Here is a 112,372-nt window from a genome sequence, read left to right on the forward strand (position 1 = left end):
ACGCGCAAATCTTAAAAGATCAGAAACCTCAACAATTAACACCGCACTTACAGTCAGATCAAGTGCGGTGCTTTATTTTAAAAATTTCCGGACAAGTGAGAACCGGATAGCACGCTGTCCGACTCCATAATTTTTTTGAATATATATTCAACAACCTGACCATCGTAAATCCAAAATCAAAAATCGTAAATCGTCACTCCCACTCAATCGTCGCAGGCGGTTTACTCGTAATATCATACACCACCCGATTGATTCCTTCCACTTCATTTACAATGCGATTTGCAACCCGCGCCAAAAGTTCGTAAGGCAGGCGCGCCCAATCAGCAGTCATAAAATCTTCAGTGGTTACCACACGGATCGCGGCGGCCTCCTGATACGTGCGCTGGTCACCCATCACACCCACCGATTTCACCGGAAGCAAAACAACAAAGGCCTGAGAAGCCGTGCCGCCTTTTCCTAAAAATCCTTCTTTGGATAATTCCTCCTGCAGGATGTGATCCGCCGCCCGCAGACGGGATACACGCTCGGGCGTACACTCCCCGAGGCAGCGCACGGTCAACCCCGGACCTGGAAATGGTTGCCGCCAAACGAGCTTTTCACTCAGCCCGAGCGCTTCCCCCACCAAACGGACTTCATCTTTGAACAAATAGCGCAGCGGTTCAACCAGTTCAAACTGCATATCTTCGGGAAGTCCGCCCACATTGTGATGCGACTTGATCTTGGCCGCCTTGCTTCGGTCAGGGCCGGAGGATTCAACCACATCAGGATAGATCGTGCCCTGCACTAAAAATTTTGGCTTGCCAACGCCCTTTGCTTCCCGCTCAAAAATGCGGATAAATTTTTCGCCGACGATCTTTCGCTTTTGTTCCGGGTCTGTCACACCCTTCAATGCACCAAGAAAATCATCGCTTGCTTCCACTGTAATTAATTCCACGCCCAGGCCGCCGCGCAAAGCGGATGCAACCTGCTCGCCTTCTTTGTGACGCAGCAAACCTGTATCCACAAAAACTGTCACCAGTTGATCGCCAATGGCTTTATGCACCAGCGCCGCCGCCACTGTTGAATCCACGCCCCCGCTGACAGCCGCCAGCACACGCTCACTGCCAACCTGTTCGCGAATGCGCTTTACACTTGCATCGATAATTGAAGCAGCAGTCCATTCTGGTTTGACATTACAAATATCCACGGCAAAGTGTTTGAGCAGTTCTATTCCGTTGGGAGTGTGATGCACTTCTGGATGAAACTGCACGCCGAAATATTTACGCTGCATATCACCCATCGCCGCGAAGGGACTGTTGCCCGATTTCGCCAGCGCCACAAATCCTTCGGGCATGCGTGTGATCTTATCGCCATGCGACATCCAAACCTGTGAAATATTGGTAATTAGTTGATTGGGAATAAGGGATTGAATTTCTGCGGGGCCATATTCACGATGAGCTGATGAATCTACTTGACCGCCGAGGGCATGAGTCAATGCCTGCATACCGTAGCAAATGCCGAGAATGGGCAGGCCGGTGTCCAAAATGAATTTCTGAATATACGGTGCGTTCTCTTCATATACAGATTTCGGTCCGCCGGAGAGGATGAATCCTTTGGGATTGATCGAAAGAATTTTTTCCTGCGGCGCATCCCACGGGAACAATTCACAATAGACATTTACTTCGCGCACACGCCGCGCAATGATCTGCGCATATTGCGAACCGAAATCGAGAATGGCAATGGATTCTGTCATGTATTACTTCCTGTATCAAAAATTATGGTCAAAGGTCGAAAGTTAAAAGTCAAAGGCCGGCTTTAGACCTTTGACTTTTAACCTGTAACATCAGAGATAAGATGAAAATGCAAATGCGGAAAATCCTGATATTCGCCGCCGTTCACGATCAGACGATAAGCCTGTAAATGAAATTCATCCACAAGACTTTGCACAGTGGAATATAAGTCTGTCAGAAAGGCAGTGTCCTGTGGATCAAGCTGCGCCAGAGTTGCGGTTTCGCGCTTGGGCACGATCAGCACGTGAAACTTATAGCCGGGAGAAGGATGATGAAACGCAATCAGGCTTGAGGTCTCGCGCAGACGCGCGACTGGGATCAGAAAACTCATATGGGTAAATATCCATCCGATGAGACGAATAAAAATATGATACCAGAGGATGCGTCTGATAAAGTGTTTGCCTTTCACTTAATCTACAAATGTGATCTTGTTATTATCCAATGAAGCAATGCAGGCCAGTGACTCGACTTGAACGCCAACCGGTTTGAGCGCTTCGCGTCCGCCTTCAAAATCTTTTTCGATCAACGCGCCGATGCCCACGATCTGCGAACCGGCAGCTTCGGCCAAACGTACCAGCCCAAGAATGGTCGCGCCTGAAGCAAGAAAATCATCAATAATAAGGACTTTTTCGTTATTCGCCAGATACTCGGGGGAAACAATCAACTCGACCATGCGTCCCTTGGTGTGCGAGGGCGCGAGGGTTAAATAAACCTGATCGGGCATGGTGATGGGCTTGTTCTTGCGCGCATACACAACAGGCAGGCCGAGGTGAATGCCGGTGGTCAGGGCGGGTGCGATGCCAGAAATTTCAGCGGTGAGAATTTTTGTTGCGCCGCAATCTGCAAAACGTTTGGCAAATTCACGTCCGCAGGCATCCATCAGGGAGGGGTCCACCTGATGATTTACAAAACTATCCACTTTCAAAATTCCATTTCCCAAAACTTGACCATCTCTTAATATCCGATCTTTTAGTTGCTGCATATTATCTCCATATTGACTAGACAGATTTTTTTCACACATTGTACACCTGATGATGGATGTGTGAGGGGAGATGTTGAATGATTTATTTACAACACCGCCGGGGACTAAAGCCCCCGGCTATTTCCTACGAAGCCTGCTCCGCAGGCTTAACAACCTGGTTTGAATTGGCGAAAATTCGCGTAAATTCGTGGACTCTTTTGGGATTTGTGTAAGCCCTATATGTTTACTTTTTTCAATAACAAGCGCTTATTTGGGCTTAATATCGGCAAAAAAGACTGTGTTAGAATTCTTGATGTGACAGATAAGACTATTTTAGTGTTGGCGTCCAACTCTCCGCGCCGCAGACAATTACTCGCACTTGGGAACTGGAAATACAATGCCATCGTCTCAGATGTGGACGAAAGTCAACTAGCGGGCGAAGCGCCCAGAGATTATGTGCTGCGACTGGCTCGGGCCAAGGCGCTGGCTGTGGCTGAAAAAGTTCAGCCAGAAAATATCATCATCGGCTCGGATACCGCGGTCATATTCGGCAATTCCATTTTTGGCAAACCCAAAGATGAAGCAGAAGCTGAATGGATGCTCAAACAACTGCGTGGGCAGACTCATCAGGTGTATACAGCAGTCGCATTTTACAAAGTCAGCGACGGAAAAATGTTGACCGAGTTGTGCATCACCGATGTGCCCATGCGCGCCTACTCAGGTGACGAGATCACAGCCTACATCCAAACCGGTGATCCAATGGACAAAGCGGGCGCATACGCCATTCAACATCCCAAATTCCAACCCGTTGAATCAATGAATGGATGTTTTGCAGGTGTCATGGGATTGCCCATGTGCCATGTGCTGCGCGCGCTACATACTTTTGATATTCACCCTGAGGCCGATGTGCCAATGGCCTGTCAAAATCTGTTGAATTATAAATGTCATGTCTCGGGCGCGATCCTGCGCGGCGAAACATCCGATTAAACAATTGGACTTGCGTCATCATATAAAAAGGGAATGGCGTAAAGATTGAAAGGAAACAAATGAAAGCTTTCCGTTGGGTAAATTTTATTCTCATATTAACATTCCTCTCTGCCTGCGGTTCAGGCGGAACAAGCGGTAATCCGATCTTTTCATTTGCCACAGAAACCCCGCTGCCCACCGCACAGGTCACGATCATCCCCGCGCCGGATGCACAGGCAGCGGTTACCGCGTTCTTACAGGCGCTGCAAAAAGATGATTACGCCAGCATGTACGACATGCTCAGTCAACCCAGCCGGGATGGCATCACATTGGAAGCCTTCTCAAAGCGTATCAATGATGCGCTCAACACCATGAGCGCGGCCGGCATGGAATATTCGATCAACTCTTCCCTGCTTAATCCGCGTGCTGCTGAGGTGGCTTACAGCATCACCTATAAAACCATATTGGCGGGTGATATTCAACGTAATATCGTTGTGCGTCTTGTCAATGAAAATGAAGTATGGAAAGTGGAATGGCAGGATGGACTCATTCTGCCGGAACTCGCCGACGGAAATCTACTGGCGATGGAATACAACATCCCTGCGCGCGGCGATATTTATGACCGTGACGGCCTGCCCATCGTTTCCCAGGCAGACGCTTTCGCTTTTGGCATTCAAACAGATCAGATCGACTACGAGATCATCAACACCCTGCTCAATGAGCTCGGAAAATTATGCGGCTTTGACCCCGAATTCATTCAGGACGAGATTGATGTGAATGGCCCGGGCTGGTACCTGCCCATGTGTGAAGGGACTCGCGAAGAAGCCCAGCGTCTGCTTTCCATCAACCCCGGCGGACTGGTGATCTCAGACGAGTACAACTCCCGCTACTATTTTGAAACAGGCCTCGCTCCACAAGTCGTTGGATATACCCAGCTTATTTCCCCCGAACAGTTGGATGCATATCGCCGTCTCGGGTACGATGGCAGCGAAAAGTTGGGACAGGCTGGCATAGAAAAATGGGCGGAGGATTATCTCGCCGGCCAGCATGGCGGCATTCTGCGCGTGGTCTCTCCCAGCGGACAGATCATCTCCACGCTCGGCCAAAGCGCAGCACAACCCGCAGACTCAGTCTACCTGACCATCGACCGCAACATGCAGTACTACGCCCAGCAATCGATTGAATTCTTTCGCGGTGCAATTGTCGTAATGGAAGTGGACACAGGGCGCGTGATCGCAATGGCCTCAGGCCCGGATTTTGACCCCAATCTTTTTGAGCCTGCCAATCCAAATCGAGATGCCCTGGTTGATCTGCTCAACAGCGCAAACGAACCCTTACTCAACCGCGCCACACAGGGACAGTATCCGCTTGGATCGGCATTCAAGACCATTAGCATGGCCGCCGCACTCGAAAGCGGACTCTATCTAAAAGAAACAACCTACGATTGCCAATATGATTTCACAGAACTCGAAGAACGTGTTTTGCATGATTGGACCTGGCAGCACTGCGAAGACGCGAAAGCCGTTGGTGATTTCTGCGACGACTCATCCACCACGCCTTCCGGCCTGCTGACATTACAGGAAGGTCTGATGCGTTCCTGTAATCCATACTTCTGGCACATCGGTCTCGACCTGTTCAACTTTGACCGCAGGTCTGATATTGCCAATATGGCGCGCGCGTTTGGTCTCGGCAAATTGACAGGCATTGGCCAGATCCCAGAATTGGCCGGACAGATCACCGACCCCACTACACCAGTGGACGCTGTCAATCAGGCCATCGGACAGGGCGACATGTTGGTGACGCCTTTGCAAGTGGCAGCATTTACCGCCGCCATCGCAAACGGCGGGACCTTATACAGGCCTCAGATCGTTGAGAGGATCCGACCGATAGAAGGCGACCCAAAACTTATCTTCCGCCCTGAAGCCAATGGCACACTCCCCGTCCGCGCAGAAAACCTGACCATCATTCAGGATGCAATGTACATGGTGACCAATAATTCACGCGGCACGGCACGCTTCAATCTACGGGGTTTTATCGAACAATATAAAGTGGCCGGCAAGACCGGCACCGCAGAATCAGGCAATGGCAAATCACACGCCTGGTTTGCAGGGTACACCCTAAACGAAGCCAACACCACCCTGCCTGATATTGCAATTGTCGTGATCGTTGAAAACATCGGCGAAGGTTCAGAGTACGCGGTGCCGATCTTTAGAGCCATGGCAGAAACATACTATTACGGCAGCCCGCAAACTGTGCCGTGGTATGGGCCTGTCGGTGAGCCGCCCTACACACCCACTCCATAAGAGCAAATACCTCCTGAGCGAAGCCGCATGTACTTGTTTTTATGCGGCGCAGGATGTAGAATCAAGGTGATTATTTGACGAACGAAATTTATAAACAAGGTTTAATCATCAAGGCCCAATCCGGTTTCTTTACAGTAGAAACTGGTGAGGGTCTTGTCATTTGTCAGTTGCGCGGCAAATTAAAGCAGGGTCGGGCAGTTGGCGATATTGCCGCATTGGGCGATCATGTGCAGTACACGATTTTGGCAGATGGTTCCGGGGTGATCGAAAATGTCGAGGAGCGCAAACAGGCCATCGTCAGGTTGGACCCGCGGCCCCAGGGTGTGTATCAACAGGTTCTGCTGGCAAATGCCGATCAGGCGGTATTCGTCTTTGCGTGTGCGAATCCGAATCCAAAATTAAGAATGTTAGATCGGTTTCTTGTCACCACTGAAAAACAAAAAGTTCCGGCTGTGATCATTGCGAACAAAATTGATCTGGTTGAAAACGCGCGTGAACTTTTTAACGTGTATGAATCGATCGGCTATCGGGTGATCTACACTTCCACAAAAACACGCACCGGGCTGGATGAATTAAAAGCACAATTGCAAAATAAAGTCAGCGCGCTGGCAGGCCCGAGCGGTGTTGGGAAATCAAGTTTGTTAAATGAGATTCAAGCCGGACTGGGGCTGGCCGTGAACGAGATCAGCACAGCCATGAAAAAGGGACGCCACACCACCGTCACACGCCAGATGTTCGCGCTGGATGGCGGCGGATATGTAGCCGATACGCCGGGCTGGAAGAGCCTCGCGTTATGGGATACCGAAGCCGAAGAGATCGATGCATACTTCCCCGACTTGCGTGATCTTGTGCCGCAATGTCAATTCAGTGATTGCTCGCATAAACACGAGCCGGGCTGCGCGGTGCTGGCGGCGTTGAAAGCCGGTACGATTCATCCTGAAAGATATGATTCATATTTAAGACTGAGGGCGGGGCAGGAGTAATAATTTACGATTGCTGATTTACGATTTTTGATTTGCGATTTATGATTGGGGACTGATTACTGACAACTGATAACTGGATACTAATGAATGGCTGATAACTGGAATATGCTCGGACACGAATGGGCTGTGGATATGCTCCATCAGCACGCGGCGCGCGGGGATGTAAGGCACGCGTATCTTTTTTGCGGACCTCCCGGCCTGGGACGCCGTACTCTGGCATTGCGCCTCGCTCAGGCATTAAACTGCACAAAGCCCATCGCCGCTGGTATTCCCTGCGGCCATTGCCGTGATTGCAAACAGATCGAAGAAATGCGTCACCCCGATATGCTGGTGATCCAATCCCAGGATGGTGATGGTCAGCCCAAAGATGGCGGCACGCTCAAAGTGGATCAGGTGCGCGCGGTGCAGCATTCCCTATCGCTTAGACCATATCAGGCAAAATTTCGCGTGGCTTTGTTTTTACGTTTTCAAGAAGCCAACGACAACGCCGCCAATGCCCTGCTAAAAACGCTTGAAGAAGCGCCTGCTCATGCCATTCTGTTATTGACCGCCGATACACCCGAGCAACTTTTACCAACCATTGTTTCACGCTGCGAGATATTGCGTCTGCGTGCGTTACCCGTCAGCGCGATTGAATCGGACTTGCTCGCGCGCGGTGTGGATGAAGAACGCGCGCGTTTGCTCAGTCACATTTCAGGCGGACGCCCCGGCTACGCGCGTAAACTGATCGATGATTTCACTTTGCTTGAAAAACGGGAGGAACGTCTGGATGATCTGCAAACCTTATTGCCCGCGCCGCGTGTTGAAAAATTTTCCTATGCTGATAAACTCTCGAAAGATAAAGACGTGATGCGTCAGACGATCTTGATCTGGCTTTCATACTGGCGTGATGTCATGCTGCGTGTGGCACAGGCTGAAACTCCGCTGACCAACATTGACCGCAACATGGAGATCGAATTCCTAGCCGGACGATTGGATCTATCCACTGCGCGGCGTGTGGTCGGAGAGTTGGAGTCAGCGCTGGAAAAACTTGACCGCAATGTGAATGCGCGGATGGTGGCAGAAGTATTATTGCTCGATTGGCCGAAGGTGTAAATGAAATACATAAAATATATTTTTTTTGTTCTTGGAAGCATGATGCTGCTCGCTGGATGCGCGGAGACACAATCGACTCCAACTGTCAGCGGGGATGCGGCTGTTTACACACCGACCCTGTTCGAGGTGGAGAGTGAAGCGGCGGCGCAGACGCGTCTGGATGATGAACGTCCCAATATTATTTTCATCCTGACCGATGACCAACCTTATGAAACCACGCAATTTATGCCGACAGTGCGCGATGTGCTGATTAAAAATGGGGTCAATTTTGAAAATGGATTCGTGACCACACCACTCTGCTGCCCAAGCCGTTCAAGTATTTTGACGGGTGAGTATGTACACAATCATCAGGTTTACACAGACCGAATGCCGATGGGCGGCGCGCCAAAATTTGACGATCAGTCGTCCATTGCGACATGGCTGCAAAACGCAGGCTATCGTACGGCCTATTACGGAAAATATTTAAATGATTACGATGCGCTCACTCCGCTCGGATATGTTCCCCCGGGTTGGGATAGCTGGAGTGTGTTCCTCGGCAGAAATCTCACAGACGACGATACGGGGTCGTCATCGTATTACACGGATTACAGTCTTTCGGAAAACGGGAATGTGGTCGAGTACACACAAGACAATGCCATCTTTGGCACCGACATGGTGACACGCAACGCAATTGATTTTATTGCGTCTTCCAAAGATGAGCCGTTCTTTATGTTGGTCGGTTATTACAATCCGCACTCACCTTATAAATGGGCGGAACGAAGTGACCCGCAATTCCGTGCGAACTCGGCGCTGCAAGCGGAGCCGTATCGTAATCCAAGCTTCATGGAGGAAGACCGCAGCGATAAGCCGTTATATTTACAGGAATTAAATTCCATCGCGGTCGAAAAGATCGATATTACTTATAAACAAATTCTGCGTTCCCTGCTTTCTGTGGACGATGGTGTGGCGTCCATTTTGAATATGCTGGATAAAACAGGCTTAAGCGAGAAGACGATCATTGTTTATCTTTCAGATAACGGGTTGACTATTGGCGACCACGGATTCGGCTTAACGAAAAACTGTCCCTACGAAAGCTGCATTCGTGTCCCTTTTATCGTGTATGCGCCCGGCATGTTCCCTGCACGCAGTGAGACAAAATTTGCCGCAAACATTGACCTCGCCCCCACCTTCGCGGATCTGGCAAATGCCCCGATCCCTGATTCTGTAAACGGGATGAGTCTGCTGCCATTGTTAAATGACCCGAATGCGATCTGGCGCGATGACCTGCTCTTCGAGCATTGGCCCACCGAAGACGGCATTGGTTCAAAAATTCCCGAGTTTTACGCGGTGCGCAATTCTGAATGGAAGTATGTGGAATATTCAACCGGCGAGAAGGAACTTTACGACCTCAAGAACGATCCGTATGAATTGGAAAATGTTGCAGATCAGTCTGCGTATGCAGAGATACAAGCTCAGTTACAAAAAAGATTGATTGAATTAAAGTTAGAGTAGAAGTAGATTTTCGAAATCTTTATCTTTTATTGGAGAATCAATATGTGCCGAAGCATTAAACCATTACGATTACCAGACCGCCCCGCCACCGAGCAGGAGATTCAAGAAGCAGCATTGCAATATGTGAGGAAGGTCAGCGGGTATCGAAAACCTTCCAAGGCCAATGAGGAAACTTTTCAGAAGGCAGTTGATGAAGTTGCAGAGTCCACGCGGAAGATGCTGGAAATACTTGCGAATAAAACCACCCATGGAGAAACCTCCCATGTTTGACCCACGCGACAAACAACTCACCGATCTGGAAACTAACTATACAATCTTCATGCAAACCATGCAGGGACTTTCTGCTGAAAATTTTCTCGCGTCTCTTGGCGATTGGACACCGCGCGATATTGCGGCGCATTTCATTGGGTGGAATCGAATCACATTGGCAGGATGCAGCGCATTGCGTGAAGGCGCGGAACCTTTCTACTTTTACGATGGCACAAATGATTATCGAAAGGTCAACGCGAGATTCTTTACACAGTTCCCGTCCACAGACTTGAATGAATTACTTGAAGATATTACTTCCACCAAGAAAGCGTTAATCACTTATCTAAAAACCATTCCCGAAAGTGAATGGGAGTTGGATACGGGCATTGTCCATTATCGCGGCAATCCGGCGACAATTGCACGCTGTGTAGATTCACTCGTCCGCGATTATCGCAAGCATAGAGAAGAGATCGTGGAAGCATTTCATACAAAGTAAACAAAAATCCTTCGGCTTTAGGCCGAAGGATTTTTGTTTACTCAATCGCATCACGTAATTTTCGCGCCAGTTTCCCAAAATGCGGCGTGTAGCGGATATCATCTTTTCTGGGGCGTGGGAGATCAACTTCCACATCTAATTTTATTTTGCCTGGGCGCTGAGTCAGCACCAGCACACGGTCCGCGAGAAATAACGATTCATTGATGGAGTGCGTCACCATGATGACCGTCTTTTGTTTGGCCTGCCAGATACGCGATAACTCCGTCCACATGCGTTCGCGGGTGAGAGCATCCAGCGAGGCAAAAGGCTCATCGAGCAGAAGCAGGTCGGGGTCATGGATGAGCGCGCGCGCGATCCCCACGCGCTGCGCCATGCCGCCGGATAAGTCACGCGGCCACGAGTCTTCGAATCCATTTAATCCAACCAGATCGATCATCTCGCCGGCTTTTGCGCGCGCTTCAGATTCGCCCACCCCATCCAACTCAAGCGGAAGTTTAATATTGTCCATCACGGTGCGCCAGGGCATAAGATTGGATTGTTGAAAAACCATGCCAACCTCAGGCCGGCGATTGCCGCTGAAATTAATTTCGCCGGTTGTAGGCTGCAAAAGACTCGCGAGAATTTTTAGAAGCGTGGTCTTGCCCGAACCCGATGGCCCGAGAAAACAAATAAAATCACGCGGACAAACTTCAAAGGAAATATTTTCAAGCGCGTGCAATCCGCCGTTGCTGTCGGGAAAAACAACGGAGAGATCTTTTACAGTGAGGATCGGGGAAGGTTTCATAATTTTCACGCTTCACACGTCACGCTTCACTTGATACATGAAACGTGATACGTGACACATAAATTACGGCACGAATGAATTTGTAAATGCTTTGTTCAAATCCATATTCTCGGGGATCAAACCCATCTCAAGCAAAATGGTTTGCATATTCTCCCAGGCCTGCGGATCAGAATACCCAAGGCGCTCAGCCTTCCACATTTCAATCGACGTGGCAAGAATTTCCTTTTGAACTTTTTCATCAAGGTCGGCAAAATTTGGGATGTAGGTTGCGCTCAACGCATACGCTTCATCAGGATTTTCATTCGTGAATTTTAATCCCTTCAAAAACGCGCCCACAAACGCGCGAACCAACTCGGGGTCTTCTGCAATTATTTTCTCGCTCGCCAAAAGTCCATTCGCGGCCAGTTGCACAGAATCAGCCACGCGCAATTCGGTCACATCAAAACCCTGCGCCTTCAACTGGATCGGTTCATTCGCGGCATAACCCACTACAATATTTTGTTTGCCCGCGGCAAATAATTCCACCTGATTAAAACCGACCTCCACCAATGTCACATCCGACTCGCTCAAACCCGCAGAAAATAACAAAGCACGCAAGCCAATATAATTCGCGCCAAACAAACCGGGCAAACCAATCGTCGTGCCCTTCAAATCCTGCGGCGTAACAATTCCCGCGTCGCTTTTTGCAATGACCGAAATCGGATACTGTTGATACCACGCCGCCACATACGTCACCGGCACTTCCTGCGCGCGCGCCAGCAGCACCTGTTCACCCGAAACCACTGCAAACGGAAGTTCCCCCGCGCCCACCAATTTCACGCCGTCGGTCTCAAATGAATAATCAAACTCAATCTCGATCCCGGCCTCTTTAAAATATCCTTTTTCGATGGCCTCATAAAAAGGCGCATACTGGATATTGGCAATATATCCCATCGGCAGGCGGATCTTCGTCAACGTGCCCGCATCATTCTGGACCTGTGAACCGCCACAGGCCGAAAGGCTGATCGCCAGCCCGAGCATAAGTAAAACTAATTTCTTCAACATTGTATTTCTCCTATAATTTTTTAAACTACATGCTGAGCGGAGCCACGTGTTCTTTGTGGCAAAGTGCGCTCACTCCGCTCAGCATGTAAATTACTCAGGGTGTAGTTTGTTGCCATTTTAAAAATCTTTTTTCAAGCACCGTTACGATTCCATATAACGACAGTGCCAACGCCACCAGCATCATCACCGCCACAAACACCATTGACGTATCATATTGAAAATCTCCGACCTTCAACAAAAATCCGAGACCTTCCTTTGCATCCACCAACTCACCCACGATGGCGCCGATGACCGATAACGTGGCGCCGATTCTTAATCCGCCTAACAGCACGGGCAGAGACGCCGGCACTTCGAGTTTGGTCATCACCTGCCAGCGTGAGGCGCGCAATGAATTCATCATGTCATACAACGCTGGCGGAACAGCCCGCACGCCCACCACTGTATTCACCAACACCGGAAAGAACACGATCAAGGCGCAGATGACCACTTTCGACAACATACCCTGTCCCAGCCAGATGACCAGTAACGGCGCAATCGCCACGATGGGAATCGCCTGACTCGCCACCAGATATGGTGAAAGAATCTTTTCCAGTGAGCGCGATTTGGCAAGTAAATATCCCAGCACCGTGGCGCATGTCACACCGACCAGCAAGCCAAGCATGATCTCCAGCAAAGTGACGCTCGTGTGATACAGCAGGCTTCCATCTGCCAGAGATTTAAGTAGACGAGTCCACACATCCACGGGCGAGGGCAGAATGAATTTGGGCAAGCCGCTCAAATGTGCGATCAGTCCCCAGGCCAGAATGCCGAAAAGAATGGAAATCGTACCGAGCCAACGTGAGAATGATATTTTCATAGTTTTCACCGGAGACCTGACAGGTTTATATAAACCTGTCAGGTCTTAATAAACAAAAACGCCTCGCTAGAATCAACTGCGGGGCGTGAAGGCAGGCCAGAGCGGAGTCTGATGCGGATGTCACTTTAAAAAAATCCCGAAAACAAAGAAATGTTTTCGGGGCGTGAATCTACACAGAGACCACTTGGTCCTGTCATATACCTTCTACTATCCAGACTATACTGTCGGCCCCGGAATCACACCGAGTCATGCCCGCTTTTTGCGGTACCCATTTCCCAAAAAGGAAATTGTCACTGCCCAAAGAGGCTCGTGGGCTTTACCACCGATCGGGAATTGCACCCTGCCCCGAAGGTTATTAAGTTGTAGTTTGATTATAGCGCAATAAAGTTAATTATTGTTTAGGATAATATTCAGCGCGACCAGCCCGCCGCATAAACAAAAAGAGATCACCATTGAGACCAGAAAATAAATAAGAATATTTTGCTGATTTGATTGGCCGGTCTTGCCGTTATATTGCGTGCCGCAGCTCTGGCATTTCACATGCGTAAACATGGACGGACCAACCGCGCCGCCCCACCAGGTGTAGCTGACTTTTTTTGCTGCACTTTGCCCACACTGCGGACAGGGCGCATACTGAATTGGGTTTTTCATTTTTTCCTCCAGAATAAAAATAGTGTTGATGAAGATCATCAACACTATTTTTACTGTAAAGTATATGGCCGGTAAATCACACTTGTGTACGGGCTACTTCAACTGTGCCTTGATCTTCTCAGCGGTGTCTTTATAAGCGGCTAATTTCTCCGCTTCCTTGGCGACCAGCGCGGCGGGAGCCTTGTTAGCGAAATCACTGGAGAGCAGTTTTTCGAGGCGTTCGATATGAGACTGCGCTTCTTTTAATTCCTTCTCAAGGCGCGGCTTGTCATTTGCAATGTCCACCAATCCAGCGAGCGGAATATAGATCTCAACTGTGCCAGCAACAAGGACAGCGGCATCTTCCGGTTTTGTTGTAAGGGAAGAATGAATTTCAGAAGTGAGGAATCCAAACCAGCAAGGCGGCGATCATTTGAGCCTGATCCTTGAGCAGATCAGTTTTGTCGCCGGCAGAGAATTGAGCCGTGAGTTTCTTTGATGGGGCAATACCTTTTTCTGAGCGCAAGTTACGAATTGAACGGATCATATCTTGAATCGGGGTGAAATCAGCAACCTTGGATTCTTCCCAGCCTTCAGGTTCACGCGGCTCGGGGGAAGCGCGCAACGATGAGTGCCGTGGGCCAATCTTTGGCAATCTCCGCAATTAGCGATTAAGAATCATATTAGCGCAGATGTCCCCACACTTCTTCAGTAATGAAAGGTGTGAAGGGATGGAGCAAACGCAAACAGGTATCAAACACACGCGCCAAAGTTTCAACAGTCTGCTTTTTGGTCGCAGCATTCTGCATTTGTCCTTTAGAAACTTCCACGTACCAGTCTGCAAAGTCGTTCCAGATAAATTCATAAATTTCCTGACCCGCCTGCCCGTATTGGAAGTTTTGGAATTGACGTTCCACATTGCGGGTGAGGGTTTGCAGTTTGGCCCAGATCCATGAATCAGCAAGGGAATAGGAATTAGGGATTAGGTGATTAGGAGCTAAGGATTCCTGATTCCTAATTCCTAATTCCTTATCACTAAGCCCATCAATCGCATTGATCACAAACCTACCCGCATTCCAAATTTTATTGGCGAAGTTGCGGTTGGCTTCCACTTTCTTAACGCCGACGTTCGTATCGTTGCCGGGTGTGGAGCCCACCAGCATTGTGAAGCGCAGCGCGTCTGTGCCGAACTCGTCCATCACGACTAGCGGATCGAGCACATTGCCTTTGGTCTTCGACATTTTATGTCCATGCTCATCGCGCACGAGTCCATGTAAATAGACGGTATGGAAGGGCGGCGCTTCTGTAAATTCAAGCCCGCTCATGATCATGCGCGCAACCCAGAAGAACAAAATATCGTAACCCGTTTCCATGTAGGAAGTTGGGTAAAAATATTTCAGGTCGGGTGTTTGCTCGGGCCAGCCCAAAGTGGAGAACGGCCACAAGCCTGAAGAAAACCATGTATCCAACACATCATCATCCTGACGAATTTCCTTCGAGCCGCAGGTGGCGCATTGGGTTGGGTCTTCGCGCGTCACGGTCATATGATTGTCGGGACAATACCAAACCGGAATGCGATGTCCCCACCAGAGTTGGCGGCTGATGCACCAGTCTTTAATATTGTCGAGCCAGTTGTAATATACTTTTTCAAAACGCTCGGGCACGATCTTGATCTGTCCATTATGCACGGCATCAAGGCCTTTGTTCGCGAGCGATTCCATTTTGACGAACCATTGCTCGGAGATCATCGGCTCGACAATTTCGCCGCCGCGTTGTGAGCGTGGAATTGTTGTGGCGTACGGCTCGGTCTTGATGACGAGGTCCGCGGCTTTCATATCAGCCCAGATTTTTTTACGTGCCTCGAATCGATCCTGACCTTGATATTGGCCGCCATTCTCATTTATTTTCGCCGCCTTATCCAAAACCGAGATGATCGGTAAATTATGGCGTTGCGCGATGGCATAGTCATTCGGGTCGTGCCCCGGCGTGATCTTAAGCGCACCCGTACCGAATTCCATGCTGACATAATCATCGGCGATGACTGGAATCTCGCGGCCAAGATCGGGACAATGGCTTTCATGCCGATGAATTTCTTAAAGCGTTCATCCTCAGGGTGGACTGCCACAGCGGTATCCCCAAGAATCGTTTCGGGACGGACCGTGGCGACGGGAATAAATTCGTCTGAACCTGCGATCATATATTTGAAATAATATAACGTGGCTTGTTCTTCGTTATATTCCACTTCCAAATCTGACACAGCGGTCTTGAGTCCCGGTGACCAGTTGATGAGACGCGGGCCGCGATAGATCAGTCCTTTTTCATACAGACGAACGAATGCCTCTCGAACTGCCCGACTCAGGCCTTCGTCAAGGGTGAAGCGCTCGCGGTCCCAGTCACAGGATGCGCCCATGCGTCGAATTTGATTGGTGATCATGCCGCCATATTTTCGTTTCCATTCCCAGGTGCGTTCCACGAATTTTTCGCGGCCCAGTTCTTCGCGAGTCACTTCGTCATTTTTAAGCAGATCGCGTTCCACCATGAGTTGTGTGGCGATGCCGGCGTGATCGGTGCCGGGAACCCCTAAAGTTGAAAAGCCCTTCATGCGGTGATAGCGCACCATGAGATCTTCCACACTGACGAACATGGCGTGCCCAATGTGCAGTTCGCCGGTCACATTGGGCGGTGGGATCGTAAGGACAAAAGGTTTGACATTCGGGTCGAAACCGGGTTTGTTGGGATCATTATGCGGCTTGAAGAATCCGCCTGTTTCCCACATGGCGTAAATGCGCTGTTCAGTGGATTTGAAGTCGTATGCTTTGGGTAGTTCTTGTTTTGCCATTTTTGCTCCTTGTTGAGTAAACAAGTACACATGGACTTGTTTACATTTTTATAGACGTATCTTTAAAACAAAAATACTTCATCCAAATTGAGGACGAAGTATTGCTCCGCGGTACCACCTCAGTTCGCTAATTACTTAGCACACTTTGCGACTGACATTCATCAGTCCATGCTGTAACGGGCGATCCCGTGCCGTTCTACTGACCAAGATAATTGGTTTTCTTCGGCAGTCTTATCAGACGACTTCAGTGATGATTCCCTGCGGATGCTTCCACCGAGCACATCCTTCTCTATCAGGTATTTTTCACTTACTACTTCTGAATGGTTGGGATTATATGCGTGAGAGAAGAATGCGTCAAGAAAAATTACAGGGTCAATTACTTCGCAGCTTCCGGCAGTACCAGCGGACCTCCCATGAATGGATGTTCGACGACCTGTACGGGCAGACAGTAGGCTTCGGATATTAATTCAGAGGTCAATACTTCGCGCGGGGTGCCAATGGCTTTGAGGTGACCACCGACCAGCAGGGCTACGCGGTCTGCAAAATGAGCGGCGAGGTTGAGATCGTGCAAGGCGACCAGTACGGCAAGATCTTCTGTGTGAGCGAGTTCTCGAATCAATTCCAATAAGCTGACTTGATATTGCAAGTCTAAATGAGCGGTGGGTTCATCGAGCAAAAGAATCGGTGTGGATTGGCACAAGGCACGCGCCAATAAAATACGCTGTGCTTCGCCGCCTGATAATTCTCCGACGGGGCGTTCGGCGAATGCCAAAGCGTTGACTCTGTCTAAGGATCGCCGGGCCAGTTCTTCGTCGAGGGAAGATGCGTGACCTAAAAATCCGAGGTAGGGCGTGCGTCCCATTAAAACAGTCTCCCAGACAGTGAAGGCGGGCGGTAATGCAATTGCCTGCGGGACAACGGCGAGATAGCGCGCGCTGGAGCGGCGTGAGAGTTTGAAAGTCATCGCCGTTGGTGCGGATGTTTCCTGTGGAAGGATCCACCGCTCGCAGCGTGGATGATGGTGGATTTTCCCGCACCGTTGGGACCGATCAACGCGAGCACTTCGCCGTTTTTTACGTCGAAGGAAACATCGTGCAAGACCTGGCGATTATGATAAGAGGCGGAGAGGTTTTGAATTTTAAGCATGGCTGTTAGAAGATTAGATACTAAAATAACGCGGTTTCTTTTGTGTTTGGGTTAATGGCTTTGTAGACACTGCTGTCAAAACCGCTTAAGACAAACCCATATTTTTGATACAAGGTACAGGCAGGGACATTATCATCCTGCGTTTCGAGCATAACGCCCGGGAAATTATTTTCGCGTGCCCATTGGATTCCGTGCTCGAGCAATGCGCGCCCGACACCTGTGCCGCGATATTCCGGATTCACAACGATGTCATCTACATAAGCAAATTGATTCCACCATGCAACCATGCGAATGCGCCCTGCAAGTTTCGCGGGCGAGCCTGCTTCAGTGAAAAAGACGACTGGCGCAGGGCTTTCGCCAAAGCCGTAATCTGTATCTTGTGCAGGAATGTCCCTTTCGTAGGGTTCAACATCTGTGACCGAATATATAAGCTTCTCTTTTTCAATTTCAAGGACAACTCTTGAGCTGACAATGAACTTGCGCGAAAACAGATTCGCTTTTGGCGCGTTCTGTAAATCTGTTTTGTGAATAATAAATTCCATAAAATGGCCTTCCTTATTTGATCGTCGTTGATGCTGCCACCATGAAGATGACGTTTTGCGCTTCGCGTGCGAGCATTTGATTGGCGCGGCCGAGCGCGTCGCGGTACATGCGTCCCAGTGGACAAGCGGGCACAATTCCAATTCCAATGCCAATTTCGTTGGGAACGATCAGCCATTCGCCGCCGAAGATGTGGGTAAGTTTGCTCATGCTAGATTACCTGAAAATGCGATACGTCATTTAAGAGATTTAATGTGACGGCATCTTCCTGCACGATCAGTTCAGAGAGCGAAGCCTGTGAAACGCGGAATTGCCAGTAGCGGTTCAAATCCACACCGAGGGTGACGGCCAGCAAAGATTGAAGTGCGCCGCTGTGTGAAACGACCAACACGGTCTGGTCTTTGTGATCATCCTTGATCTGATCAAAAGCAGACTTAACCCGTGCTGCCAGTTGAGAGTGTCTCGCCGTTTGGCGGAAATATTCATTGAGTCCGTCATCCATTTTGAGAACAGGTCAGGTGAATGAGCAGACATTTCCTTATAAGTCCATGCCTTTAATCGCCAAATGAAAGTGCGCGCAAACGGGAATCTTTTTTGATTTCAAGTTGATGAAAATCCGCGATAGCTTGCGCTGTGTTTGTGGCGCGTGAAAGGTCGCTGGTGTAAATGGCGTGGATTGTTTCTGTTGAAAGCCGCTTTGCAATTTGTGCGGCTTGTGTTTGTCCAGTTTGATTCAACGGGACATCGCTTTGTCCTGATAGCGTCCTGCGATGTTCCAGTCAGTTTGTCCGTGGCGGGTGAGGGGAGAAGTTTCATAAGGGAAAGGATGAAGGATTATGAATGATGAAGTAAAAAATACCAGGATTAATGTTTCAACCAGTGTTGTGACTGTGCCGTCGCCGGCGTTGACGATCAGTAATCCTTTTTGGGGATTCTTATTCATAATGATCTCACCAAATTCCTTGATTTTTCGCTTTTCGTAACACCCAAAGAAAAAATGGAGCACCCGCTAAAGCAGTGACAATTCCAAGCGGCAATTCCTGCGGCGCACGACCACACGTGCCAGAATATCTGCCAGTAATAAGGCGCCCGCACCGCCGATAATGCTCAGCGGAATAATGCGGCGATAGTCCACGCCCCACCAGATGCGGACAACGTGCGGAACGATCAAACCAACGAAGCCGATGATTCCAGCAAATGAAACCGCTGCCGCTGTTACCAGTGACGCTGCAACGATAATGATGAATTTTGCGCGGCGCACATTTAATCCCATTTGCAGCGCCTGATCATCGCCAAACTGTAAAAGATTCAGTGCATATCCGTTTAAGACCAGCGTCGTTAGACCGATCAATAAATAAGGGACAAGCGCCAGAGTCACATTCCAGCCGAGCAGACTCACTCCGCCCAACAACCAGCCAATGGCGCGGCGCAATTCACCTGTGGAACGCAGCATGAGGAAAGATGTCAACGAGGTTGCGAAGGATGAAAAAGCCACGCCCGCCAAAATTAAACTGGTCGTTGGTACAGTGCCGCCCACATTCGCAAATAAATAAACCAGATAGATCGTCAACAAACTGGCGATGAACACAGCCAGCGGTACAGCCAAAAACCCAAGCGTGATATACGGCCATTGGATAGACATCGCCAGCACCGCGCCCAATCCTGCACCAGAAGCCACACCGATCAAATACGGGTCAGCCAGCGGATTGCGGAACAGTCCCTGATACGCCGCGCCGCTTCCAGATAATGCCGCACCCACCAATGCGATCAAGACCGTGCGCGGCAGGCGAATATCCCACAGGATCGTGCGAAAAGTTTCGCTGTTGGTTGACTCCGGTTAATGCGCGCCACAATTCAGCAGGCGGAATAAAAATGGAACCAACCGCCAGGCTGAGAAGCAGGGTGATGAGAAGAAAGAGGAAAGAGGAAAGATAAGGTGAACGGCGCATGGGAATGTAGGCGGGCAAACAAGTCCACAAGGACACAGATGTATCCGTGTTTACTTGTGGACTTGTAACTTATTTACTCAAAAAGACCGGGTCTCAACAACTTCGCCAGCGCTTCCAAACCATCCACCAAACGCGGACCGGGGCGGCTGAGTAAATTATCATCGAAGGGCAAAACCTGTCCGCTCTTTACGGCGCTCAGATTTTCCCAGCCGGGGCGTGCAGCAACCGCTTCCGCTGTGACACCAAAAGCAGAATCACCAAGGACAATAAACATCGGGTCAGCGGCAACCACCTGCTCCAAACTTAATTGGGGATAGCCTTCAATGTCTGATGCAATGTTATAGCCACCGGCACGCTCAATTAATAAATTGATAAATGTACCGCTGCCTGCTGTGTATGGTTTGGCCGGATCGGTGCCATCCAATTCATAGAAGACACTAATGCGAGAACTAAGCGGCAATATCTTTTCATCCACTGCGGCGACGCGGGCCTTAAGTGAATCGGTCAACTTGGTTGGGTCCTGTCCGGTCAACTGGGCGACGATCTCAAGGTTGGTATACATTTCTTCCAATGTGTTTGGGTTCTTCAAATAGTAAACAGTCAACCCCAAATCTTCGAGCGCCTTCACCTGTTCGGCTGTGTTGATCTCCGCGGCGAGAATTAGATCAGGCTTTAAGGAAACGATCAACTCAGTGTTTAAGCCTGCATAGGTATCGCCAATATCGGCAACATCCAGGGCCTCAGCCGGATAGTCGCTATAGGCGTCACGGCCGATAACCTGGGCTCCTGCACCAACTGCAAAGAGGATTTCTGTATTGGATGGAGCCAATGAGATGATGCGCTGCGCCGCGCCATTCATAACGACAGGCCTGCCCAGCCCATCTGTGAGTGTGATCGCCGCTGAAACAGGAGCTTCGGTGGCGGGGGCACATCCGGCAATGAAGAGTGCCAGCAATAAAGTCAAAAGTAAAGTTTTGCGAAACATTTTACATCTCCAGTTTTGTATAAAAAAAATTATCTACTACACAAGAAAACCCTAAAGGTCTCCTCTGCTTTCATAAAACCCTGATGGATGTACAAAAAGACCTTTAGGGTTTTACAAGCAGCCAAACAAGAATCAAAATCCCCAGCCGATGACTGGGGAGGGGGAGAGGCAATCCGTGCAAGCCGTCATCCACCTCCTTTTGCGAGAGTGTGGCGAACCGACCAGAGCGGGCGACCTGACTTGGTTAGTTACTTAACTAACTTCACAGTTGCGCGACAGTGCCGGAATTCCACCGGCTTCGCCGCTTGCTGACCGTTATTACTATTTTTTATTTTACCACTGAGTGCGCCGCGATTTTTTTTATCAGTCCGCGAAAGATAAAAATATGAACAGGGTATAGCAGGACCCAATATAAAAATCCGCTCAGGCCGTGCGGAGTGAAGTAAACCGTTTGCATTAATCGCGTGCCTTGTGCGCGTTTTTCCACGCGCCATTCCATCCAGCCTTCGCCGGGGGCTTTGAGCTGCGAATGCAAAAGAAGTAATTTTTCAGGCTCGATCGCATCCACCTGATAATAATCATAGCCGGCATTGGGACTGAATTTTCTAATGCCAAAAAAGCCGCGCAGTTTCCACAACCAGTTTGCGTAAGGCCAGTTTTTTTTGTTGCCCATGTTTGTAATTACATCGAAAACTTTTTTGATGTCGGCATTTATTTGTGTCTCGCGATGGTCGATAAAAAAGCCTTCATGTTTGAGTGTTAAAAAGACTTCGGAAGTCTTTAACGACGCGATTGGTTGTGTTGTCTGCGGGCAGACTTCCGAAGTCGGAGTCTGATTCTGACTCCCAAACGCGTTCGATCTTAAGCGGATGTAAACGAGTCAGGGCTTCCTTTGTAGCTGATTCAAAATCGACGAGATTTACTTCGGGATAGATCTTGCGCGCAGTGTCGTGGATGACCACGCTGTCACTCGATAATCCGCCGACCAGCGCATACGCGATCGGACGCGGCACCGGCGTGGTGAGGCCAATGCCGAAAGCCATGAACCAAACAGGGACATACGGCAGGAGCAGGAAACTGCGTTTATGTCCGCGAATGCGCGCATAATACAGCATGAGATCTTTATAGGTTGAAATATCAGGGCCGCCGATCTCGAAGACCTGACCCTGCCCATCATGATTACTCAATGCGGCCAGCAGATAATCGATCACGTTTTGAGTCGCAATCGGCTGTGACTTACTTTTGACCCAGACCGGCGCTGGAATGACCGGGAACAACTCGGTCATAAAGCGGATCATCTCAAAGGAGATGCTGCCGGAGCCAACCACTACGCCCGCGCGAAATTCAGTGACGGGCACACTTCCCTGCCGCAGGGTTGCGCCGGTTTCAATTCGTGAGCGCATGTGCGGCGCGATGTGCTGTTCTTCATCTGCGAGCCCGCCCAGATAAATAATATGACTCACTCCGGCGGCTTCGGCAACTTGTACAAAATTTCGGGCAGCGTCCAATTCGCGCTCTGTATAGCCATGTCCGCTGGACATGTTGTGGATCAGGTAATAGGCGGTGTGTACGCCTTCGAGGGCAGGCTTAAGCGTAGCCGGCTTCATCACATCGCCTTCGGTCATCTCCACCTGCGAAAACCAGCGGCGACTTTTAAGGCGCTGAGGTTGTCTTGCAAGGGCGCAGACCGGATACCCTCGTTCCAATAACTGCGGAATTAATCTACTGGCAATGTAGCCGGTTGCTCCAGTGACGAGAATTCGTTTCGATGATGTCATTACCTGTACCATTCCTTAACCACGCTGTAAAAATTAACTAGACACCCGGCACTTTGCTTTTTGGATGCTCGCGAAGCGAAACGCAGATTTTTCAAAGGCCATGAGCAAAAAAGGTTTTTTATCAGCGTTTTCAGCGTTCATCTGCGTTCTAATTTTAAAACTATCAGGTTGCCAGAAATTAATAACCCGGTCTATGGACACGTGGATAATTCCGGAAAAAATTGCTGCCCATATTGCTCAAGCATATTGCTTTCATCCCTGGGAAAGACGAGCATCATGGTCAACACCCGTGATTTGTTCAAGGTCTGCGCCCAAAATCGAATGTCGTATTTTATATTTTCTTCAATGGCTTCAAACTCGTAAAGCAGGAAATCGTCTTTAGCGCAGGATTTTACAAGCAGAGATTGATCATATTCCGTGAACATGGTCTGCACGCTGTCATCATTAAAATACCAGCCAATGTCCTGTGTGCCGCCTTCATCACAAAACAACAGGATCGAGACATCAGAAATTGCAGAAACGCTTCTATGCGTCCATGACACATAGGCTTTAAATTCTTCCACCGTGTAACTGCGCTGCCAGTCTGTTTCTGAAAACAATTCTTTTCCAAAGTTCAGCACATATTCAATATCAGCCTGCGCCGGCTGAAAAGAATCGCAGCCGCTCCCCGGTTGTGACGCGGAAGGTTGGGCACTGCAAGCGCTCAAAAAAAGAACGAAAGCCAAAACATAAAACTTATTCATTGGAATATTCCTCACAATCGATTTAAAACTTAATGCGTTCCACTTTGAATGGCGTTTCATCCGGGTTGATCATTTCGTCAAATTCGCGCGCGGCGAGATGACCATTGAAGATGGCTTGCGCGATGATGTTTGGAGCTTCGGCATCACCGATCAGGCGCAGGGATTTAAGTTTACCTTCAGCCAGCGCGGGTTTGAGTTCGTGATATAGCGCGTCGTTGGGGATTCTATCGGTGACCATGACGATGGCGTCGCAGTCGAGAGTCGACTCAGCGGAGGTGATGACGTTCGTGACTGTGGCAGTTGTCGGGGTGTGAGATGCGATGATGTGATCCGCAAGGAGAGTCACTTTCAGGTTGTGTAAACGCTTGAGGATGCGTTCCTGCTCAAGGGTGAATTGAGTCCAATAGGAAATGGTGGGAGCGGGCGTTATCAATGTAACTTCGCAATTGTTTTGCGCGAGCAACTCAGCGAGGACGCCGCCCATGTAGTAGTGATCGTCGTCGTAGACTAGAATTTTTTGAGGGCGGGCGGCTTGCCGCCAGTTAATCAACTGCAAGTTGTTTGGGTCCATCAGATCATCGGGCGTGAAGATTTTTGCACTGCCCGGCACGGGACGTGAAATGTTGCGCCCAACACCATCGCGGCGCCAGGTGGAACCAGTGGCGATGATGACATGCGGCGCTTCGGTTTCGAGGATGTCTTTGGCGGTCATTGGGCTGGAGCGATAAAAGATGTTTGAAATTTTTTCGATCTGCGTGATGCGCCAGTCTATCACGCGCCGCCATTCGCTTAAATTTGGCAGTGCGGATTCGAGAGTCACACGTCCGCCGGCTTCGCGTTTTGCATCGGTGAGCACCACATGATATCCGCGTTGACCGAGTGCGCGCGCGGCTTCCAACCCGGCAGGGCCGGCGCCAACGATCAGAATTTCATCATCTGATTTTTTGGGCACGATGATCTCAGGGCGCCAGCCGCGCCGCCATTCTTCGCCCATGGTTGGGTTTTGTGTACAGCGGATGGGGACGAAGCGCGTATCGCCAGTGACGCAAATATTGCAGCCAATGCATTCGCGGATATCTTCGTTGCGGCCTTCTTTGATTTTGTTTGGCAAAAATGGATCTGCGATGCTCGGGCGTGCCGCGCCGATCAAGTCCATGATTCCGCGCTCGATGGCTGAGGCCATTGAATCAGGCGATGTGTAACGGCCAACGCCAACGACCGGTTTGGTGGTGAGTTTCTTAACGAAGGAAATATATTTTTCCTGATTGCCTTCTTTTTCAAAACGCGAGGTTGTTGAATCGTTCGACCAGTTGCTGACGTTAACATCCCACAGGTCAGGAAGTTCGGCGAGCATAGCAACGATGTCGTGACCTTCACCGTCAAATTGCATTCCGTCTTTGCCGAGTAATTCATCCACAGCAAAGCGGACAGCCACAGCGCAGGTATCGCCCACTGCTTCCTTTGTGTCTTCGATCAGTTCACGGAAGAAGCGCACGCGGTTTTCAAGTGAGCCGCCGTATTCATCGCTGCGGTCGTTATCTTTTGAAAGCAGATGAAACGCCAGTGACAGATTATGCGCGGCATAACAATAGATGATATTGAATCCCGCCCGTTTGGCGCGGACTGCTGCGTTACGATGCCACTTGCGGATCTGCTTGAGGTCATCTTTTGTTGCGGCGCGTGATTGACCGGGTTCATAGCCGCTGCCGCCGACAAGTCCCTGCGAACGGGGGGCAAAAGGCGCCGCGCGTGAATATAGATTTGCGGCGTCGTATCCGTTATAGGTTAATTCAATGCCGGCCAGCGCGCCGTGTTTGTGGATGGCTTCGTTCATCAATTGCCAGGCGGGAATATCGTCATCGCTCCAGATGCGTCCTTCGATGAAGGGTGAAAGATCGCTGGTGTAGTGGATCTCTGTCTCTTCGGTGCAGACCACGCCCCAGCCGCCTTCGGCTTTCATGCCGCGCATGGCGGCCATGCCTTGCGGCATCCGATGGCCAAATCCGTTGCAGTGCGGCACCTGATAAAAACGATTCGGAGCGGTGACAGGTCCGATCTTGATCGGTTGAAATAAGATGTCATAACGAGAAGTCATGATAGATTCCTTTTTAGAAAGATAGACCCAAGAGACTGTTTAGTAACTTCACCACTAAGCCACAAAGGCACCAAGACACTAATTTTTTTGAGTCTCACCTGCACCAACCGCAGCGCGGTACAAGTATTGTGACCAAAAAAACCGGCTTATTAAACGTCCGCTTAAGGTCTGGTTGATTATGGACAGATCATGTAATCTGGAAAAAGCATGGATGAATACTCATCCATTAGCGATTCAGAATCAAGCGGAAAAACAACCATAGTGGAGATCACACGTGTATCTGTATCACTCTCAACCCAGTATTTAATACCATATTCAAAGCCAAAATTTTGCGCCTCGAATTCATACAATCGCAAGCCATCATCGGTTTTACATTCATCAATGAGATTATAGCTCTCGTAATTTTGAAAAATGGCTTTCCAATTTTCATCGCTGTAATATCGATTCAGATCAGGCTCTTCATAACCACATGGAAAGATCAGCGCCTCAAGATAAACAATCGCGCCTTCCGGATTATTCAGCCAGGTCACCGAAACACGATTCTCTGCAATCGCGTAACTTTGTTCCCATTCCAATTCATCAAAAGCACCTTCTGTATAAGAAAGTGCGCGGTCAATATCTTTTTGCACCGGCTCGGAGGAAATACAAACAGGAGTAACTGTAGGCAGAGGCCTGTCGGTTGGTCTAACGATTGGCGTATTGACCGGCAGCGGCGTAAAGGTCGCAGGAATGACGTCAGGCTTTTTACTGCATGAAGAAACAATAATCGCAATGGCTAGGAATATATATATTTTTTTCATATCTACCCGGTGTATAAAGTGAAATTATTAGACGCGAGTATAGCACGCGAAAAAGAATTTGCCCGACCTTATCAGCCGGGCAAATGAATGATTTAAATTCGGACAGGCCCACCTGCAGACTCGCGCTTCTTTCCGCGCCCATGCCTGCTTCCGTCATTCGGGAAGTTTATCTGCCGCTGATGCAGTTCTCAAACATGTTTATGCTTTTATTCCTGAAAACATCCTGACCCAAAAATCGGACTTAAAGACGATCTGTTCACCGCATCCCTGCGCTCTCTTTAAATCTGCTTTTATTTTTTCAATACCGGCCTGATATACAACTTCGTCCAGCAAAGCCAGTTGAGATGTGGCGCTCTGTTTAAGAAAAGGTTCATTCAGAACATTTTCCCCGGTATGAATATTCAAAACATGTTCCACATTCTGTTGTTGAACGTCCTGAAACCCGGTCTGCTTCATCAAAGCCTTGACCCTGTCACCGGATGGGTAACGCAGAAGATCGGTCTCGTAAACGGTTTCAAAATAATCATAGACATACCAATTACCATCGGCGCTATGCGGATCGTGGCCAATGACCGCCAATGTGCCGCCCGGCTTCAACACACGGAAGGCTTCGCAAATGAATGCGGCATGATCTTCAAAGTGGTGAATCGCGTCCACACAGTAGAGCAGGTCAAAGGTCGCAGTTTGATACGGGAGGTGGGTCGCTGTGCCGCGAGTCAACTTGAGAGGCGCAGGTTGATTGCGAGCCCGGGCGATCATCCCCGCTGAAAAATCCATGCCGTAGAGTTGCGGCGTCACCTGATGCAGCAGGTTCAACCAAAAGCCCGTGCCGCTTCCCACCTCCAGAATGGTTTTTGCTTTGATCTGACGGACAAGATTAAGCAGTGCATCCCCGCGCTCCCAATGTTGGGAGGACGGGTAGCGCTGATCGTAGTCATTTGAAATTACATCGTAATTAAGATAAGGTTGTGTCATTCTATTTGGAAATCCCCACTCGATTATTTCTTACGCACGCGGATTATCCTTCATCCTCGTTGCCAGTTCACGCAATTGCACAGGACTGATCGGTTTCAAGAGGACGATGTCTGCCAGATCCTGCAAAGCCTCCGATTGGCGTTCATCCGCGGTGGTTAAAATGACGCGCGTTTTTGCCATGCGCGCATCGGCTCTCACATACTTAAGCAATTCATGCCCTGAAACATTGGGCAAATGCAGATCCAAAATGATCAAATCCGGTACGATCTCACCCAGTCGTTTCAGGGCAGCCTTTCCATCTGTGATTGCCTCAATTTCAAACTCTGTTTGCAGGGTTAAAGAAAATATCTGGCTGAGTTTGTCGTTATCTTCGATGACCAAAGCTAATGGTTTTGTCATGAAATTTTCTCCTGATTTTCAATGATCGGCAGCAGCACAGTGAACGTACTTCCCTGCCCAACTTCACTTTCGAGGGTGATCTGTCCACCCATTAATTCCACCAATTGTCTGGCAATGGATAAGCCCAATCCCGTACCGCCATGGTCGCTCGCCAGTGAAGCATCCACCTGACGGAAAGGATCGAAGATATAAGCCCTGGCATCCTCGGGAATGCCGATGCCGGTATCCCCAACCTGCATGACCCAATGCTCCGGATCGGGCTTAAAGAAATTCAGGCGGACTTCGCCCTGATCTGTAAATTTAATGGCATTGCCGATCAGATTGGTCAATACCTGCCGCAAACGTTGTTCATCGCCGATAAAGGTCTCAGGCAGATCAAGGGCAATGTAGGTGATGATCGATAGTCCCTTCTTATTTGCCAGCACCTCCATGTTTGCATTAACTTTTTCAAACATATCGCTAAACAGGAAGCGGCTCAATCGCAGCTGGATCGTATTGGATTCGACCTTTGCCTCGTCAAGCAGTTCATTCACCATATCGGTCAAATAATGCGCGCTCTCTATGATTTGCGCTGTGGCATGTTTTTGTCTTTCACCCAGCGAACCGAATGTATCATCATAAAGCAATTCGGCAAACCCCACAATCCCGCCCAATGGTGTGCGCAATTCGTGGCTTACCTTGGCAAGCAAATGACTTTTGGCGCGGCTGCTTTCAAGCGCCTGATCGCGGGCGATGGCAAGCACTTTTTCAGCCAGCTTTTGCGCGGTGATATTACGCAGCACCACGACACGACCGACAAACTGTCCACGCCGATCATGTAATTGTGAAATACGCATTTCATACCAATCTTGAAGATCATCTTCACCAACTGTGATCTCTTCCAATGCATTACGTGTATCGCGATAACGCTCCACCAAATGCGGCCACTGAGCCAGAACATCTCCTACCGCGCGCCCAACCGCCTGAGAAACTGAAAAACCAAACAGGCGTTCCGCAGCCGGGTTCATATCTGTAATGCGTTCCTGCGCATCAAGCACTAAAATACTGTCGCTCATGCCTTCGATCACCACCTCACGCGCGATGGACATTAAATTAAGGAACTGAAAACGGAATAGAGACCAACCCAACGCCAGCCCGCTGATTGAAAAAGCAAAGTGGGTCGGGTCGATCTTTATAAACCCTAAAATATAGGAAACGCTCGCCGCCAAAGGCGCAACAACGCTGATCAATAATGCCCAGGCCTGCTGACGATAAAGCTTTGCCGAATTGCTCAACGCCCAATGGACGATCAGCGCCATGCTGATTCCGATCAAAAGATAGGAGTAGATCAGGCTCGCCCAATTGATCGTGCCAAACTCAAAAAACACCAGCGCATTCGGCAGAGTTCTATCAACATAAATGCGCGTCCAGTACAAATGATGCAATTCATTCGTGAAAAGAATTATCGTAAAAATAAGCTCGGGGAGAAACAAAACCCAAATCAGGGTGCGAGTCAGCCACCTTTCACGCTGGGTATATTGCAAAACAAAAATAAGCAGTACAGGGCCTAAAAAGTTAATGACAAGCAACAAGAACTTCATCGCCCAGGTTGCAGGGGTAATATGATCCCCAACGAGATACAACACAACCTGCCCTACGCCCCACCAGGTAATGACAAAGATCAACGCAGTAAAAGCCTTTGCGCCCTGCACAGCACGATGCCGCCAGGCATAAACAGCCAGCGTGGACGTGATCAGAGGCGGGATAAGAAGTAAAACAAAATATGCCGAAAAGAGCGCGTTCATGTGCTGCGTGACTCCCTTTGTATACAACCAAGTGAAAACAGGAAAGAGTGTATGTTTGCTTCCATTTTATCCCTTCCTGCCCCAAGAGACTCACTGTTTGAGATTACACTATGATGACAATTCCACGATCTCTTTTACACGCCCCACCTGCCCATCCACCAGGCGGACTTTGATGCCATGCGGATGATTGGGCGAGCTGGTGAGAATATCCTTGACAATGCCCCGGGTCAACTTCCCTGTGCGCTGATCCTGTTTCAAGACGATTAATACTGTAATTCCGGATTTGATATTGGAGCGGGTTTGTCCGTTCATGAAAGCAATCCCTTTGCGAACAATAAAAATGACTGTACGTCATTAAAATTCGTAACCATGCCCACAGAGATCCTCACCGCGCCTGAAGACTTGCCGTCAATACACAGGCGGAAGTCGTCAATGGTGAAGCGGTCTTCGTTGCCGGGTTTGGTGAAGCAGACATCAAGTTCAACGCGCGAGATGCCGAGAGCAATCTCGCCGGCACCGGGGTTGCAGAAGCAGCCTGTCCGCAGGGAGATGTTGACCTTGTTGGCTTCGCTTTCGATAAAACGATGATCGAAAGCTTTGCCGTTCTTATCGTAAAATTGACAGTCACCGCGCCGCCGCGCCCTTCTGTGGAGTTGGGTCCGAACAAACGTACCAACGGCTCGCCTGTGCTGTGTTTCATTTGTGTCAGATTTTGGAGCAGCCAGCCAGTGAGTGTTTTTACACGTTCGCTGATGACATCATAGCCAATGGACTCAATGTGTTTGAGCCCGATTTCAATGGCGGGGATGTTAAGGTAATCAAGTGTGCCATCTTCAAAAGCGGCGGCGCCATCGGCGAGATAATATTTATCACCCTGCACCGATGCGACTGTGATCGTGCCGCCCGCGAACCACGGACGATGCAATTTTGCCAGCGCAGATTTACGCGCGATCAATGCTCCAAGGCCGGTTGGGTAGCCGAATATTTTATAAAATGAGACGGGTACAAAATCAGGTTTGACTTGGCTCAAGTCCAGTTTGTTGGTGGGGACATAGGCGGCGGCATCGAGTAACACGTCCCAGCCGTGGGCGTGAGCTTGCTCGATCCACTCCAGCGGATGTTTGACCGAGGAGAAGTTTGACTGGGCGGGAAATGCAAAAAGGTTGTGCCCGCTTTTCGAAGGCTGGGCCAGCTCAAGGTTAAGTTGCGATTCGTCGACGCGCATTTCCGGGAGCATGACCGGGATGTAGGTCACGTTTGCGCCGCGGGCGTGGGCAAATTCCCGAATCCCATTTACAGAATTGTGGTTATCAAAAGTTAACAAGTAACGCCCATTTGAAAATGGATAGGATTCGCCGATCAGTTTTAACGCGCCGCTGGCGTTGGCGGTGAAGATGGCAAGATATTCATCCGGGTCGGCGTTGAAAAATTTTAGAATATATTCGCGCGTGCTTTCAACTGCTTCGGTGGCTGCGAGCGAAGTCGGGTTGGATGAGTGCGGGTTGCCAAAAACATTTTCGTGCAAAAGTTGATGATGTTTTTGGATTTGCGATTCGGCATAAATGCCGCCGCCGGTGTAATCAAGATAAATATGTTCGCCGCGATCAAGGCGCGAGTAATCTTTTTTGCGCAGCGCATCGATCGATTCGGTTTTTTCATAGGTGGGATATTGTTTGAGGAAGGTTTCAAATTCATTAGTTGTCATGGAAGAATCTCCTGATTGCATCCTAAGCGGAATGATGAGTTTATTTCGAGGAATGAAGGATGTTTTTATAAAAATAAAACTTGTCCTTCGACTGCGCCGCATAAAAAAAACAAGATCATGCGGCTCCGCTCAGGATATGGATTTATTTTTATACTTTCACCGGGTTGCTTAACTTTCCCAACCCTTCAATTTCAACATCCACGATATCGCCGTTCTTTAACTCGCCCACGCCGGCGGGTGTGCCGGTGAAAATAATATCGCCGGGTTCGAGCGTCATGACGGATGAAATATAAGCGATCAATGTACTGACATTGAAAACCATATCGCGTGTGGATGCCATCTGACGCATTTGCCCATTCACGCGGCAGGTGACCACCGCATCAGACGCATCGAACTCGGTATCGATCCACGGGCCGAAGGAGCAAAATGTATCAAAGCCTTTGGCGCGTGTCCATTGGCCGTCTGCTTTTTGCAGGTCTCGCGCGGTGATGTCGTTGCCGATGGTGTAACCGAAAATATATTCCTTGGCGGTTTCCGGTGTGATGTTTCGTCCGCGTTTGCCAATGACCACGACCAACTCCGCTTCATGCTCGACCTGATTCGACTGCGGTGGTAAAATAATATTTTTGTTGTTTGAAATGATCGAAGAAGACGGCTTCAAAAAAATAAGCGGCACTTTGGGCACTTCGTTGCCAAGTTCGCGGGCGTGATCCACATAATTGCGTCCCACGCATAAGATCTTGGTTGGCAGACAGGGCGCAGCGAGTTTCACCTCTGCGATGGGTGTTTTGGCTTCACGCCTGCGGTATTCGCCGAAAATGTCACCTTGAATTTCGCCGATTTTGTCATCCAACATCCAGCCGTATTTGACTGCGTCGCCATTGATTTGATAACGAACAATTTTCATAATTCTCCATGCACAGGATATAAAAGAAAATGCAGGACGAAACGGGTTCGCCCTGCATCTATTATATAATACCCACGGTCACAAATTGCGCTTTCCCCTTTCTAAAAGAGCGCAATTTGTGACCGGGTGCGGTATACAAGCCAATGACAATTTATCGGTTGGTTGATGGGGGTTTGGGTAATTGCGGAATGATCCAGTTGATCAAAGCCTGCGGCGAGCGGGTTTGAATATAGATCTTGCCGGGGCCGGTCAATTCGATCACGAACCCTTCGCCGCTGAACAACGTGGATTTTAATCCGCCAATCGGTTTGGGCTGCACGCTCATCGTGCCATCAAACGCGACCAGATGGGAAGTATCCACAACGTATTTTTCACCGGCTGTCAGCGTTTTCTCATAGATCGCGCCGTAGGATGAAACCAGCAGGGTGCCGGTGCCTGTGGCTTCCAACATGGCAACCCCTTCAGCCGACATCAAAGCCTTAACACTGAGTTTGGTGCTCAACTCAACCGTTGACTCAGAAGCCATATAGGAACCAGACTGCACCATCAACTTCTCACCGCTCATTTCGATCACTGCAATATCACCGGGCAATTCGGGGGCGAGGGTTACTTCTCCGCCAGTAGCGGGTGCAACAAAGAAGTTCTGAAAGAATGATTCGCCGCCGAGCACGGAACGTCCGAGCGACTTAAGCAATCCGCCTTCGGCTTTGGTTTCGATCTGCACACCGCCAGACATGCTGACCATCGCGCCTGCTTCCGCGCGGATACGTTCATTGGGTGTCAACTTCGCAATCGCGAGTGAGTAGGACGGGCGGTGTATAACTTCAATATCCATGGGTGAAACTCCTTGTTTGGTCTTTATGAAAATTCAAAAGCTTTTATTTAACCAATTTTATTTCACTTTGATCCACACCAGCTAACAACTCAATTACAGTTTTGTGAAAAATCGGATGAACAAGATCAGGCGCAATCTCTGCGAGAGGCACAAGCACAAAGGCGCGCTCCTGCAAACGTAGGTGCGGAATCACGAGCTGCGGCGTGTCGAGTTTCACATCATCAAAAAACAGAATATCAATATCGATCAGGCGCGGTCCGTTTTGAAAAGTAGGCACACGCCCGAGCGCGGATTCCAATCGCTTCAAATGCGCCAGCAGCGCCTCAGGCTTGAGATAGGTTTCAACCTGCACCACCTGATTTAAAAATGCAGCCTGATCGGTAAAGCCCCAAGGCGGGGTTTCATAGATATGCGATCTTTTCTTCACGCTCATTTGCGGTGTGAGATTATCAACAGCCGTCTTCAAATTGGAAAGACGGTTTCCCATGTTCGTGCCCAGCGCGAGATAAACAATATATTCCATACACTATCCGTTAACAGCGTGCTCATCAAAATGCTCAACCATGTCCGCAGCGAGCCACTCTTCAATATCGCGGTTTGAAAAGGCATCATCAGGCAGGCCCTGCACGAGCCGGACCATATCCTGTCTTTTCATTTCAAACTGCTTTTGCACTTCTTCATCAGAAAGTTTTGCATACTTCGCGATCACATCTGCATTGAATGCATCCGTGTTTACATCTTCCCATTTGAAATGCGGGTCACTCATGATCCCTTCAATAATACGAGCGCCCATTCCCCACCACTCAATTACATGGCCCAGAATTTCACGAAAATTCTCCACGCCCTGTTTTTTCAAAAAAGCATTCTTATCTTCAACGCTGGAGAAATCCTCAATATATGTACTCCATTCATTCTCCAGGGTATCCAGAGTCAAAAAGCGGCTCAACGCAACAAGATGCTCGCGCGCATGGTGGATAAATACCCCATTGACCCAGCCCCGCACCCGCCGATTCTCCCACGCCGCTTCATTCATAGACCGTAAATCTGCCGCGGCTTTCTGACGCGTTTTCTCAAAATGGGACAGGAACTCCGTCTCATCCCAATCTTTATATTTTTCAATGGCCGCTGCATTGAATACATCAAAATCATATTTCTTGCGTTCATATTCGCGCTCTTCCGCAATCGCAAGAATGACGGGCATGGCCTCTTCCCACCAGCACAAAATATGCGCCAGCATGTCGCGAAACCGTTCATAACCCTGTCCATTCACACGCTTTTGACCCACATCCACAGGCAGACGGTTAAAGCGCTCAATATAAGTTGCCCACTCGGTTTCTAAAAAATTAAGCGTACGTTGTTTAAAGTTTTGCATGGGATTCTCCATAAGGTAATTTTATAAACCCCAACAGCAAGCTGTTGGACTCCAGAGTTAATTTTCAGTCAAAGACACCACTTCCGCATTGTTCAAAGCGTGATGTAGATCCGCGCTCTTGAGAATGACCGCCGTATTCCGCATCCCCGACCCAATGGACACTTCCTCCTCCCGCATCACGCTCGCATCAAGCTTAACCGTAAGCGGATTCAGCAATCCGAACGGCCCCACCGTCCCGATGCGATATCCCGTCACCGCCAACACTTCATCTTCCGTTGCCATCGTAATTCGTGAACGGCCAAGATGTTTGCGCAGCAGCTTCCATGAAATTTGGGCAGACCCAGCCACCAGAACCATTATAAATTCATCTTCCGCAATTCGAAACAACATACTACGCCCGATTTGCGAAGCCCGCTGACCTCGATCACTCGCCGCCTGCTCAAACGAATGGACAGGGTTTTCGTGCCGGAATATTCTATGCGGAACACCGAGTTCTTCCAACGCAATACTGATCGGGGGAATATCCATTTTTATCTACCTGTAATTTTCCGTGGTCATATGTCATCCCTTCGGGATTTGAAAACACACATACTATTTTCTATAATTCATCATCATCATTCATGATTGATCATTCACATGTCATTCAAGTCACTCATCATCATTCATCATTCATCATTCACTTCGTTTTTCTTTATAATCACACAACTTAATGATCGGACATTGCGGGCAGTTTGGTTTGCGCGCACCGCAGATCTCGCGCCCGAGGCGGATGATGTTTAAGTGCGCAGCGTAATAGGTTTCGGGTGGGAAGATGGATTCAAGATATGGGTGCGCCTGTTCTACATTCATTTTTTCGGGGCGCAGGCCGATACGTCCGCTGACGCGGTAGATATGCGTATCTACGGGGAAGGCGGGCATGTTGAGTGAAAAACATAAAACAATGGCGGCGGTCTTGGGACCAACACCGTTAAATTTTGTCAGCCAGGCGCGCGCTTCTTCGACAGGCAATTCTGCTAAAAACTCCAGATCAAGCACGCCGCGTTCTTCGGTGATGGCTAGCAGCACTTGTTGTATGCGCGGACCTTTTTGATTCGCGAGTCCGGCGGGGCGAATCGCATCCATCACATCTTCGGCTTTGGCATCACGCACGGCTTCCCAGCTTGGGAATTTTGCGCGCAGGGCGTCAAATCCACGGTCACGGTTGACGTCATTTGTGTTTTGCGAAAGGATGGTTGAAACGAGTTCATCGATGGCCGGCAGTGGAGTGCGCCAAATGGGTTCGCCGAAGGCTTCAAAAATGTTTCGTGAATTTTGATCGCGCGTTCTTTTAGGTTTTCATAATGTTTTATTTGCCCATTGTAGCGTATTCCCAATAACCGCAACAGACTTTATCAAATGCAAGCTGTTTTGATCTCAGAATACCGAGAATATCAATTTCGCCCAGTTGAATTAACTGCGCGAAAAAAATTAACGAAATTGATTTTAAGGAAAATCTACACCAGTTTAAAAACAGGCTGCGACTTGCCGGTCACATAGCCGCTGTGATTCTTAAGTTGTTTGGTTGGGCCAAACGCCGCGAGTGATTGCAGCTGTGTTTCGTTTAAGGCTTTTAGTTGACGCAGAATTTCAAGGGTGACGGCGGGGCGTACGCGCGGCGCGGATTCCAACTCGTCATTCATGCGGGCTGCGTCACCGTCGGTTACTTTAAAGGCAATGCCCACGCCGTTCTCGCCGCATACGCCCGGCATTAAGCCGATGATCTGAAAGCCTTCAGCGCCGCGTTTGGTGACGATCTTGCCCGCACCAACTTTCATCAACTCACAATCAAATTCGCCATCATTGCTGATCATTTCAGGATGTGCGATCATGGCAGATGTGATCTTGCGGCAGGCCGTTGCGCGCGATTCACTTAATCCACGCGGATCACACAGACGCGCCATACCCAATGCTGCATTTAAGAGCGGCACGGCAAAATTCGGCGCTGAACAGCCATCGACACCAAGCTCCACTTTATCTTTTTCAACTCCGCACATTTCAGAGAAAGTGGCGAGAATGTCTTTTTGAACGGGGTGGGAAAGATCAAGGTAATTATCCAGCGGCAGGCCGCGCATTTTTGCGTGTGCCAACATGGCGGTATGTTTGCCGGAACAGTTATTGAAATTTGGCGTGGGCGTTATATTTTGCTGAATGACCATGCGCAGCTTGGATGCGTCGCCGGGCAAATGTGCGCCGCATTGCAGGTCACTTTCCTGAATGCCAACTTTTTCCTGCATGGCTTTAACCGTATCCAGATGGATCTGGGCGGTCTCATGTGAAGAACAAGCCAGGGAAAGTTCGCTTTGGGTGAAATTAAAATGCTCCACGCCGCCGCGCTCTACAAAGGGCAGCACCTGGAACGGCTTGGCAGATGAACGCAAAAAGGCGACCCCATAAGGGTCGCCATAGGAATGCAGGAGTTTACCGTTTGAATCCACAATGGCGATGGAACCAAAGTGCGTTGATTCCACGACATGGCCGCGCGTCAACTCAAGAATGGGTTGAAGCACGTTCATTTAATCCTCGCTTGTCTGGCTGGGCGAATGATTCTGGCGCACGTTGTAATGCAGCAAGCCATAGCGCAAACGCTGAGCGAATTGTTTTTGACGCGCTGCCGGAGCTTTGAACCATGTCAATAGTGCAGTGACCAGTTTCTCGGTCGCCGCTGGATTCGGTTTTTTCGTCGTGACTTTATCCAACTTATCGTGGACATGCTTCAAAAAATCATGCTGAGTCTTAACGATGTTGGCTGTCACCACACCGCCGCGGCTGCTAATGATCGTGTAACCTTTATATTCGGCACTGAGCAAAAGATCGAGCGCAGAAAGCCAGGCTGAAAGATTTGAGCCTGCGAGAAAGGGCGGTTGATTTTTTAATACGGCGTCGCCTACGAATACGATCTTTTCTTCAGGAAGGCGCACCCAAATGGAGCCATTGGTCGGGCCGGCGTGATGCTCAAGGATCACAGGCGAATCGCTCCAATATAAATTCATTTGATCTGAGAAGGAAATTTCAGGAGGAGACCAGCGCACACTACCCAGGCCGGAAATTGATTCCCAATCTGAACCTGTTTCTTCGCCCTGTGCTTTAAATGTGCTGGGACGGGTGCGGAACGTGTCGGCGGTTTTTTCGTGCGCGATCACGGTGCAATCCATGGCGCGCGCGCCAAGTGTGCGGTCTGGATGCGCATCGAGATTGACGAGTGCACGTTCCATACCGCCGCCAAGATTCATCAACGCGGCACGCCATGAACGCGCATCTTCTGGAGAGGGCGGCGCATCGATCTGAATCAGTCCACGCTGAGTGACGATCACCCCCAAAGTTACACCGGGGAATTGGTCTTCGATCTGAATGTTTTTTGTTATTTCCTGCATACTGCTCCTGGACATGAAAAATGATATGTTTCTGGTGTTTGCTGCATAAAAACCAAAACTGGAATATTGATCTTTAACTCGTAAATTTTCCCGGGGAATTTTGGCGGTTTATGCGGTACTCGATATATACAGTAAACATCAAGCAGTAATGATCTAATTTTTTGCCGCTTGATGAAAATCGCTATAATAATTATTCACTCGGCTTTAGGGTTAATCTGCCGGTCTGGCGCTTGAGTTGACCTGTGGCTTTCTTTTGCGCAACAGGCAGGGTTAACCAGAATGTAGTTCCCTGATTCAATTCACTCTCGACCCAAATCTCACCGCCGTGTCCCAGCACCGCAAGGCGGCAAAAAGCCAGCCCAACGCCCAATCCGCCGGGACGTTCCTTGCCGCGCAAACGGGTGAATTTATCAAAGATACGCTCACGATCTGCAAGGGGAATTCCGGGACCATTATCGCGCACCCAAAACTTAACAAACAATCCGTCTGTAGTTTGCGCACCAATTTCCAACCGTCCCTGCACCGGAGTAAATTTGATCGCGTTCTCCAGCAGATTGATCAATATGCGATGCGCCATATCCACATCCACCCAGATCAACGGAAGCACGAGCGTGGATTTATTTTCAATACGCTGCTGTCGTCCGTTTAACGCCGGCTCCACATCACGGATCGCTTCACGAATCAACGCCAGCGGATCCACCGCAGCCTGATCCACGATCTCTTTCCCTGACTCAAGCCGATTAATATCAAGCAACGAATTGACCAGACGCTGAATGCGCGCAGTTGAATTTGTGGCAATGCTCAACATGGAACGGATCGTTTCATCTTCATGAACCATGCCGCCCAGCATTTCAAGGCTGGAGACGATATTCCCCAGCGGTGAGCGCAGGTCATGATAGATCATGGCGATCATGTCATCACGCAAATCGTCGAGTTCTTTTCTTTCGGTAATATCACGCAAGATCCATTGCACAGAGTCGGTCTCTTCAAACTCCACGCGATGCGCGTGAACTTCAATGGGAGAAGTTCCACCATTCTGCTGGTGCAAAACAGACTCGTAATTACACTCATCATCGCGTCTCAATGTTTCAAAGTTCAAGCCGGTCTTATTCCACTTGACTTCGTGCAACTGGTCGATGCTCATTGAATGCAGTTGTTCGTTGCTATACCCGCTCAAAATCACCGCCTGCCGGTTCGCTTCCAACACTCTGCCTTCCCAATCTGTGATCAGAATCGGGTCCACGCTGTCTTCAAATAATTCACGATACCGCTGATGTGCTTTTTGCAAACGCTCAAAAAATTGAGCATTCTGAATCGTCGTTCCAGCAAGGCTTCCAAGCCCTGTCATCACCAAAAGTGCATCGGGATCGAAAGAACCGGAGATCGGATTCACCGCCTGCAACACACCGATGACCTTACCCTGAGATTGGATCGGAGCAATGGCGATGGAACGCATCTCGATTCCCCCGAACCTGTCCGCTTCACTATAACGAGGATCCAGGCTGACGTTTGGCACCACCAACCCGTGCCCATCACGTACCACCAAGCCCGCCAACCCCTGTCCGCCGGGAACATGTCTGCCGGGAATATTCCCCGAGTTATGTCCTGCGGCCGCGTTAAAGACCAGATCATTACTTGCATTATCGATCAATGCCAGCGCCACAGTCTCAACCTGTAAAGCCTGCATGGTTTGATTAAGTATACGGCGCCACACATCCTGTATTTCCAGGGATGTGTTGATCGCCGCCGCACCCTCTGCCAGCGCAGACATGACCCGCGCCGTCCGCTGACTCTCAGTGTACAAACGCGCATTCAAAACGGCCACGCTCGCCTGATCGGCAATGGCACGCATCAATTCCAAATGTTCCTCGGTAAAAGCATTCGGCACAGAATGAACAAGCGTCAAGACCCCCACCAACCGTTCACGCGCCATCAAGGGTACACACAGCGCAGACTTCGCGCCGCTTTTGGTGATGGAATCATCCGCCCGGCGCAGCCAACGTTCATCCTTGCTGGTATCAGGTACAAACACAGGTTTGCGATGCTGCACTACCCAGCCGGCAAGTCCGCGCTCCACCGTATCACGCAATTGTTGAGTGGTATGCTCATGGAATTGTTTTCCATAAACAATGGTTGCATCCACGGGCTTACCCGCATCGTCCATCACCACGATACTGCCGCGCTCGCCGCCCACATGTTGAATGGAGGCAAACAGCAGGCGTTGTAAAACCGTGCGAAGATCCAACGCAGTGGCAACTTCGCGGCTGACGTTGATCAATAGTTCAAGCAGGGATCGGGTGCGGTCTTCAGACATGGGCATATTTAATCATGATTTTTTAAAATTTGAACAAAATAATTCAAAGTATAGCCCCTTTGGTACAATTGCGCCATGTCACTTGATTTACCCCGCATAAAAGCCCTGTGTTTCGATGTTGACGGCACCCTTAGCGACACCGATGATCTGTACACGCAGAAAATCTCACCTTTTTTTCCGCGTTTCCTCTTTAAGAATCCAGACTACACCGCGCGCCGTCTTATCATGTGGGTTGAAGCCCCGGGTAACGCACTGCTCGGCCTCGCAGATACGCTCGGAATTGACGATGAAATGATCGCAGTTATTAACTGGCTATCCACCCACCGCAGACAATCTTCAAAAAAATTTCTGCTCGTACCCGGCGTGGACGAAATGCTCAGACAGCTTCACGGTCGATATCCCATGTCAGTGGTCAGCGCGCGAGATGAAGGCGGCACAATGGCTTTTCTTGAACAATATAACCTTCTGAAATATTTCGATGCAGTTATCACAGGTTTATCCGCCCCGCACACCAAGCCTTATCCTGACCCAATCCTGCTGGCTGCGAAAAAAATGAACATCGCTCCTGAAAACTGTCTGATGATCGGCGATACCACCGTGGATATCCGCGCGGGGAAATCCGCTGGAGCACAAACAGCGGGAGTTTTATGCGGATTCGGAGAAGAGTCTGAACTGCAAAAAATGGGCGCTGATATCATCCTAAAAGACACAACAGAATTACTGAAAATATTAGACTTTACCGGCAACTAGAAAAAAAAGACAGCCCCTAAAAAATCAAGGCTGTCTTTTCACGCCGAATATTTCTCTTCTTACATACAAGAGCCGATCATTCATACTCAAAATATTTTTTAAGATCGAGCATGTGCTTCTCAAAAAGATGCCATGTCAAAAAGGAAACCAAAATCGTACTGCCAAAGACAGAGGCGATATAAACAACATATATCTGCCAGCCTCTGTATCCATCCTTCCAGAAGAAATCCAGGAGAATGAGCGCAAAAGACATATGCAACAAATACATTGAGTAACTGTGTTTGCCAAAGAAGATCAGAATCTTATTCTGAAAAAAATTATGGATAATGGTCTTTTCACTGCTGAGCACAAGATACCCGATCAACGCAGCTGTAAAAATAGACGCGGCAGTATATCCGCCAAGTGTCAGTGGAACATTATCATAAATTGGATGCGGGATCCCGGGTAATGAAATAAAACAAAGAATCAGAAAAGCGATCAGGGAAACCAGAAAAATGGGGAGGGAAATAGTCCGCAGCCGCTCGCGCCATTCTGTAAAAGTAAACCCAATTGCAAGCAGGGCGCCAAATGCCAGTTGTTCAAAACGAGTGAATGTGTTGTAAAAAAAGAATTTTGACACAAAACCAATATCGTCCCAAAACAGCACCCCGGCAATGCGCGCCAAAATGGAAATCACGATCACCCAGATGCTCATTTTCACCAGTGTTTCCTTGCGTGAAAAATAAACAGCTGCGGGCCAAACAAGATAAAACTGTTCCTCTATGGCAAGCGACCAGGTGACAGATAGATAAAGCGTCAGCCACATGCCATCCAATAAATTTATCCAATTCTGCTGATAAAGAACAAGAAAGGGAATAACGCGCGGTATTTCAGGAACAAAGACAGGGTCAAGCCGGGGAATAAAATACAGAATAACGGCCACGCAAACAAAGTAAAGCGGAAAAATTCTCAAAGCACGCCGCATATAAAAATTCTTGAAGTAGCCTGCCTTCACCCTGGTCTTTAATAAAATTGAGGTAATTAAGAATCCAGAAAGAACAAAAAAAATATCCACACCCACCCAGCCAACCGAAGTCAGACTGGTTATAAAATGCAGCGTTCCATTGGCGGTGAAAATATCGGCCCGCTTAAATATATGCAGCGCCATAACAAGAATTACAGCAATTCCCCGCAGACCATCCAACTCTTTTGTGCGTTCATTCATCAAGGCATTATCCCATACAAAAAATAATAAACATAATTTTAGCGCAGCATAGCCAAAGCCCGGTCAGACCGCTAGATGAATCCCTGTGGAGCCAAAAAAATTAAGCCTGATATATTCAAGGACAAGCAATTCCCTTTTCAACCATTGGGGCGGATTATCAATATTAAGCAACGACCGGTTAATGAAAATGGCTTCGTCAACATTAACCCAGGCCGGATGAAACCCCAGATCTTTTTCATAGTCATCCAGTCGTTGTTGCCCAAAGCCGGCCCCCACCTGACATAAATAATAATATGATGTCATTTTGAAAACATCATATTCTGTTTCCATGGGAATATCGTATTCAATGACCGCGCCGAGACCTTCTCCAAGCAAATCAAGCAATGCGCCGCTCTCCTCTTCAATCTCACGCGCCAACGCCTGCTCATGCGACTCGCCTTTCTGCACACCACCGCGAGGAAATTTGTAATCTCCCATCACTGAAGAATGGATCATAAGCAAATCTGATCCACGCAGGATCACACCTCTTACTGCATTTCTGAAAATGGTTTTTCCCTGTATATTAATTTTCCCGCTGCGATACATCTCTGCAAGAATTTTCATGGAAATAATTTTACCGCTTTAAACAAAGAAGTTTTCCCTGTTGGGAAAACTTCTTTGTTGTGATTATTTTTTATTTTGCAGAGTCAACTTCTTCCTGCTTTTTGAATTGGCTCATATACAGGTCGTAGTAGAAGCCTTTCTTCTTGAGCAGGTCGTCATGTTTACCGCGCTCGATGATCTCGCCGCCTTTCAACACGAGGATCATATCTGCATTGCGGATGGTGGACAAACGATGTGCGATGACAAAGGATGTGCGGCTTTGAAGTAATGCGTCAAACGCTTTTTGGATGAGACGCTCGGTTCGTGTGTCCACGCTGGAAGTTGCTTCATCCAGGATGAGAATTCTCGGGTCTGCCAGAGCAGCGCGTGCGATCGAAAGCAGCTGCCTTTGTCCCTGAGAAAGACCCGAGCCGCGTTCGCCTAAAACAGTCTCATATTTTTCAGGCAATCTTGTAATGAATGAATCAGCGTTGGCGAGTTTGGCCGCGGCATAAACTTCTTCATCGGTGGCATCGGGGCGGCCAAAGCGGATGTTATCCATGACAGAGGCGCTGAAGAGGAAGGTATCCTGCAGCACGATACCGATCTGCTTGCGAAGCGACTCAGCGGTGACATCGCGCACATCCACGCCGTCAATTTTGACCGAGCCGTGCGTTACATCGTAGAAGCGCGGAAGCAAATTGATGATGGTGGTCTTTCCCGCGCCAGTGGGGCCAACGATGGCGATGGTTTGCCCGGGTTCGGCGGAGAAGGAAACTTTGTTCAAGACGGGGACGCCATCTTCATATTCATGGCTGACTTCAGTAAATTCAACTTTGCCTTTGATCTCGGTCATGGCTTTCGCGTTGACTTTATCTGTTACGGCAGGCTTTTCATCAAGGATGGTAAAGATGCGTTCCGCGCCAGCAACCGCGTTTTGAATATTCGTCCATAACACGGCGATCTGTTGGATAGGCTGATTGAAACGCTGCACATAAGCGAGGAAGGTAATCACCAATCCTAATGTGACGGCTGTGCCGAAAAGCGAGTCGCCGGTCAATAAGTACCAGCCGCCCACGCCGGTGACGATGGCAAGACCGATATAGGAAAAGGCTTCCAATGTTGGCGCCAGCGCGGAGGTGTATGCCACGGCACGCACGTTCGCATCGCGATTGGCGGCGTTGACTTCCTTGAACTGCACAATGTTTTCATCGGCGCGGTTGAAGGCTTGCACTTCACGCACGGAGGAAATGGTTTCCTGTAATTCAGCATTGACATTGCCAATTTCTTCGCGGCTCTTGCGGAAGGCTTTACGTGCCTGCCCCGAGAACCAGATGGTGGCGATAAACATCAATGGAGAAACGGCAAGAGAAAGCAAAGCAAAAGGCAGGCTGGCGGTGAGCATGTTGTAAGCCACCCAGACCAATAAAAGAATACCGCTGAACACATTAACTAGTGCAAACGAAAACGCCTGCTCAATCGCGGATGTATCATTGGTGATGCGGCTCATCAGATCACCGGCTTCGTGATCGGCGTAATAGCTCATGGAGAGTTCATGCAATTTCTCGAATACTTCCAACCGCAGTTCACGCAGAACATGTTGACCAGTCCATGCCATGACGAAGAAGGTTGCGCCTGTGAGAATGGAACCAAGCACATACAATGCGATCACGATCAGGATCAAACGGAACAAGGCTTCGATGCGTTGTTCGTTTGTGGCGCTGGCGATATCTGGTACTTCATAGCCGCCAGAGTGAAAAGCGGCGTATACGATCTGACGTGAATATGTCAGCGTGGATGGGTCTTCGGTGGTGCCAAGCCAACAGCTTGATTCTGCTTTTTGGTCTGTGGCAGTTGCGGGTGCGAGTGAAGCGAATGCGCTTCCTCCCGCAGGTACCAGGAAACAATCTGTGGCTTGTCCTGAAAGTTCAGGAGATGTGACCTGACTCCAGGTGGTGATGATGACGAAGACCACCGCGAGTACGATCATGTACCAGAAGCGGCCAAAATATCTACCGAGGCGACCGAGTGTTTCACTCAGGTTGCGCGGCTTGATGGAATCTTGATTAAGTATATTGCCGAAACGTCCGGGTCCGCCCATCATAGGTTAATGCTCCTCGCGCAAAAGCTGCGAATTATAAATTTCTGCATAGATCGGTTCTTCTTCCATTAATTGAGTATGCCTGCCCTGGGCGACGACTTCGCCTTTTTCAAGCACAAGAATTCTATCTGCGTTCATCACGGTGCTGATGCGCTGCGCGATGACGAAGGAAGTGCGTCCCTTCATGAGAGTTTCAAGCGCTTCCTGAATATGTGACTCGGTGGCGACATCCACACTGGAGGTGGAGTCATCAAGGATGAGAATGCGCGGGTTGAGCAAAAGCGCGCGCGCGATCGCCACGCGTTGTTTTTGTCCGCCGCTGAGTGTGGTGCCGCGTTCGCCGACGTGTGTGTCGTAGCCATCGGGGAAGGACATGATGAAATCATGCGCCGCTGCAGATTTTGCCGCGGACTGAATTTCTTCGAGGGTGGCTTCGGGTTTGCCGAAAGCGATATTGTCGCGAATGCTTCCGCTAAACAATGTGGTTTCCTGAAGGACAATGCCAATTTGTGAGCGGAGTGAATCGAGGGTGATGTCGCGCAGGTCGTGACCATCAATTGTGATGCTGCCTTCGCTGGGATCATAGAAGCGGGGAAGCAAATTGATGATGCTGGTCTTGCCTGAACCGGTTGCGCCGAGCAAGGCAATGGTTTCACCTGATTTGGCTTCAAAGGTCACATTCTTAAGCACGGGGTCACCGCCGCCGAAATATCGAAATGTGACGTTATTAAATTTCACGTCGCCTTTGACTGCGGGGAGGGTTTCGGCGTTGGGCTTATCAACGATATCGCTTTTCGCATCGAGAATTTCAAAGATGCGGTCAGCAGATGTGGAAGCCTGCCCGAGTTGGGTAATGATGAATCCAAGCTGCGCGATCGGGAAAAACAGATACATTAGGTAGAGTGAAAATTCCTGCCAGGCGCCGATGCTTAATGTGCCCACAATAATTTGCTTGCCGCCCACATATAAAATGGCGGCCTGACCAAGATTGGCAATTAAGAAAACCAGAGGAAACAAAAATGTGAACAAACGCGAAACCGTGATGGCTTGATTCATGGTGTCATCCACGGCAATGCGGAATTTCTTCTGCTGTTGTTTCTCGCGCGTGAAAGCCTTGATGACTTTGATGCCCGCAAGGTTTTCCTGCAGCACTGTGTTCAATGCAGAAAGTTTTTGCTGCACTTTTGCGAACAAGGGCTGGCTGATGGTTCCAAAGATCATGAACAATACCAACGCCACCGGCAGGATCGGCATGGCCGTCCATGCGAGCGAAACATTTGAAGAGAACAAAATGATGATCGTGCCGGTCAACAAAATAATGGAACCCACAAGCTGCAGCAAAGCCTGACCAATGAACAGACGAACTTTTTCCACATCATCTGTGGCGCGGATCATCAACTGGCCTGTCTGATTCTTGTCGTGATATGAAAAAGATAATTGTTGAATTTTTGCGTACAGATCATTGCGCAGGTCATACGCGACTGACTGTGAATTTTTCTCAGCCCAAAAGGCCTGCAGGAAGGCGAAGAGTCCGCGCAGCAGGGCGAAGATGATGATCGCGACAAGGGCAGTTGTCAGGGCGCGGGGAGCGTTGGTCACATCCGCTTCAAGCGTGACTTTGAGCTGGTCAACCGTGGTGGCAGAGTCGTAGCTGAGGGCTTCGAGAATCTTCGGCAGTGCCGCACTCATAAATGCGGCGGGAATTTTTTCGAGCGCCTGCAAAACCTGGTCGGCGAGATATCCGCTGGTGACGGCGTCGATCACGTTGCGGATCATGCGCGGTACAGCCAACTGTGAGAGCGTGGCAATGATCAGGAAGAGATACGGTAAGGCCGCCTGACGACCATACTTGGTCAAATAGCGGACTGCACGGCCAATCCCCTTAAAGGACGGGCGCGGACGTTTTGCGCGGGGTTGAGTTTGGGTGATGGTTGCTTGCATAGAATTCCTTTTGCGATTTACGATTTACGATTTTGGGTTTCCATTTTTTCGACTGCATGGGTAAGCAGGGTTAAGGCTTCGCTAACTTTCTCGCGTTCTTCCACACTCAAAACAAGCGCGAGATCGTCCATCCAACGGTAGCGTTCCTCGGTTCCCTGGCTGATCAGTACTTCACCTGCGGCACTTAAGGTTAATAATTTGGCGCGGCGGTCGGCGGGATCTTCAGCACGTTCGAGATACCCCGCCTGAACGAGTTTATCCACCAACTGACTGGCGGCGGCGGCGGTTACGTCAAAACGCTCACTGATCTCAGAAATGCCGCATGGACCTTTATGATGCAATTGCATGAGAATGCTGAATTGCGGCATGGAAAGGCCTGTGCTTTTGGCGAAGTGACTCCATCCACGCATGGAACGATGCATGAAGGTATCCATCCAGGCGCGCAGGGTTTTGGAAAATTGGGTGTGTTTTATCATAGTTAAGCCTGCTTTTTATTTAAGCGTGCTTAACTATATAACTGAGTTATTTTCCGGTCAAGGGGAGAGGTGTTAGAGGATTATTAGAATTAGAGACTGTTTAAGACACTTCACTACGAAGCCACCAAGAGAAAAACTTGTGTCACAAATACTTAGTAACCAGTCTCTTAAAATCAGTCTTCAAAATTATTTATTACTTCAGTTACGGCATTCAAAAAGAGTTCCACAACCTGAGGGTCAAAATGAGTCCCAGATTGGGAGCGAATGTAATCAAGAACTTTCTCCGCCGACCAGCCCTTGCGATAGGGACGGTCGGAACAAAGAGCGTCCCACACATCCACAACGGCAAAGAGGCGCGCTGCCAGCGGAATTTCCTCGCCTTTGAGTCCGCGCGGATAGCCGGTGCCATCCCATCTCTCATGATGACAATATGGAATATCAAGCGCAGGACGCAGGTATTCAATGGGAAATAACATTTCATAAGCATAGATGGGATGCTTATGCATAATATCCCACTCCTCACTTGTCAGATAATCATCCTTAAGCAGGATCACATCCGGAATTCCCATTTTACCGATGTCATGAAGAAGTGCGCTGCGTTTAACATGCATGATCTCCGCTTCTGTCATCCCCGCCATGCGAGCCAGCATAATCGTTGTTTCCGTCACCCGTGATGTGTGATCCTTTGTCTCTTTATCGCGTAAATCCAGCGCGTGCGACCATCCCTCAATGGTTCGATTATAGGCCAGAGCCAGTTCATAGTTTGAGCGCTGTAAATCTTCAAATACTTTAATGCTGTCAATTGCCATTGCTGCCTGGCCTGCAATGGTTTCCAGAAAATCCAGCCATTCCTGGTCAGGTTGAAGCTCTAAACGATTCCCCAAAAAGAGCACCCCCACAATATTTCCCTTGGCGATCAATGGCACAGAATAACAGACTTGCAAATTTTCAATTTGCGCCCATTTATCTGCCTGCGGCAGAGCCGCCACGTTTGCTGTCAGATCAGGAAAAACCAGCATCCGGCGCTCCAATGCAGCCCGCCCGATCAAGGTTTCTCCAAGGCGAATTTGAGTAGTATGCAGAGCAACGGTTTGAGTCCCGATCGCTACAATGGTTTCAAGTATAAGCAAGGGAGAATTGAAAAGCAGGATCGAGATCAAATCAACACGCAACTGTATCTTTGCCTGTTGAGCGATCGTTCTTAAAGCCACATGCAGATCCGTGGTTCCCAGGATCGCATGGTCGTTCTCTCGAAGCGCTTGAAGCCGAAAAAGTTGCAGCTCAATTTGCTGTTTTGCCTTTACCAGTTCAGCAGTGCGCTGTTCAACACGTTTATCCAATTCGGCATTGGCATGGGCCAGCGCCCCGCGCACAAGACTTAACTCATTTCGTTTCTGGAGTAAATTTTGCTCCAAAAAACCAAAGCGGGTTACATCTTCAAAGATCACCAACAGCCCGGCATCAGATTGATCTGGATCAAGAGGCAGCACATGAAACGTTAAATAACGCAGGGAACCATCAGGCTGCGCACGATTTATACGTTCAAGTTTGAAGGAAGGCTGTTCATTTTTCAGGATGGAATAAAGCATTTTCTCCGACCCGATAAATTCATTCAACGCATCAGTCAACGGGACGCCTGCCACAACCCGATCAGCATTATCCAACACTGCTGAAATATTCGGCGAAACCCGCACAATCGACAGACTCGAGTCGACCTGTGCGTACGCGAGATCATATATCTCGCTGGTCACCTGAGCCAAACGCGCCGCAAACTTCTGAGACGTAAAAGCCTGGCCGTCCATTTACACTCCCTTCTCGATTTTTTCCGCCAGATGGTTGAAGGCATCCTCCACCCGTTCACCGGTCTTTGCACTGGTCAGAAAAAATGTTCTTTCGCCAAATACTGACAACGCAGCCAGCATATCCGAGACAGATACGACACGCTCCTTCGTCATATCCACCTTATTGCCCAAAAAAACCAACTGAACGCCCGGATTCAGAATGCGGATCTGACGCGCATAATTTTCACAGGCGGTTAATGTTTCATAGCGGGTCAAATCACAGATGATCAATGCACCAGCCCCTCCCTGCATATAGGTATTGGAAGCCGACTCAAATCCACTCCCGCCGGCCAGATCCCACACAAGCAGATTCATTTCTCCATACGAACGCTTGAGTACCTTGCGTGATATTTTCACACCCACAGTGCTGAGATATTTATCATCAAAGCGTCCTTCGACAAAACGATGCACAAGGCTTGTTTTGCCTACTCCAAAATCACCCAGCAAACATATCTTCTTTTGAATAGTTGTCATCTTGATTATCCAATCATTGAACCAGGGTTGGGGTAATTTGGCCGGGCGGAATGGGCTCCAGCAGGGTGATCCAACGCGCAGGCACCCAGCCGCGATGATATCCCGCATCATCAGTCCATTCCACCTCAACCCATGCGCCGAATTTTGACAACACCTTTACAGGTGTATTTATCTGCAACACCTCAATACGCGATTTGATATATTCAGGGAAGTCTCGAAGATATACATTCCCTGCGGCAAACGCCTTATAAGGCGTGGGGGTTACTGTAGGGGTAAAAGTAGGGGTAAAGGTAGGCGTTGCTGTGGGAGTAAACGTTTGAGTGGGAGTGGATGTAGCTGTAGCAGTGGCTGTAGGCGTGGAAGTGGCTGTTGCTGTAGGCGTGGATGTATTGGTTGGGGTAGGGCTGGGAAACGCAACCGGATACAGCGCAATCGTAAATTGAAGATAGAAACAAGCCAGAATCACCAGAAGAACAGAGAACATAAGCCCTGCTGCCCAACCCAGTTTTGCATTGCGGCTCATCGGTTTGGAGCCTGCCGTGCCGCCTGTGAGATCAACAACCAGACGCGCTATCTTTGGTTGTAAATTCGGTAAAGTAGATGGATCGCCGTTGTATTGCGCCATCGATTTTTCATATTTTATGTGCAGTTCTGAAACAAACATATGCAATCTGGTGCGGAAGCCTTCAGGTTCAACACCGGTTGTGACCACTGCCAGATAAGCAGCGCGCCCGCTCTGGATGATAATGCGTTCATCTCCATACTGCACTTCATCCAATTCTTTATCTTCATCGCCATGCCCAAATGAGTCGCGTACAAAATCACGGATGGCCGTCAACATTCCGCTGATCAGATCAGAATCGGCAACCTCTGTGCTGCCTGGGTGACTGTACGCAAGCAATAAGCCAGAACCATGCTGGATAAGAAAAATCTCTTTGATCGAAAAGGGCAGTGAATCGCGTAATGCCAATTGCGCTGGGGAGACGCCGCGCATACGGGCAATAGCAGTACGGAACATTCCCTGAGGGCCAAAAGACGCCTTCAAGCGGGCATCAATGTTGCGCTGAAATTCTCTTGTAAATTCGCCTACAGCGCGCTGCACAGTTTCACCGATCACAGGATATAACGCTTCGACCATATCCTTGCGCGAATCGCGGATCTGCACCCGGATCGCCTCACCCATGATGGGGCCTAAAGCCTCGGCCATTTCATCACGCGAGTCTCGAATTGTGCGGCTGATCATATCGCCCAGAATGGGTGTGACGCGTGCGATTAGCCCTTCGGAATCAGCCTGCGCCTTGCGGCGTAATATCTCAATTTCAGTATCCAGGTCACGCGAGCGATGATCGGTGGCGCGTGCAAGCTGCTGCAAACGCTCAAGCTCCGCCAACAGTTCGTTTAACTGTTGACGGAGGTTTTCATCTTCTGATTGACTTTGGTTTTGGGATGCTTCAATTTGACGTTCGATCTCGCGCAGGCGATCGGATACATCTGAGAGCAGGATGGAGCGAATGGAAATTAACGGATCGAGATTCTCGTCAACGGGTTTCGCGGGTGGTTCATTATCTGACTGGTTGGAATTCATAAAGGTTAATACACCAGAGATATCTCATTCTATGGATAAGTTCTTGATAAAGCATAAAAATCTACGGGATTTTTACATAACAAGGTCAGGATTTTTCTGATTCCTGCCGCAATCGAAGCCCCAGTTCCATAAGCATTTGTCCCAGATCCTGACGGGAGGCTTTTTTGTTTTCGAGAGATGCAGCCATTGAAAGCAGTTCCTGTCGTAAGCTGTCATCACGCTGACGGGCTTCTGATTGCAGGCTGCGTGTACGCTCTGCCTGCTCTGCGGCTTGCTTATCCAAACGGTCACTGAGTTCCTTGTGAGTCTCTCGTAATTGGCGCATCAGGTCTGCGGCAAATTTTTCAAGATTATCGCTTAGTTGCTTTTGAACCGCCTGCAGTTGGGATGACTGTTCTACAGATTGTCTGTCCAATCTTTCTGACAGGTCTTTTTGTGCGGCTCTCAATTGGGCAGATTGATCTATGCCTTGTTTATCGAGTTTTTCATTAAACTCGCGGCGGGTTTCCATAAATTGCGTATTGGTGGATTCGGCAAGCGTGCCAATTTGATCTTGCAGCAGATTGGTTGTTTCCTGCCGCAAGGACCGCAGGCCGGTTTCCAGATCACTTAATCGTTTTTCAAGGGTACGCGATTGCGAACCGAATAAAATATCACGCAAACGTCCCAGTTCATCGGCTGTGGGCTCAGGTGTTTCCGCTTTCAGTTCGATGCCTTCAAGAGGTTCTGAGGAAGATAAAGGCTGCATTTCAGGAGCTGTTGTAGAGTTTGATTTTCCCATGGCTTTGCTACCTTTCTATAATTTTTTTTAGATTATACACTTCTTCAAACTAATTCCTAATGCAAATATTGTGTGCGGCCAACCCTATGGATAATTCTCAAGTTCAACAGGCGGATTATCTTCAAAGGTTTTGCAATCTTTTGCCGTACAGGTTTGTAATTGTTCGAGCCAGGTGTGCAGGCTGGTGAGAATTGCCGGTTCAAGTTTGGTCGAGAGGTTTTCCAGTTGATAGGGGTCGGCAATCAGATCGTAGAATTCGGTTTCGCCGTTGTTGTATTCAACATACATAAATCTATCGGTGCGGATGCCGCGATAGGTGCCATCTCCGACCTGGATCAGATAATAATCGTTGGGAGAATCTGGAAACTCAAACTCAAAGGGCAGAGATGTCTGGTCGACGGGTGACAACTCCCCTTTAAAGTTGGATGCGGAGGTGTTGGTCATGGCGCCCATTTCGATCAAGAGTGCTTTGCGCCAGTCGGGCGTTTTTGATTCATCCATCTGAAAAAGAGGCATGAGTGAGCGGCCATCAATGAAGCCGGCTGTTTTGATGCGGGTCATGTCTGCGATGGTTGGGGCGAGGTCGATGTTGGCGGTGAGTTGTGTGATGATGGTGTTGGGGGCGATGCCCGGGCCGCGAATTAATAAGGGGACATGGATATCTTCTTCATAGGCGAGGCCTTTCCCGGGGGAGAGACCGTGTTCGCCGATGTGAAATCCGTTATCAGACATAAAAAAGATGTAGGTGTTTTCGAGCTGGCCGCTTTGTTCGAGTTTGGCGATCACATCCACGACGAGTTCATCCACCGCAAGCAGGGTTTTGGCGCGTTGTTGAAAAAGCACATCTGCATCGATGGTGTCAATCTCATCGCCATTTGCGATCAAATCCTGAATGACACCTGGCTTGTCGCTTATGTCGGTTTCATTGAATGATGGTTTTTGTGGATATGCCTGATCTGCGAGCATTTCTGCATGACGAAGTGCGGGAGTGCTGGGTCCGTGCGGGGCGTAGACGGAGATCAGTAAAAAGAACGGGTCACCGCTGACTGTGCTTTTTCGATGAAGTCAATTGATTTTTGTTTGAAGACATCGGTGCTGTATTCTTCAACAGAGCCGCCATATTCAACCAGTGGACCATTTTCATTCAAGATGTAATCGTTATAGAAGCTTCCGGCTTCGTTTGGCTTTTTATAAAACAAAGCGTGCCAGTCTGTCCAGCCGGCGGGGACGTAATTGCTTCCGGCGAAGACGGGATAGCCGTTTAGATATTTTCCGATCAATGAAGTTTGATAGCCTTCACGATTAAGCCAGACGGCAAGTGTTTCGGCTTCGTCTCCATCGACGAAGAAGCGGCGGAATCCGCCTTCGGGGAAGTTGTTGCTGAGGACGTCTGTGTTGTGTGGATATTGTCCGCGCAGCATGGATGCCCGTGACGGACAGCAGAGGGAGGAGGTGACAAAATAATTTGTGAATGTCGCGCCGTTTTTGCCGATGAGTTCGTTCGTGTTCTCAAGATATGGCATCAGACTCGAATCCATGTCGTCGGTGAGGATGATTACGATGTTAGGGCGCGGGCCGGATTGTGTGACATCACATGCGGATATACTCATGTTCACGATCAAAAAAAGCAGGATCAATCCGAAAAGTCGAATTTTATTTTTAAACCACATTGAAAGAAGGCTCCTTGTTTTCTATTCAACACCCAAACCCATTGCGGGAATGGACGGAATAGCCTCATTGAATAACCACGCATCAAAGAATGCGCTCAGGTCTTTGGCGCTGATCTCTTCGGCAATTGCGATGAAATCGGCGGTGGATGCGTTTCCGCCCTGATAACGCTCGAAATAGGTTTGCAGGATCGCGAAGAAGTTTTCGTCGCCAACTTCAAGGCGCAGGGCGTGGAGCAAGAGTCCGCCGCGGACGTAGACTCCGCCGTTGAAGAGATCGTCTGCGGGCGGATTGCCCGGTGCGGTGTAGTACTCGGGATAGGTGATAACGTCTGAGTATATAAATTTAACCCAGTCGTCGAGGGCTTCACGTCCGCTGGTGTGTTCGATCCACAGACCTTCGGAATAGGTTGCGAAACCTTCATTGAGCCAGATGTCGCTCCAATCGGCTACGCTGACGCTATCGCCAAACCATTGATGTGACAGTTCATGCGCCACAGTGAGTTCTGTTTCTTCAACATCGTCAAGATCGATCATGTCTGTACCGTAGATGGAGAGAGTTTGATTCTCCAAGGCTGAACCGAATTCAGTATCCATGAGCATGGAACCGTACACTTCAAATGGATAAGGGCCGAAGATTTCGCTGAAGTAATCAATCATCTCAGCCTGACGCGCAAATGGCTCACGGTATTCTTCAGCAAGCGTGCTTGAGTAATAGTCTCTGATCGGGACACCAGTCTGTGATTGGGAGATTTCGATCTCAAATTCATCGATGTTGATCGTGGTGAGATAACTTGCCATGGGATCGCGGACTTCAAAGATATAAGTATTTGTGTCGCCGTTGTTAATGGTTTCCGTTAACACACCATTGGCTGCGACTTCCAATGGCGCGGGGACGGTCACTCGAAAGGTGTATGTCGCCTTATCCAGCGGATGATCATTGACGGGGTAGAAACTTGCAGAGCCATCCGGTTCGCTCATGACGAAACTTCCACCGTCCACGGTGACCCAGCCGGTTTGCACAGGCAATGCCACGGATTGCATTTCCTCGGGTGAGCCTGCGTATTGAACGATGACTGTAAACGCTTCATCCTTTGCGATCGCGCTGGATGGGTAAACGGTCAACTCTGATTCTGTCCGCTCAAATTCGGCGGATTCGCCATTCACTGTAATTTCATTGATCTCGAAACCGACGAAGTCTAAATTGAAACTGGATAAATCCTGCAGCGCATTGGCTTCGATGGACACAATGGCGGAGAGGTCGCTGGTGGCGATGTCGTTGACTGTGATATCCAATGTGTAGTGTTCTGCTTCATATCCACCATTGCCGAAATCAGGATAGAGCAGATCACCCTAAACCGGTTGAGCCGGCACTTGCTTCCATTGGTTGTTCGGGTATGGCAGTGATGACTGGGGCTTCATCAGTTGCCGGAACAGTTGCGATATCATGCGGAGGTTTTTGCTCGGCAACAAATTGATTGCAAGCCAGGATCGTGAGTGTTAGTAATAGACAGGCAAGAAATATGTGAGTTGATCTTTTATTTTTCATGGGTCATCCTTGTGAGTTAAGGCAGTATATCACGCAGGGTTGTTGTAGAATTGTGCCATCCAAAGGAATCAACAGGAGCTTTATGACTGCATCTCCACTTTTTGAATTTGCACTGCTTAGTTTTATTTCGATGTTCACCATGGTCAATCCGGTGGGTGTTATTCCAGTTTTCACCGCGATGACCGCGAAACTGTCGCCGCAGGAATCGCATCGTGTGGCGCGCAAGGCGAGTCTGACGGCTTTGTTTATTTTGCTGGCTTTCGCGTTGACGGGTCAATGGATATTTCGCTTTTTCTCCATCTCGGTCAACAGTCTGCGGGTGGTGGGCGGTGTGATATTTTTCCTGATGGGATACGAAATGCTGCAAGCGCATCTCTCGCGTACACAATTTGACGATGAGACCAATCACGCTTATATCAACGATATTTCGATCACGCCTTTGGGAATTCCGATCATTTGCGGGCCGGGTGCGATCACCACATCGATCCTGCTGATGAATGAGACGAAGACTCCGTTGGAAGTGGGGATCGTGGTGGGGATCATTGTGCTGCTAATCGCTATTACCTATATTTTGCTACTCGGTGCAAAACAGGTTACACGTCTCATTGGTGAGAATGGAAACAAGGTTATGCTGCGTTTGATGGGACTGATCGTAATGGTAATCGCGGTGGAATTTTTCTTTAGTGGATTAACTCCCATCGTGCGCGAGATGTTGAAAATCCAATAAGACTTTACGGGCTATCTTTATTTGTCCACGAAGGGCACGAAGAAACACGAATTTTAGTTTTTTTCTTTCTACCGTACAAACCCTCAACGCGAATGAGCGAATAACGCGAATTTTTCCAGAAATAATTCGATAAATTCGTCAATTCGTGTAATTCGCGTTAAAGATTTTGGCATTTTTTCGACATGTACGGTAGAAAAGTTTTTTTAAGGACGCGTGACGAACGCTAAAAAACAACCATGACACATCCAGAATTTAATTTGGGACGCTGATCGTTCGCGCAAGAAAACGCTGATTTTTCGCTTTTGTCAGCGTGAATCAGCGCGCAAGGCGATCTGCGTCCTATTTGTTCTTAAAAACGAAATCACCCTCGAAACCTTAATTTCGGGGTGATTCATATTTGTTCGTCCTACTCACTGAATGTCACTGCCTTCCCACTCGTTCATGAATTGATCGAGAAATTTCAACATGACCTCGTGCCGCTGTTCGGCGATCCTTTTGGCGGTGACTGTGTTCATCATGTCTTTTAGCAAAAGCAATTTTTCGTAAAAATGATTAATGGTCGCGCTTTTGCTGTTCTTGTAATCTTCAAAACTCGCGTGCATTTGATTTGATGTTTCAGGGTCATACATGGGGCGGTTTTTATATCCGCCGTAGGCAAAGGCGCGCCCGATGCCGATGGCGCCAATGGCATCAAGTCGATCGGCATCCTGCACGATAAAGCCTTCAAGGCTTTTCATTTTATTTTCGACCTGTGCACCTTTATAAGAGACGTTCATGATAATCTCGCAGACCTGTTGATTTACACGCGGGTCCACGCCGCATTTCTGCATCCACGCTTTGGCGCGGTGCGGGGTTTCATCTTCGCTTTCATTGAACTTCCAATCGTCGAGGTCATGTAACAGGGCGGCGAGTTCAACCACGAAAAGATCGGCTGTTTCATGTTTGCAAATGGTGACAGCATTTTTCCATACCCGGTAAATATGCCACCAGTCATGTCCCGAGGAATCGTCGCTGAATTCCTGTTTGATATATTCGCTTGTTTTTTGAATGATGTCGGTATGAGTCATGCCCCTATTTTGCCACAGATGAGTTTACGTCGGTGTAAACTGATACTCAGTAAATACAGTCATCTACAATACTTTCACACTCTCCTCGTCGGGGATGGCAGACAACAATGCACGCAAGGCTTTGTTGACCTGCTCGGTTGTCTTGAATACCTTTGCAACATCTGCATCAAGAAGCACAATGACTGGTTCGCTTTTCATTTTTTCGGCAAAGCGGTTAGGTTTTGCCTTTTTGTAGTCAAAGGTGTATTCCGGGGCCATTTCCCGGGGCTTACGGGGCTTGGAAACGGGAGTTTTTTTCATAATCTTTTTTCTCTTGATAAGTGGCGGGTCTTGCGGTGATGAGACGAATTGTATCTTCATGTCGTTCCACAAAACAGACAAGCAGTAATCTGCTAAGCGTGGATATTCCAATAATGATCTCACGATGCTCGTTCTCTGAGTGAGCATCATCATCAAAAATAAGAGCAAGTGGATCTTTGAACACGGTCACTGCTTCTTCAAAACTGACGTTATGCTTTCGAAGATTGATAACAGCTTTGTTTGGATCCCATTGAAACTTCATGTATTTAAGTATAGCATAGCCCGTTGTAGGAACGCCTATATCCTACCTGTTCCATTTCATCTTCATGTACACGCCGCCTTTCTTTAGTTCATCCAACATTTGATTTAAGCGTTTCTGTTTTGTGGCTTCCAGTTTGGCTCGGGTGATCCAGCCGATGTAATCATTTTGTTGGTAGGCAGGGCGTGCGTTGTAGGCATCCATCACTCCATGTGTAGTGAGTGCATCACGGAAAAAATCGGGCATTTCATAGCGTGGATGTGCGGGCATGTTTTCCTCCTGTCAGAAATAACAGAATTAAAGCAGTCATGTTTGCGGCAGTGCCAACCGGCAGATACCATAATCCTAAAATTGACATAACGATCAACAAATTGCGTCCCCAGGGCTGGTCCAAGCCAAAGCCTGTGGCAGCGGTCAACGCAGACAGGCCATAGACCACGAAGACGGTTTTCATCAATGTTGAACGGGGCTCAATGCCGATTGTTTTTACGAACCCGGCCCACGGTCCGAGTTGACCCGCGTACTCACCGCCGGCCGGCGTGACATAGTCACCGAGTACGAGGGCGCGGCTTCCGTCGGCCAACATCCAACTGGCATTCAGAATGATCAGAATAACAATGATCCACTTCATATTTTATTGTTTCAACACACACAAGGCCTGACGAATTTCGCCGAGATGATAGGCGGTATGCACCACGATCCCCAGCGCGCCGCCCATGGTGTCTTCGTTCCATACTTCGTTATCCTGGAACATTTTGCTCATGCGGTTATACATTTCATTCAAACTGACTTTCAGCGCATCCCATTCTTCAGGCGTGACCTTTTCCACGGTGCGCCAGACCTCGCCCCAGTCGGCGGGGCTGGTGTCGTGATGCATCACGAAGCGCTCAAGCACGCTCATGTAAAAAGTGACATGTGCAACCTGCGCGGCGAGCGATGCGCACTTTCCTCCAACGGGGATCGATGCTTCTTGAGCAGAAACAGTTTCGAGCGTTTGAAAAAGAGACGTGTTCTTATCCAGATAAATACCGCGCGGCTTTTCAAAGGTCTCTTCCATCAAGGCCGATAATGTATTCTTAAATTCTTCCTGCTTGATATTTTTTCCCATGTAATTATTCTGCTCCTTCAAATGCGGATTTGATCCAGCCGATCAACTCGGAATTAACTTCCTGCGTATCGCTGACATTAACGATGTAATTGCACATGCTTCCTTTGGGCTGTTCCAGCAGGCGGGCATTTTTCTTTAAGTCCTTTGCGTTGATGCCCACTTCAAAACGGGTGTTGGTTTTTGGGCCGATCATTGCAAATTGTTTTTTGCGCCGCAAACTGACATATCCCTTTTTGGGCACGATCTCGAATTCGCCAAAGGTATTAATTTCATTCATCAACTTTTCGTGAATGACGCGGAAGCCCGCCTTCGCGCCTGAATAGATTTCATCTAAAACCGCATCACCACTTTTGCCGTCAGCCGCGCGTGTGCCATCGGATGCAAAAATGGCATGAACCAGCGCGTTTGCATCGCCATGACCCAGCCCAAGTTTTTCCTTGAACATGTCACGCAGTTCGCCGTGTTTGGCAAGCCCGCTTTTCTTTGCGATGGTGGAAAGCTCGGCGAGGGTCTTGCCTGTTTTCTTTTGGATATTATCGATTTGGGTTTGGACTGCTTGATCGAGGCTGCTCATCAGATGATCTCCTTATTAGTAAAGTTGGGGAAAGCCGATGTTTCGATTATAGAACATTTTTTCTATTTATTCAACTGCATTTTTGGAATCGCGGACTAAAGTCCGCGATCCGATATCACTACTTTAACAACTTGCTCAACTCTTCTTCCAGATCAACCCGCGCGCGGACTGCGATCGGCGCGGCTAGGTTTCTGCGGAGTGTTTCTTCGCTTTTGTTCTTTTCGTAATAGTCACGATACATTTGGGTCACTGAAATAGTTTCGCCAGTATATGTCTCCACGCGGACTTCATCACCGGTGTTGACTGTTCCCTCTTTGATGACGCGGCAATACAAGCCGGGACGTTCCGCTGCGCGAAAATGTTTTACAAACTTCGGGTCTTCCATGCGCCTTGCGAAAGTTCCGCAGGGAATGCGCGGCGCGGTGACCTGCAATGTAACTTCGCCAACATGCAGAAAATCTCCAATGTTGAATTTTGCACTTTCCAATTCTGAGATGGTCAGGTTCTCGCCAAACGTGCCTGCATCAACCTCACGTCCCAATTCGATGGCCCACCATTCATAATCTTTTGCGCCGTAGACATAGACTGCCTGATCTGGTCCGCCGTGATGTTTGGGACTGCCGATAAAATCTTCTGCAATGCCGAGAGTCGTGATCTGAATCGGTCCCGATATAGGCTGCTTGAAGATTCCGGTGATTTCTGATTTATCGCCGCTTTGCAGGGTTTGTTTTTGCCCGATGTTGATGCTGGTTAATTGCATGGTTAACTTTCCTGATGTAATTCAAGTTGCTACCTTGAAATTGTTTCATCTTATTAGACCCATTTTTGCCACGAACACTTGCACCGAGCGCCAGTGCGGTGTTACACGGATTTTCGCGAATTCAAGAAAAAAATCCGTGTAAATTAGCAAAATCCGTGGCGATGGTTTTGGACTTCCTGACATGGTGATAACTTGGGCTATTTATAAAAAACTTAATCCCATTTTTTATTCAGATCGTCCGCGTAAAAGCGGATGGCGCGTTCATAGCTGATAACGCCTTCGTCGGAGGTTGCATCCATAAGAACTTTGAGCAATGAACTGACGGCTTCATGATTTTCACCGAGATTGTAAAGAGTCATCGCCAGAAATACTTTCATTTCAACTGCATCGGGAAAGCGATCTAACCCTTCGGTCAGGATCTTTTTTGATTCGGCGTATTGTCCCAGGGTGCGGTAGGTGCTGCCCAGCCCCAGATAGGCCTGAGGCAATTCGTTTTCCGGCAGATCATTTTCGATCGCCGCGTGATAGTGCGGAATAGCATCGCGCTCACGTCCCAGAAAATCATAGACACAGGCCGTTCGATACTGAACCACCGGATTGGTCGGATATTCCGCTGCGAGCTTCACCAGCAGTTCGCGCGCATCTTCGTGCCGATCCTTTGCGCGTAATTTATTTGCCTCGACGAGTGTGTTAATTAGATCCATTGAGCCTCCACTGTTCTTTCGTTTTGTTGATCTCCCGTATTCAGCGTGGACTTTGGTTCCAGCAGCATGACATGAACTTCCTCTTCCGCCACCGGACAATGCTCCACGCCTTTGGGAATAATGACAAATTCGCCTTCATTCAACCATAGATCACGGTCTCGTAATTTGATCAGCAGTTTGCCTTTTACGATCAGGAACATTTCATCTTCGTTCTCGTGTTGATGCCAGACAAATTCCCCGTGTAATTTCGCCAGTTTAACATGCGAGTCATTCAACTCGCCCACGATACGCGGACTCCAATGTTCGTTGAACAGGCTGAATTTTTGAGCAACATTAATGACTTGCATCGAAACGCTCCTTTTTGACAAAATTGTTTTACAGTTTCATTTCCATGTTTAAAGTGACCCGTGACTCGCGCCATTAACAACTGCGCCTGCTGTGCATCAGCTTTCTCAATGGACGCAGTGAATTTGTCCGCTGTTTTTCCGTTGAGAAGCATGATCTGTTTTCCGTGCCAGTAGATAAAGACCTTGCCGTCTTTTGTTGTTTTATACGCAAAAGGTTCTTCTAAAAGTTTTCCGCGCTTATCCATCTGATCGTTCATTCTCAAATCCTTCAGGTCTGGGTAAAGTGAGCAAAGTAATTATATTCGCTTATATAACAAGCGGTAAAATCAAAGAATTATGACGCAGTCACATCAGCTTGTGCCAGAATTTATTTACGAAAAATACCGCGCCGGAGAAAGCAACGGAATTTTTCTGGGCGCCTCCATGTTCGTGGATCTTTCCGGTTTCTCCACGATGGCAGATGTTCTTTCGAGACAGGGCGCGCACGGCGCAGAAATTCTGGCAGATATGATGCGCGTCGTTTTTGAGCCATTGGTCAATGCGGTCTTCGCGCAGAGCGGATTTGTGATCGGATATGCCGGGGATGCGTTCAATGCTGTTTTTCCCGCCGAACAGGATGCAGGTCAGGCAATGATGCGTTGTTTGTCTGCTGCGGCGGCCATGCAGGCGCACACGAAATCCCATTCGTTGGTGTCCACTCCGTATGGCGAATTTCCCATCCGCATTAAAGTGGGCATCGGGTTTGGCAAAACAACATGGCAGATCTTTAAATCCATTAATGGCAAACGCGCGAGTTATTGGTTTCGCGGCGAAAGTTTGAATGGCGCGGTATCGGGGGAAGAGTCTGCGCACGCCGGGGATATTGTGGCCGACCCGATTTCATACGAACTGTTGAAGGATGCCGTACACGCGACTCCTGTGGATGACTGTTTTCTGATCCGTGAGATTCGTGCGGATTTACCAACAGCGCATCTTCTTCCTCCGCCGAAACCTGCGGATGACCTAACCGGCATTTTCCTCGCTAATTCAATTGCCCACCTGCCGATGGCCGGAGAGTTTCGCCAGGTGGTGAATCTCTTCATTGATATTCCCGCCAGTATTTCAGATGCGGCCTTGATCGCGCCGTTCATGGAAACGGTATATCTTTTACAGGAACAATACGGCGGATTCTTTTTACGCCCCGATCTGGGGGACAAGGGATTTAATCTGTTAATGTTTTGGGGCGCGCCGACCGCCTATGAGAACGATGTGGAGCGCGCATTAAATTTTATCCTTGAGTTATCCACTCGAACCCGAATCACATTGCGTGTGGGGATTTCCTATCACATGGCCTATGCCGGATTTGTGGGTTCAAGTCAACGTGAAGATTACACCGCCTACGGCTGGGGCGTAAACCTCGCCGCACGCATGATGGAGCGCGCCGGCGAAGGCGAGTTCTGGATGGATGAAGAAGCAGCCCGCCGCGCTGAAAAACATTTTAATTTTAAACCCCTTGGCGAATATCACTTCAAAGGGTTTAAACATGAACAAAAAGCTTTTGCATTGATCGGGCGCAAAAATGTCATCGAAACTGTCTATCAGGGAGAATTGGTCGGGCGCGGTAGAGAGCTTGAATCTCTGGCATCTTTTTCTGATCCGCTCAAACAGGGACAGTTCGCAGGCGTAATGGTTCTAAAGGGAGAGGCTGGCATTGGTAAAAGCCGGTTGGTGCATTCCTTCCAATACTCTGAGTATTTTAATGAGCTCTCCGCACAGTGGATGGTGTGTCAGGCAGATGAGATTTTAAGACTGCCATTTAATCCATTTACAGATTGGCTCAAGAAGCGCTTTGAGTTACTCGAAAACCAATCTGATGAATTGAATTGGGTCACGTTCTCGTGCAATATTCAGGAATTGGCCAAAGCTACGCCTGATGCAGAACTTGCAGCAGAATTGCTGCGAACCAGTTCCGTACTCGCGGCGTTGATCAATATCAGCGTGCCCGATTCGTTATATGAAAGTTTGGATGCGAAAGGCCGTTACGATAATACCTTGATCGCCTTGAGTGTTCTGCTGCGGGCGGAGAGTCTGCAAAAACCGCTAGTACTCTTTGTGGAAGATACTCACTGGCTCGATAAAGATACGGGCGCTTTCCTTTCTTATTTTGTAAGAACGCTGCTTTCTGAGCCGGATAAACAATATCCCATCGCCATCATTGCCACCCAACGCCCCGAAAGTAATTCAGCCTGGACACTAGATGAAGTCGCGATGAATGGCATTCAACTGGAGAAACTCTCCTCGGCAAATATGGCCCGTCTGGCTGAAGACATTGTGGGCAACCCTGTTTCAGATTCCCTGCTGACCCTGTTGGATAAACGCGCCGATGGAAATCCATTTTTTGCTGAACAGATCCTGCGTTATCTTTCCGAACAAAACGCACTGGCTTTGGACGTGGAAGGAAAATATTTTGCAAATGAGCAGGTTGAAGTGTCACTGCCGACCGACGTGCGAGCAGTGCTCGTTGCACGTCTCGACCGGCTGGCACAACAGGTGAAAGAGACCGTCCAGACCGCATCGGTACTTGGACGCGAATTTGAAGTGCGTATTTTAGGTGAAATGCTGCACGCCGACGAAAAAATTTCCCATCATATTGCGCAGGCAGAGAATGCGAACATCTGGGCGCCTCTGACCGAGATCGAATATATTTTCCGGCATGCCTTGCTGCGTGATGCCGCCTACTCAATGCAGCTGCTGGCACGTCAACGTGGATTGCACGGGCTGGCTGTCGCAGCCATGGAGACTATCTATCGCGACGATCTTGAACCGCATTATGGCGAACTGGCATATCACGCTGAAAAAGCAGAGATAAAAGAGAAGGCGCTTCACTACCTGAGTCTGGCTGGGAAACTTTCGTTGAATGTCTATCAAAATCAACAGGCCATTGATTATTTTTCGCGCGCTTTGGCTCTTGTGTCATCTGATGATCTGCGTACAAAATTTGACCTGATGCTTTTACGAGTGGAATGTTATTACAATATCAGCAACCCCACTGAACAATTGGGAAACCTCGACATTCTCGAAGAGTTGGCTGCCCTGTTAAAAGATGACGGTCTTTTGGCGCGCGCGCTGGTACGTCGCGCATATTGTTTTTCCGCTGTGGGAGACTTTCAAAATGTGCTGACCTACGCGCTTCGCGCAAAAGATTTCGCAGAAGCGGCCCACGATGACGATCTTCTTCTTGCCATTTATCTGGTTTTGCCCAATGCATTTTTACGAACAGGCAAAGGCTCTGATGCCCTGCAATACGCAAAAGATGCCCTCGCCTTTGCTGTGAAGACGAAAACCCGCAGGGGCGAAGGCAGTACGTTAACCTCGCTTGGGTTGGTCTCATTGGAAACAGAAAATCCAACCATTGCCATGCAATACCATGAACAGGCGCTTGCGATTGCGCGTGAGGTAAAAGACAGATATCTTGAAGCAAAGGCTTTGAATAATCTCGCAAATACAGTAGGTCTATCTCAGGGAGATTTTTCCACCGCCCGGGATTACTTCGAGCAGGCTTATTTTATTTTTCAGGAATTGGGATATGTAAGCGGCAAGGGCCTCGCGCTAACAAACCTGGGCTGGCTCACCGGCTTGCTGGGTGACTATTCCGCTTCAACAGCCTATCACGAGCAGACATTGATCATTTCGCGCGAGATCGGTAATCGTTCAATGGAAATGTACACCTATATTAACTTGAGCGCGGCGGCTGGCGGGCAGGGACTTGCACAGGATGCGCTCAAGTGGGCGCAAAAAGCGCTTGAGTTTTCAACAAAAACCGGTGACCGTCTTGGAGACAGCTGGGCATATTTTTACTTGGGCTATGCCTGTATATTAAATGCCAAATACGATGATGCAGTGCAAATGTTTTTAAAGAGTATTGAGATCAGACTCGAAATAAATACCCCCGTTTTAATTGCCGAATCACACGCAGGACTGATCAATGCCTATTTGAAAATTGGCGATGAAGTTCTTGCTCAAAAAGAAGCGGAACAGGTTCTTGCAATATATGCAGATAAATCCGCAGTTTGAAGGGGCGGAAGAACCTTTACGTATTTATCTGGCGGTCTTTCAGGTTTTGGATAAAACAAAAGACCTGCGCAGTAATGTCGTTTTGCAAAACGCGAAACAATTACTTAATACGCAGGTCTCAAAACTAAGATCTGAAGAAGCGCGCCGCATGTATGTAGAAAATGTCCCATGGCGGCGAGACCTATATAATTAATAAACAAAGATTAGGGCCATGCACCCATCGCGGGGTCGCCATCAGTCAACTCGATGGTGTTGTTCTTGACTTCACCCGTGTAATAATAGGGATCGCCTTTTCCATCAAAGATAATAATACGTGACTTGCCAACCGGGGGCAATGTAACGAAATATCTCTGGTTGATGTATTGACCATTTTTCTTAATAAAAAAAATATTGATCCAGCGGATCGGATTCCGTCCGCCATGTGGGTCGGCAGTCCATCAATGCTTAGTTTTTCAATTTCATAATCACCATCATCGACAATTTCGATTGTCAAATCTGATTCAGATTTATTATCCTTCTCGATCTTATATTTTTTTCGATTACCTTTGTCCTGTTTCACCTTGTCTTTTACAACGGTCTTCTTTTGCATGGCTCTATCTCCTCTTGATGGGAATACACTGAAAAAACTATCTCTTGAAAGGCGGAAATCCAAAATTTGGATTTCGCTTAAAGTCCATTATATAGTCTGCGGCCAGATTCGGATAACCTGACCGGCATTTCAGATTTAAAAATACAGTCGTTCGATTATGGATTTAAGGGTTGAAACATAAATTATCGTATGCCAGCCGGCAAGATGAATATAAAAAAGAGACAGCAGTTGGAATACAGGCATAACCTAACCTGCTCCGTAGAGATTGTAGACAATATCCATCAGGTTTTCTTTGCAATACATTAACAGGTACAAAGGATATCCTTCAAGGTTCTATTTCAAGTTAATTTATTAACGAACTTGAAATAGACTCCCACAACCTCCCCATTCCTCCAGTTGACCGAATCACCCTGACAGCCTTATAACTACTAGACTAAAAACCATCCAACAAAAGGACCACCCCATGCACAGAGCCATGTTCACATCAATGCGTCAGGGCGACGAAAAGCCCAAGGTCACAAGAGAACTTTTATTGCGCGTGCTCACATACGCAAAACCATACTGGTGGCATATTGCTGGCATGTTATTAACCATCCTCGCCAGTTCAGCGCTGAGCGTGTTCACACCGTTGATCTTTCGTCAACTGATCGACACGATTCTACCCAACAAGGATGTCAACAAACTGGTGATGTTCGCGCTGGCTTTATTGCTTGTGCCATTATTGAACGGCGGCATCAGCGTAATTCAACGCAAACTAAATGTGACCGTCGGCGAAGGTGTGATCTACGATCTGCGCGTGGCGCTCTTTGTCCGCCTGCAGCGCATGAGTCTGCGCTTCTTCACCAACACCAAAGTTGGCGAATTGATGAGCCGGCTCAACAACGATGTCGTTGGCGCGCAGAATGCAATCAGCAACACCATTGTCGGAATCGCCACCAACCTGATCGAAGCTGCGGCAATCCTGATCGTCATGCTTTCGCTTGAATGGAGATTAACCCTTGGCAGCGTACTCGTTCTGCCCTTATTCATTTTGATCGCCCGCAGACTCGGAGAACGTTTGCGAGTCATTGCCCGTGAAGCCATGGATCTCAACGCACAGATGAACGCGCACATGAATGAAACACTCAACATCGGCGGTGCATTGCTCGTCAAATTATTCGGGCGCAGTAACGACGAAGGAGAACGCTTCCGTCAACGGGCGGCAGGTGTACGCGACATGGGCATTCAACGCGCAGTGATCGGCTCCTCATTTTTTGTCATGATCGGTCTGGTCAGCACAGTCGGCACAGCGCTCGTCTATGGGTATGGCGGCTGGCTCGTCATCGAAGACAAATTCACCATCGGCACCATCGTCGCATTCGGTTCATATCTCGGCACATTATACGGCGCACTGCAAGGCCTGGCCGGCGCACCCGTTGAATTCAGCACCAGCATGGTTTCCTTTGAACGCGTCTTCGAGATCATTGATCTGCCGCATGACATCGAAGAAAAAAAAGACGCGCTTATTCTCAAAGATGTCAAAGGTGAACTCGCCTTTGAAAATATCAGCTTCAAATATTCGATCAACGAAAACATCATGCTCAGCGAAGTCAAACGCTATGGCAGCATGGCAAATGTCACAGCGGTCATGTCAGGTGGAAAGAAGACCACAGACGATGGACCGCAGACCATGCCAAAGGGAAAGAATGGTCAATCGTCCATGGTCAATCATCAGGATGAAAGACCCGCATCTGACTCACCCGAGGCTGCTCAAACATCCCAGGCACGTGAAGTCGCTTTGGAAGGAATCTCCTTTAAAGCCGCCCCCGGACAGTTAATCGCACTCGTCGGCCCTTCCGGCGCCGGCAAAACCACGCTGACGTATCTCATCCCGCGTTTGTATGATCCCACCAGCGGAATCATCCGCATTGACGGTCACGATCTGCGCGATGTGACTCTCGATTCGCTGGCCGCCTCGATCGGCATGGTGACACAGGAAACACATCTCTTCCACGATACGATCCGCACCAATTTAACCTACGCAAAAATGGATGCCACCCAAGCCGAGATCGAATCTGCTGCGCGCGCAGCCAACATCCACGAGTTTGTGATGGGCCTGCCTGATGGATACGATACCACCGTCGGCGAACGCGGCTATCGCTTAAGCGGCGGCGAAAAACAACGCGTAGCGCTGGCGCGTGTGATCCTAAAGAACCCGAGAATTTTGGTTTTAGATGAAGCCACCAGTTCACTCGACAGCGAATCAGAAGCGCTAATTCAAGATGCGCTAAAACGAGTCATGGCGGGCCGTACTTCAATCGTCATTGCGCATCGTCTAAGCACCATCCTCGCCGCCGATCTAATTCTGGTCATGGATCGCGGAAGGATCGTCGAACAAGGTACACATGATGAGCTGCTTGCGACAGGCGGATTATATAGCCAGCTATATGAAACGCAGTTTCGAGGAGAAAAGGTTTAAAACAAAGAGACTGTAAGTCAGGCAGCATCGCACTTAAACGTGAAGACTTTCAATAAGCGCAAAACCATCCGCCAATCTACGCTAATTTGCATGGATTGGCGGACCACACTTAAGTGTAATCCTACCGTAAGTCAGACACTGAATTTTTTCTTTTCCATATTTCCCCCGCCTTTCATGCTCTAAATCCAAAAACAATGGAACTTGAAAAGGCACGCTGGACTCTGTATACTTTATTTGTCGTTCCAGAAAAATAGTTTTCAAAAGGAGAATATCATGAACGAGGCTGCACCAGAACCCAAACGATTCCCTGAACCAACATCGAAAATTACCAACTCGATCTGGATTATTGTGATTAGTTCTTTCGCTGCCGTGATGGTCTTTGCGGCTCTTGGTTTAATTGTGTCCATGTTTTTACCTCCCGCCGCAGGCGGAACCAGCGGACAACTTATTCTGACAGTGTTCACCACTGTGGTTGGCTTTATGGCCGGGTTGTTTACTCCCAGCCCTGTCGAAAAGTAAAATTTAATAAAAATACAAAAGCGGGTTAAGTCCTATAAATTTTATTCGGTACGATTCTGGCGGGATCTATCAGGTTTTAATAAAGCTTTAAACTTCGTATCTATCCGGGGAAGACACAAGCGGAGATCTCAAACCATAAAGTAAAATCCTTGAAATCGAATCATCAAATTCAAAAGGATAAAACCATGAAAACCGCACTGATCTTCTTCTTCGCCGTCCTCAGTGAAGTGACAGCTACCACTGCCCTGAAATTTTCGGAGGGATTCACAAAACTGACGCCCAGCTTGATCGTTGTCGTTGGATACGGACTGTCGTTCTATTTACTTGCGCTTAGTTTAAAAATTATTCCGTTGGGCACTGCATACGCGCTTTGGTCAGGCATTGGCATTGTGTTAACGGTGATCGTTGGCGCGGTTCTCTGGCACGAACAAATGGACTGGGCACGCATCATTGGCATTGCGCTCATCATCGGCGGAATTCTGGTAATCAATTTATTTTCAAAAGTCACAACTCAGTAAGCAGAATGACCACTGCCGCAAAGGACAGTTTTTATCGGGCGCTTGTTTTTCATAATGGGTTCGTGCTACTATACATAATAGACTTTATTTGTAATTAGGAAAAACACCCGAAGGTTGCCAGCTGACAGCGAAAGCACTCGGGATAAACCTCACCGCACTGATGAGCTTGTATGTTATTTCGGATAAGGCCTAATGTAAATCTTTCCCATCAAATCATTCAGGAGCCGATATGATTAAACTGCTGATGTCCTCACGCACAATGCTGATCGCCTTGATGGCTGTTTCGCTTTCCTGTAACTTTATCACCGGCGCGGGCGGGGGCAAAGAACCAACAGCGCAGCCAATCTTTGAGGTGACAGATCAGCCGCCGGCGGAGTCTGATGCGCGTGTCCTTCGTCAATGGGCCGACCCAGCAGTCGCCAGTTCCGAATATGGACCGGAATCATGGAGCGCAAAACAGGCAACAGGCGCGCCCAATGTAAATGAATGTGGAGATAACAGTATGGCCTGGGCATCTGAATCGAGTACTTCAGTTGAAGAGTGGATCGAACTGACTTATGCAATTCCGGTTGTGCCCACGGAGATCACGATTTACCAGAGTTTCAATCCTTCGCAAGTGGTTGAGGTGGATGTGATCACAACGGAAGGCGTGAGTTATCCCATTTGGATCGGCGCTCCCAAACTCGTTGATGGCTGCCCCTATTTATTAACCCTGCCGGTTGACCTGACGGAAAAGATCGTTGTTCAAAAAGTACGTGTGTATATTGACCAAAGTATGCTGGATGTGAGCTGGAATGAAATCGATGCCGTTGAATTGACCGGCAGCCCATCAAGATAATCGCATGTGGAATTTTTTTGATCTGCTGATCTCCGAATTCAGGCGCGAAAAATTAAAGAACAATTTATTTTTCAAATTGGGAATGGGCATGCATCCCTGTTGTTTCTTCTTTTGCTGTGCAGGGGTGCATTCTTTTATTATTACCCGCCACTTAACGCATGTTTAGGATGAATACAAAGACCTCCGAATATAAAATTCGGAGGTCTTTAATAAAACTTTATTTTTCGGGAGCCACTGGAGGGGGCGGAGTCTCTTTGGGCTTGTTGCTGTTTTTCTTGATCTCTTTTTGACGATCTTTTTCAGCCTTTTTCTTTTTCTTTTCCAATTCTTTTTTGCGCTTTTCGTATTGATAGTTCACTGCTGGCATTGGTTTATCCTTCTGGAAATATAATTTCCTAATCAATGGGGGGAAAGTTCACGAAAGTATGTTTATCATTATAGCACCCATATAGACGGATAAATCGCAGACCCCTGCACCACCCGAACTTTCTCAAAATGAACACTTTTTAACGCGAATGATTCAAATTGGCGAATAAAGCCTTGAAATTTTGCAGAATTCACGTTCCAAATATTCCCAAAAAATCATCACCGCACAATCGGGTCGGGTTCGACGCAGCCGCCAGCGGGGCCGTCACAGTGGAGCGTGGTGAACACCTCGGCCTGGATCAGCCAATCACCATTTTGTGCGCGCTGCCATTTGGCAGAATATACACCCGCCGCATTGACCATTCCATTCTCTGCGCTGTACCTGCCTGTCCAGTCTCCAAGTTCTTCAGCCAGTCCCCACGACTCGTTGACTCGAATCTCGCGCGGCTTGCGGAGATAGACCACAGACGCATCGTTTTCAAAGACCTCAGCCCAGCGCCGCGGTTCTTCCTCCGCCCCGTGAAACTGGTCGCTGCGCCCTGTGACAATATGATACGCTGGAGCAAGAAAAGCCCCGATCGATTTGGCATCATGATTTGCAATGGCCTTGTTAAAAGATTCGCGTCTGGAGCGGATCGCGAATGAAGATTCACCTTCCGTCATCTCATTGCTTCCTGTTTTTGACATTTCCCGCAGCCTTTTTTGTTTTCACTGGAGTTGGAAGTTCCTCGGCGGTGATCCTGATCAATTCACTCAACCATTCATGGTCTTCCAATTTCTCACCCGAGATCAAAAAATTGGGTTTCGCGCCGCGATAAGGCGGCTCTTCCACAACATCCACAATGAAAGCCCTGCCGCGAACTGTCGGCTTGACGAAGAGCTTATCATCGCAAACCGATGCGACCATTTTTCCGCCGCAATAGATTCCATATTCACCAAACATCTTTTTATACACGACCTCCCCCGCGCCAGACATTTGGTCGACAACAAAAATCACAGTATTTTGGTTTGATGACATTTTTTCTCCCATCATTATCAAGTAGAAATATAGCGTGCTTCACCGCTTACCGCTACACGCTCACCCGTTTTTGAACTATATTGCACCAACAACCGGGAAGGCATGCCCATATCTTCTCCCTGCAAGATCGTAAAAGACTTGGCGCCCTGCCAATTAATATCACGCAAATATCCCGCGAGCGCCGCGGCAGCGGCACCTGTTGCCGGGTCTTCGTAGACTCCGCCGGAGGCAAATGCATTGCGTGAATGAAATAATGTTTGAGATTCACACCATAGAATATTGATCGTCACTATATCTGCCTTGGCCATCAATGACTTCACAACTTCAAATGGATAGCTCATCTCTGAAAGTGTTTTGTGATCCTTCACTGTCAGAATCAGATGCTTCGCCCCGGCGAAGGCAAAACGAACGGGAAAATCAGGATTGAGGCTGCCTCTTTCCAAATGGAAAGCCGCGAGAACTTTATCCACATATTCCCCTGGCGCATCAACAGACCACGTCTCAGGGGATTGAAGTGTTGCTGTGAAATTTCCATCCGCAGATTTTTCAGCGCTGACACTGATCTCGCCCTGATTCAAATAGAGCGTGTAAGTTCCCGCACCGAAGTGTTCCCCCAAAGCTGCGCCACTGGCAATGGTGGCGTGACCGCAAAATGGGACTTCCCTCTCCGGCGCAAAATAACGGACGCGCCAACCTTCGGCCTGTTTCACCAAAAATGCTGTTTCAGAATATCCAACTTCCGCAGCAATTTTTAACATTTCCTCCGCTGACGGCATCGTGTCACTAAACACTACACCCGCAGGGTTTCCGCCTTTTCCTTGATATGAGAATGCAGCTATTTTTAATATATCCATAATAAGTCTCCAGGAACGATCAACCTGATAAAAATCAATGATCCCAGGGAAACGCCGGGCCGCCCCCCCCCCCCCGCCCCGGCCGGGGCCGGGCCCCCCCGGGGCCGCCGCCCCCGCCCCCCCCCCCGGGGGCGGGGCCGGCCCCCCCGGGCCGCCCCGGCCCCCCGGGGCGCCCCCCCCGGCCCCCCCCCCCCCGGGGGCCCCCCCCCCCCCCCCCGCCGGGGGGGGCCCGGGCCCCCCGCCCCCCCCCCCCCCCCCGCCCCGGAGCCCCCCCCCCCGCCCCCCCCCCCCCCCCCCCGGCCCCCCCCCCCCCCCCCCCGCCCCCGCCCCCGGGCGCCCGGCCCGGGGGGCCCCCCCCCCCCCCCCCCCCCCCCCCCCCCGCCCCCCGGGGGGGCCCGGGGCCGGCCCGCCCCCCCCCCCCCCCGGCCCGCCCCGCCCCCCCCCGGGGGCCCGCCGGCCCGGGGCCCCCCCCCCCGGGGGGGGGGGCGGGGCCCCCGGGGGGGGGGGGGGGCGCGCCGCGGGGCCGGCCCCCCCCCGGCCCGGGGTTCCCCCGGGGCCGGCGCCGCCCCCCGGGCCCCCCCCCCCCCCCCCCCCCCCCCCCGGGGGGGGGGCGCCCCCCCCCCCCCCCCCGGGCCCCGCCGGGGCCCCCCCCCCCCCCGCGGCGGCCGGGGGGCGCCGCCCCCCCCCCCCCCCGGGGCCCGGGCCGGCCCCCCGGCGGCCGCCCCCCCCCCCCGCCCGCCCCCGGGCCCCGCGCCCCCGGGCCCCCGGGGCCCCGGGGCCCCCCCCCGGGCGGGGGGCCCCGGCGGCCCCCCCCCCCCCCCCCCGTTCCGCGCCCCCCCGGGTCCCGCCCCCCCCTCGCCCCGCCCGCCCGGCCCCCCCGGGGGCCCGCCCGCCCGCCCGCCCCCCCGGCCCCCCCCCCCTTCCCGGCCCCCCCGGCGGCGGGCCGCCCGGGGGGCCCCCCCGCCGCGCGGCCCCCCCCCCCGGTCCGGCGGCGGGGCCCGGGCCCCCTTCCCCCGGGGCGGGGGGGCGCCCCCCCCGCCCCCCCCCCCGGGTCCCCCGCCCCCCCCCCCCCGGCCCCCCCCCCGCCCGCGGTCCCCCGGCGGGGGCGCGCCCTTATAGGCAATTTCCTTCTAAAATCAACAGGCCGCATCCTCACGGATACGGCCTGCATTCTGCTTTTTATGTTTAGAGATTACTTTAAACTTCCCGTCACCATTGCAAGTTTCACTTCGCCAATGGCCTTGGTGATCTTAATATCACGCGGACAAGCCTCGGTGCAGTTGTAGGCTGTGTGACATCGCACCGTACCATCCGTCTCGCTCAAAATGTGCAGGCGTTCGGAAGCGCCTTCGTCACGGCTATCGAAAATAAAACGATGAGCTGTGACAATTGCAGCCGGGCCATAATACTCACCATTCGCCCAATACGACGGGCAGGACGTGGTACAAGCCGCGCACAAAATGCACTTGGTTGATTCATCGAAGCGCGCGCGATCTTCAGGGCTTTGCAAGCGTTCGCGCCCATCGGCTGGCAGCGGACTTTCATTGATCAAATACGGAAGCATCTTCTTATAGTTATCGAAGAACGGATCCATGTCCACGATCAGATCTTTTTGAACCTTCAAACCAAGCACAGGTTCAACGGTGATGTTCGCGCCCACATCGCGCACCAAAGTTTTGCAAGCCAGATGATTACGGCCATTGATACGCATCGCATCCGAACCGCAGACGCCATGTGCGCAAGAACGGCGGAACGCCAGCGAACCATCGGTTTTGCCTTTTACCAATTCAAGCACATCCAACACGCGATCATTTTCATCGCCTTCCACCACATAAGTTTCGTAATGGCCGCGCGTATCTTTCTCAGGATCGTAACGGAAGATTTTGATTGTAATTTCCATGTTCGCCTCTATTAATAAACTCGCGCCTTGGGTTGATGTTTGGTAATGACCACAGGCTTGTAGTCAATTTCCAACTTACCATTCTTGTTCCACACTAACGTATGCTTGAGCCAGTTCTTATCATCACGGTCGGGGAAATCTTCGCGTGAATGTCCACCGCGACTCTCTTTACGATTCAACGCGCTCAACGCCACCACTTCCGCAATATCAAGCAGGTTACCGAATTCCCATGCATTTAATAATTCAGTATTGAAAACTTTACCGGTGTCGCTCACTGTCACATCTTTGAAGCGCTTCTTTAACTCACGTACCTTTTCCAAAGCGTTCTGCATATCTTTTTCATTTCGATAAATGCCGACATCTGCGAACATGACCTTTTTCATCTCGTTGGACAAGTCGAACACGTTTTCTTTTCCTGACCCGTTTCGCAGCGCATCAAATTCGGACCGGGCAGCTGATTCAGCGTTCTCTGGCAGTTTCTCAAATCCAGCAGTCTTCGCGTATTCCGCAGCTTTGAGTCCTGCATGCTTGCCGAAGACCACCAGGTCGAGCAATGAATTTGTGCCGAGACGATTCGCGCCATGCACAGACACACATGCACATTCACCCGCCGCGAACAGACCGGGGAAAGCGGTGCCTTTATCGTCAATGACAACTTCGCCGTATTTGTTAGTGGGGATACCGCCCATTGCATAATGCGCAGTCGGCTGGATCGGCATCATCTGCGTCACAGGGTCAACGCCGAGATAGACACGACAGAAATCCACAATGTCAGGGATCTTCGTCAGAACCGTGTCACCAGTGATCAGCAAGGGAGAGCCGTCTGGATTGGTGCGTCCATCTTCTGCGGCAAATTTATTAACCGTCTCAGGACGAATATCCAAATAGACAAAATTCTTACCGCCAATGCCGCGGCCTTCTTTGATTTCAGTATAGATCGCGCGGGAAACCACATCGCGTGAAGCGAGGTCTTTCACGGTCGGCGCGTACTTGGGCATAAAGCGTTCGCCCTTGTCGTTGATCAGCACCGCGCCTTCACCGCGCGCGCCTTCGGTGATGAGAATCCCAAGTTTATAAATGCCCGTGGGATGGAATTGGAAGAATTCCATATCCTCAAGCGGAATGCCATGACGCAAAAGAATCGCCGGGCCATCACCCGTGTATGCATACGCATTGGATGTGACTTCAAAGATACGGCCATATCCGCCGGTGGCGAAGATAACAGCCTTCGCGTGAATGGTGTGCAGCTCGCCCGTGGACAACTCCACAGCAACAACACCCGCAGCCTTGCCATTGACCATGATGAAATCAAGCACTTGATATTCATCAAAGAAATTAACCTTGTTCTTCAAGCACTGCTGATACAAAGTTTGCAGGATCATGTGACCGGTGCGGTCCGCGGCGTGCGCGGCTCTTCTAACAGGCTTGCCAGTTTCATTGTTGGTGTGCCCGCCAAACGGTCGCTGTGAGATGCGGCCTTCGGGTGTGCGGTCAAATGGAAGTCCCATATGTTCCAGTTCCAGCACCGCGTTGATCGCTTCATTCGTCATGAACTCGATCGCATCCTGATCGCCCAAATAATCAGACCCTTTGACAGTGTCATACATGTGCCATTCAGGTTTGTCTTCTTCGTAATTGCCCAACGCGGCAGAGATACCGCCCTGCGCCGCACCCGTGTGCGAGCGTGTGGGATACATCTTGCTGATCACCGCGGTCTTCGCCGTTTTGGATGCGTACAGACCGGCCATGAGTCCGGCGCCGCCGCCGCCGACAACCACCACATCAAATTGATGAACTTTTGCCATGAATTATTCCTTTTCAACAATGGACAATTGACCGTGGACGATATCGTCCATTGTCTATCGTCCACGGTCAGAGATTATGCAGTCCAGATAATATACAACCCGATCGGCGCGACGATGAAGAAGCCGAGCATGTTAAGAATACGAATCCATTGCCGTTCTGAGGCTTTGGCAAAGTAATCATCCAAAACAACGATCACGCCATGCACACCATGTGACGAAGCGGTTAGGAACATTGCACTGGCAACCGATCGCCAGAACATGGAAGCCCACGGAGCAATGTCTGCAACATTTGTATATTGCACATGGCCGGGGTTGGTGACCAGCGCCCAGCGTAAAACTTCGATGAAGCTCATCTGGTTTAACGCACCCATTACAAGCGCGCCCACCACACCAACGAGAATAAAGAAGTACATTCCAAGTGCGGTCAGACGGGTAAAGGCCCACATGAAGGTTTCAAAACTCATGCCCCGTTTTGAAAGAGGAAGGGTTCGTGATTTTGACTGAGCCATCAAAGCCTCCCGATTGCGGTGGTAATGATGGTGACCACGGCAAAGCTGTAAAGCACGATAAAGATGATCCACTCGATCATGATCGCCTTGCGGTGATGCAGGATCAAACTCGGGAACAGATCCAGGATCGTGATGCGCATGCCATTAATGGCGTGGAAGAGCACGCAAAAGATCATGAATATCTGAAAAAACGGACTGATATAAATGTCACCAATGATATCGCCAATTTTCCAGCCCCTTCCCTCCACGAATGTAGCGAGAATATGTACTGTAATGAAAATAGCCATCCCCATCCCGCCAATGCGATGCAGAATAAAGGTCAAAAACGGACCTTGTCCTTTGTATCGCAGAGCCGTCATCAGGCTTACGTCCCTTTTCAAGCCCATTGAAATCTCCTCGGTGAAATATTTTTTATTGTAACTTCAAGCACAAGGCACTATTTTACCCTTGTAGCAGTTGAATCGCCAGTTTTTTATTTTTTGTATGATTTGATAATACAAAGAAATAAATTTATAGACGAAAAGCGAACTCTCAAAATCAGCCGGGGAGTTCACTTTTAATTTACTTGACAAACAGAGCAAACCACCTTATTATACCAACAAGATAATTAACCAAACAGTAAAATAAGGAAGACATATATGCTGTATGAAGACGATAGACTAAGCCAGACTTTTGCCGCACTCGCAAACCCAACGCGGCGCGCAATTTTAGCTCGATTAACGCAAGGGCAAGCAACTGTTAACCAACTCGCAGAGCCATTTAAGATGAGTTTGCCTGCCATTTCCAAACATATCAAAGTGTTGGAGAATGCAGGATTGATCACACAGGGGCAAAAGGCGCAGTATCGTCCCTGTACCCTTGATGCAAAACCTTTGGAAGAAATATCCAGGTGGACAGAGCAATATCGCTCCATCTGGGAAGCAAGTTTTGATCGCATGGACAACTATATCAACCAACTCAATAACAAGGAGAAGTAAACAATGAATGACAACGCGGTTTCTAAAGATTCAGTTGTAATTGAACGTATTTTTGAGGCAGGCATAGATCTCATCTGGAAATTATGGACTCAACCAGAACATTTCAAAAATTGGTACGGACCAAAGGGAGCTACCATCCCTGTTGCCGAAATGGATTTCCGCGTTGGCGGCAAACGTCTGATCTGTATGGAAATGCGCGGCATGAAAATGTGGACAACAGGGAAGTACACAACAATTTCCCCAAATACACATCTTGCCTACACAGAAAGCATGGCTGATGAAAATGGCAATCTGATTTCGCCATCTGCCATGGGAATGCCCGATGGATATCCTGAGACAACTGAAGTTACCGTGTTATTGGAAGACCTAAATGGACAAACAAAAATGACTATGACTCACGCTGGTATGCCCGCAGGCTCAGGTGCAGACGGTGGTTGGAATCAAGCCTTCGACAAGTTGGTAGAGCACATTAAAACAGTTCGATAAAAAAATAGTTGGTAGAAGAAACAAAATGAACGCCGTACAGCGTTCATTTTTATTTAAATTTCAAGCTATCTATTTCACCGTTCTCGGCGGTGGGGCAAATTCTTCGATCGCCTTGACCACATCGGCTAAAGGCATGACCTTCGCAACCGATGATTTCTTTTTGCCAAATCCAATGCTATCCAAAACCAGCGAGCGCTTAAGCAATTGGATCGCGAACGCAGGGTCCACGCCTTTGGGGCAGGCCTGCGAGCACGCGCCCGCCAGATGACATTGATACGGTCCGTGGAAAATATCGATGGCTTCGAGGCGTTCCTTCATGCCACAGTCACGGTTATCGGCAGTGTAGCGATAGGCCTGAGCCAGCGCCTGAGGTCCAAGGAAGAGCGGATCCGTCGCAACGGTCGGGCAGGCCGCGAGGCACAATCCGCATTTGATGCAATGAGTAAATTGACTAAATTCTTCACGCTGATCAGGAGTCTGTAAAAACTCGCCAGTTGGTTCGTCAATTTCAATTTGATCGAGATAAATAATATAAGGTTTAATCGCCGCGTGTTTTTCGATCAACGGCGCGAGATCAGGCACAAGGTCTTTGACATTGTCGTAATTTGGAAGCGGCGCGATCGAAACCACATCCGTTCCCAAATGCAAAACCTGAGTCTGGCAGGCCAATTGCGGAAGATCATTGATGAACATACCACACGAACCGCAGACTCCCATGCGGCAGGAGGATCGCCACGACAGAGTCGGTTCCTGTTCTGCTTTGAGCTGATGCAGCGCTTCAAGTACGGTCATTCCATCGTGAACATTCAAACGGTATTCGCTCCAATGCGGAGCAGAATCCACATCAGGGTTAAAACGGCGGACACAGAAGGTGATCTCTCTCGGGGTTGTTGTCTTGTCGGTCATAAAGTTATCCTCCGATCTTAAAACTAAACGTCCACCAGGTGACGTAGGTGCCGAGTGCAAAGATGAACAGGCCAAATCCAATAACCGAAATATCCACGATCTTGCCGAGTGCAGGTGTAAGCGGCAGCTCGCGGATAATGCCGCGCAGTCCATACAAACCGTGATACAAACCCGCCGCAAGCAATAAAATGTAAAGGACAAGTTGAGCCACGCTGCGTCCGCGCTCGATCATTGTTTCAAAGTTTCGCGCCTCTTCCACACTCACACCATAAAAGACAGGCGCATAGTGCATAACTGCAAAGTGTGCGCCCAGCAATACAATGATGATCGGAATCACCAACAAATGCCATGACCATAAACGTGTTTCGCGCATAAGAACTCCTTATAGGAAACAGGTGATTAGGGAGTAGGTCTTAGGGAACTCCTAACTCCTAATTACCTAATATCTAATTACCTAAATTACGGGAAGAACAGACTCGAACCGCCGAGGATGATGATCAACCCGGCCAGCGTCATAATGATATAAGTCAACGGGCGGTGTCGTTTGATGGCAGATGAATAGGGGTAAACCGGTTCCTTGGGTTTGCCAAGAAAGAATCCCAACTCTGTCATCAACAGGCGTACGCCATTCAATGCGTGGAAAACAGCCGCAGCAAAAAGCAGATATTCAATGATCTTGAAAGGCCATGATGCGAAGAGCGCCATCAACCCTTCCCAGGCTTCCACACCGCGCATACGATTGGCAGTTTCAACAATGTGCAGAACCATATACGCGATCAAGCCCAGACCCGTCAGACGATGCGCCAAATATAAATATCGCTCGAACGTATATTTCCCGGCATAGACCCAGCCTTTGATGCCAAGGCGATTGTTGTAAGCTGTTGGTTTTTGATTCATAGTTCTTCCTTTCGTGTTACGACCGCCGACTATGGACCGTAGACCGCGAAGACAAGGGTCGGTCGTTCACGATCTATGGTCGTTCTAATACTTCCTCTCCACAGGCTTCCACATGGAAATATCAACGGGGGAATAATCGAGTTCTGGTCCTTCAGGTGTAAAGGTTGCCATCGTGTGCTTCAACCAATTTTCATCGTCACGCACCTGATAATCACGGCGCGCATGTCCGCCGCGTGACTCTGTGCGGGTCAAAGCGCCAAGAGTCGCAACTTCAGCCACATCAAGCATAAAGCCTGTTTCAATTGCGCGTTCCATATCTGTGTTGTAACGCAGACTCTTATCTTTCAGAGAAATGTGCTTATATCTTTCCTTCAACTCGCGGATCTTGGTCAGCCCGGCCTGCATTTGTTCGCCGGTGCGGAAGACGCCCATGTTGACATCCAGCGTATGACGCAATTCAGCGCGGATCTGATAATGGTCTTCGGTACCCATGGATTTGATCAACGCTTCAATTCTGGACCATTCGGCCTGAGCGGCCTTAACCGGCGACTCTGCCGCTGTAGCATTTGCAGCATACTTGGCAGCCTCTTCACCAGCCACACGTCCCCAAACGAGACATTCAGCCGTGGAGTTTGCGCCGAGTCGGTTTGCGCCATGCAAAGATACACAGGCAACTTCGCCCGCCGCCCAAATATTTTCAATCGGAGTATGTCCCTTAATGTCTGTATGTACGCCGCCCATGGTGTAATGCGCCACAGCGCGGATCGGGATCGGTTTTTCGATCGGGTCGAGACCAATGTGTTTAATGGTCACTTCACGAATGAGTGGAAGCCGCTCAAGGATCTTTTCTCTGCCAAGGTGGCGCAGATCCAAATGGAGATAATCCAGGCCATTCGGTCCGGGGAAGCCGCGGCCTGCTTCGATCTCGGTCATCTCTGAGCGGGAGACCATGTCACGCGGCGCGAGTTCCAATTTGCTCGGAGCATAATTCCCCATGAAGCGTTCGCCCTTGTTATTGAGCAAATACCCGCCTTCACCGCGGCAGGCTTCGGTCATTAAAATTCCGCTGGGAATTAATCCCGTTGGATGGAATTGGATGAATTCCATATCCTTGAGTGCCAGCCCTGCGCGATACGCCATCGAAAGGCCATCACCGGTGACTGTTTCTGAATAGGTGGTGAAACCAAAGATCTGACCCGCGCCGCCTGTGGCAATGATCAAGGCCTTACCGCGGATCAAAACATAACGGCCGTTGATCATATCGATCATGGTCAGGCCGGCAAATCTTCCGTTCTCAATAATGATCGAAGTAACGAAACCTTCGTCATAGCGATTGATCTTCTTTGTGTGCTTCATCAAGGTGTCGTACAAAGTTTGCATCTCGAGGAAGCCGGTTTTATCAGAGGCGAAAACAGCCCGGGGATAGGTGTGCCCGCCAAACGGTCGCTGTGCGATGTGCCCGTCTTCTGTCCGCGACCAGGGAATGCCCCAGTGGTCGAGATGCAAAATTTCCTTGGGCGAATCATGCACAAAGAAATCCACTACATTCTGGTCAGCCAAAAAGTCGGAGCCTTTGACCGTATCCCAGGCGTGGAGTTCAAAACTATCGCCCATATCCTGACGCATGACAGCGGCTGTGCCGCCCTCTGCCGCCACGGAATGCGCACGCATTAGTTGTAACTTGGAAACCAAAGCGATGTCTAATTCCCCTTTGCTTTGTTGTGAGGCCTCAAGCGCTGCGCGTAAACCTGCCAGGCCGGTACCCAAAATGATCAGATCGTGGTTATAAACTTCCATTGGCCGTTATTCTCCTTGCAGAATAAGGTGAATCCATCAATTTGAGATTTATTGTAGTCTTTATCGCCTTTTAAGTTAGTGATGATTGTCATGGTTTGCACGGAACGTAGTCACGCAACAGCCGAAGAATCAAAAAATCGGGACACAATGTCCCGATTTTTTGACAGCCATCTAAAACACGAATTTACGCCACCAATAGAATCACAAGCCCGATCAAAGCCGGCAATGCTTGAATATAAAATATCTTTTTCCCCACTGTGAACGCGCCGAAAATACCGGCAATAATCACACAACTTAAAAAGAATATTTTCACCGCGTCACCGGCGAAAATTCCCCAAACCAAACCAGCCGAGAGGAATCCGTTATACAGTCCCTGATTGGCCGCCAGTGTTTTGGACTGTGCCGCGAACTCCGCAGTAGTGCGGAAGGATTTGCGTCCGGCAGGTTTCTCCCACAGAAACATTTCAAGGATGAGAAAGTAAGCATGTAAAAGCGCCACGATACCTGTAATAACATTTACAACGATATTCATTTTTTTGCTCCTTATAAATAAAGATTCACGTCCTCCCGAAAAACGTCGGGACAGTGTGAGCTACGCCGCACAAAGTGCGCGCGGCGTAGCCGAAGGACAATTTCACGATGATACTTCACAAAAAATAAAAGTTGGGACCAAATTGGTCCCAACTTTTTAATTCAAACTAAGAGCAAAGTCCAGCTTACATGTGACTGATGATCGCGTCACCAAACTCGGAGCATTTGATCTCTTTCGCGCCGTCCATCAAACGGGCGAAATCATAAGTGACTGTCTTGGCCGCGACTGCGCCTTCCATGCCTTTCACGATCAGATCAGCAGCTTCGCCCCAACCCATATAACGCAGCATCATCTCTCCCGAAAGAATGACCGAGCCGGGATTAACTTTATCAAGGTCGGCATATTTCGGTGCGGTACCATGAGTCGCTTCGAAAATGGCGTGACCAGTTACATAGTTAATGTTCGCGCCCGGGGCCATGCCAATTCCACCGACCTGCGCAGCCAAAGCATCTGAGAGATAATCGCCATTAAGATTCAAGGTGGCGATCACATCGTAATCCTTCGGACGAATCAGGGTGAATTGCAAACTTACATCTGCAATCGAATCTTTGATCAAAAGCATCTTCTTCCATTTACCGTCGCCGTGGGTATCCCATAATTTCAAAGCTTCTTCCACTTCACCTTTGATATCACCCTGTTGGGCGGGACTCATCATATCGAAGCCGGGATCAATGGCCTTGGCATTTTCTTCCACGGTCAAGCCGGGTTTGGATTCTTTATTGCCGAGGATCCATGTTTCGCGTTCGGTAACAACGTCATTGCGGAATTCACGTTTGGCAAGCGCATAACCCCAATCTTTGAATGCACCTTCGGTGAATTTCATGATGTTGCCTTTATGCACAAAGTTCACGCTCTTGCGTTTGTTCAGCAGCGACCATTGAATGGCCGCGCGCACGAGGCGTTCAGTCCCTTCCACAGAAACAGGCTTAATGCCAATGCCCGCAGTTTCAGGGAAACGCATCTTGGCATATTCCTTCGGAAAGGCTTCCTTGAAAATTTGCATGAATTTCTTGTTATCTTCCGTTCCGTAGGCAAACTCAATACCGGTATAAATATCTTCAGTGTTCTCGCGGAAGATGACCATATCCACATGTTCGGGATGTTTCACGGGTGAAGGCACACCCTGATACCAACGCACCGGGCGCAGACAAACATACAAGTCGAGCAATTTGCGCAGCGCAACATTTAAGGAACGAATGCCGCCGCCGATCGGTGTGGTGAGCGGACCTTTGATGCCCACCAAAAATTCCTTGAAGGCTTCCACGGTTTCATCAGGCAGCCAGCTCTGGAACATTTTAAAAGGCTTCTCGCCCGCGTACACTTCCATCCAATGAATTTTGCGTGTGCCGCCATACGCCTTCTCGATCGCCGCGTCAAACACACGCACCGAAGCGCGCCATATATCACGTCCTGTACCGTCGCCTTCCACATAGGGAATGATCGGGTTATTGGGAACGTTCAGTTTGCCATCTTTGATCGTAATCTTCGCCCCATCTACGGGTACTGTAACATTTGTATATGCCATGCTGTCCCTCTCTCTTTTTTTATATCCACCTACCCAAGGAGAGACCATGTCTGCAAACACAAAACCCGCCATCATCGGCTTCCTGCCCGATGACACACCTCCGCTCGGCGCAATGTTAAGCCTCGGCTTTCAACAATTCCTGACGATGTTCCCCGCCACAGTACTGGTTGCCATTCTGACCAAGTTTGATGTGGGCATCACCCTGCTTGCTTCAGGGCTTGGCACGATCATTGCACTGTTGGTTTCCAAACGCAAGATTCCCATGTATTACGGCTCATCCTTCTCCTACATCGCAGTCATCATCACGGTGATGAGCCGCTTCGCTCCCGCCTGTTTCAATGATCCAACCCAGGTCTACTGCCCAGAAGGCGTGCAGATCGTACAGGTCGGCATCATCCTGACCGCCGTCTTTGAGATCGGCATCGGTTTTCTCATCATGCGCATCGGCAAAGCCGCACTGGATAAAGTACTGCCGCCAATTGTGACAGGTTCCATGGCGATGGTGATCGGTGTGGCGCTGGCAGGCGCGGCGCTGAATAATGCCGGCGGAATGTCCATTGGCATCGGCGCAGACATCGCCTGGAAATTCTGGACGGTGGCCTTCATCACCTTAATTGCCACGATCTTGTTCTCCGTTTATCTACAAGGCAAAGGCCTGATCGGGATGCTGCCAATTTTGCTCGGCGCGGTCTTTGGCTATCTGGTTGCCATTCCATTTGGATTGGTACATTTTGAAAATGTAGTCGCGGCTCCCTGGTTCGCCGCCCCGCATTGGACCTTCCCCGCCTTCAATGATCCGAATGCGTGGGGCATGGCATTAAGCATCGCGCTGATCTTCATTGCCACAGTACCTGAATCCACGGCGCATCTTTATCAAATGAGCTTATATATTGATGAGCTCGCCGCCGAAATGGGACGCAAACCCTATAACATCAAAGAATTGATCGGCCTCAACCTCGTCGCAGACGGCGCGGACGATGTCATTGTCGGGTTGCTGGGCGGTTCGGCGGGCACAAACTACGGCGAGAACAACTCACTCATGGCGATCACGCGCAATTATTCCACCGCCGTCTTAATGGTCGCGGGCGGAATGGCGATCGTCTTCGGTTTTTTGCCAAACTCGTGGCGCTGGTCAACACGCTGCCGGTTGCCGTGCAAGGCGGATTGGGCATCTACTTATTTGCATCATCGGCATGCAGGGTGTGGCGCTCATTCAATCTGAAAAGGTTAATCTGTTCGATCCGAAACAACTCGCGGTCGGCGCCATTATTTTGATCTGCGGCATCGGCGGAAATCTGGCCTTGCCAAGCGGAGTATTTCCGTTCAATGTGCCGTATTTATTTCCAAATGGCATTCCGGCCATTGTCTTCGCCGCCATCCTCGGCATCTTCGTCAACTTGATCTTCCTGATCTTCAAAACCCCAGCCGTACGCGGCGATAAGGCTTAAGAAGTAGATAAGTAAACAGGTACACAAGGGTTTTTATTTCCTGTGTGCCTGTTTACATGCCCCATTTTCCTGTATACTTTTCCTATGATTAAACTCCCTGGATTAATTGACCCGCACGTCCATTTGCGCGAACCTGGCGCCACGCACAAGGAAGATTACGACTCCGGCACATCTGCTGCATTGGCAGGCGGAATTACAATTGTGCTGGCGATGCCCAATACCAAGCCACCCATCTTTGATGCTGAGACGCTTGATCTGGCGCTGAATGCTGCGCAACAAAAAGCGCACTGTGACTATGGACAGTTCGTGGGCGCCGGCCCGGATAATGCCGATTGGCAAAACAATGCATCAACCTCGTCACGTTCGGCGGGATTGAAAATGTATCTCGATTCCACTTTTGGTGAACTGCGCCTCGATGATATGACCCTCTGGCAGCCACATTTCCAAAACTGGCCGAAGAATTTTCCCATCGTAGCGCATAGTGAAAGCAGAACCATGGCCGCCGCCATCCTGTTCGCGGCCATTTATGACCGTCCTGTGCATATCGCGCACATTTCATTAAAAGAAGAAGTGCTTTTGATCAAAGCCGCCAAGGAACGCGGCATCAAAGTGACTTGTGAAGTTTGCCCGCATCATTTATTTATGACTAATGATCCCTTGTCCTCCCCCAATCTTGGGGGAGGGTTGGGTGGGGGTAGAAAAGAAGTCCGCCCGCGGCTGGCAACTCAAAGCGATGTGGATGCCCTCTGGGAAAACATGGATGTGATCGATTGTTTCGCCACTGACCACGCGCCGCACACTGTGGAAGAAAAAGATTCAGACAATCCACCGCCCGGCTTCCCCGGCTTGGAAACCATCCTTCCTCTCTTACTAACCGCCGTTGACCATCGCCGTTTGACCTGGACTGATGTAATTCAAAAAATGTACACGAACCCGAAGAAAATTTTCAACCTGCCAGATCAGCCTGAAACCTGGGTAGAAGTGGACGAGAACGCAACTTATGAGATCAAAGCATCTGAACAATTCACACGCTGCGGTTGGACTCCGTTTGAAGGTTGGAAGGTGAAGGGCAAAGTGCGCAAAGTGGTCTTGCGTGGACAAATTGCCTTCGAAGATGGCAAAATCCTCGCTCCGGCTGGCTATGGCAGAAATATTCGGGCATAATCTGCATTCTACTATCCGAAATATCCCATCCGAGTGCCCATATTTGGGGGGTCTTGTTTAGACAACATATTCCCACAGCCCGCCAAACTGTGGATAACTCACTCAAAACTGTGGAGAACTGCCCCTGCCTGTGGACAATAAGCCTATTTGTTCGAATTTAGGATGGACAACTCAAAAAGAGGCACCCCCATATATGGGGGGTAGTTTTGGAAAAAGCCAAAATATAGAAAACTCTCATAAACTGTGGAAAACCGTTCAAGTCTGTGGATAAGTTATCCAGTAACTATCCACAGATAAAAATTTTCAGAAAACAGAGTCAAGCGTCAGATAGGGGGTGAAGCGGAGAAGAGTCACCCACAGGTGGGGATGAATCGATTCTATCCACACTATCCACAGGGCCTACTACTATTACGATTCCATATAAATATTTATATTTACTTGAATCTGTTAAGTCTATCCTGTACAATTCAGTAAGTAAGTCCGTTCCCTTCTTAGCCAACCTTGGGAGGTTGCCATGGATATGATCAAAGTTTCAGCCAACTCCCGTACCTCTGCAGTCGCCGGGGCCATCGCGGGAGTCGTCCGCGAACATAAACGGGCGGAGGTGCAAGCCATCGGTGCAGGCGCTGTCAATCAGGCCTTGAAAGCATTGGTACTTGCCACCGGATATCTCAAACTCGATGGGATCAATGTTGTTTGCATCCCTGAGTTTGTAGATGTAGAGATCGAAGATAAGGTTCGTACTGCCATTAAGATGGTGATCGAACCGCGTTAGATTCAAACATCGGAAGTCTTTTACCTCCCGCTTCTTTTGCGGATCCTAAAGAAGACTTCCGATGTCTCTATTTATAGACAAGCGAACGCAGGGTGGCGTATAATCTTCGCTGTGGATTTTTCGCCTCGCGCTTAACCTTTAGCTGGCTGCGCGCCTCAGGCAGATTCCACCCCTTATCATTTTCCTATGCAAAACTGGAAGAGATTCCCACGCATTATTTTATTCCTCACCCTGTTGATCAGTCTGCTGGCGGGTCTTTCCGCGCCGACTCTTGAGAATCAGTCCGCGAGCGCTGCGCCGCTGGGAGCTGCTGCGTTGGATATAATTATTAGTGAAGTGGCGTGGGGCGGAACGGCGACAAACTCGGTAGATGAGTGGATTGAGTTATACAACACAACAGGGTCAGATATAAATTTCTCAGGGCAGGCTGGACCTTAGCATCCAATGATTTATCCCCAAATATCACTTTAACAGGAATCATCCCAGCAAATGGATATTACCTACTTGAAGCAGATGACGACACTACAATTTCAGATATACCCGCAGATCAAATATATTCAGGTTCTTTGAATAACTCTGGGGAAACCTTAACTTTAAAAGATAATTTTTCAACTACTATAGACACTGCCAATAATGATAGTGGAGCCTGGAATGCAGGCACTGGCTCTCCAACTTATTTAAGCATGGAAAGAGTTTGGGTTGTCTTGTGTTGTCGCCAGATGGCCCCAGCGCTTGGACTAATAGTTCATCTCCGGATAATGGACTTGATGCAAATAATAACCCAATCAATGGCACCCCCCATAATTCAAAAATAGACCTTTCCTTATCCATGACTGTTGATAATCCTACACCAAGTGTTGGATCAAATATTACATTTACACTCACTGTAACAAATCATGGAATCTATAATGCAACAAATGTCTCAATAAAAAATGACTTTCTTACCAACAAACTTAACTTATATTTCAGATACTGGCCTTGGAACATACTCAACGGAACGGAGAATCTGGACAATCGGCAGATCTGGCCCGGCATGCCATTAATGTAATGAGGCACAAGTAACTGCATCTGGAGTAATAACAAATCAGGCGAAATCGTTGGACTGTTGATCAATTCGATCCCTGACTCAACTCCTGCTAACAGTATCACAACTGAAGATGATGATGCACTACAAAAGCAACTCCTCCTGTTGCAACAACCTATTAAATATTACTAACACGGTGAACAACTTAAATCCAAATGTAGGCTCAAATGTTGTATTCACCATTACCGTCAGCAATCCATCAACAAGTCTTTCCTCGGCATCAAATGTGGTCGTTGACGCCTTGTTGCCAGCAGGATTAACATACGTTTCATATTTCAGCACTTTGGGAACATATAACGGCAGTTCAGGGCTTTGGACAATCGGGAACCTTGTAACCAATTCGCAAGTGCCACATTAAACATCACGGCAAAAGTGGACATCGAGCAATCCCCTTCATATTCGGCAACCGTATCTTCCAATGAATTTGGTAATAGTACAGCCACTGTAACGATCAATGCCCCGCTTCCCGGTGAAGCCGACTTAACCCTGACGCATGAACCAATTGTCATCAGCTCAAGTATTGCAGATCAGGTAAGTCTAAAAATAAAACTTGAAAATGCCGGGCCAGATAAAGCAACCAATGTGCAAGTCCACGATTTACTGCCCGCAGGGTTGACCTTTGTCTCTTCCAGTAGTGTTGTCGGAACCTATAACAGCTCCACCGGTATTTGGGCAATCAGTGAACTCGGCATTGGAGCAGATACTATCTTAACCATCAACGTCAAAGTGGACGAAGACGGCACATCCACAGAAAACTTTGCAGAAGTCTGGCTCTCTGATCAATATGATCCAAATTCCATCCCAGGAAACGGCGAGACCAGCGAACTTGACGATGCCAGCCTTGAAGTCCCCATCGCCGATTTACGTCTGACAGAGACGGTGGATATTGCCGGGTCAAACGCAGTCTTTACGATCAGAGTCAGCAATTCCGGCCCGGACGATGCAAGCGGTGTAAAAGTAAAAACAGCACTGCCATCATTAACCTCAGCCTATACATTTGTTTCATCAGGACAAACACAGGGAACTTATGTAAGCGGCGCGAGTGAAGGCATCTGGGATGTTGGAAATTTGGCAGACGGCGCCAGCGCAACCTTAACCATCACCACAACCACCGTCTCAAGCTCGCTTTTGGTCAACTGGGTCGAAGTCTCCGCATCCAACCAGGTAGACCCCGACTCCGTCCCGACAAATAATTCGCGTACAGAAGATGATGATGCCAGCGCCCCATCCGCCGACTTGTTTGTCACCCAGTCTGTAAACATTGTCAACCCGGATGTAAATGACAATGTGATCTTCTCAATAAAAGTACAAAACGCGGGAATTGCCGCCACAACCAACGTGCAAGTGAAAGACTTGTTACCTTCAGGGTTAACCTACGTGTCCTATACCAGCACGGCAGGAACCTATTCAAGCAGCACAGGCATTTGGACCGCAGGCAATCTGATCAATGGCGCAAGCCAGACCTTGAACATCACCGCAAAAGTAACCGCCAATGGAGTCAAAACGAATTGGGCCGAAGTATGGAAATCCGACGAAGCCGACCCTGATTCCACACCGGGCAACAGCTCCACTACCGAAGATGATGACGCCAGCGCATCGATCATCTCAGACCGTTCGATTATTATCAACGAAGTTGCCTGGGCGGGCACAGCCGCCAGCCCGGCTGATGAATGGATCGAACTATATAACCCAAGCAACGCTTCGATCAGCATTGCCGACTGGACTTTGAAATCAGCATCCGGTTCCATCTACATCACTTTATCCGGTACGATCAAAGCCGGTGAATACTTTCTGCTGGAGCGCGACAATAATTTCACCGTCTCAGATGTCGCCGCAGACCAGGTCTACACCGGGGCACTTTCAGATGACGGCGAAATTCTGATCCTGAGTGACGGCATTGGCGCTTCTGCAAATGTCATCGACACCGCAAATAATGAAAACGGCGGCACCTGGCCCAAAGGCAGCAGCGCTTCACCCTTTGGATCCATGGAACGACAGGGAACCACCCTCGACGCCGACAAGACCTGGGTCACCAATATCGGCAATCCAAAAAATGGACTGGACGCAAACAGTGGTCTGATCTACGGAACGCCCAGAAAAGTTAATTCCAATGGCACGGCAGTGGCTGCCACCAGTACCGCACCTGCACCCACAGCCATCCCCCCTGTTGGCCGTCCCATCATCAACGAATTCCTCGCCCGCCCCGGCTTCGACTGGAATCAAGACGGCAAAATAGATGTCTTCGACGAATACATTGAGATCAAAAACATCGGCGCAGTGGATATCAGTATCAGCGGCTGGACTTTGGACGACGAAGCCAGCGTCGGCTCCAACCCATTCACCCTGCCCGATGTCACCTTGAAACCTGGCCAGCGCGTTGTTTTCTACGGACTGCAAACCAACATCCTGCTCAGTGACGGCGGCGACACAGTCCGCTTGATCAACCCCGGCGGCAAGATATTTGATGCCTATACCTACAAGATCGCCAAAGTTGAAGATCAAACCGTTTGCCGTTTGCCTGATGGCAATGGCTCATGGTACGAAGATTGCGTCCCCACACCCGGGCTGACCAACACCCGTGAAGGCACAGTCCCAGTCATGCCCGGCGGCGGAAGTTTTGAATCCCCCATCTGCGAATTGCCCGATACCCTGCCCGCTGATTTTATCTTCGCCGAATGCCGCGGCTACGGCGCCAACATCTGGCAAACTTTTTATTGGGACAAGACCGGCTGGCAGGGCGATCAACGCGTCCCCGTCAACGCAGGGAAATGGGAATCATTTGTTGAGTAAAATAAAGACCCTAAAGGTTTAAAAACCTTTAGGGTCTAATCTAAATATGAATAGGATACTGAATGGAAACCTTCTTCTCTTTTCTTGAAAGACGAGTCGACGACTCATCCTCCCTGCTCTGTGTTGGACTTGATCCGCACATCCCCGACCTCAAAGAACCCACAGCCGCATCTGCCCTCGACTTCTGCCTGACTCTGGTCAAGCAGACAGCTCCCTACGCTGCGGCATTCAAACCCAACGCCGCCTTCTTTGAAGTCTTCGGCGCCGAAGGCTGGGTCGTGTTAAAACAGGTTATCGAAGCCATTCACGAAGAGTCGAGTCGACTCGGCTCCATGATCCCCATCATCCTTGATGCCAAACGCGGCGACATCGCATCCACCGCCAATGCCTATGCTCAATCTGCTTTTGAAAATTTGGGCGTGAACTGCATCACCCTCAACCCCTACCTCGGCCACGACTCCATAGAACCATTTATCGGCAACCCTGAAAAGGGGTTTTCCTTTTATGCAAAACCTCCAACGCGGGTTCCATGGACTTGCAAAATGTGCTGGTGCTGCCCACCGGCTCAGACAGCCCCATGCCTTTATATAATTACGTCGCGCATCTCGCGCAAAAATGGAATGTCAACAACAACATTGGCATCGTCGTTGGCGCAACCCACCCGCAGATTATGAGCATGATCCGCGCCTCCGTACCTGATATGTGGATCCTCTCTCCCGGCGTCGGAGCCCAGGGAGGAGAGTTGGAGTCTGCATTGAAATCCGGGCTGCGTAAAGACGGCAAGGGAATTTTGCTCCCTGTTTCACGCGGCATCTCCCGCGCAGAAAACCCCGGCCGGGCCGCCGCCGAATTACGCGATCAGATCGTGAGCATTCAAAGATCACTTCATCAAAATTAAAAAGACAAACAGGATTTATGCCAGACGAAATTTTTCTTGTTTTTTTGTATAAATCCTAATAAAGATTTTTTATCTTTGTTTATCAAGGTGAATAAAAAAGGAACCTCACATGAATCAACTGGACTCAACTTTATCCTCCCTCGCCGATGAACTGCTTTCCGCAGGCTGCATCAAATTTGGCGAATTCACACTCAAATCAGGATTGAAATCCCCGATCTATATTGACCTGCGCCGCATCATCACCTATCCAAAACTGCTTCAGAAAATCGGTCTCGCTTATTTGCCGATCCTCGAAAAACTAAAATTTGATAGACTCGCCGGCCTGCCGTATGCCGCCATTCCCATCGCAACCGCAGTTTCTCTGCAGGGTAACTACCCCATGATCTACCCGCGCAAGGAAGTGAAAACCTACGGCACCAAAGCCGAGATCGAAGGTGACTTCAACGCTGGCGAAACCGCGCTGGTGATCGATGATCTCGCCACCACCGGCGGAAGTAAATTTGAAGCCATTGATAAATTAACGGCAGTGGGTTTGAAAGTCAAAGATATTGTTGTGCTCGTTGATCGTCAATCCGGCGCAAAAGAATCGCTCGAACAGGCGGGGTATTCCATGTACGCCGTGTTGACCATTACCCAATTGCTCGATTACTGGGAAGAAACCGGCAAAGTGGAAAAAGACAAGATCGCAGAGACACGAAAGTTTTTAGCACAAACAGGATAACAAGAAAAATCATGCCCGGATTAGCCGTCAACGTTGCCGTGATACACGAAAATAAAATACTTCTAACCCAACGCGAAGATTTTGAAACATGGATTCTCCCCAGCGGCGGCGTGGAAGATGACGAGAGTATCGCCCAGGCTGCGATTCGCGAAACAAAAGAGGAAACCGGGTTGGATGTTGAAATAACAAAATTAGTCGGTATCTATTCGCGTTTGGGGAACATGTCACCGGTCCACGCTGTTTTATTTACCGCCAGACCAATCGGCGGTGAAATAAAATGTCAGGAAGGCGAAACCATCGCAGTGGAATGGTTCTCCTTCGATGAAATTCCAAGTCCGCTTTCTGCGGGCGGGGAAAGATCGCAATGCCGCGGTCTGGCCGCATGAAATTCGTACCGGCATTTCCTGAAAATCACCCGGAAAGATTTGATGAATTCCAGTCGCTCAGGCCTGTCACGACAGAAATTTTATATACAAATGTTGGAACAGGCAGAGATTAAAGAAAAAGTTGAAGTGATGGGCGGATAGAAAATCCCATTCTCATTTTCTCTACAGTACAACCAGATTTTTTACCGCGAAGTTTAAAGACTATCTCCGCACACTTTGCGGGCTTCGCGGTTCATTTATGGCTTATGTATGGTAGAAAGTTCACATTTATTTGTTTAATATATAGAGGATAAACATGTATTCGTTAAAAGATAAAGTCGTCATCGTCACCGGGGCATCTTCAGGTATTGGAAAAGCCGCCGCGTATCAGTTTGCCGCATTGGGCGCACGCGTGGTACTGGTCGCACGGCGGGCGGATGTATTGGCTGAAGTCAAAAACGATCTGAGCCAATATGGCGATTCCATCCTGGCTGTTCCTGCGGACGTTACCAAAGAGCAGGACTTGCAAAACCTATACCGCACCGTGCTTGAAACCTTCGGCGAGATCGATGTGCTGGTGAACAATGCCGGTATATCCGTGGGCGGCGAGTTTCAAGAACACGACGCAGATGAACTCCGAAAAATGGTCGAGGTCAACGTGTATGCGCCCATGCGGCTGGCGCAATTGGTATTGCCTTCCATGCTGGAACGCAAGCAGGGTCATATCGTAAATGTCAGCAGTGTGGCTGGTCTGGTGATGTCTCCCGGACAGACCGCATACGCCTCCACACGCAGCGCGGTCATCGCATTCAGCCATGCTTTGCGGCGTGAAGTCTCGAGGAACGGTGTTCGCGTCTCGCTCATCCTGCCCGGCTGGACTCGCACCCCGATGCTCGACAAAATGGATTTGGAAGAAATGCGCGCAGTCAAAGTGTTGACTCCATTTACAACACTTGATGATCCCAGCGTTCCTGCGCGCGCCATTGTAGACTCGGTACTGCACAACCGCCGGCAGGTTTTACTGGGAGGCAGTCAAATTTGGGTGGCTGATTTCATGGGGCGCATGTCGCCCATCAGAATTACCGATTGGTTCTACAACTTTATTTTGGATAAAGCAAAATTGGTGAAGGTCATGAAGGATTTGGGATAAAACCAATCCACCTGCCAAAAGGAATATATGTATAACACCCTCCGTCCTTATCTTTTTCGTCTCGACCCCGAACGCGCCCACTCCCTCACACTTAATGCGCTGCGCCTCGCGGAAACATTCCGCCTTTGCGCTGGCTGCTTGAACAGCAATTCAAAGCGCCATCCAAACCGGTGGAAGCCTTCGGATTAACTTTCAAAAATCCTGTTGGCATTGCCGCCGGATATGATAAAGACGGCACCGCCATCCGTGGACTCTCTGCCCTCGGATTCGGCCACGTGGAAATTGGAACGGTCACGCCCAAGCCTCAAGCTGGGAATCCGTCCCCGCGCATTTTCCGCCTGCTGGAAGATGACGCCGTCATCAACCGCATGGGCTTCCCCTCACGCGGATCTGAATTTGTGCAAATGGAATTGAACCCCGCGCTGCGTATGAGTCTTGCAGAACGCATCCTCGGCTTCGATCCGCGCATCCGTGGATTTTCCCGCTTATCAGATGCCATGCTGGGAATCAATCTTGGAAAAAATAAAGATACTCCCAACGAAGAAGCCGTGTTGGATTATCTGGCCCTGCTGCAGAACTTTGCACCGTATGCCGATTACTTAACGATCAATGTCAGCTCGCCCAATACTGTGGGATTACGTGAACTGCAAGGCCGTGCCGCGTTGGAGAGTCTGCTTAAACATTTGCATGAGCAGCGTGTTCTTGAAGAAAAAAGACACGAAAAGCGTGTGCCGATCCTTGTGAAACTTTCGCCCGATATGACCAGCACAGAACTCGATGATGCCATCGAAGCCATCTTGAATGCACAGATGGACGGCATCATTGTTACAAATACAACTCTCGGCCGCGATGGATTAAAGTCAGACCTAAAGGGAGAATCAGGCGGATTAAGCGGCAGCCCGCTGACCGTTAAGAGCGAAGCGGTTCTTTATCAAACCCTGAAGCGGGTTAATGGCGCAGTCCCGATCGTGAGTGCGGGCGGCATCATGAATCCTGAAGATGCAAAACGCCGCCTCGAAATGGGAGCGGCGCTGGTGCAAATTTATACCGGGCTGATCTATCGCGGGCCGGGGTTGGTGCGTGAAATTCTACGCCATATATAACCCGCCCGTGGATTCCATCCAGTCGGCGATCTTTTCTGTGGCGGCTTGAATATCGTTGTCTGAAACATCCAGTTCGAGTCTGGGCAAAATGGATTCGCGCGCCAGTTTGCGGATCAACTCCTGCTCCTGAATGAATAATTGCAAATTATCATATTGTGATGGATTGCCCGAAACTTTGAGTCTTTCAGCACGCGCTGCTTCAAAGGATTCAGGGGAGCGGGTTAACAAAACAAGGCGGAAATTCAGCGGGAGCAGACGTTCCTCAAGCCAGCGAAAGTCATAATCCTTTTTATAAGTGTTCAACTGATACATGCGCGTGGATAAGTGAAAGCGGTCCACGATCCATGAGTAATAGCGTTGTAATTCAAAGAGCCTGACCCAGGTGGCGTAGGTTTCCATGGCGAGCGCTTCTTCCTGCGGCTCAAAGTTGATCAATCCGCGGCCCCAGGGAAAATTGGTGAAAGCGCACCATTCACCTGAGACGAGCGGCGAGTGATACTTGTATTTTCGCGGACCAACGACACGCGGATGTTCGTTGAGCGCGAAAGCGATGTCTGTTTTAAAGGTCAGGCGGGTGCCTTCGAGGATGATTTTTGGGGTAAGTTTGGGCATGGAGGGAATTATATGCCAATAAAACTCTAATAAGATTCTGAAACGATTCAATGCCATAGTTGTGGTATATTCCCGCACACAGGTAACCTTATGGAAGATAAAATCACAATCATAGAAGGTCCGCCCCCCATTTTTGAGCACGTCAATGATGGTTGGGCATTGGGCTTGAACGAAAGCCCGAGTCTATCTGTCCCGGCACTGACACGCTTGCGCACTTTTAACGGTCCCGCGCTTGTCGAAAGGTGCTATACAGCCTGGCATAACAAATCATCGATCCACCTGCATTATCGCGGTGAAACCGGGTTGGAGGAAAATGCTCCCATCCTCGCCGCGCGCAGCGTTGAGACTCCCGAGGGCCACGTGCTGCTCTTATGGGTATATCTCGACGGTGAAAACATCGAATACGAAACTGACTCCGGGGATGACGACCAGATCGACGATTTCCCAGATCTATAAAAATTTGAAAACAGACAGTCACCTTTAGGAAGGGTGACTGTCTGTTTTATTAATCGAGGACGAATGACAACGCTGCTTTCTTCAACTCAATCTGGTTCTCTTATTCTGACGCTGAATCGCCCCGAAAGAGCCAACTCATTTAACATTGAGATGGTGACTGAATTACAACGCGCTCTGGCCGATGCCGAAACAAATCCGCTGGTGCGTTGTGTTGTTTTAACCGGCAGCGGAAAAGTATTCAGCGCCGGTCAGGATATTTCTGAAATGAAAAAAGGCGGGGATATTTCCTATCGTGAGCATCTGGAAAAAACATACAACCCGCTGATTCTACAAATTCGTAAAATGGGCAAACCAGTCATCGCCGCCGTGAATGGACCGTGCGCCGGCGCGGCATTGGGTGTGGCGCTGGCTTGTGATCTGCGCATTGCGAAAACGAGCGCATATTTTGTAGTCGGCTTTGGCGGCATTGCACTTGCACCCGATTCAGGTGTTTCGTTATTGCTGCCAGTTTATATCGGATTGGGCCGCGCGCAGGAATATTTTTATTCCAATAAACCCATCTCGGTGCATTTGGCACATCAATGGGGCATGGTGAATCAAGTAGGTGGATTCAACTTTCAGACGCTGGTCAACCGGGTTGCGGGCAATCTGGCATCAGGTCCGCTGGAGGCGTTTGCCGCAGGGAAGAAAGCTTTCAACGAGGCGGTCATCCCAAATCTAGAGCATGTCCTTACTTACGAAGGAATTCTACAGGAAGAAGCTGGAAAGACCGCCGAGCACCGCGAGGGTGTGGCGGCTTTTCTTGGGAAACGAAAACCCAAATTCACATAAAGCCGGCGCGTATCCTTTGTTCAAGATTGAGGGTTTTAACTTGTAGCAATCGAAAAACGTCACTTTCCGTCAAAGTTAATCGGATTTATGTCATATTGACGGCTTTCATCTTTTCGTGTAAAGTTTAGTGGTAATTTGTCAACAACTTGGATTAAATATTTATGGCTCAGTGTATTGACATACTTTGTGCATAAAAGCGGGCGTCCCTGTCTGGGGTGCCCGCTTATATTTTCTCAACCTCTTTACCAAGGAGAACAACATGTCAGGACAAATCAATGCGTTCGAAATGGCACAGAAGCAATTTGACGGTGTTGCCAAACAATTAAAGCTCGATCCCGGCGTAGCTGAAGTGTTACGCTGGCCGATGCGTGAATTTTCATTCCGCATTCCGGTGCGTTTGGATGATGGTTCACTCAAAGTCTTTCAAGGTTTCCGCGTTCAGCACAATGATGCGCGCGGCCCCAACAAAGGCGGTATCCGTTTTGCAGCGAACGAAACCATGGACACCGTTCGCGCGCTCGCCACATGGATGACCTGGAAATGCGCCGTGGCGGATATTCCTCTCGGCGGCGGCAAAGGCGGAATCATTGTTGATCCCTCCACACTTACTGTAAACGAAAAAGAAGAAATGTGCCGCGGCTGGGTACGCGCCATGTGGAAGAACATTGGTCCACGCAATGATGTGCCCGCTCCGGATATCGGCACCACCCCTCAAATGATGGGCTGGATGATGGATGAATATTCACGTCTCGTCGGTCAATACACCCCCGGCGTATTCACCGGCAAACCGCTTGGTGGCGGCGGCTCTTTGGGCCGCACCGAAGCCACCGGCTATGGCGTGATCTACACCGTCCGCGAAGCGATGAAGCACCTTAACATTGATGGCAAAAATTCTGTCGCTGCCATTCAAGGTTTTGGTAACGTCTCTCAATATGCGGCTGCCGGCTTTGTTGAAATGCTCGGTGGTACGGTTGCCTGCGTTTCCTGCTGGGATCGTCACGACAAGAAAGCCTACACCTACAGCAAGAAAGGCGGCATTGATCCCCGCTTCCTGCTCACCATTGTGGATGAATACGGCACGATCGACAAGGCCAAGGCTCAGGATGCTGGTTACATCGTTGAAGACGGCGACGCCTGGATCACCAAGGAAGCCAATGTCTTGATCCCCGCCGCGATGGAAGGACAGGTCACAGCCGATACCATTGGCAAGATGTCCAAGGGCATCAAGATCGTAGCTGAAGGCGCGAACGGCCCCTGCACACCCGAAGCGGATGAATACTTCAAGAAGAACAACATCTTCGACATCCCCGATTTCCTCTGCAATGCCGGCGGCGTAACCACTTCCTACTTTGAACAGGTTCAGAACGATATGAACTTCTACTGGTCGAAGGAAGAAGTGCTCGAAAGACTCGACCAGAAGATGACCTCCGCCTTCAACAGCGTCGTTGATCGCAGCGAGAAGGAAAAAGTCTACATGCGCGATGCGGCCTACATGGTTGCGATCGATCGTGTGGTACAGGCCATGCACCTGCGCGGCTGGTTGACTGGCAAGCCGTAAGTAACAATGTAAAATGATTAAAGAGGATTTGCTCGCACTCTATTGGACACATCCTCGCACGCTTCATCCTTTAACTGGAAACTGATTCTGCTTTCTGGGGCAGAATCCCACCCAACATATTTTGATACAATCACCAGAAATTATCAATCACTTTCCAAAACTAACAAGAGGCCTTCATGTCCAAACAAACTTTCAAATGGGACGATCCATTCCTGTTCAACGATCAACTCACCGATGAAGAGCGCATGATCCGCGATACGGCGCGCAAATATTGTCAGGATAAATTAATGCCGCGCATCCTCGAAGCGAATCGCAACGAAACTTTTGATCGCACCATCATGGATGAAATGGGCAGCATGGGATTTTTAGGATGCACCCTGCCCGAAGCCTACGGCGGCTCGGAATTAAATTATGTCTCCTATGGGCTGATCGCCCGCGAAGTGGAACGTGTAGATAGCGGCTATCGATCTGCAATGAGCGTCCAAAGTTCGCTGGTCATGCATCCCATTTTTGCGTATGGTTCAGAAGAACAAAAGAAAAAATATCTGCCCAATCTGGCAAGTGGAAAATGGGTCGGCTGTTTCGGTCTGACCGAACCCAATCACGGCAGTGACCCCGGCAGTATGGAAACCCGCGCAAAAAAAGTGGATGGCGGATACATTGTGCATGGCAATAAAATGTGGATCACCAATTCACCCATCGCAGACGTCTTCATCGTTTGGGCAAAGCTGGAGGGCGAAATTCGCGGCTTCATTCTCGAAAAAGGAATGAAAGGCTTAAGCGCCCCGAAGATCGAAGGCAAGTTCAGCCTGCGGGCCAGTATCACCGGCGAGATCGTGATGGAAGAAGTTTTCGTACCCGATGAAAATTTATTACCAAATGTTTCTGGCTTAAAAGGCCCATTCGGCTGTTTGAACAAAGCCCGCTATGGAATTGCCTGGGGCGCCCTAGGTGCGGCTGAGTTTTGCTGGCATGCAGCGCGTCAATACACATTGGATCGTCCGCAGTTTGGGCGTCCGCTGGCTGCGAATCAGATCATTCAACTCAAACTGGCAAACATGATGACCGAGATTACATTGGGATTGCAAAGCACATTGCGTGTTGGCCGCCTGATGGATGAGGATAAATCCACGCCAGAGATGATCTCACTCATTAAGCGCAACTCATGCGGCAAGTCACTTGAGATCGCACGCATGTCACGTGATATGCATGGCGGAAATGGTATCTCAGATGAGTATCATGTCATCCGGCATGTGATGAATCTGGAAGCGGTCAACACCTATGAAGGCACACATGATATTCATGCCTTGATCTTGGGGAGAGCACAAACGGGGTTGCAGGCATTTTCGTAATTTGACGATGAACCGCAGACCATAGACCATCGTCCACGGTCTGCGGTCTATCGTCTATTTGAGTGGGGAATTTTGTCCGCTTTTTGGGTTTTCTCCGATATGTAAGTAGTGCTTGCATGAAGTCCTTTCGAGGTGACTTGTATGGAGAATGAAAATCCGCGGCGTTTGGATGTGGATTCCAAAATGGTTCAGCGTGCGCTGGAGGGCGATCGATCTGCGCTCGCGCATATGTATGATGCCTGCGCAAAACCGATCTATCGCTATCATCTCAGCCGCGTGGGTAATGCTCACAGATGCTGAAGATCTGACCGCGCAAACTTTTCTGGCGGTGATCGAATCTTTGGGGCGTTATCAGCACCGTGATAATTTCACAGCGTGGATCTTTCAGATCGCCCGCAATAAGCTGATGGATCACTTCCGCAGGAATCACGCTTACGGGGAGATCAATGAATCGGTCGTGGACCCAGCCCAGGGTGATGTGCTTGATGCGCTGGTTCGGGATGAGTCCCGCTTGAGGTTGAAGTCCCTGCTCCATTTGCTCGATGAAGACGAGCGTGAGTTGATCCGCCTGCGCTATACCGCAGAGCTTTCGTTCGTGGAGATCGCCCAATTGCTTGGGCGCAAGGAGGATGCTGTCCGAAAAGCCGTTCGACGCATTCTCGACCGTCTATCCATTCAGATGGAGGCGCAAAATGTCTGAACCCATTCGCTCATCTGAACTTGAAGAACTGATGAAAGATGTTGTCAACGTCCCTGAACCTGATGCGGAATTTATGAATTCCCTGCGCGCCCGCTTTATTGCGGAAGGACATGCAAGCGCAAAAAAGAATCAGGAGCTTCAAATGAAACAAAAAGTATTTTCGCTGCGCCTGACATGGGCGCTTGCAATTCTTGTATTGGTGAGCCTTGTAGTGCTGTTCACACGTCCCACGGTTGTGAATGCTTTGAAGAGATTATTTGGTTATGTTCCCAATATTGGCATAATCGATCAAACTGCTGAAGTACTGGTACTGACGGATCCGGTCACAGTCACTCGTGAGAGTATCACTGTCACAGTAGAGCAGGCTGTATTGACCAATGAAAAGACGATCATCGTTTATTCCTACATTCTGCCAGTAGATTTTTTCATCCCGGACAATACATCATTTGGAGACAGCCGTTCACCTGTATTGATACTGCCTGATGGAACACGGCTTGAACCCTTGGTGCGTCAGCGTCTCAACACCATGGATTGCCCTCAATGCTCAATGCGTTATGAGTTGGATTTCAGTGCTATTCCAGGCAATGTAACCGGCGCGGTCCTTGAACTTCCAAGCCTGGTGGCTGTTCCTGTTGAGTTAGCCCCGCAGGATTGGAAGTTCCAACTGAATTTCAAAGTTGCGGACTCATCGGATATTGTGCCCGTTATTCAGCAGGTGGTGACGCCTGTTCCAACTGTAATCGGCAGCGAACCCGCCAGTCCTGCATACGGCATCACCAACACGCTCGATAAATTTGTTGCCCTGCCAGATGGTTATATTCTGTATGGCAACATTTCGTGGACAGATCCCGTCATCCGCCCGTATGGTGCGAACTCCCACCTGGCCAGTATTAAAGATGCCAATGGAGTGGAAATCCCATTTGATTATGCAGATGCTGAAATGTATCCTGCTGAGGGTGAGTTACGCCAATATTGGGCATATAAGTTGAATAGCACGGATTTTGCCGCACCGCTGAGCCTGGCTTTTGTTGTAGAAGCAGCTCTCCCTGCAAATGAAGGATCATTTACTTTTGACCCTGGTCCAGATCCGCAGCAGTGGCAGAAATGGGATATTAATCAGGATGTGCTTGTGAACAATGAATCCGTCCATGTTCTTTCCGTGGAATATGCAGGCGAAGGATATTTCCTGTTCACTATGCAGTCAGACTCGAACATCATTGGCGCAGCGATCACTGACCTGGCACATCCTCCAATGGGCGGTGGTGGCGGGGGCGGCGGTGTGCCAGTGGTTGGAGATCCGTTTGGTGTTGGGTTTGGATATCAATTGCCTCTCCCAGAAGGTCCGCTTACACTGACTTTTACTCTCGTAGATATTCTCGTTCCCGGTGATTGGAACATTGTCTGGTCTCCATAAAGGAGTGTGTTATTTTATTTGAGATAAATGTGTGAGAAGATAAAAGTAAAAGGCCGCGAACAATTATTCGCGGCCTTTTACTTTAATTAAGCGAAATTTTTACGGAGATTTATATTCGCGATGACCTTCGAGGCAGGTAACTCCATCGGGGCCGACATTTGCATCATGGACGGTATCCGCTAACAGGTCGAGGCGGTCACCCGGATTTAAAGTCACCTGTTTGTTTAACAGGGGCAATCCGAAGGTGATGCTTCCGCTTACAACATAGATCACCTTGTTATAGCCGTGCTTGTGTGCCGAGTAAATATCATACGGCGCATTCGACCATGAGTATGGAGTCATTCCCTGCCCGGTCATGATCGCGAGCAGCAATTCTTCGGTCGGCGGGCTGGCCGACTCCCAGGGCGTCACTCGAAATGCGTTCGTTGTCATCTTGTTTTTTCCATCAACTCAATTCGGTTTCCAAACGGGTCGAAGATATGCGCGCGTTTGTAACCATCAAGCGGCGGTTGTGTCGTGTCGGTTTCAAACCCTGCGGATTGAACCTTTGCGATCAACCGGCTTAGATCATCCACGAGAAATGCGGGGTGCGCTTTGCGTGCCGGGCGGAAATCGATTTCGACCCCGAGATGTAGCTGTACTGTCCCGGCTTTGAACCATGCTCCGCCGCGGTTGGCTAATTCCGGCGGTTTGGGAATTTCGTGGAATCCCAACAAATTGATAAAGAATGCGCGTGCTTTTTCTTCTTCGCCCGCAGGCATTGCAATTTGAACATGGTCGATGCCGAGAATGTTCATTTTATTTCTCCGTTGGATACCCTGCTGCAATCCACGTGTTAAGACCGCCAAGAAGGGGTGTCACTTTGGTAAAACCATTGTGCAACATGAGGAACGCCGCACGGGCGCTCGTATGTTCATCTTGTCAGGTGCAGTAGGTGATGATCCATTGCGCTTTGTCTAATGGCACGCCTGCTGGGTCAATTTCAATTCCATCCAATGGGAAGGAGAGCGCGCCAGCGATGTGGGTTTCGGCATAAGACTCTGTGCTGCGTACATCCACAAGGATGGCTTGTCCATTATCAAGCGCGAGTTTGGCTTCTTCAACTGTCACGCGCGGCACATCGGCTTCTATGAGCGGCAATCCGGTTTGAGATTGATTTGGATAGGACTGGTTCGGATAGGATTGATTTGTTTCTGTTGTTTGCGGTGAGGCATTGCAAGCGGTGATCGTAAATAACAAAAGTAAAATTACGGCTAAGGTCTTTTTCATTGATTATCCTTGATTGTTCTTTTAAGTTTCGTCGGAGGGGTTACCTCCGACGAATTTGGGAAACTTATAACTCGCAATATCTTTCGACACGTTTGCCAATGATGGCGAGGCTGTCGGCCCAGAATTTCTTGGTGCGGATATTGATGCCAAAGCGGTCGGCGAGTTCTGCCGCGCGATTTTCGCCGGTGGATGCAAGCAGGTTCTTGTAATCGGGCACAAAGTCAGCGCCGCGTTTTTGGTAAATGGCATACAAGCCTGTCGCAAAAAGCAGACCGAATGCATATGGATAATTGTAGAAGGAGAAGCCGCTGCTGTAGTAATGAGGCTTCCAGGTCCACATGAATTTTTGCAGATATTTTTCATCGAGACCTTCGCCGTAGGTGGCTTTCTGGGCGCGTTCCATGATGTCGTTCAAGTCATCTGCGGAAAGCTCGGATTGTGCGCGGCGTTCGAAGACTTCCTTTTCGAAAAGATAGCGTGAGTAAATATCTACGATCACGCCTGTGGCGTTATTCATCTGCGCTTCGAGTACGGCCAATTCTTCCTGCGGATCAGTGACCTGCTTCAAGACGGCTTCGGTAACGATCGTTTCGCACATAATGGATGCAGTCTCTGCCAATGTCATCGGTGTGGACTGTTGCAGTTCGGTTTTGTTTGCTTGGTACGCACATTCGTTGTGGAAGGCGTGACCTAATTCATGCGCCAGTGTGCTGACCTGATCGAATGAGCCGTCAAAGTTGCTAAGAATGCGGCTTTCCTTCACGGCAGGAACGCCCATGCAGAATGCGCCGCCGCGCTTCCCTTCGCGTTGTTCGGCATCGATCCAGTTGTTGTCAAAGGCGCGTTGGGCAAATGCGCCGAGTTCTGGCGAAAACTGATTGAAGTTGCTTACGATAAAATCGCGCGCTTCTTCGTATGAGTATACTTTGTCGGTCTTGCCCATCGGAGCGGAAATATCCCACCAGGCGAGTTTCTCCTTGCCGATCAACTTTGCCTTGTGCTTGAAATATTTCTGGAACATCGGGAATGAATCTTTCATCGCGCCGAGCATGGCGTTAAGTGTGGCACGATCCATGCGGGCGAAATCGATCGAAGCGTGGACCGCATCTTCACGTCCGCGTTTTTTATCGAGAGTCAGCGTTTCACCCTTGACCCCGTTCATGCAGGCGGCCAATGTTTCTTTGACTGCCTCCCAGGCAATATTCTCCGCTTCGTATCCGCGGCGGCGGGTTGGTTCATCGGGATGTGAGCGCAGATTGATCAGCGCGGGCATGGGTAATTTCTGGGTTTTTCCATCCAGCTCAAAGTCGACGGAGAGCTGCGAGGTTAATGTCCCCTGCAATTTGCCGAAGGCATTGCCCCCGCTCAAAGTCAGTTCGGCGGCGAGGACTTCTTCCGCTTCGCTCATCATGTATTTGGATTGGTCAACGCTTTCATTGAGTGTGAATTCGTGTGCTTTGGCAGAAGCATTTGTCTTTGCGGCTTTCTTCACTGCGGCCTTGCCGAGTTTGCCGACCCATGCCTGGAATTTGGTATTGAGGATGCTCATCTGTACCGACATTTGTTCAAACTCTGAAAGGGCGCGCATGGCGTCTTTGTTGCGCGAGTCGGTGGTGACGTAGGAATAAATAAATGAGCCGAGGGTGCTGGAGAGTGTGAAGAGTGTATTGAAGCGGTCTACAGATTCGCCAAGCAGTTTGCCAAGTTTCTTCGGGTCGGTCTTTGAATCGGCCTTGTTGGCTTTCTTGAAGAAGGCTTCCATTTCATCCAGCAGGGATTTGTACTTTTTGATGGCGGACTTGAATTCTTTTGATTCGAGTGAGGGATAGACATTGGTCATATCCCAGCGAGGTGCAGAAAGTGTCATTTTGTTCTCCTTAACGTGAGATAGGGGTAGTATACCAAAGGGTTTGTGAACTTTTTTCCCTGTACTTCGTCTTATCTGTAATTGGATGAAAGCCGAAGCCGGTGGTTTTTCGGGCAAAATTAGAGTACAGTTAATTCATACATTGGAGGTGTTCTTATGAAACAGGATAAATTTCTGATCGGTATTTTGATCGGCATCGGCGCGTTGGTTGTTTTTGCGTTGACATTGTTTTTCACACGGCAGGGCAAGGTTGAATATATGGTAGATGATACGCCCGAAGGCGTGACTCATAATTATCTGCTTGCTCTTGTTAATAAAGATTATCAAAAGGCATACGGTTATCTGGCAGATTTGGATAACAAACCCACTTATGAAGAGTTTCGTCAGTCTTTTCTCAGCGGAAATACCAACCCTGATAGTGCGGGAGCAGATGTCGGTGCGGCGCAGATCAATCAGGATGTCGCATCAGTTGAGTTGACTGTCTATTATTCGTATAATGATCCGTTCTCTGCGAATACAGGCAGCAGTGATCGGGCATCTCTTGTATTGCAAGATGGTGTGTGGAAGATCACATATATGCCCTATAGTTTTTGGGGTTATGATTGGTATCAGATGAAACCGTAGGCAGAGGAGCAAACCATGAAAACGATTCGTAGACTTTATTTTTACGCAGTAGCCTTTATTAGTCTTGAAGTAATTCTTTGGGGCATGATCAGCCTTGTACGTTCGTTCTTTGGCAACCGTATTCAAAATGGTGTAGAGACCCTGGCGCAGGCACTTTCCCTGATCCTTGTCGGTGTGCCGATCTTCCTTTTTCACTGGATACTGGCACAGCGTTTTGCAGCAAAGGATGATGAAGATAAAACAGCCACGGTGCGCGCCGTATTTTTATACGGAATTTTGCTGGCCACGCTGATCCCTGTCACACAAAATCTGATTGCGTTGTTTACCCGTATTTTTCTATCCATCGCAAATCTTCAAGTTGACCGGGCCATTATCGGCGCTTCACAAACCTGGGTCGACAATCTGATCGCCATCCCGATCAATCTGGTCATTGCCGCGTATTTCTGGAACATCCTGCGTGTTGAGTGGACTTCCCTGACCGATACCGAGAACTTTTCAGATGTCCGCAGACTCTATCGCTTTGTATGGATGTTGTATGGCTTGTTGATGGTTATCTTTGGTGTGCAGCAAACTGTGAGCTTTATATTCTCATTGCCCACAAAACTGCTTGGGAATGTTGGATTCGAGTCCATTATCAATGCGATCGTTCTGCTGGTGGTTGGTGCGCCGATCTGGTTTTTCTCGTGGCGCATCCTTCAAAACGCTTTAGCTGATCCTGCTGAAAAGGAATCTTTTCTACGCCTTGGCATTCTCTATTTGCTTTCCCTTGGCGGTGTGATCACTGCCTTAACCGCCGGCGGAAATTTTATTTACACCATTCTGACCAGTATCTTTGGCGATTTCACCACCTGGCCGAATTTCTTTGCAGAGATCGGCTCATCCATTTCGCTGGGACTTCCCTTCGGCGTCATGTGGGCCTATTATGGAATTCAACTTAATCAACAATTTGCCTTTGATGAGAATCTTCCGCGCCGCGCAGGAAAGAAACGCATCTATTTTTATATTCTTTCCCTGATCGGTCTTGTGGCTGCTTTCTTTGGGACAGCCTCGCTTCTTTCCAATGTTATAGACCTGTTGACAGGTTCAGCTCATTTGGGCAATGGCGGCTTTGGCCGTGAAATTGCCGGTCCGCTTTCGGCTCTGATTGTTGGCGTGCCGGTTTGGATTTTGACCTGGCTACCGATGCAAATCGAGGCGTTCAACAATGGTGATGTTGGCGATCATGCCCGCCGCTCGATTGTCCGCAAATCTTATTTGTATTTTGTGATCTTTCTGGCTGTGATCGGCGGTATGGCTGCGGCGGTGGGATTGGTGTTTACGCTGATCAGTCAGTTGCTGGGCGGCGGTGACAGCGGTTTTGTCAATTCATTACTCGACACATTGCAGATACTGGTTTTATTTGCCATTCTGCTACTCTATCATTTCTTCTCATTGCGCAGAGATACCAACACGCGTGCCGGAGTGTTGGAGGAAAAACAGGAGAAATTCTCGGTATTGGTCTTTGATAAAGGTGACGGGAAATTTGGCGAAGCTGTAAAAGCCGCGTTCAAAAAGTCCGCGCCGAAGGTGACTGTCCTTGTGACCAACGCAAACGAAAAAGTGGCAGAGGATATCAAGGTCAACGCCATTGTTTTGCCGGGCTCACTGACGATAAAAGCGCCGGCTTCGCCAAATGTCGAAGCGTGGATCAACTCCTTTGACGGAACCAGGCTCGTCGTCCCGGATGAAGCGGCGGGCGTTTACTGGCTGAATGATTTCGGGCAGGCGGCTGATTCAGCGCGCGCTTTGGCTGAAGGGCAGGAAATCCGCCCGCAATCCGCAGCAAAATCAACGCCTGCGTGGGCATATGTTGCTTATGTTTTGGCAGCTTTATTCCTTTGTCAACTGCTTGCAATTCTCTTATCACTTGGCGTCTCAATGGTCGCTGGTTTTTAATGATATACTTTTGAAAAATTTCACTGCAATCGAGGGCGATAACCTATGAAAGTAACTGTCCTTCAAGAAAATCTGGCACGCGGTTTGAGTGTTGTCTCCCGCGCTGTTTCGCCGCGCAGTACGCTCCCTGTTCTTTCCAACATTTTGATCGCGAGTGATGAAGGCCGTTTACGGCTTTCTGCAACCAACCTTGAGTTGGGCATTACCTGTTGGATCGCGGCGCGCATTGATGAAGAAGGCTCCACCACGGTGCCGGCGCGTACCTTTGCTGATCTGGTAAATACTTTGCCTGGCGATCAGGTTCAGTTGATGTTGGATGTGAAAACACAAAGCCTGCATGTAAAAGGCGGCACATCGAACAACGATATTAAATGCATCGATGCGCAGGAATTTCCTCCATTGCCTGTGCCTGAAATGGACGGCGCTGTGCAGTTGAATGTGGCTGATTTTAAAGAGATGATTCAGCAGGTTGCGTTTGCAGCTTCAACCGATGAGGCTCGTCCCGTTTTGATGGGCGTGTTGCTGCATGTTGAAAAAGATAAGGTCACGATGGTCGCGGCTGATGGCTTCCGTCTTTCGGTGCGCAAGGCACAGCTCTCACAAGCCGTGGCACACCCGATCAATGTGATTATCCCGGCCCGTGCTTTGAATGAACTGGCACGCGTGGCGACTGACAGCGAAGAACCCATTTACATGGTGGTGCCCAAGAATCGCGGACAGGTTCTCTTCCGCGTCAAAGATGTGGAAGTGGTCTCGCAGTTGATCGACGGCACCTTCCCTGATTATCAGCAGATCATTCCGCGCAATTACAAATCACGCACTTTGGTTTCGACCGCGTCTTTGCTCAAGGCTTGCAAGCAGGCTGAGATCTTTGCCCGTGAAGGTTCAAATGTAGCGCGCTTCGATATCAAACAAGCCAATGGCGAAATGCAGCCCAGCGAAGTTGAGATCTCTGCCACCTCTGAAGAGACCGGCAAGAATGAAACCATTGTTGAAGCCACAGTGGATGGCGGCAGTGTCTTGATCGCCTTCAATGTGAAATTCCTGCGCGAAGCTTTGGAAGTTATCAAGACTCCAAACGTTGCGCTCGAAACATCCGCGGCCAACGCGCCGGGTGTGGTCAAGCCGGTGGGCGACGATAATTTCCTGCACGTGATCATGCCGATGCATTTGGGATAAAAATATAAAGTTGAATCAAAATCGCCAGACAGAAATTGTCCGGCGATTTTTTTGACTTAATCTACTAGAACATTTGTTCTGGTTAGAAAACGCTTCATTCTTAACTGTCACCTGCTCCTGTTTCCTCAAGCTGACTCAGCACTGGCAGTCGCTTGGTCAGCACAAGCCATAAGATAAACAAGCCCATGCCGATCCATGCGGTTGGCGCAGCAAGTGTTCCACCGAAAGCCATGTTAAATCCTGGCTTGAAAAATAAGATCGGCAACCCGGCAACTGCATTGACTGATCCGTGCGCCAGCGCCGCAACCCACGGACTCTTCGTGTTTAGATACAGCCATGAAAAAATGGTTCCAAGTAAAACACAAAAAACGATCATCATGAAAACACCCAGAACAGGATAGTCCGGATAGTTATGTCCCTGTGCAATTGCGGGTGCATGCCACACGCCCCAAATAATTCCGCTGATCAGAATCGCTTTCCATTGACCAAGCGGTAACAGATGCGGAAGTAAAAATCCGCGCCAGCCTAATTCTTCACCCAATGCAAACAACACATTTATGAAAGGCGCCAGTGTGATCGCAAACAAAATCTGAATCGCTACAATGGATTCAACGGGCACGGAATTTCCACCAGCGGCAGATGCCATTGCATCACGCAGCATCGTAAAACTTAGATCGAGTTTTGCCATACCGAAAAGCAAAGTGAGTAATCCGCCAAGGATGGATAATCCAATTGGCAATCCCCACGCCCAAAGATAAAAACGTTTTGGACCAAGCGTATTCAACCGTAAGCTCTTGAATGGTTGCTTCATAACGAACAGCGTTGTGATGATGGCCGCAATGCCTGGACCCCACATGGCGATTGCCCACAAGCCTTGAGTCATCAATTGTTTATTGACCGGTTCCATCTTTCCGAAAAGCAGCGGCGTCAGAAACAACGGCCACGAAATCAGGAACGTAATTAATGACGTTGATCTTGTTTGCATTTTCAAGAATGTGCGTGGACACAACTTCCCAGCCTTCTTCACCCCATTCATTCAAGAGTTGTTCCAACTCATCAGCCTTCACCCCAGACCATAATGAGCCGACAGTTTGTACACGATATTCCCATTTTGAGACTTCTTCAGCCATTTCAAACTCCTTATATTGTTGTGGAAACTTGATTGCTATTTTCAACAGAAGCCACTACAGAGGCTGTTTTTCAGGGTAGTTACTGTTTCACGTGAAACATTCAAGACTTTGTTTCACCGCGATACAACACATACGAATAGATCACCAGAAATAAACTGGAGCCGATCAGCGGAACGAACATTAGCCAGAAGGCTGTCATGCCGCCGAAGAATCCACCGAGGATCGCCAGCGCACCTGAAGCCATGAACAAGATCGAACCAATCTGATGCGTCTTGTCCCACACACTGTCACTGGACAAAGTCCACGGGGTGCGGATGCCGATGAAGAAATTGCGCTTGGCTTTCCGCAGCATGAATCCGATGGCGATGAACAACACGCCCATGAACGGCAGCATGGCGGTGCTCATCTTGAAATTTGAAAATCCGAGACTCCAGGCCAAAGTCAGCCCGTGGACGTAGAGCATGAAAGCCACGATCAGCACAATAAACAAATTGAAGCTCTCACGAAATTGTGCAATATTCGCCTTGAGCGGATCAACGCCCGGCAACACAATGAACAACGCCAGCATTCCCAGCGTAATGAGCGGCATGAGGAATACACCCCAAAACTTCGGCATGGTCCCATCCACTTCATCGTTGACATTCCAATGCGAAGCCATTTGATCTGGTAATTGATTCCAAAGAACGGCGCCCGCCAGCAAGGCCAGCGAAATCAAAATCAGCGCAATGATGGTTGTAGTTTTTGTAGACATTTTTGTTTTTCCTTTTCCAAACGTTTCACGTGAAACATTAACTGTTTACTAAGTACTGCGTACTAATTACTTTTCTTCCTTCGGTAAATTATTCTGGGCCATCGCGACCATGCCACTCAACCCGCCAAGATTCATCGAGTCCACTGCGGAAGACGGAACGATCACCAACGCGCCTTTTTCTTTCAAACCTTCAAACAACATATTCATCGCGCGCAAGTGCAATGCGGTGGGATTGTTGATATAAGCCTTTGAAGCCTCGGCAAATGAAGCCGCGATCTGCTGTTCCGACTCACCAAGGATCACGCGCGCCTGACGCTCTCGCTCAGCCTGCGCTTGGCGCGACATTGCATCTTCTAGAACCTGCGGAATTACCACGTCGCGGATCTCAACCGACTGCACTGTCACGCCCCAGGGCGTTGTGCGCTCGTCGATGATCTTCTGTAACTCGGCATCCATCTTTGCGCGGCCCACGAGAATATCCGCCAGAGTCATTTGGCCGATGATCTCGCGCAGCGCAGTCTGCGCCGCCCATGAAATCGCCGCGTTGTAATCAGTCACTTCAAGGGCGGCCTTCTCGGCATCCCATACAACCCAGAATAAAACCGCATCCACATCCACGGGCACGGTGTCTTTGGTCAGCGTTTTCTCGGCAGAAAAGATGTGACCGCCACACGATGATCGATCCACATCACAGCCGTGTCTATGATCGGAATGACCCAGAACAAACCCGGTCCTTTCAACCCGATAAATTTTCCAAGCCGCAGTACGATCGCCTTTTCCCATTGCGACGCAACTTTGATCGCGAATAAAAAGTAAGTTGCAATTCCGATCAATGCCAACATCACAGCGCCGATCGTCAGGTCTGATACCCGCGCCGCCTCGAGCAATACCGCAACCTTGATCGCGCCAATCAAAATGATCGCGAATATGAATCCGGCGATTGGCGGAATATGTTGATCATCTTTTCTTTTTTGGATTACTGACTTAAATAGTTTTGTATTCATTTTTAGATTCTCCTGATTAATTATGATTCACTATCTTTATCAAGCGCTTCTTTATTTAACTTGAAACTGTCTCTCACCATCTGGCTGACTTCTTTCTCTGAGAAGCCCAACCGAAAAGCCTCAGCAATGAATCGCTGCGTAAGCGCGGACAGCGATTCGTGTCTTAGCTTTTCGCTAACCTCTGGTGGCGGGATCTCCGAGATATATGTGCCGCGTCCTTGTTGGGTCGAGATGATCCGTGCTTCATCGAGGATGCGATATGCGCGAGCCACTGTATTAAAGTTGACTCTCAACTCCTGAGCCAGCGCGCGGACTGTTGGCAATTGGTCGCCTGGTTTGAGTATCTTGTTCACCAGTTGACTTTGTATCTGATTTACGATCTGGGTATAAATAGGTAAGCCGGAGTGAAAGTCTAGATGCAGGGGTAGTTTTTTCTCTGTCATAGATCATCCTTTATATTGTACTAATTGTATCATTGTAATAATTGTAGCCTTTAAGCGGGTTTTGTCAAGATGCAGGGCTTCCCTCTTCACCTGCTGTGAATCTGTCAGGATCGCTGAATCAATTTACAGTTAAGAAGGATGC

Annotated in this window: 127 protein-coding genes, 2 pseudogenes, 2 riboswitches and 1 other annotated feature; of the genes and pseudogenes, 40 read left to right on the forward strand and 89 right to left on the reverse strand. The window is 49.3% G+C overall.

Going from position 1 to position 112,372, the window contains the following annotated elements; genetic code table 11:
- Positions 1-193: 193 nt before the first annotated feature.
- The 3 genes from guaA to xpt form a co-directional block, all read right to left on the reverse strand.
- Positions 194-1,732, reverse strand: coding sequence for a glutamine-hydrolyzing GMP synthase (gene guaA, locus IPL71_RS12155; RefSeq protein WP_345321933.1), 1,539 nt, complete (start codon positions 1,730-1,732; stop codon positions 194-196).
- 77 nt (positions 1,733-1,809) lie between these two features.
- On the reverse strand, positions 1,810-2,100 hold the full coding sequence (locus IPL71_RS12160; protein ID WP_345321934.1) for an HIT domain-containing protein: 291 nt from the start codon (positions 2,098-2,100) through the stop codon (positions 1,810-1,812).
- Positions 2,101-2,178: 78 nt separating this feature from the next.
- The gene (xpt, locus tag IPL71_RS12165; protein ID WP_345321936.1) at positions 2,179-2,751 is read right to left on the reverse strand and encodes a xanthine phosphoribosyltransferase; all 573 of its coding nucleotides are present in this window, start codon (positions 2,749-2,751) and stop codon (positions 2,179-2,181) included.
- 77 nt (positions 2,752-2,828) lie between these two features.
- Between xpt and IPL71_RS12170 the strand changes: the two genes are divergently transcribed.
- The 8 genes from IPL71_RS12170 (at position 2,829) to IPL71_RS12205 (ending at position 10,313) form a co-directional block, all read left to right on the forward strand.
- Positions 2,829-2,963, forward strand: coding sequence for a hypothetical protein (locus IPL71_RS12170; RefSeq protein ID WP_345321938.1), 135 nt, complete (start codon positions 2,829-2,831; stop codon positions 2,961-2,963).
- Between the two features lie 82 nt (positions 2,964-3,045).
- Positions 3,046-3,717, forward strand: a complete 672-nt coding sequence (locus IPL71_RS12175) for a Maf family protein (RefSeq protein ID WP_345321940.1) — start codon at positions 3,046-3,048, stop codon at positions 3,715-3,717.
- 59 nt (positions 3,718-3,776) lie between these two features.
- The gene (locus IPL71_RS12180; protein ID WP_345321942.1) at positions 3,777-5,999 is read left to right on the forward strand and encodes a penicillin-binding transpeptidase domain-containing protein; all 2,223 of its coding nucleotides are present in this window, start codon (positions 3,777-3,779) and stop codon (positions 5,997-5,999) included.
- Positions 6,000-6,073: 74 nt separating this feature from the next.
- Entirely contained in the window at positions 6,074-6,982 is a 909-nt protein-coding gene (gene rsgA, locus IPL71_RS12185) for a ribosome small subunit-dependent GTPase A (protein ID WP_345321944.1), read from the forward strand.
- Positions 6,983-7,069: 87 nt separating this feature from the next.
- Positions 7,070-8,077, forward strand: coding sequence for a DNA polymerase III subunit delta' (gene holB / locus IPL71_RS12190; protein ID WP_345321946.1), 1,008 nt, complete (start codon positions 7,070-7,072; stop codon positions 8,075-8,077).
- Positions 8,078-9,568: a sulfatase family protein gene (locus IPL71_RS12195; protein ID WP_345321948.1), complete on the forward strand. Its 1,491-nt coding sequence runs from the start codon at positions 8,078-8,080 to the stop codon at positions 9,566-9,568.
- 42 nt (positions 9,569-9,610) lie between these two features.
- Positions 9,611-9,838, forward strand: a complete 228-nt coding sequence (locus IPL71_RS12200; protein ID WP_345321950.1) for a DUF2277 domain-containing protein — start codon at positions 9,611-9,613, stop codon at positions 9,836-9,838.
- The gene (locus tag IPL71_RS12205) at positions 9,831-10,313 is read left to right on the forward strand and encodes a ClbS/DfsB family four-helix bundle protein (RefSeq protein WP_345321951.1); all 483 of its coding nucleotides are present in this window, start codon (positions 9,831-9,833) and stop codon (positions 10,311-10,313) included. The genes IPL71_RS12200 and IPL71_RS12205 overlap by 8 nt, the downstream gene beginning before the upstream one ends.
- A gap of 37 nt (positions 10,314-10,350) precedes the next feature.
- Here the strand turns inward: IPL71_RS12205 and IPL71_RS12210 are convergent, their stop codons facing one another.
- The 37 genes from IPL71_RS12210 to IPL71_RS12390 all read right to left on the reverse strand — a co-directional run bounded on the left by IPL71_RS12210 (position 10,351) and on the right by IPL71_RS12390 (position 40,203).
- Positions 10,351-11,097, reverse strand: coding sequence for an ABC transporter ATP-binding protein (locus IPL71_RS12210; RefSeq protein WP_345321953.1), 747 nt, complete (start codon positions 11,095-11,097; stop codon positions 10,351-10,353).
- A gap of 63 nt (positions 11,098-11,160) precedes the next feature.
- Positions 11,161-12,141: an ABC transporter substrate-binding protein gene (locus IPL71_RS12215; RefSeq protein WP_345321955.1), complete on the reverse strand. Its 981-nt coding sequence runs from the start codon at positions 12,139-12,141 to the stop codon at positions 11,161-11,163.
- Positions 12,142-12,235: 94 nt separating this feature from the next.
- Positions 12,236-12,997 (reverse strand): ABC transporter permease, encoded by a 762-nt coding sequence (locus IPL71_RS12220; RefSeq protein ID WP_345321956.1) that lies wholly within the window; start codon positions 12,995-12,997, stop codon positions 12,236-12,238.
- Positions 12,998-13,192: 195 nt separating this feature from the next.
- A riboswitch (FMN riboswitch) is annotated at positions 13,193-13,354 on the reverse strand.
- Between the two features lie 30 nt (positions 13,355-13,384).
- On the reverse strand, positions 13,385-13,648 hold the full coding sequence (locus IPL71_RS12225) for a hypothetical protein (RefSeq protein WP_345321957.1): 264 nt from the start codon (positions 13,646-13,648) through the stop codon (positions 13,385-13,387).
- A gap of 93 nt (positions 13,649-13,741) precedes the next feature.
- Positions 13,742-13,933, reverse strand: coding sequence for a hypothetical protein (locus IPL71_RS12230; protein WP_345321958.1), 192 nt, complete (start codon positions 13,931-13,933; stop codon positions 13,742-13,744).
- 88 nt (positions 13,934-14,021) lie between these two features.
- Positions 14,022-14,282: a hypothetical protein gene (locus IPL71_RS12235; RefSeq protein ID WP_345321959.1), complete on the reverse strand. Its 261-nt coding sequence runs from the start codon at positions 14,280-14,282 to the stop codon at positions 14,022-14,024.
- A 28-nt stretch (positions 14,283-14,310) separates the two neighbouring features.
- Positions 14,311-15,645 carry a class I tRNA ligase family protein gene (locus IPL71_RS12240; RefSeq protein ID WP_345321961.1) on the reverse strand — a complete coding sequence of 445 codons (1,335 nt, stop codon included), beginning with the start codon at positions 15,643-15,645 and terminating at the stop codon, positions 14,311-14,313.
- Complete coding sequence (locus IPL71_RS12245) at positions 15,528-16,466, reverse strand: class I tRNA ligase family protein (RefSeq protein ID WP_345321963.1); 939 nt, start codon at positions 16,464-16,466, stop codon at positions 15,528-15,530. Before IPL71_RS12245 ends, IPL71_RS12240 begins: the two co-directional genes overlap by 118 nt.
- Before the next feature lie 86 nt (positions 16,467-16,552).
- Positions 16,553-16,800: a binding site (T-box leader), on the reverse strand.
- A 42-nt stretch (positions 16,801-16,842) separates the two neighbouring features.
- Positions 16,843-17,430 carry an ABC transporter ATP-binding protein gene (locus tag IPL71_RS12250; RefSeq protein ID WP_345321964.1) on the reverse strand — a complete coding sequence of 196 codons (588 nt, stop codon included), beginning with the start codon at positions 17,428-17,430 and terminating at the stop codon, positions 16,843-16,845.
- Entirely contained in the window at positions 17,427-17,612 is a 186-nt protein-coding gene (locus tag IPL71_RS12255; protein WP_345321965.1) for an ATP-binding cassette domain-containing protein, read from the reverse strand. Before IPL71_RS12255 ends, IPL71_RS12250 begins: the two co-directional genes overlap by 4 nt.
- Before the next feature lie 20 nt (positions 17,613-17,632).
- The gene (locus IPL71_RS12260) at positions 17,633-18,154 is read right to left on the reverse strand and encodes a GNAT family N-acetyltransferase (protein ID WP_345321967.1); all 522 of its coding nucleotides are present in this window, start codon (positions 18,152-18,154) and stop codon (positions 17,633-17,635) included.
- 13 nt (positions 18,155-18,167) lie between these two features.
- A complete protein-coding gene (locus tag IPL71_RS12265; RefSeq protein ID WP_345321968.1) occupies positions 18,168-18,362 on the reverse strand; it encodes a bifunctional adenosylcobinamide kinase/adenosylcobinamide-phosphate guanylyltransferase in 195 nt (64 codons plus the stop codon).
- A gap of 1 nt (position 18,363) precedes the next feature.
- Positions 18,364-18,654, reverse strand: a complete 291-nt coding sequence (locus IPL71_RS12270) for a histidine phosphatase family protein (protein WP_345321970.1) — start codon at positions 18,652-18,654, stop codon at positions 18,364-18,366.
- A gap of 52 nt (positions 18,655-18,706) precedes the next feature.
- Positions 18,707-18,889 (reverse strand): histidine phosphatase family protein, encoded by a 183-nt coding sequence (locus IPL71_RS12275; protein ID WP_345321972.1) that lies wholly within the window; start codon positions 18,887-18,889, stop codon positions 18,707-18,709.
- On the reverse strand, positions 18,886-19,095 hold the full coding sequence (locus IPL71_RS12280) for a hypothetical protein (RefSeq protein ID WP_345321974.1): 210 nt from the start codon (positions 19,093-19,095) through the stop codon (positions 18,886-18,888). The genes IPL71_RS12275 and IPL71_RS12280 overlap by 4 nt, the downstream gene beginning before the upstream one ends.
- Positions 19,096-19,161: 66 nt before the next feature.
- Positions 19,162-19,923, reverse strand: coding sequence for a FecCD family ABC transporter permease (locus IPL71_RS12285; protein WP_345321976.1), 762 nt, complete (start codon positions 19,921-19,923; stop codon positions 19,162-19,164).
- Entirely contained in the window at positions 19,847-20,137 is a 291-nt protein-coding gene (locus IPL71_RS12290) for a hypothetical protein (RefSeq protein WP_345321978.1), read from the reverse strand. The genes IPL71_RS12285 and IPL71_RS12290 overlap by 77 nt, the downstream gene beginning before the upstream one ends.
- Positions 20,138-20,174: 37 nt before the next feature.
- On the reverse strand, positions 20,175-21,086 hold the full coding sequence (locus IPL71_RS12295) for an ABC transporter substrate-binding protein (RefSeq protein WP_345321979.1): 912 nt from the start codon (positions 21,084-21,086) through the stop codon (positions 20,175-20,177).
- A gap of 208 nt (positions 21,087-21,294) precedes the next feature.
- Positions 21,295-21,418: riboswitch (cobalamin riboswitch) on the reverse strand.
- A complete protein-coding gene (locus IPL71_RS12300; protein WP_345322304.1) occupies positions 21,415-21,879 on the reverse strand; it encodes a DUF2867 domain-containing protein in 465 nt (154 codons plus the stop codon). It overlaps the preceding riboswitch by 4 nt.
- Positions 21,833-22,864, reverse strand: a complete 1,032-nt coding sequence (locus IPL71_RS12305) for an NAD(P)H-binding protein (protein WP_345321981.1) — start codon at positions 22,862-22,864, stop codon at positions 21,833-21,835. Before IPL71_RS12305 ends, IPL71_RS12300 begins: the two co-directional genes overlap by 47 nt.
- 191 nt (positions 22,865-23,055) lie before the next feature.
- Positions 23,056-23,607, reverse strand: coding sequence for a hypothetical protein (locus IPL71_RS12310; protein WP_345321983.1), 552 nt, complete (start codon positions 23,605-23,607; stop codon positions 23,056-23,058).
- A 22-nt stretch (positions 23,608-23,629) separates the two neighbouring features.
- A complete protein-coding gene (locus IPL71_RS12315) occupies positions 23,630-25,702 on the reverse strand; it encodes an oxidoreductase (RefSeq protein WP_345321985.1) in 2,073 nt (690 codons plus the stop codon).
- A 176-nt stretch (positions 25,703-25,878) separates the two neighbouring features.
- Positions 25,879-26,502 carry a hypothetical protein gene (locus IPL71_RS12320; RefSeq protein ID WP_345321987.1) on the reverse strand — a complete coding sequence of 208 codons (624 nt, stop codon included), beginning with the start codon at positions 26,500-26,502 and terminating at the stop codon, positions 25,879-25,881.
- A 198-nt stretch (positions 26,503-26,700) separates the two neighbouring features.
- Complete coding sequence (locus IPL71_RS12325; RefSeq protein WP_345321988.1) at positions 26,701-27,477, reverse strand: class I SAM-dependent methyltransferase; 777 nt, start codon at positions 27,475-27,477, stop codon at positions 26,701-26,703.
- Positions 27,478-27,507: 30 nt separating this feature from the next.
- Positions 27,508-27,876, reverse strand: coding sequence for a response regulator (locus IPL71_RS12330; RefSeq protein WP_345321990.1), 369 nt, complete (start codon positions 27,874-27,876; stop codon positions 27,508-27,510).
- Positions 27,873-29,660, reverse strand: coding sequence for a histidine kinase N-terminal 7TM domain-containing protein (locus tag IPL71_RS12335; RefSeq protein ID WP_345321992.1), 1,788 nt, complete (start codon positions 29,658-29,660; stop codon positions 27,873-27,875). The genes IPL71_RS12330 and IPL71_RS12335 overlap by 4 nt, the downstream gene beginning before the upstream one ends.
- Before the next feature lie 108 nt (positions 29,661-29,768).
- Positions 29,769-29,972, reverse strand: a complete 204-nt coding sequence (locus tag IPL71_RS12340) for a YwbE family protein (protein WP_345321994.1) — start codon at positions 29,970-29,972, stop codon at positions 29,769-29,771.
- A gap of 73 nt (positions 29,973-30,045) precedes the next feature.
- The gene (locus IPL71_RS12345) at positions 30,046-31,365 is read right to left on the reverse strand and encodes an aminotransferase class V-fold PLP-dependent enzyme (protein WP_345321996.1); all 1,320 of its coding nucleotides are present in this window, start codon (positions 31,363-31,365) and stop codon (positions 30,046-30,048) included.
- A 148-nt stretch (positions 31,366-31,513) separates the two neighbouring features.
- A complete protein-coding gene (locus IPL71_RS12350; protein ID WP_345321998.1) occupies positions 31,514-32,272 on the reverse strand; it encodes a fumarylacetoacetate hydrolase family protein in 759 nt (252 codons plus the stop codon).
- Positions 32,273-32,423: 151 nt separating this feature from the next.
- A complete protein-coding gene (locus IPL71_RS12355) occupies positions 32,424-33,107 on the reverse strand; it encodes a TIGR00266 family protein (protein WP_345322000.1) in 684 nt (227 codons plus the stop codon).
- Positions 33,108-33,150: 43 nt separating this feature from the next.
- Entirely contained in the window at positions 33,151-33,630 is a 480-nt protein-coding gene (gene folK, locus IPL71_RS12360; RefSeq protein WP_345322002.1) for a 2-amino-4-hydroxy-6-hydroxymethyldihydropteridine diphosphokinase, read from the reverse strand.
- A gap of 3 nt (positions 33,631-33,633) precedes the next feature.
- Positions 33,634-34,479 (reverse strand): ClbS/DfsB family four-helix bundle protein, encoded by an 846-nt coding sequence (locus IPL71_RS12365; protein WP_345322004.1) that lies wholly within the window; start codon positions 34,477-34,479, stop codon positions 33,634-33,636.
- Between the two features lie 57 nt (positions 34,480-34,536).
- Positions 34,537-35,007, reverse strand: coding sequence for an aminoacyl-tRNA deacylase (locus IPL71_RS12370; RefSeq protein ID WP_345322006.1), 471 nt, complete (start codon positions 35,005-35,007; stop codon positions 34,537-34,539).
- A 144-nt stretch (positions 35,008-35,151) separates the two neighbouring features.
- Positions 35,152-35,778 carry an endonuclease III domain-containing protein gene (locus tag IPL71_RS12375; RefSeq protein WP_345322305.1) on the reverse strand — a complete coding sequence of 209 codons (627 nt, stop codon included), beginning with the start codon at positions 35,776-35,778 and terminating at the stop codon, positions 35,152-35,154.
- A 194-nt stretch (positions 35,779-35,972) separates the two neighbouring features.
- Positions 35,973-37,031 (reverse strand): asparaginase, encoded by a 1,059-nt coding sequence (locus IPL71_RS12380; RefSeq protein WP_345322008.1) that lies wholly within the window; start codon positions 37,029-37,031, stop codon positions 35,973-35,975.
- Positions 37,032-37,889, reverse strand: a complete 858-nt coding sequence (locus tag IPL71_RS12385; protein WP_345322010.1) for an MBL fold metallo-hydrolase — start codon at positions 37,887-37,889, stop codon at positions 37,032-37,034.
- A gap of 190 nt (positions 37,890-38,079) precedes the next feature.
- Complete coding sequence (locus IPL71_RS12390; protein ID WP_345322011.1) at positions 38,080-40,203, reverse strand: GAF domain-containing sensor histidine kinase; 2,124 nt, start codon at positions 40,201-40,203, stop codon at positions 38,080-38,082.
- A gap of 75 nt (positions 40,204-40,278) precedes the next feature.
- Here IPL71_RS12390 and IPL71_RS12395 point away from each other — a divergent pair, with 75 nt between their 5' ends.
- Positions 40,279-40,953 (forward strand): HAD family hydrolase, encoded by a 675-nt coding sequence (locus IPL71_RS12395; RefSeq protein ID WP_345322013.1) that lies wholly within the window; start codon positions 40,279-40,281, stop codon positions 40,951-40,953.
- Positions 40,954-41,029: 76 nt separating this feature from the next.
- Here IPL71_RS12395 and IPL71_RS12400 read toward each other — a convergent pair whose 3' ends face one another.
- The 13 genes from IPL71_RS12400 to IPL71_RS12460 all read right to left on the reverse strand — a co-directional run bounded on the left by IPL71_RS12400 (position 41,030) and on the right by IPL71_RS12460 (position 55,154).
- Positions 41,030-42,157, reverse strand: coding sequence for an acyltransferase family protein (locus tag IPL71_RS12400; RefSeq protein ID WP_345322015.1), 1,128 nt, complete (start codon positions 42,155-42,157; stop codon positions 41,030-41,032).
- 63 nt (positions 42,158-42,220) lie between these two features.
- Entirely contained in the window at positions 42,221-42,760 is a 540-nt protein-coding gene (locus IPL71_RS12405; protein WP_345322016.1) for an NUDIX hydrolase, read from the reverse strand.
- A 70-nt stretch (positions 42,761-42,830) separates the two neighbouring features.
- Positions 42,831-44,843, reverse strand: coding sequence for an ABC transporter ATP-binding protein (locus IPL71_RS12410; RefSeq protein ID WP_345322018.1), 2,013 nt, complete (start codon positions 44,841-44,843; stop codon positions 42,831-42,833).
- Between the two features lie 3 nt (positions 44,844-44,846).
- Positions 44,847-46,781, reverse strand: a complete 1,935-nt coding sequence (locus tag IPL71_RS12415) for an ABC transporter ATP-binding protein (RefSeq protein WP_345322019.1) — start codon at positions 46,779-46,781, stop codon at positions 44,847-44,849.
- 17 nt (positions 46,782-46,798) lie between these two features.
- Complete coding sequence (locus IPL71_RS12420; RefSeq protein WP_345322021.1) at positions 46,799-47,257, reverse strand: MarR family winged helix-turn-helix transcriptional regulator; 459 nt, start codon at positions 47,255-47,257, stop codon at positions 46,799-46,801.
- A gap of 173 nt (positions 47,258-47,430) precedes the next feature.
- Positions 47,431-49,059 carry an HD domain-containing phosphohydrolase gene (locus IPL71_RS12425; protein ID WP_345322023.1) on the reverse strand — a complete coding sequence of 543 codons (1,629 nt, stop codon included), beginning with the start codon at positions 49,057-49,059 and terminating at the stop codon, positions 47,431-47,433.
- Positions 49,060-49,572, reverse strand: a complete 513-nt coding sequence (locus IPL71_RS12430; protein WP_345322024.1) for a Rab family GTPase — start codon at positions 49,570-49,572, stop codon at positions 49,060-49,062.
- Positions 49,573-49,585: 13 nt separating this feature from the next.
- Entirely contained in the window at positions 49,586-51,157 is a 1,572-nt protein-coding gene (locus tag IPL71_RS12435) for an SH3 domain-containing protein (protein WP_345322026.1), read from the reverse strand.
- 85 nt (positions 51,158-51,242) lie between these two features.
- Positions 51,243-51,938 carry a hypothetical protein gene (locus IPL71_RS12440; protein ID WP_345322028.1) on the reverse strand — a complete coding sequence of 232 codons (696 nt, stop codon included), beginning with the start codon at positions 51,936-51,938 and terminating at the stop codon, positions 51,243-51,245.
- An 84-nt stretch (positions 51,939-52,022) separates the two neighbouring features.
- A complete protein-coding gene (locus IPL71_RS12445; RefSeq protein WP_345322307.1) occupies positions 52,023-52,961 on the reverse strand; it encodes a sulfatase-like hydrolase/transferase in 939 nt (312 codons plus the stop codon).
- Positions 52,958-53,608 carry a sulfatase-like hydrolase/transferase gene (locus IPL71_RS12450; protein ID WP_345322029.1) on the reverse strand — a complete coding sequence of 217 codons (651 nt, stop codon included), beginning with the start codon at positions 53,606-53,608 and terminating at the stop codon, positions 52,958-52,960. Before IPL71_RS12450 ends, IPL71_RS12445 begins: the two co-directional genes overlap by 4 nt.
- 21 nt (positions 53,609-53,629) lie before the next feature.
- Positions 53,630-54,901: a M1 family metallopeptidase gene (locus IPL71_RS12455; RefSeq protein WP_345322031.1), complete on the reverse strand. Its 1,272-nt coding sequence runs from the start codon at positions 54,899-54,901 to the stop codon at positions 53,630-53,632.
- 52 nt (positions 54,902-54,953) lie between these two features.
- A complete protein-coding gene (locus IPL71_RS12460) occupies positions 54,954-55,154 on the reverse strand; it encodes a hypothetical protein (protein ID WP_345322032.1) in 201 nt (66 codons plus the stop codon).
- Positions 55,155-55,236: 82 nt separating this feature from the next.
- Here IPL71_RS12460 and IPL71_RS12465 point away from each other — a divergent pair, with 82 nt between their 5' ends.
- On the forward strand, positions 55,237-55,881 hold the full coding sequence (locus IPL71_RS12465) for a MarC family protein (RefSeq protein WP_345322033.1): 645 nt from the start codon (positions 55,237-55,239) through the stop codon (positions 55,879-55,881).
- Between the two features lie 410 nt (positions 55,882-56,291).
- Here IPL71_RS12465 and IPL71_RS12470 read toward each other — a convergent pair whose 3' ends face one another.
- From IPL71_RS12470 to IPL71_RS12520, 11 genes are all read right to left on the reverse strand, one after another.
- Positions 56,292-56,948 (reverse strand): HD domain-containing protein, encoded by a 657-nt coding sequence (locus IPL71_RS12470; protein ID WP_345322034.1) that lies wholly within the window; start codon positions 56,946-56,948, stop codon positions 56,292-56,294.
- 63 nt (positions 56,949-57,011) lie between these two features.
- Entirely contained in the window at positions 57,012-57,146 is a 135-nt protein-coding gene (locus IPL71_RS25940) for a hypothetical protein (protein WP_514130777.1), read from the reverse strand.
- A 70-nt stretch (positions 57,147-57,216) separates the two neighbouring features.
- Entirely contained in the window at positions 57,217-57,510 is a 294-nt protein-coding gene (locus tag IPL71_RS12480) for a BrnT family toxin (RefSeq protein WP_345322038.1), read from the reverse strand.
- A gap of 42 nt (positions 57,511-57,552) precedes the next feature.
- The gene (locus tag IPL71_RS12485; protein ID WP_345322039.1) at positions 57,553-57,777 is read right to left on the reverse strand and encodes a YdeI/OmpD-associated family protein; all 225 of its coding nucleotides are present in this window, start codon (positions 57,775-57,777) and stop codon (positions 57,553-57,555) included.
- Positions 57,755-58,138 (reverse strand): hypothetical protein, encoded by a 384-nt coding sequence (locus tag IPL71_RS12490; RefSeq protein WP_345322041.1) that lies wholly within the window; start codon positions 58,136-58,138, stop codon positions 57,755-57,757. Before IPL71_RS12490 ends, IPL71_RS12485 begins: the two co-directional genes overlap by 23 nt.
- A 3-nt stretch (positions 58,139-58,141) precedes the next feature.
- Positions 58,142-58,615, reverse strand: a complete 474-nt coding sequence (locus IPL71_RS12495; protein ID WP_345322043.1) for a DinB family protein — start codon at positions 58,613-58,615, stop codon at positions 58,142-58,144.
- A 4-nt stretch (positions 58,616-58,619) separates the two neighbouring features.
- Entirely contained in the window at positions 58,620-59,189 is a 570-nt protein-coding gene (locus IPL71_RS12500) for a DUF5655 domain-containing protein (RefSeq protein ID WP_345322045.1), read from the reverse strand.
- A 118-nt stretch (positions 59,190-59,307) separates the two neighbouring features.
- The gene (locus IPL71_RS12505; RefSeq protein ID WP_345322047.1) at positions 59,308-59,949 is read right to left on the reverse strand and encodes an MOSC domain-containing protein; all 642 of its coding nucleotides are present in this window, start codon (positions 59,947-59,949) and stop codon (positions 59,308-59,310) included.
- A 212-nt stretch (positions 59,950-60,161) separates the two neighbouring features.
- Positions 60,162-60,653 (reverse strand): tetratricopeptide repeat protein, encoded by a 492-nt coding sequence (locus tag IPL71_RS12510; RefSeq protein ID WP_345322049.1) that lies wholly within the window; start codon positions 60,651-60,653, stop codon positions 60,162-60,164.
- Positions 60,644-61,000: a cupin domain-containing protein gene (locus IPL71_RS12515; protein WP_345322050.1), complete on the reverse strand. Its 357-nt coding sequence runs from the start codon at positions 60,998-61,000 to the stop codon at positions 60,644-60,646. Before IPL71_RS12515 ends, IPL71_RS12510 begins: the two co-directional genes overlap by 10 nt.
- Entirely contained in the window at positions 60,925-61,257 is a 333-nt protein-coding gene (locus IPL71_RS12520) for a hypothetical protein (protein WP_345322052.1), read from the reverse strand. The genes IPL71_RS12515 and IPL71_RS12520 overlap by 76 nt, the downstream gene beginning before the upstream one ends.
- Before the next feature lie 79 nt (positions 61,258-61,336).
- On the opposite strand from IPL71_RS12520, the gene IPL71_RS12525 reads away from it, so the two are divergent.
- Positions 61,337-65,053, forward strand: coding sequence for a tetratricopeptide repeat protein (locus tag IPL71_RS12525; protein WP_345322055.1), 3,717 nt, complete (start codon positions 61,337-61,339; stop codon positions 65,051-65,053).
- A 238-nt stretch (positions 65,054-65,291) separates the two neighbouring features.
- Here the strand turns inward: IPL71_RS12525 and IPL71_RS12530 are convergent, their stop codons facing one another.
- Positions 65,292-65,642: a hypothetical protein gene (locus IPL71_RS12530; protein ID WP_345322056.1), complete on the reverse strand. Its 351-nt coding sequence runs from the start codon at positions 65,640-65,642 to the stop codon at positions 65,292-65,294.
- A gap of 475 nt (positions 65,643-66,117) precedes the next feature.
- Between IPL71_RS12530 and IPL71_RS12535 the strand changes: the two genes are divergently transcribed.
- The 4 genes from IPL71_RS12535 (at position 66,118) to IPL71_RS12550 (ending at position 69,975) form a co-directional block, all read left to right on the forward strand.
- Positions 66,118-68,100 carry an ABC transporter ATP-binding protein gene (locus IPL71_RS12535; protein ID WP_345322058.1) on the forward strand — a complete coding sequence of 661 codons (1,983 nt, stop codon included), beginning with the start codon at positions 66,118-66,120 and terminating at the stop codon, positions 68,098-68,100.
- A gap of 273 nt (positions 68,101-68,373) precedes the next feature.
- Positions 68,374-68,619 (forward strand): hypothetical protein, encoded by a 246-nt coding sequence (locus IPL71_RS12540; RefSeq protein ID WP_345322060.1) that lies wholly within the window; start codon positions 68,374-68,376, stop codon positions 68,617-68,619.
- Between the two features lie 185 nt (positions 68,620-68,804).
- On the forward strand, positions 68,805-69,137 hold the full coding sequence (locus IPL71_RS12545) for a DMT family transporter (RefSeq protein ID WP_345322061.1): 333 nt from the start codon (positions 68,805-68,807) through the stop codon (positions 69,135-69,137).
- A 229-nt stretch (positions 69,138-69,366) separates the two neighbouring features.
- Complete coding sequence (locus IPL71_RS12550; RefSeq protein ID WP_345322063.1) at positions 69,367-69,975, forward strand: hypothetical protein; 609 nt, start codon at positions 69,367-69,369, stop codon at positions 69,973-69,975.
- Positions 69,976-70,192: 217 nt separating this feature from the next.
- Here the strand turns inward: IPL71_RS12550 and IPL71_RS12555 are convergent, their stop codons facing one another.
- The 8 genes from IPL71_RS12555 to IPL71_RS12590 form a co-directional block, all read right to left on the reverse strand.
- Positions 70,193-70,342 (reverse strand): hypothetical protein, encoded by a 150-nt coding sequence (locus IPL71_RS12555; RefSeq protein WP_345322065.1) that lies wholly within the window; start codon positions 70,340-70,342, stop codon positions 70,193-70,195.
- A gap of 218 nt (positions 70,343-70,560) precedes the next feature.
- Positions 70,561-71,028: a YybH family protein gene (locus IPL71_RS12560; RefSeq protein WP_345322067.1), complete on the reverse strand. Its 468-nt coding sequence runs from the start codon at positions 71,026-71,028 to the stop codon at positions 70,561-70,563.
- A complete protein-coding gene (locus IPL71_RS12565) occupies positions 71,006-71,359 on the reverse strand; it encodes a TfoX/Sxy family protein (protein WP_345322069.1) in 354 nt (117 codons plus the stop codon). Before IPL71_RS12565 ends, IPL71_RS12560 begins: the two co-directional genes overlap by 23 nt.
- A 17-nt stretch (positions 71,360-71,376) precedes the next feature.
- Positions 71,377-72,213: a PhzF family protein gene (locus IPL71_RS12570; protein WP_345322071.1), complete on the reverse strand. Its 837-nt coding sequence runs from the start codon at positions 72,211-72,213 to the stop codon at positions 71,377-71,379.
- Between the two features lie 1,192 nt (positions 72,214-73,405).
- Positions 73,406-74,113, reverse strand: a complete 708-nt coding sequence (locus IPL71_RS12575) for a succinate dehydrogenase iron-sulfur subunit (protein WP_345322073.1) — start codon at positions 74,111-74,113, stop codon at positions 73,406-73,408.
- Between the two features lie 11 nt (positions 74,114-74,124).
- The gene (locus tag IPL71_RS12580) at positions 74,125-75,918 is read right to left on the reverse strand and encodes an FAD-dependent oxidoreductase (RefSeq protein ID WP_345322075.1); all 1,794 of its coding nucleotides are present in this window, start codon (positions 75,916-75,918) and stop codon (positions 74,125-74,127) included.
- A 74-nt stretch (positions 75,919-75,992) separates the two neighbouring features.
- Positions 75,993-76,427: a hypothetical protein gene (locus tag IPL71_RS12585; RefSeq protein ID WP_345322077.1), complete on the reverse strand. Its 435-nt coding sequence runs from the start codon at positions 76,425-76,427 to the stop codon at positions 75,993-75,995.
- Positions 76,427-76,813: a succinate dehydrogenase/fumarate reductase transmembrane subunit gene (locus IPL71_RS12590; protein WP_345322079.1), complete on the reverse strand. Its 387-nt coding sequence runs from the start codon at positions 76,811-76,813 to the stop codon at positions 76,427-76,429. The genes IPL71_RS12585 and IPL71_RS12590 overlap by 1 nt, the downstream gene beginning before the upstream one ends.
- A gap of 252 nt (positions 76,814-77,065) precedes the next feature.
- On the opposite strand from IPL71_RS12590, the gene IPL71_RS12595 reads away from it, so the two are divergent.
- Together IPL71_RS12595 and IPL71_RS12600 are read left to right on the forward strand one after the other, a co-directional pair.
- Positions 77,066-77,404: an ArsR/SmtB family transcription factor gene (locus IPL71_RS12595; protein ID WP_345322080.1), complete on the forward strand. Its 339-nt coding sequence runs from the start codon at positions 77,066-77,068 to the stop codon at positions 77,402-77,404.
- 3 nt (positions 77,405-77,407) lie between these two features.
- A complete protein-coding gene (locus IPL71_RS12600) occupies positions 77,408-77,890 on the forward strand; it encodes an SRPBCC family protein (RefSeq protein ID WP_345322082.1) in 483 nt (160 codons plus the stop codon).
- 69 nt (positions 77,891-77,959) lie between these two features.
- Here the strand turns inward: IPL71_RS12600 and IPL71_RS12605 are convergent, their stop codons facing one another.
- From IPL71_RS12605 to icd, 6 genes are all read right to left on the reverse strand, one after another.
- A complete protein-coding gene (locus tag IPL71_RS12605) occupies positions 77,960-78,796 on the reverse strand; it encodes a succinate dehydrogenase/fumarate reductase iron-sulfur subunit (RefSeq protein ID WP_345322083.1) in 837 nt (278 codons plus the stop codon).
- A 4-nt stretch (positions 78,797-78,800) separates the two neighbouring features.
- Positions 78,801-79,169 (reverse strand): succinate dehydrogenase/fumarate reductase transmembrane subunit, encoded by a 369-nt coding sequence (locus IPL71_RS12610; protein WP_345322084.1) that lies wholly within the window; start codon positions 79,167-79,169, stop codon positions 78,801-78,803.
- An 86-nt stretch (positions 79,170-79,255) separates the two neighbouring features.
- Entirely contained in the window at positions 79,256-79,693 is a 438-nt protein-coding gene (sdhC, locus tag IPL71_RS12615) for a succinate dehydrogenase, cytochrome b556 subunit (RefSeq protein ID WP_345322085.1), read from the reverse strand.
- Between the two features lie 84 nt (positions 79,694-79,777).
- Entirely contained in the window at positions 79,778-81,490 is a 1,713-nt protein-coding gene (locus IPL71_RS12620; protein ID WP_345322086.1) for a succinate dehydrogenase/fumarate reductase flavoprotein subunit, read from the reverse strand.
- Positions 81,491-81,674: 184 nt separating this feature from the next.
- Complete coding sequence (locus IPL71_RS12625) at positions 81,675-82,022, reverse strand: DUF1304 domain-containing protein (RefSeq protein WP_345322087.1); 348 nt, start codon at positions 82,020-82,022, stop codon at positions 81,675-81,677.
- Between the two features lie 184 nt (positions 82,023-82,206).
- Positions 82,207-83,607, reverse strand: a complete 1,401-nt coding sequence (gene icd, locus IPL71_RS12630) for an NADP-dependent isocitrate dehydrogenase (RefSeq protein WP_345322089.1) — start codon at positions 83,605-83,607, stop codon at positions 82,207-82,209.
- Between the two features lie 46 nt (positions 83,608-83,653).
- Here icd and IPL71_RS12635 point away from each other — a divergent pair, with 46 nt between their 5' ends.
- The 14 genes and pseudogenes from IPL71_RS12635 to IPL71_RS12690 all read left to right on the forward strand — a co-directional run bounded on the left by IPL71_RS12635 (position 83,654) and on the right by IPL71_RS12690 (position 95,105).
- Positions 83,654-84,829: a uracil-xanthine permease family protein gene (locus IPL71_RS12635; protein WP_345322090.1), complete on the forward strand. Its 1,176-nt coding sequence runs from the start codon at positions 83,654-83,656 to the stop codon at positions 84,827-84,829.
- Positions 84,810-85,055: a hypothetical protein gene (locus IPL71_RS12640; RefSeq protein WP_345322092.1), complete on the forward strand. Its 246-nt coding sequence runs from the start codon at positions 84,810-84,812 to the stop codon at positions 85,053-85,055. Before IPL71_RS12635 ends, IPL71_RS12640 begins: the two co-directional genes overlap by 20 nt.
- A gap of 84 nt (positions 85,056-85,139) precedes the next feature.
- The gene (locus IPL71_RS12645) at positions 85,140-86,219 is read left to right on the forward strand and encodes an amidohydrolase family protein (RefSeq protein ID WP_345322094.1); all 1,080 of its coding nucleotides are present in this window, start codon (positions 85,140-85,142) and stop codon (positions 86,217-86,219) included.
- Between the two features lie 514 nt (positions 86,220-86,733).
- On the forward strand, positions 86,734-86,994 hold the full coding sequence (locus IPL71_RS12650; protein WP_345322096.1) for a stage V sporulation protein S: 261 nt from the start codon (positions 86,734-86,736) through the stop codon (positions 86,992-86,994).
- A gap of 186 nt (positions 86,995-87,180) precedes the next feature.
- Positions 87,181-87,432 (forward strand): lamin tail domain-containing protein, encoded by a 252-nt coding sequence (locus IPL71_RS12655; RefSeq protein WP_345322097.1) that lies wholly within the window; start codon positions 87,181-87,183, stop codon positions 87,430-87,432.
- 268 nt (positions 87,433-87,700) lie between these two features.
- Positions 87,701-88,042: a hypothetical protein gene (locus tag IPL71_RS25945; RefSeq protein WP_514130782.1), complete on the forward strand. Its 342-nt coding sequence runs from the start codon at positions 87,701-87,703 to the stop codon at positions 88,040-88,042.
- Positions 88,043-88,157: 115 nt separating this feature from the next.
- Entirely contained in the window at positions 88,158-88,436 is a 279-nt protein-coding gene (locus IPL71_RS25950; protein WP_514130778.1) for a DUF11 domain-containing protein, read from the forward strand.
- Between the two features lie 14 nt (positions 88,437-88,450).
- A complete protein-coding gene (locus IPL71_RS12660; protein ID WP_345322099.1) occupies positions 88,451-90,868 on the forward strand; it encodes a lamin tail domain-containing protein in 2,418 nt (805 codons plus the stop codon).
- A gap of 62 nt (positions 90,869-90,930) precedes the next feature.
- Positions 90,931-91,344: pseudogene (gene pyrF / locus IPL71_RS12665) on the forward strand (orotidine-5'-phosphate decarboxylase); the annotation flags it as partial.
- Positions 91,345-91,397: 53 nt separating this feature from the next.
- Positions 91,398-91,766 (forward strand): orotidine 5'-phosphate decarboxylase / HUMPS family protein, encoded by a 369-nt coding sequence (locus tag IPL71_RS12670; RefSeq protein ID WP_345322101.1) that lies wholly within the window; start codon positions 91,398-91,400, stop codon positions 91,764-91,766.
- 109 nt (positions 91,767-91,875) lie between these two features.
- A complete protein-coding gene (gene pyrE / locus IPL71_RS12675; RefSeq protein ID WP_345322103.1) occupies positions 91,876-92,487 on the forward strand; it encodes an orotate phosphoribosyltransferase in 612 nt (203 codons plus the stop codon).
- Positions 92,488-92,498: 11 nt separating this feature from the next.
- On the forward strand, positions 92,499-92,873 hold the full coding sequence (locus tag IPL71_RS12680) for an NUDIX domain-containing protein (RefSeq protein ID WP_345322105.1): 375 nt from the start codon (positions 92,499-92,501) through the stop codon (positions 92,871-92,873).
- A gap of 295 nt (positions 92,874-93,168) precedes the next feature.
- The gene (locus tag IPL71_RS12685; RefSeq protein ID WP_345322107.1) at positions 93,169-94,002 is read left to right on the forward strand and encodes an SDR family NAD(P)-dependent oxidoreductase; all 834 of its coding nucleotides are present in this window, start codon (positions 93,169-93,171) and stop codon (positions 94,000-94,002) included.
- Positions 94,003-94,127: 125 nt separating this feature from the next.
- Positions 94,128-95,105 carry a quinone-dependent dihydroorotate dehydrogenase gene (locus tag IPL71_RS12690; RefSeq protein ID WP_345322109.1) on the forward strand — a complete coding sequence of 326 codons (978 nt, stop codon included), beginning with the start codon at positions 94,128-94,130 and terminating at the stop codon, positions 95,103-95,105.
- On the opposite strand, the gene IPL71_RS12695 is transcribed toward IPL71_RS12690, so the two are convergent.
- The gene (locus IPL71_RS12695; RefSeq protein WP_345322111.1) at positions 95,091-95,717 is read right to left on the reverse strand and encodes a hypothetical protein; all 627 of its coding nucleotides are present in this window, start codon (positions 95,715-95,717) and stop codon (positions 95,091-95,093) included. The two genes, IPL71_RS12690 and IPL71_RS12695, sit on opposite strands and share 15 nt — an antisense overlap.
- 90 nt (positions 95,718-95,807) lie before the next feature.
- On the opposite strand from IPL71_RS12695, the gene IPL71_RS12700 reads away from it, so the two are divergent.
- The 6 genes from IPL71_RS12700 (at position 95,808) to IPL71_RS12725 (ending at position 102,028) form a co-directional block, all read left to right on the forward strand.
- Positions 95,808-96,173, forward strand: a complete 366-nt coding sequence (locus tag IPL71_RS12700; RefSeq protein ID WP_345322113.1) for a hypothetical protein — start codon at positions 95,808-95,810, stop codon at positions 96,171-96,173.
- Between the two features lie 63 nt (positions 96,174-96,236).
- The gene (locus IPL71_RS12705) at positions 96,237-97,004 is read left to right on the forward strand and encodes an enoyl-CoA hydratase/isomerase family protein (RefSeq protein WP_345322115.1); all 768 of its coding nucleotides are present in this window, start codon (positions 96,237-96,239) and stop codon (positions 97,002-97,004) included.
- Positions 97,005-97,263: 259 nt separating this feature from the next.
- Positions 97,264-98,562, forward strand: a complete 1,299-nt coding sequence (locus IPL71_RS12710) for a Glu/Leu/Phe/Val family dehydrogenase (RefSeq protein ID WP_345322117.1) — start codon at positions 97,264-97,266, stop codon at positions 98,560-98,562.
- A gap of 176 nt (positions 98,563-98,738) precedes the next feature.
- Entirely contained in the window at positions 98,739-99,914 is a 1,176-nt protein-coding gene (locus IPL71_RS12715) for an acyl-CoA dehydrogenase (protein ID WP_345322119.1), read from the forward strand.
- A gap of 148 nt (positions 99,915-100,062) precedes the next feature.
- On the forward strand, positions 100,063-100,614 hold the full coding sequence (locus IPL71_RS12720; protein WP_345322121.1) for an RNA polymerase sigma factor: 552 nt from the start codon (positions 100,063-100,065) through the stop codon (positions 100,612-100,614).
- Complete coding sequence (locus IPL71_RS12725; protein ID WP_345322123.1) at positions 100,607-102,028, forward strand: hypothetical protein; 1,422 nt, start codon at positions 100,607-100,609, stop codon at positions 102,026-102,028. The genes IPL71_RS12720 and IPL71_RS12725 overlap by 8 nt, the downstream gene beginning before the upstream one ends.
- A gap of 99 nt (positions 102,029-102,127) precedes the next feature.
- Here IPL71_RS12725 and IPL71_RS12730 read toward each other — a convergent pair whose 3' ends face one another.
- The 4 genes from IPL71_RS12730 to IPL71_RS12745 form a co-directional block, all read right to left on the reverse strand.
- Positions 102,128-102,460 carry a cupin domain-containing protein gene (locus IPL71_RS12730; protein ID WP_345322124.1) on the reverse strand — a complete coding sequence of 111 codons (333 nt, stop codon included), beginning with the start codon at positions 102,458-102,460 and terminating at the stop codon, positions 102,128-102,130.
- Positions 102,457-102,825: a VOC family protein gene (locus IPL71_RS12735; RefSeq protein WP_345322126.1), complete on the reverse strand. Its 369-nt coding sequence runs from the start codon at positions 102,823-102,825 to the stop codon at positions 102,457-102,459. Before IPL71_RS12735 ends, IPL71_RS12730 begins: the two co-directional genes overlap by 4 nt.
- Before the next feature lie 124 nt (positions 102,826-102,949).
- On the reverse strand, positions 102,950-103,297 hold the full coding sequence (locus IPL71_RS12740) for a rhodanese-like domain-containing protein (RefSeq protein ID WP_345322128.1): 348 nt from the start codon (positions 103,295-103,297) through the stop codon (positions 102,950-102,952).
- Between the two features lie 64 nt (positions 103,298-103,361).
- Positions 103,362-105,164, reverse strand: coding sequence for a M3 family oligoendopeptidase (locus tag IPL71_RS12745; protein ID WP_345322130.1), 1,803 nt, complete (start codon positions 105,162-105,164; stop codon positions 103,362-103,364).
- Positions 105,165-105,320: 156 nt separating this feature from the next.
- On the opposite strand from IPL71_RS12745, the gene IPL71_RS12750 reads away from it, so the two are divergent.
- The 3 genes from IPL71_RS12750 to dnaN are packed head-to-tail and all read left to right on the forward strand — an operon-like array spanning position 105,321 to position 108,902.
- Positions 105,321-105,788: a hypothetical protein gene (locus tag IPL71_RS12750; RefSeq protein ID WP_345322131.1), complete on the forward strand. Its 468-nt coding sequence runs from the start codon at positions 105,321-105,323 to the stop codon at positions 105,786-105,788.
- Between the two features lie 15 nt (positions 105,789-105,803).
- Positions 105,804-107,723 (forward strand): DUF5671 domain-containing protein, encoded by a 1,920-nt coding sequence (locus tag IPL71_RS12755; RefSeq protein ID WP_345322133.1) that lies wholly within the window; start codon positions 105,804-105,806, stop codon positions 107,721-107,723.
- Positions 107,724-107,768: 45 nt separating this feature from the next.
- The gene (gene dnaN, locus IPL71_RS12760; RefSeq protein ID WP_345322135.1) at positions 107,769-108,902 is read left to right on the forward strand and encodes a DNA polymerase III subunit beta; all 1,134 of its coding nucleotides are present in this window, start codon (positions 107,769-107,771) and stop codon (positions 108,900-108,902) included.
- Positions 108,903-109,002: 100 nt separating this feature from the next.
- On the opposite strand, the gene IPL71_RS12765 is transcribed toward dnaN, so the two are convergent.
- The 5 genes and pseudogenes from IPL71_RS12765 to IPL71_RS12785 all read right to left on the reverse strand — a co-directional run bounded on the left by IPL71_RS12765 (position 109,003) and on the right by IPL71_RS12785 (position 112,230).
- Complete coding sequence (locus IPL71_RS12765) at positions 109,003-109,809, reverse strand: CPBP family intramembrane glutamic endopeptidase (RefSeq protein WP_345322137.1); 807 nt, start codon at positions 109,807-109,809, stop codon at positions 109,003-109,005.
- The gene (locus IPL71_RS12770; protein ID WP_345322138.1) at positions 109,793-110,032 is read right to left on the reverse strand and encodes a DUF4177 domain-containing protein; all 240 of its coding nucleotides are present in this window, start codon (positions 110,030-110,032) and stop codon (positions 109,793-109,795) included. Before IPL71_RS12770 ends, IPL71_RS12765 begins: the two co-directional genes overlap by 17 nt.
- 100 nt (positions 110,033-110,132) lie before the next feature.
- Positions 110,133-110,783 carry an SdpI family protein gene (locus IPL71_RS12775; RefSeq protein ID WP_345322140.1) on the reverse strand — a complete coding sequence of 217 codons (651 nt, stop codon included), beginning with the start codon at positions 110,781-110,783 and terminating at the stop codon, positions 110,133-110,135.
- Between the two features lie 66 nt (positions 110,784-110,849).
- A pseudogene (locus IPL71_RS12780) lies at positions 110,850-111,625 on the reverse strand (slipin family protein).
- Between the two features lie 182 nt (positions 111,626-111,807).
- The gene (locus IPL71_RS12785) at positions 111,808-112,230 is read right to left on the reverse strand and encodes a GntR family transcriptional regulator (RefSeq protein WP_345322142.1); all 423 of its coding nucleotides are present in this window, start codon (positions 112,228-112,230) and stop codon (positions 111,808-111,810) included.
- Between the last annotated feature and the right edge of the window lie 142 nt (positions 112,231-112,372).

Origin of the sequence: Candidatus Villigracilis proximus, assembly GCF_016717045.1 — a bacterium.
Lineage (GTDB): Bacteria > Chloroflexota > Anaerolineae > Anaerolineales > Villigracilaceae > Villigracilis > Villigracilis proximus.

What these genes read in the sequence shown, in the direction of transcription:
- guaA (WP_345321933.1), bottom strand. Translation starts at nt 1,732, where the DNA reads ATGACAGAATCCATTGCCATTCTCGATTTCGGTTCGCAATATGCGCAG.
- IPL71_RS12160 (WP_345321934.1), bottom strand. Translation starts at nt 2,100, where the DNA reads ATGAGTTTTCTGATCCCAGTCGCGCGTCTGCGCGAGACCTCAAGCCTG.
- xpt (WP_345321936.1), bottom strand. Translation starts at nt 2,751, where the DNA reads ATGCAGCAACTAAAAGATCGGATATTAAGAGATGGTCAAGTTTTGGGA.
- IPL71_RS12170 (WP_345321938.1), top strand. Translation starts at nt 2,829, where the DNA reads ATGATTTATTTACAACACCGCCGGGGACTAAAGCCCCCGGCTATTTCC.
- IPL71_RS12180 (WP_345321942.1), top strand. Translation starts at nt 3,777, where the DNA reads ATGAAAGCTTTCCGTTGGGTAAATTTTATTCTCATATTAACATTCCTC.
- holB (WP_345321946.1), top strand. Translation starts at nt 7,070, where the DNA reads ATGGCTGATAACTGGAATATGCTCGGACACGAATGGGCTGTGGATATG.
- IPL71_RS12195 (WP_345321948.1), top strand. Translation starts at nt 8,078, where the DNA reads ATGAAATACATAAAATATATTTTTTTTGTTCTTGGAAGCATGATGCTG.
- IPL71_RS12200 (WP_345321950.1), top strand. Translation starts at nt 9,611, where the DNA reads ATGTGCCGAAGCATTAAACCATTACGATTACCAGACCGCCCCGCCACC.
- IPL71_RS12205 (WP_345321951.1), top strand. Translation starts at nt 9,831, where the DNA reads ATGTTTGACCCACGCGACAAACAACTCACCGATCTGGAAACTAACTAT.
- IPL71_RS12210 (WP_345321953.1), bottom strand. Translation starts at nt 11,097, where the DNA reads ATGAAACCTTCCCCGATCCTCACTGTAAAAGATCTCTCCGTTGTTTTT.
- IPL71_RS12215 (WP_345321955.1), bottom strand. Translation starts at nt 12,141, where the DNA reads ATGTTGAAGAAATTAGTTTTACTTATGCTCGGGCTGGCGATCAGCCTT.
- IPL71_RS12220 (WP_345321956.1), bottom strand. Translation starts at nt 12,997, where the DNA reads ATGAAAATATCATTCTCACGTTGGCTCGGTACGATTTCCATTCTTTTC.
- IPL71_RS12225 (WP_345321957.1), bottom strand. Translation starts at nt 13,648, where the DNA reads ATGAAAAACCCAATTCAGTATGCGCCCTGTCCGCAGTGTGGGCAAAGT.
- IPL71_RS12240 (WP_345321961.1), bottom strand. Translation starts at nt 15,645, where the DNA reads ATGGAATTCGGTACGGGTGCGCTTAAGATCACGCCGGGGCACGACCCG.
- IPL71_RS12245 (WP_345321963.1), bottom strand. Translation starts at nt 16,466, where the DNA reads ATGGCAAAACAAGAACTACCCAAAGCATACGACTTCAAATCCACTGAA.
- IPL71_RS12250 (WP_345321964.1), bottom strand. Translation starts at nt 17,430, where the DNA reads ATGACTTTCAAACTCTCACGCCGCTCCAGCGCGCGCTATCTCGCCGTT.
- IPL71_RS12255 (WP_345321965.1), bottom strand. Translation starts at nt 17,612, where the DNA reads ATGCTTAAAATTCAAAACCTCTCCGCCTCTTATCATAATCGCCAGGTC.
- IPL71_RS12260 (WP_345321967.1), bottom strand. Translation starts at nt 18,154, where the DNA reads ATGGAATTTATTATTCACAAAACAGATTTACAGAACGCGCCAAAAGCG.
- IPL71_RS12265 (WP_345321968.1), bottom strand. Translation starts at nt 18,362, where the DNA reads ATGAGCAAACTTACCCACATCTTCGGCGGCGAATGGCTGATCGTTCCC.
- IPL71_RS12270 (WP_345321970.1), bottom strand. Translation starts at nt 18,654, where the DNA reads ATGGATGACGGACTCAATGAATATTTCCGCCAAACGGCGAGACACTCT.
- IPL71_RS12280 (WP_345321974.1), bottom strand. Translation starts at nt 19,095, where the DNA reads ATGAATAAGAATCCCCAAAAAGGATTACTGATCGTCAACGCCGGCGAC.
- IPL71_RS12295 (WP_345321979.1), bottom strand. Translation starts at nt 21,086, where the DNA reads ATGTTTCGCAAAACTTTACTTTTGACTTTATTGCTGGCACTCTTCATT.
- IPL71_RS12305 (WP_345321981.1), bottom strand. Translation starts at nt 22,864, where the DNA reads ATGACATCATCGAAACGAATTCTCGTCACTGGAGCAACCGGCTACATT.
- IPL71_RS12310 (WP_345321983.1), bottom strand. Translation starts at nt 23,607, where the DNA reads ATGAATAAGTTTTATGTTTTGGCTTTCGTTCTTTTTTTGAGCGCTTGC.
- IPL71_RS12315 (WP_345321985.1), bottom strand. Translation starts at nt 25,702, where the DNA reads ATGACTTCTCGTTATGACATCTTATTTCAACCGATCAAGATCGGACCT.
- IPL71_RS12320 (WP_345321987.1), bottom strand. Translation starts at nt 26,502, where the DNA reads ATGAAAAAAATATATATATTCCTAGCCATTGCGATTATTGTTTCTTCA.
- IPL71_RS12325 (WP_345321988.1), bottom strand. Translation starts at nt 27,477, where the DNA reads ATGACACAACCTTATCTTAATTACGATGTAATTTCAAATGACTACGAT.
- IPL71_RS12330 (WP_345321990.1), bottom strand. Translation starts at nt 27,876, where the DNA reads ATGACAAAACCATTAGCTTTGGTCATCGAAGATAACGACAAACTCAGC.
- IPL71_RS12335 (WP_345321992.1), bottom strand. Translation starts at nt 29,660, where the DNA reads ATGAACGCGCTCTTTTCGGCATATTTTGTTTTACTTCTTATCCCGCCT.
- IPL71_RS12340 (WP_345321994.1), bottom strand. Translation starts at nt 29,972, where the DNA reads ATGAACGGACAAACCCGCTCCAATATCAAATCCGGAATTACAGTATTA.
- IPL71_RS12345 (WP_345321996.1), bottom strand. Translation starts at nt 31,365, where the DNA reads ATGACAACTAATGAATTTGAAACCTTCCTCAAACAATATCCCACCTAT.
- IPL71_RS12350 (WP_345321998.1), bottom strand. Translation starts at nt 32,272, where the DNA reads ATGAAAATTGTTCGTTATCAAATCAATGGCGACGCAGTCAAATACGGC.
- IPL71_RS12355 (WP_345322000.1), bottom strand. Translation starts at nt 33,107, where the DNA reads ATGGATATTGAAGTTATACACCGCCCGTCCTACTCACTCGCGATTGCG.
- folK (WP_345322002.1), bottom strand. Translation starts at nt 33,630, where the DNA reads ATGGAATATATTGTTTATCTCGCGCTGGGCACGAACATGGGAAACCGT.
- IPL71_RS12365 (WP_345322004.1), bottom strand. Translation starts at nt 34,479, where the DNA reads ATGCAAAACTTTAAACAACGTACGCTTAATTTTTTAGAAACCGAGTGG.
- IPL71_RS12370 (WP_345322006.1), bottom strand. Translation starts at nt 35,007, where the DNA reads ATGGATATTCCCCCGATCAGTATTGCGTTGGAAGAACTCGGTGTTCCG.
- IPL71_RS12380 (WP_345322008.1), bottom strand. Translation starts at nt 37,031, where the DNA reads ATGAACGTGCTTCAACCCATTCTTGAGTTGACGCGCGGCCATGTCGTG.
- IPL71_RS12385 (WP_345322010.1), bottom strand. Translation starts at nt 37,889, where the DNA reads ATGCAGGAAATAACAAAAAACATTCAGATCGAAGACCAATTCCCCGGT.
- IPL71_RS12390 (WP_345322011.1), bottom strand. Translation starts at nt 40,203, where the DNA reads ATGTCTGAAGACCGCACCCGATCCCTGCTTGAACTATTGATCAACGTC.
- IPL71_RS12395 (WP_345322013.1), top strand. Translation starts at nt 40,279, where the DNA reads ATGTCACTTGATTTACCCCGCATAAAAGCCCTGTGTTTCGATGTTGAC.
- IPL71_RS12400 (WP_345322015.1), bottom strand. Translation starts at nt 42,157, where the DNA reads ATGAATGAACGCACAAAAGAGTTGGATGGTCTGCGGGGAATTGCTGTA.
- IPL71_RS12405 (WP_345322016.1), bottom strand. Translation starts at nt 42,760, where the DNA reads ATGAAAATTCTTGCAGAGATGTATCGCAGCGGGAAAATTAATATACAG.
- IPL71_RS12410 (WP_345322018.1), bottom strand. Translation starts at nt 44,843, where the DNA reads ATGATGGGCGGACCCGGACGTTTCGGCAATATACTTAATCAAGATTCC.
- IPL71_RS12415 (WP_345322019.1), bottom strand. Translation starts at nt 46,781, where the DNA reads ATGCAAGCAACCATCACCCAAACTCAACCCCGCGCAAAACGTCCGCGC.
- IPL71_RS12420 (WP_345322021.1), bottom strand. Translation starts at nt 47,257, where the DNA reads ATGATAAAACACACCCAATTTTCCAAAACCCTGCGCGCCTGGATGGAT.
- IPL71_RS12425 (WP_345322023.1), bottom strand. Translation starts at nt 49,059, where the DNA reads ATGGACGGCCAGGCTTTTACGTCTCAGAAGTTTGCGGCGCGTTTGGCT.
- IPL71_RS12430 (WP_345322024.1), bottom strand. Translation starts at nt 49,572, where the DNA reads ATGACAACTATTCAAAAGAAGATATGTTTGCTGGGTGATTTTGGAGTA.
- IPL71_RS12435 (WP_345322026.1), bottom strand. Translation starts at nt 51,157, where the DNA reads ATGAATTCCAACCAGTCAGATAATGAACCACCCGCGAAACCCGTTGAC.
- IPL71_RS12440 (WP_345322028.1), bottom strand. Translation starts at nt 51,938, where the DNA reads ATGGGAAAATCAAACTCTACAACAGCTCCTGAAATGCAGCCTTTATCT.
- IPL71_RS12450 (WP_345322029.1), bottom strand. Translation starts at nt 53,608, where the DNA reads ATGTGGTTTAAAAATAAAATTCGACTTTTCGGATTGATCCTGCTTTTT.
- IPL71_RS12460 (WP_345322032.1), bottom strand. Translation starts at nt 55,154, where the DNA reads ATGAAAAATAAAAGATCAACTCACATATTTCTTGCCTGTCTATTACTA.
- IPL71_RS12465 (WP_345322033.1), top strand. Translation starts at nt 55,237, where the DNA reads ATGACTGCATCTCCACTTTTTGAATTTGCACTGCTTAGTTTTATTTCG.
- IPL71_RS12470 (WP_345322034.1), bottom strand. Translation starts at nt 56,948, where the DNA reads ATGACTCATACCGACATCATTCAAAAAACAAGCGAATATATCAAACAG.
- IPL71_RS25940 (WP_514130777.1), bottom strand. Translation starts at nt 57,146, where the DNA reads ATGAAAAGCGAACCAGTCATTGTGCTTCTTGATGCAGATGTTGCAAAG.
- IPL71_RS12480 (WP_345322038.1), bottom strand. Translation starts at nt 57,510, where the DNA reads ATGAAGTTTCAATGGGATCCAAACAAAGCTGTTATCAATCTTCGAAAG.
- IPL71_RS12485 (WP_345322039.1), bottom strand. Translation starts at nt 57,777, where the DNA reads ATGCCCGCACATCCACGCTATGAAATGCCCGATTTTTTCCGTGATGCA.
- IPL71_RS12490 (WP_345322041.1), bottom strand. Translation starts at nt 58,138, where the DNA reads ATGAAGTGGATCATTGTTATTCTGATCATTCTGAATGCCAGTTGGATG.
- IPL71_RS12495 (WP_345322043.1), bottom strand. Translation starts at nt 58,615, where the DNA reads ATGGGAAAAAATATCAAGCAGGAAGAATTTAAGAATACATTATCGGCC.
- IPL71_RS12500 (WP_345322045.1), bottom strand. Translation starts at nt 59,189, where the DNA reads ATGAGCAGCCTCGATCAAGCAGTCCAAACCCAAATCGATAATATCCAA.
- IPL71_RS12505 (WP_345322047.1), bottom strand. Translation starts at nt 59,949, where the DNA reads ATGCAATTAACCAGCATCAACATCGGGCAAAAACAAACCCTGCAAAGC.
- IPL71_RS12510 (WP_345322049.1), bottom strand. Translation starts at nt 60,653, where the DNA reads ATGGATCTAATTAACACACTCGTCGAGGCAAATAAATTACGCGCAAAG.
- IPL71_RS12515 (WP_345322050.1), bottom strand. Translation starts at nt 61,000, where the DNA reads ATGCAAGTCATTAATGTTGCTCAAAAATTCAGCCTGTTCAACGAACAT.
- IPL71_RS12520 (WP_345322052.1), bottom strand. Translation starts at nt 61,257, where the DNA reads ATGAACGATCAGATGGATAAGCGCGGAAAACTTTTAGAAGAACCTTTT.
- IPL71_RS12525 (WP_345322055.1), top strand. Translation starts at nt 61,337, where the DNA reads ATGACGCAGTCACATCAGCTTGTGCCAGAATTTATTTACGAAAAATAC.
- IPL71_RS12530 (WP_345322056.1), bottom strand. Translation starts at nt 65,642, where the DNA reads ATGCAAAAGAAGACCGTTGTAAAAGACAAGGTGAAACAGGACAAAGGT.
- IPL71_RS12535 (WP_345322058.1), top strand. Translation starts at nt 66,118, where the DNA reads ATGTTCACATCAATGCGTCAGGGCGACGAAAAGCCCAAGGTCACAAGA.
- IPL71_RS12540 (WP_345322060.1), top strand. Translation starts at nt 68,374, where the DNA reads ATGAACGAGGCTGCACCAGAACCCAAACGATTCCCTGAACCAACATCG.
- IPL71_RS12545 (WP_345322061.1), top strand. Translation starts at nt 68,805, where the DNA reads ATGAAAACCGCACTGATCTTCTTCTTCGCCGTCCTCAGTGAAGTGACA.
- IPL71_RS12550 (WP_345322063.1), top strand. Translation starts at nt 69,367, where the DNA reads ATGATTAAACTGCTGATGTCCTCACGCACAATGCTGATCGCCTTGATG.
- IPL71_RS12555 (WP_345322065.1), bottom strand. Translation starts at nt 70,342, where the DNA reads ATGCCAGCAGTGAACTATCAATACGAAAAGCGCAAAAAAGAATTGGAA.
- IPL71_RS12560 (WP_345322067.1), bottom strand. Translation starts at nt 71,028, where the DNA reads ATGTCAAAAACAGGAAGCAATGAGATGACGGAAGGTGAATCTTCATTC.
- IPL71_RS12565 (WP_345322069.1), bottom strand. Translation starts at nt 71,359, where the DNA reads ATGTCATCAAACCAAAATACTGTGATTTTTGTTGTCGACCAAATGTCT.
- IPL71_RS12570 (WP_345322071.1), bottom strand. Translation starts at nt 72,213, where the DNA reads ATGGATATATTAAAAATAGCTGCATTCTCATATCAAGGAAAAGGCGGA.
- IPL71_RS12575 (WP_345322073.1), bottom strand. Translation starts at nt 74,113, where the DNA reads ATGGAAATTACAATCAAAATCTTCCGTTACGATCCTGAGAAAGATACG.
- IPL71_RS12580 (WP_345322075.1), bottom strand. Translation starts at nt 75,918, where the DNA reads ATGGCAAAAGTTCATCAATTTGATGTGGTGGTTGTCGGCGGCGGCGGC.
- IPL71_RS12585 (WP_345322077.1), bottom strand. Translation starts at nt 76,427, where the DNA reads ATGGCTCAGTCAAAATCACGAACCCTTCCTCTTTCAAAACGGGGCATG.
- IPL71_RS12590 (WP_345322079.1), bottom strand. Translation starts at nt 76,813, where the DNA reads ATGGGCTTGAAAAGGGACGTAAGCCTGATGACGGCTCTGCGATACAAA.
- IPL71_RS12595 (WP_345322080.1), top strand. Translation starts at nt 77,066, where the DNA reads ATGCTGTATGAAGACGATAGACTAAGCCAGACTTTTGCCGCACTCGCA.
- IPL71_RS12600 (WP_345322082.1), top strand. Translation starts at nt 77,408, where the DNA reads ATGAATGACAACGCGGTTTCTAAAGATTCAGTTGTAATTGAACGTATT.
- IPL71_RS12605 (WP_345322083.1), bottom strand. Translation starts at nt 78,796, where the DNA reads ATGACCGACAAGACAACAACCCCGAGAGAGATCACCTTCTGTGTCCGC.
- IPL71_RS12610 (WP_345322084.1), bottom strand. Translation starts at nt 79,169, where the DNA reads ATGCGCGAAACACGTTTATGGTCATGGCATTTGTTGGTGATTCCGATC.
- sdhC (WP_345322085.1), bottom strand. Translation starts at nt 79,693, where the DNA reads ATGAATCAAAAACCAACAGCTTACAACAATCGCCTTGGCATCAAAGGC.
- IPL71_RS12620 (WP_345322086.1), bottom strand. Translation starts at nt 81,490, where the DNA reads ATGGAAGTTTATAACCACGATCTGATCATTTTGGGTACCGGCCTGGCA.
- IPL71_RS12625 (WP_345322087.1), bottom strand. Translation starts at nt 82,022, where the DNA reads ATGAATATCGTTGTAAATGTTATTACAGGTATCGTGGCGCTTTTACAT.
- icd (WP_345322089.1), bottom strand. Translation starts at nt 83,607, where the DNA reads ATGGCATATACAAATGTTACAGTACCCGTAGATGGGGCGAAGATTACG.
- IPL71_RS12635 (WP_345322090.1), top strand. Translation starts at nt 83,654, where the DNA reads ATGTCTGCAAACACAAAACCCGCCATCATCGGCTTCCTGCCCGATGAC.
- IPL71_RS12645 (WP_345322094.1), top strand. Translation starts at nt 85,140, where the DNA reads ATGATTAAACTCCCTGGATTAATTGACCCGCACGTCCATTTGCGCGAA.
- IPL71_RS12650 (WP_345322096.1), top strand. Translation starts at nt 86,734, where the DNA reads ATGGATATGATCAAAGTTTCAGCCAACTCCCGTACCTCTGCAGTCGCC.
- IPL71_RS12655 (WP_345322097.1), top strand. Translation starts at nt 87,181, where the DNA reads ATGCAAAACTGGAAGAGATTCCCACGCATTATTTTATTCCTCACCCTG.
- IPL71_RS25950 (WP_514130778.1), top strand. Translation starts at nt 88,158, where the DNA reads ATGCACTACAAAAGCAACTCCTCCTGTTGCAACAACCTATTAAATATT.
- IPL71_RS12670 (WP_345322101.1), top strand. Translation starts at nt 91,398, where the DNA reads ATGGACTTGCAAAATGTGCTGGTGCTGCCCACCGGCTCAGACAGCCCC.
- pyrE (WP_345322103.1), top strand. Translation starts at nt 91,876, where the DNA reads ATGAATCAACTGGACTCAACTTTATCCTCCCTCGCCGATGAACTGCTT.
- IPL71_RS12680 (WP_345322105.1), top strand. Translation starts at nt 92,499, where the DNA reads ATGCCCGGATTAGCCGTCAACGTTGCCGTGATACACGAAAATAAAATA.
- IPL71_RS12685 (WP_345322107.1), top strand. Translation starts at nt 93,169, where the DNA reads ATGTATTCGTTAAAAGATAAAGTCGTCATCGTCACCGGGGCATCTTCA.
- IPL71_RS12695 (WP_345322111.1), bottom strand. Translation starts at nt 95,717, where the DNA reads ATGCCCAAACTTACCCCAAAAATCATCCTCGAAGGCACCCGCCTGACC.
- IPL71_RS12700 (WP_345322113.1), top strand. Translation starts at nt 95,808, where the DNA reads ATGGAAGATAAAATCACAATCATAGAAGGTCCGCCCCCCATTTTTGAG.
- IPL71_RS12705 (WP_345322115.1), top strand. Translation starts at nt 96,237, where the DNA reads ATGACAACGCTGCTTTCTTCAACTCAATCTGGTTCTCTTATTCTGACG.
- IPL71_RS12710 (WP_345322117.1), top strand. Translation starts at nt 97,264, where the DNA reads ATGTCAGGACAAATCAATGCGTTCGAAATGGCACAGAAGCAATTTGAC.
- IPL71_RS12715 (WP_345322119.1), top strand. Translation starts at nt 98,739, where the DNA reads ATGTCCAAACAAACTTTCAAATGGGACGATCCATTCCTGTTCAACGAT.
- IPL71_RS12720 (WP_345322121.1), top strand. Translation starts at nt 100,063, where the DNA reads ATGAAAATCCGCGGCGTTTGGATGTGGATTCCAAAATGGTTCAGCGTG.
- IPL71_RS12725 (WP_345322123.1), top strand. Translation starts at nt 100,607, where the DNA reads ATGTCTGAACCCATTCGCTCATCTGAACTTGAAGAACTGATGAAAGAT.
- IPL71_RS12730 (WP_345322124.1), bottom strand. Translation starts at nt 102,460, where the DNA reads ATGACAACGAACGCATTTCGAGTGACGCCCTGGGAGTCGGCCAGCCCG.
- IPL71_RS12735 (WP_345322126.1), bottom strand. Translation starts at nt 102,825, where the DNA reads ATGAACATTCTCGGCATCGACCATGTTCAAATTGCAATGCCTGCGGGC.
- IPL71_RS12740 (WP_345322128.1), bottom strand. Translation starts at nt 103,297, where the DNA reads ATGAAAAAGACCTTAGCCGTAATTTTACTTTTGTTATTTACGATCACC.
- IPL71_RS12745 (WP_345322130.1), bottom strand. Translation starts at nt 105,164, where the DNA reads ATGACACTTTCTGCACCTCGCTGGGATATGACCAATGTCTATCCCTCA.
- IPL71_RS12750 (WP_345322131.1), top strand. Translation starts at nt 105,321, where the DNA reads ATGAAACAGGATAAATTTCTGATCGGTATTTTGATCGGCATCGGCGCG.
- IPL71_RS12755 (WP_345322133.1), top strand. Translation starts at nt 105,804, where the DNA reads ATGAAAACGATTCGTAGACTTTATTTTTACGCAGTAGCCTTTATTAGT.
- dnaN (WP_345322135.1), top strand. Translation starts at nt 107,769, where the DNA reads ATGAAAGTAACTGTCCTTCAAGAAAATCTGGCACGCGGTTTGAGTGTT.
- IPL71_RS12765 (WP_345322137.1), bottom strand. Translation starts at nt 109,809, where the DNA reads ATGGAACCGGTCAATAAACAATTGATGACTCAAGGCTTGTGGGCAATC.
- IPL71_RS12770 (WP_345322138.1), bottom strand. Translation starts at nt 110,032, where the DNA reads ATGGCTGAAGAAGTCTCAAAATGGGAATATCGTGTACAAACTGTCGGC.
- IPL71_RS12775 (WP_345322140.1), bottom strand. Translation starts at nt 110,783, where the DNA reads ATGTCTACAAAAACTACAACCATCATTGCGCTGATTTTGATTTCGCTG.
- IPL71_RS12785 (WP_345322142.1), bottom strand. Translation starts at nt 112,230, where the DNA reads ATGACAGAGAAAAAACTACCCCTGCATCTAGACTTTCACTCCGGCTTA.